This is a genomic window from Kitasatospora sp. NPDC028055, assembly GCF_040637885.1.
Taxonomy (GTDB): Bacteria; Actinomycetota; Actinomycetes; order Streptomycetales; family Streptomycetaceae; genus Kitasatospora.
Genome location: NZ_JBEZXE010000033.1, coordinates 1 through 101,816, shown reverse-complemented (window position 1 = coordinate 101,816; position 101,816 = coordinate 1). Strand labels below are relative to the sequence as shown.

Here is a 101,816-nt window from a genome sequence, read left to right as displayed (position 1 = left end):
ACGCGCTCCTCAAGGACCGCGATCCTGACCGAGCAGTCACGGCACCACGCCAACGAAGGCTGGTCAGAAGGCTGTTGGCCGGGTTCTGCGAGCTGTGCGGAGCGACCGAGAACATCGCGGTCCATCAGATCCGCAAGCTCGCCGACCTCGACCTCTTCGGACAGGAACAACCCAACTGGGCTGCCCTCATGGCCAAGAGGCGACAGAAGACTCTCATTGTCTGCCCAACCTGCCACGACGGCATCCACGTTGACTGCGAAAGCGCACCTCACGGAGATCACTGGAGAGCCCGTTGCGGTTAACGTCGCACGACGGGTTCGGGAGGAGGCCGCTGGGAAAAGGGCCAGCCCACGGGCTGGCACCTCGCCCGGCGGCCCACCTCACGCTGGACGGTGCCCAGTGACCCGCCACCCCATGCAGCCCACCGACCCCCGGATCCGGGCCTTCACCGAGGACCACATCCTCAGCCTCCTCGCCGAACTCCACGAGCGCGGCCGCCGGTTCGGCCTGATCTTCCCCTCGGCCGCCACCGACCGGACCCTCGACGGCCGCGTCCTGGTCTGCTTCAACACGGCCCCGGCGTCGACCCTCCTCAACATCCTCACGCTGCTCCTCGACGCCGACCGCGACCGCGAGCGCCCGTGCGATTCCTGATCGCCGTCGCCTTCGCGACGCTCCTCGCCCTCGCGATAGCCACGGTCGCCCTGGGCGTCGTCACCGCCCTCCGCGCGGCCCCGCCCGAGCCCGACGAGGACGCCTGAGCGCGAACAGCGGAAGAGGGCCGCCATCGCCCCCCGGCGATCACGACCCTCGTCTCCCGTGCTGTTCTGCCCGCCCCGCTCGGCCCTCCTCAGGCCTTCTTCTCGAATCCCGCCAGCACCTCGCGCGGGTCGAAGGTGACCCGGATCCGCGCGATCTTCCCGTCCTCCACGTGCATCCAGTTCGCCGTCGGCGCCGTCGGCGCGATGCTGGTGTTCAGTTCGAACCAGGTGATGACCTCGTCACCCTCCACCACCCGCACCTTCACGTCGATCTTCTCCAGCACCTGACCGAGCCCCCGCAGCCCGCCCAGCGCCTGGTCGATCCCGGCCGCCTTGCCGAGCGGTCCCACGAAGTCGACGTCCTCGGCCAGCAGGCCCCGGATGGTGTCGAAGTCGCCCGCCTCCCAGGCGGTGAAGTAGGTCTCGGCCAGCTCTCGCGCGTTCTTCGTCGTCGTCATGCCTCCATCCTTCCGCGATCTCTCCCATCCGTCCAACAGATAGAACCGATGCCAGCTATCATCCTCAGATATGGAGATGCACCAGCTGCGCTACTTCGCCGCCGTCGTCGACGAGGGCTCGTTCACGGCTGCCGCAGCCCGCCTGCACGTCAGCCAGTCCGGCGTGAGTACCCAAGTCGCCAAGCTGGAGAAGGAGTTGGGCCAGCAACTGCTGGACCGTGCCGGCCGCCGCATCCACCTCACCCCGGCCGGGGAGGCCATCCTCCCGCTCGCCAAGAACGCCCTGGCCACCCTCGACGCCATCCGGCACACCGCCGCCGAGTTCGCCGACGCCGTACGCGGCCGGGTCCGGCTCGGCATGATCATGGGCTGCTCGATCCCGCCCTTCCTGGACACCGTCGCCGACCTCGGCCGCACTCACCCCGGCATCGAACTCAGCCTCCACGAGGGCCACTCCGACCTGCTCCAGGCCCAGGTCCTGGCGGGCGCCCTCGACCTCGCCCTGATCGGTTACGCGGGCGAGGTGGCCGCCGGGCTGGAGGTCGGCGTGGTCGTGGACGACCCGATCGCCGCCGTCGTCCCCGTCGGCCACCGCCTCGACCGCCCCGGCCTGACCCTCGCCGACCTGCGCGGGGAGAAGATCCTCTGCCTCTCCCCGGGCACCGGTCTCCGCGCGGCCTACGACCGCTCCTGCGCCCAGCTCGGCTTCGATCCGCGCGTGGACATCGAGGCCAGCTCCCCGGCGGCCGTGCTCCGCCTGGCCGAGCGCGGCGCCGGGGTGGCCGTCCTCAGCGCCTCCGCCGTGGAGGGCCCCGGCCTGCGGGCCGTCCCGCTGACCGACGCCGGTACGAACGCCCGCCTCGGCCTGGTCGCCCGCCGCGACCAGCACTCCCCGGCCGTCCGCCTCCTCCACACCAAACTCACGACGGCGATGCGCACCGACTGAAGCCGCCCTCCCCGGCTCGTGACGACGAAGCCGTCTCCCCGGTCCAGATCTTCCGCATCCGGGACTACTTCGCCCCCGCCCTGATGAGCTGACCGGGCCGGTCAGGCCTTCCAGCGCGGGTCACGCCCCGAGGCCGCCAACGCGCGCTCCCACGCCGAGGCGTCCTCGGGCACCGCGACGGGCTCCGCGAACCCGCCGTACTGCCGGAACAGTTCGGCGTTCTCCGCGACGATCTCGCCCACCAGCAGCGCGAGTTCCTCGTCCACCTCGACCCGCTGCCCGACCGCCCGGGCCACGTCCCAGCCGTGCAGCAGCAGCTCCAGGACCAGCATCCGGGCGATCCCCACCGCCGGGAACGGCGACCCGCCGAGGTCGACGTCCCCCTCCCAGGCCGCCGGGTCGCCCCAGGCCGCCACGGCCCGCTCCAGCTGCGCCGCGTACTCGGCGCGCCAGTCCGGGTCCGCCGTGAAGTCCCGCTCGATCAGTGCCGTGGGCAGTTCGGTGCGCCGGGCCCGGTGCTCCAGGCCGTGCGAGGTGTACAGCACCCAGTGGTTGATCAGCGTCCGGGCGTCGAACGCCCCGCAGGGGGTCGGCGCGTCCAGGGCCACCCCGGCCGGGACGCCAGCGGCGACCTCGGAGGCGACGGCGGCGGCCCGGGCCAGGACGGGGTGCAGGGAGTGAGCGTTCATGTCCCGATCCTGCGCCGGGCCGCGCCGCCCGGTCTTGAAGAAACGCGACGACCTCGAAGAAGCGCGACGGTCCTGGAGAAACGCGACGACTAGCCTGGCCCCATGGCTGCCCCCGATGCCCCCGACCTCGGCCGCGGTGTGCTCCACCCGGCTCGGGCCGCCGAGCTGATCAGCGTGGAGCGGGTGGCGCCCGCGCCCGCCGTGGCGCGGTTCGTGGAGTTCTACTGGGTGGTCCGCTGGGACCTGGCCGGCCGGCCGCCGTACGAGCAGAAGGTGCTCGCCCACCCGAACGTCCACCTGGTCTTCGAGGCCCCGCGGGCCCGCGTCTACGGGGTGGACCGCTCGCTCTTCGTCCGCCGTCTCGAAGGCACCGGGCACGTGCTGGGCGTGAAGTTCCGCCCCGGCGCCTTCCGGCCCTTCGCGGGGCATGCGGTGAGCGCCCTGGCCGACCGGTCCGTCCCCGCCGCCGACTACTTCGGGCCCGGGGTGGACGAGGCCAACGCCCTGGTCCTGGAGGGCCCCAGCGCCGCGCGGGCCGACGCCTTCCTGCTGCCGCTCCTGCCCGCGCCCGACCCGGTCGCCGAGGAGGTCGCCGCGATGGTGGAGCGGATCACCGGCGCCCCGGACCTGCGCCGGGTGGACGACCTGGCCCGCGAGCTGGGCCTGACGGTCCGCCGCCTCCAGCGACTGTTCGCCGAGTACGTCGGCGCCTCCCCGAAGTGGGTGCTGCGCCGGGCCCGGCTCCACGAGGCCGCCGAACGTGCGGCGGCCGAGGGGAAGTTGGACCTGGCGGCGCTCGCCGTCGAACTCGGTTACGCCGACCAGGCCCATCTCACCCGGGACTTCACCGCAGCGGTCGGCATCTCGCCGTCCCGCTACGCGAATTCGGGCTGAACGCCGAGCGACTCAGGCCGCCGGCGCCGACGCTGCCGTCGCAGCAGCCGCGGCCGCCTCGGCGGCGGCCCGGCCACGGGCGCTGGCCCGCTTGGCGTAGGTGATGGTGAAGTAGATCAGCCCGCCGAGCACCGCGAACGGGAGGATGCTGTTGATGGTCACCACCGTGCCGTGCGAGAGCGTGTAGACGAACACGATCCGCAGCGCGGCCTCCAGGATGAACGCGATGCCCCAGACGATGGTCAGGTTGCGCTGCACCAGCCGGAAGCCCGGGTACTGCCACATCGAGTTCCACCAGGAGACCATCTCCGGGGTGCCGTCGGTGGCGAACTTGCGGCCGAAGTAGAACATGATCGGCTTGGGTGCGGCCAGCGAGGCGAGGTAGAGCACGCCGAGCAGGCCGGAGACGAAGGAGTCCTTGGCCAGCAGCATCTTCGGGTCGGTCGGGCCGACCAGCGAGACGACCAGCGTCAGCGCCACGAAGACCAGCGAGACGACGGCGAACTCGTCGATCCGGCGGTGCCAGGCGAGGTAGATCACCGTGTCGAGCACCGGGCCGAGGCCGGAGAGCAGGATGGCGGTGGACTCGCTGTAGCCGTGGTCGTGCAGCTGGTTGTAGATCATGATCGGCGCGACCACGTTGAAGGCGATGCTGATCAGCCAGCCGAGCGCGGCGGCCTTGCCCTTGCGGGCAGGAGCGGTCGGAGCTACCGCAGTTGACATGGTGGTGTCCCCCGGACGAAACGGTGTGAATGGGCGGCGCCATTGTGGCGGAAGTGCCGGTCGGCTGCACAACCCGGGGATGTCGACTAATCGTCAGTGGGCGGACCAGGCCCCGACTACGCCCCGAGGAAGCGCTGGAGCTCGTCCAGCATGAAGTTCGCCCCGGTGTACCCGATCCCCTGGAACCACAGCTGGTCGTCCACCGGGAACGCCCGGTGCGCCTTGACCGCCCCGAGGCCCTGCCAGCCCGGGCTCGCCAACGCCGCCTCCTCGCCCGCCCGCTCCGGATCGCCGTAGGTCGCGTACAGCAGCAGGTCGCCGTCCGCCTTGCCGATCTGGTCCAGCGGGATCTCGAAGTCGGACTGGTCGACGTTCTGTGCGTCCGGCCGCCCCACCTCGGCGTCGGCGAGCACCGACCCGGGGAAGCTCTGCCGCCCGAACAGCCGGATCCCGCCGCCCTCCGTGAACCGCACCAGGCTCACCTTGCGCCCCGACAGCTTCGCCGCCGCCAGCGCCCCCGCCACCTGCCCGGCGTGCTTCTGGTACGAGGCGGCGAAGGCCGCCCCGGCCGTCACCCGGCTCAACGCCTGGGCGTGCAGCTGGAAGTTCGCCTTCCAGGGCGCCCCGGTGGTCTGGGTGAGCACGGTCGGGGCGATCGTCCGCAGCTGCTCGTACCGGTCGCCGTCCCGGGTCTGGTTGGAGAGGATCAGGTCCGGCCGCAGCGCCCGGAGCGCGGCGAGGTCCGGCGCGCCGGCCGGGCCGACCAGCCGGACGCCCGCCGTGCGGGAGGCCGGCCAGTACGCGGGGAAGCCGGTGTCGGCGGCCGGGAGCGCGGCCCCGACCGGGGTGATGCCCAGGGTCAGTGCGGAGTCGAGTACGTCGGTGTCCAGCACGACCACCCGCACCGGCTCGCCCGGCACCTGCACCGGCCCGGTCGCGGCGTTCACCGTCACCGGCGGCAGCGGGGTGGGGGAGGGCGTGCCGCTCGCCTCGAAGTCCGCGGCGGGCGGCTGGGAGCCCCCGGAGCCGCTGCACGCCGCGAGCGCGGCGGCCCCGCCGAGTCCGCCGAGCCCGGCGAGGAACGTACGGCGGGAGATCCGGGGCATCGGCGGGTCCTCGGGCGGTGAGGCTGCGGTGGGCCTGTCGATTATGTCCGAAATGGTGGTTGAAAGGCCGTTAAGCGTCCACGGCCCCGGCGGTTTCGGCCGGTCCGCCGGTTTCGGCCGTTCCGGCGGTTCCGGCCGTCGCCGCCCACGGCGCCCCCGGCACGACCAGCGGAGTGCCCGTCACCGGATCCGGCACCACCACCGAGTCCAGCCCGAACACCTCGCGGACCAGCTCCGCCGTCACCACCTCGCCCGGCGGGCCCTCGGCGACCACCCGGCCGTCCCGCATCGCCACCAGGTGGTCCGCGTACCGGGCCGCCTGGTTGAGGTCGTGCAGCACGGCGACGACCGTCCGGCCGCGCTCGACGTTCAGCCGGCGGACCAGGTCCAGCACCTCCACCTGGTGCGCGATGTCCAGGTAGGTGGTCGGCTCGTCCAGCAGCAGGATGTCGGTGCCCTGGGCGAGCGCCATCGCGATCCAGGCCCGCTGGCGCTGCCCGCCCGACAGCTCGTCCACGCTGCGCTCGGCCAGCTCCGCCGTCGAGGTGCGCTCCAGCGCCTCGGCGACGGCCTCCTCGTCCTCCGCCGACCACTGCTGCCACCAGCTCTGGTGCGGCTGGCGGCCGCGCGAGACCAGGTCCGCCACCGAGATGCCCTCCGGCGCGGTCGGCGACTGCGGCAGCAGGCCGAGCCGCTGGGCGATCCGCCTGGTCGGGATCCGGGCCAGCTCCTCGCCGTCCAGCAGCACCGCGCCGCGCACCGGCTTCAACAGCCGGCCGAGCGCCCGCAGCAGCGTCGACTTGCCGCAGGCGTTCGGGCCGACGATCACCGTCACCCGCCCGTCCGGGATGCCGACGTCCAGGCCCTCGACGACCGTGCGCGCCTCGTAGGCCAGGGTGAGGCCCCGGGCCTCCAAGCGGGGAACGGACATCAGGAACCTCCACGGCGGGATCGGATCAACAGCCACATCAGGTACGGCGCGCCGACCATGCCGGTCACCACGCCCACCGGCAGCTCGGTCGGGGCGAGCAGCCGCCGGGCCACCAGGTCCGCCAGGACCACCACCAGCGCCCCGGTCAGCGCCGAGCACAGCAGCGGCACCTGCGCTGAGCGGGCCAGCCGCAGCGCGATCTGCGGGGCCATCAGCGCCACGAAGTCCACCGGCCCGGCGGCGCCCGCCGCGCAGGAGGCCAGCACGATGCCCAGCAGCGCCATGCCCAGCCGGATCCGGTCCAGCCGCAGTCCGAGGCCCACGGCCGTCGCGTCGTCGAAGGAGATCGACCGCTGCGCCCGCGCCGCCCACAGCGCCACCGGCAGGGCCGCCAGCAGCACCCAGGCGAGCCACCCGGCCTGGTCGAAGCCGGTGCCGTTCAAACTGCCGGTCATCCACACCTTCGCGGCCTGCGCCTGGAAGCCGTCGCCCTTGGTCAGGAAGACGGAGGTCAGCGAGGACAGCGCCACGCTGATCCCGATCCCGATCAGCACGAAGCGCTGGGCGTGCAGCCCCCGCCGCCAGGCCAGCGCGTACACCAGCAGCCCGGCCGCCAGTCCGCCGCCGACCGCCGCGTACGGCGCCTGCCCGGTGGAGCCGACCACGCCGTACGCCATCAGCCCGACCACGGTGACGGTCGCGCCCCAGGTCACGCCCACCACGTCCGGGCTGGCCAGCGGATTGCGGGCGACGGTCTGCACCAGCGCCCCGGCCAGCCCGAGCGCCGCCCCGACCAGCAGCCCCACCACCACGCGCGGCAGCCGGAACTCCCCGACCACCAGCTCGTCCGGACTCGGCTGCCCCAGCACCACCTTGACCACCTCGCCCGGCGAGACGGTCGACTCGCCCAGGCACAGCGAGGCCACCACCGTCGCCGCCAGCACGGCCAGCAGCCCGACGGCGGCCAGCGCCGAACGCCGGTGCAGCAGGAACGAGGCCCGTCCGGCCCGCACCACCGAGTAGCCCCGGAGCGAAACCGCGGTCATGCCGCCACCACCTTCCGCCGCCGCACCAGCGCCACCAGCACCGGCACCCCCACCAGCGCCGTCATCACGCCCGCCGGGACCTCCGAGGGCGGGAACAGCACCCGGCCGAGGGTGTCCGCGAGCAGCAGCAGGGCCGGGCCGAGGACGGCCGAGAAGGCGAGGATCCAGCGGTGGTCGGCGCCGGCCACCGCCCGGGCGGCGTGCGGCACGGCGAGACCGATGAAGGCGATCGGGCCGGCCGCCGCGACCGCCGAGCCGGTCAGCACGGTGGCGCCCAGCGCGCCGACCGCCCGGACGGCGCCGGTCCTGGCGCCCAGCCCCTTCGCGGTGTCCTCGCCGAGCGCCAGCGCGTCCAGCCCGCGCGCCACCGCCACCACCAGCAGGGTGCCGACGGCCAGGAACGGCAGCAGCTGCCAGGCCACGTCCGCCGTCCGGCCGGACAGCGAGCCGACGTGCCAGAACCGGAACTGGTCCATGGTGGCCGCGTCGGTGGTCAGCACCAGGGTGTTCAGCGAGGCGATGAACGCGGACATCGCCGAGCCGGCCAGCGCCAGCTTGATCGGCGTGGCCCCGCCCCGGCCGCGCCCCGCCAGGCCGTACACCAGCACGGTGGCGAGCACGGCGCCCGCGAAGCCGAACCAGACGTACCCGGTGAGGGTGGAGACCCCGAAGCCCGAGATGGCGACCACGACGCCCGCCGCCGCGCCCTGCGAGACCCCGAGGATGCCGGGGTCGGCGATCGGATTGCGGGTCAGGCCCTGCATCACCGCGCCGGCCAGCCCGAGCGCGGCGCCCACGGCCAGCCCGACCACCGTCCGGGGCACCCGCAGCTCGCGGATCACCACGGCGTCGGCGGAGCCGCCGCCGTGCAGCAGCGCGTCGACGGTCGCCGACAGCGGCACCGTCCGGCTGCCGACCGCCAGGCTCAGCAGCACCGCGCCGGCCAGCACGGCCAGGGCGGCGGCGAGCCACAGTATTCGGTGACGGGGTGTCCGCCGCTTGCCCGGTGGTGCGGTGGTGTCGGTCATGAGCCCTCTCCGCGGAAAACTCAGGTAAACCTAAGTTCCGCCTCGGAGGCGGGGCAAATCGCCTCGTCCCGGCCCGGGCCCGTTGGGTAGCCTGGCGGCATGCCCGCCACTGCGCCCGCCCCGCTCACCGTCGGCTTCGACCTCGACATGACGCTGCTGGACACCAGGCCCGGCATCCACGCCACCTACCGGGCGCTCTCCGCCGAGACCGGCGTCGCCGTCGACGCCGACCTGGTGGTCACCCGGCTCGGCCCGCCGCTGCTGGACGAGATCCGCAACTGGTTCCCGGCGCACGAGGCGGAGCGGGCCGCCGCCCGCTACCGCGAGCTGTACCGCGAGCACGCCTTCGCCCCGACCGTGCCGCTGCCCGGCGCCCACGCGGCCGTCGAGGCGGTCCGCGCCCACGGCGGCCGGGTCGCCGTGATCACCGGCAAGTACGAGCCGAACGCCCGCCTCCACCTGGAGCACGCCGGACTGGACGCGGACGTCCTGGTCGGCGACCTCTGGGCGGAGACCAAGGGCCAGGCGCTGCGCGCGCACGGCGCGAGCATCTACGTCGGCGACCACCTCGGCGACATCGTCGGCGCCCGGCACGCGGACGCCGTCGCAGTCGCCGTGGCCACCGGCCCGTACGGCGCGGACGAACTGCGCGAGGCCGGGGCGGACGTGGTGCTCACCGACCTCACCGGCTTCCCGGAGTGGCTCGACCGGCACCTCGGCCCGGATGCGTTCCGGGGCTCGGCTACCTCCTAGGACTGCCGGGCTCCGCGTACCTTCTAGGACTGCCGGGGCTCCGCGCGGTCGCGCTGGGCCCGGGCGTTCAGGAACAGCCCGGTCAGCGCGGACAGGAAGCCGGCCGGCATCAGCATGCTCAGCCAGTACATCGCCGTCGGCAGCGGCGTCAGGTGCAGGAACAGCGGGACGAAGGTGACCAGGGTGGCGAGCGCGCCGATGCCGAAGACCACCGTTCCGGCCTTGACGTACACGTCGCCGGGGTCGGCGCTCTGGCTGCTCACGTCCGCTCACTCCTCCGAGCCGCGCCGGGCCGCCCGTCCGGGGCCCGGTCCGCGCCCCAGTCTGGCAGAACCGCCCCCGCGGCGGCCCACCGGAGCGGCTCGGTCACGTTGCGCAGTTTCCCGGCAGCGATGCGTTTTGATCCCTGCTGAGCGAGGGTATGCAGGGGGTGCCGAGGGGCGCTACAGGTGCGTCCCGTGTCCTCAGACCCGGGGGTGTGAGCCGATGGACTGCGCAGAACCGCGCCCCGGCCGTGCCAGTACCGGGTCGTCCGTGGCCGCGAGATCCCCGCGCTCCCGTCGGCCCGTCCGGCCCTCGGAACGCGGCCCGATCGCGGACCGCTGATGAGGCAGTGACGGACCATTAGTCTGCTCCTGACAACGCGCCGGCCGTGAGCGCCCACGGGCGCCGAGCCGAGGTCGGCCGTCTTTCTCCCCACACCACCCAGTGATCCCCGGCCAGGGCCGGGATCCCTCACACCCATTCGAGGACTGTTCGAGATGCCCACCGGCCAGGTCAAGTGGTTCAACGAGACGAAGGGCTTCGGTTTCCTGTCGCGCGACGACGGTGACGACGTCTTCGTCCACACCAAGGCGCTGCCCGCCGGTGTCACCGTGCTCAAGCCGGGCCAACGGGTCGAGTTCGGCGTGGTCGCCGGACACCGCGGGGACCAGGCGATGGCCGTGCAGCTGCTGGACGCACTGCCGTCGGTGGCCGCCGCCCAGCGCCGCAGCGCCGACGACATGGCGCCGATCGTCCAGGACCTGATCACCACGCTGGACGCGGTGCTGCCCGGCCTCCAGCGCGGCCGCTACCCGGCCAAGCCGACCGGCCAGAAGCTGGCCGGCCTGCTGCGCGCGGTGGCCGACCAGTTCGACGTCTGACACCCGGGTCCTGGGACGTCTGACGCCCGGGCCCTAGGACGGGAACGCGAGCGCACCCGGGTCGAGCGGGGGCACCAGCCCCTCCGCGGCGGCCCGGGTGAGCAGCGCGCGGACGGCCTGGTAGCCCTCCTCGCCGAGGTCGGCGGTGAACTCGTTGACGTACAGCCCGATGTGCTGGTCGGCCACGCCCGGGTCCATCTCCTGGGCGTGCGCCAGCACGTACTCCCGGCTGGCGGCCGGATCGGCCCAGGCCTGCCGGACGGACTCGCGGATCGTCGCGGCGAGCTCGCGCAGCCGCTCGGCGCCCAGCGAGCGGCGGGCCACGATCGCCCCCAGCGGGATCGGCAGGCCGGTCTCCGCCTCCCAGGCCTCACCCATGTCGGCCAGGCTGTGCAGGCCGTACTGCTGGTACGTGAAGCGGGCCTCGTGGATCACCAGGCCGGCGTCCACCCGGCCGTCCCGGACGGCGGGCATGATCTCGTGGAACGGCAGGACGACGATCTCGCCGAAGCCGCCCGGCACCGCCCGCGCCGCCCAGAGCCGGAACAGCAGGTAGGCGGTGGAGCGCTCGGAGGGCACCGCGACGGTCCGGCCGGCCAGGTCCGCGGGCGAGGCCACGCCCGGCAGGGTGAGCACCAGCGGCCCGCAGCCGCGCCCCAGCGCGCCGCCGCAGGGCAGCAGGGCGTACTCCTCCAGGACCCAGGGCAGCGCGCCGTAGCTGATCTTCAACACGTCCAGCTCGCCGCGCTCGGCCAGGCCGTTGGTGATGTCGATGTCGGCGAAGGTCACCTCGGGGGCGTCCGCCCCGGGGACGGCCCCGTGCGCCCAGGCGTGGAACACGAAGGTGTCGTTCGGGCAGGGCGAGTACGCGATGCTGAGCCGTTCAGCCACGGCCGGCCTCCTCGATCAGTTCTGGGACGGGCAGCGCGGCGAAGGCCCGCTCCAGGGCGGCCAGCGCCTCGCCGATCCGCCAGGCGGCCCGGTCGCGCGGGCCCACCGGGTTGGACACGGTGCGCAGCTCGAAGGCCGGCACGCCGAACCGGGCGGCGGCCTCGGCCACACCGAAGCCCTCCATCGCCTCGGCCGCGGCCCCCGGGTGCCGGGCGGCCAGCGCGGCGGCCCGCTCGGCGCTGCCGGTCACCGTGGAGACGGTCAGCACCGGGCCGGTCACGGCCCGGACGTCCCGGTCCGCCAGGGCCCGTCCGGCCAGGGTGACGACGGCCGGGGGAGGGGTGTGCCGGGCGGTGCCGAAGCCCAGCTCGGTGACGTCGGCGAAGCCCTCGGGGGTCTCGGCGCCGAGGTCGGCGGCCACGACCGCCGACGCCAGCACGGTGGCGCCGACCGGCGCGTGCGGGGCGAAGCCGCCGGCGATCCCGGCCGAGGCGACCAGGCCGTACGGACGGGCCGCCAGCGCGACGCAGGCGCCCGCGGCGGCGGCCGCCGGGCCGACGCCCGCGGCCAGCACGTCCACCGGTGCGCCCGCGCAGCGGTGCAGGGTGCCGCCGGGCAGCGGCAGGTCGGCGGCACCGCCGGGCAGGCCGCGCAGCACCGCCTCGGCCTCGGCCGGCACCGCGACGACCACGAGCAGCCGGGCCCGTTCGGGGCCCGGCTGCCCGGGGTGCGCCTCGGAGACCTGTGCGGTCATCGCGGGGAGCGTCAGTCGTTCTTGGTGTTCAGCTGGAAGTACCAGACCGCGATCGGGCTCTCCGACTTCTTGTCGATCTCGACCACGGTGATCACGGTCTTGCCGCTGGAGTTCAGCACCTTGCCCGCGGTCTGGGAGCCGGAGAAGCTCGGGCCCTGGGCGTAGGAGAACAGGCTGGTCTGCCCGCCCTGGCTGCTGGCACCGCCGTTGGTGGAGGCCCACCAGCCGGTCTTGGCCACGTTCGGGCTGACGCCCACGCCGATCCGGTCGCTCGCCCGCACGTCGGACTGCGGCAGGCTGCCGTCGCCCAGGGCCTGCTTGGCCTTGGTCTGGCACTGGTCCTGCTGGTCGTCGCTCAGCGGGCTGCCGTCGTTCCAGCACAGCGGATCCGCGGCGATCGACGTGGTGCCGACCTGGAGGGTGGCCCGGTGGGAGCTGTGCTCGGTCTGCCCGGCGGCGATCGCGACGGAGGTGCCCACCGTGGCGGCGCCGACCACGACGACGGCGCCGAGGGCGGCGATGACACGGGTATTGAGGCTCATGCGAGAGAATCTACCGGGCCCGGGCGATCACGCGACGCGGGGGTCGGTCACCGCGTGTTGCTCCGTCACCGCCAACCGACCGGTTCAGGCCACCCTGGGGGCGGCCGGGTGGCGCCGCAGGCCCAGCCGCAGCAGCGAGCGGGCCGTCCACAGCAGCACCAGGCCGACCACCGAGGCGGCGATCGACAGGCCCAGCACCCCGTTCAGCGGCAGCACGATGCCGACCCCGCCGCCGACCACCCAGGACATCTGCATCAGGGTCTCCGAACGGGCGAACGCCGAGGTCCGCACCGCCTCCGGGACGTCCCGCTGGATCAGCGCGTCCAGCGCCAGCTTGCCCAGCGAGGCCGCCATCCCGGACACCGCGGCGACCAGAATCACCGTCACCACGCCGTACCAGAGCGCGGCCGCCGCCGTCACGCAGGTCGCCAGCAGCAGCATCGCGGTGACCGTCGCCTCCGGGCCCCGGGTGCGCAGCCAGGAGCCCAGCACCGAGCCCAGCGCGTTGCCCGTCCCGGCGGCCAGCGCCACCAGGCCCAGCGCCAGGGTCGGCCGCAGGCCGCCGATCGGGTCGGTGCGCAGCAGGAAGGCCAGGAAGAACACCAGGAAGCCGACCAGCCAGCGCATCCCCGCCATCGCCCGCAGCGCCAGCACCACCGAGGGGCCGACGGTGCGCAGCGAGGCCTTCACCTTCGGGGGCTTGTGGTGGATCAGGTGCGAGCCGCCGCCCGGCGCCTCGGCGGACACCTCGGCGTGCAGCACGGCCCGCTGCTCGCCCTTCGCCGAGTCCACCGTGTGCGGCAGGTGGAAGGCCATCAGGGTGCCGATCACGAACACCAGGAAGGCGCCGCGCAGCGGCCAGCCCGGCCCGATCAGGTGCAGCAGCCCGCCCACCGCGGCCGCCACCCCGGTGGCCAGCAGCCCGGCCAGGGTGACCCGGGAGTTCGCCTTCACCAGGGACAGCCGGCTCGGCAGCAGCCGGGGCACCACCACGCTGCGCACCACCCCGTACGCCTTGGACGCCACCAGCACGCCCAGCGCCTCCGGGTAGAGCGCGATGCCGCCGCCGGAGATGACCCCGGCCATCGTCCAGGCCAGCACGGCCCGGGCCAGCATCGACATCGCCATGGCGGCCCGACGGCCGTGCGGCAGCCGGTCCAGCAGCGGGCCGATCACCGGGGCGAGCAGGGCGAACGGGGCCATCGTGATCAGCAGGTAGAGCGCGACCCGGCCGCGGGCCTCGCCGGTGGGGACGGAGAAGAAGATGGTGGAGGCCAGCGCGATGGTGATCAGCATGTCGCCGAAGGAGTTCAGCGCGTGCAGCTCGATCAGCTTCGCCAGGCCGGACTCGCCCGCGCCCTCGGCCGAGGTGGCCCGGCGGATCCGGCGGCCGGTGCCGTGCACCAGCTTGCCGGTGCCCAGGCCGGCGGCGGAGGCGGTGCGGACCAGGAAGTGGCGGCGGGGCTCGGAGGCTTCCTCGGCGGCTTCCCCGTCGTGGTCCTCGTCGAGGTTCTCGTCGGGGGAGTCCGGGGAGTCCGGGCCGGTTTTCGTGGCGTCAGTGGCTGCTACGGAAGCGCGGGCCGGCTTCTCCAGACTGACCCGGGCGGCCGCGGACGGCCCGCCGCCCGCCACCGGCTGCGGTTCGCCCGCAGCGGGGACGGGAGACTGCTGTCGCGGCGCGACCTGCGCCTCGTCGGGGCTGCCGGCCTGCGAGGGGCGCAGTGCGTGCTGCGACGGGTTTTCGTCCGCCACAAGCCCATCCTGCCCCAGATTCGCCGGGGCGACGCGGGATTCGGCTCCGCTCGGCGCGGCCTTCGGAAGGCCCGGCTCCGCCCCGGACTGTGCCGGGGCGCCGACCGGCGGGTAGCCTGCCCCAAGGTCCGCCCGCGTGGGCGCCGGGGCGCCGGCAGGCCGGACGGGCGGCGCGGTCGGTACCCGTGGCGGCCCCAGGTCGCGCAGAATGGACGCGGGACTACCGAGCCGCGACGGAGAAGGCAACACGCCGTGGGCGACAGAAGAACTGGGAGAGAATCGACGCCGTGAGTGCTGCGATGCGAAGCCGTACCCCCGACCGGCTCTGTGCCGAGGCCGTCGAACTCGCCCGCCAGGCCGCCGAGGAGGCCGTCGGGCCCGAGGTCGTCGGCCCGCACCTCGGTGCGCAGGCGGAGGCCGACCGCGTCGTCACCCACAGCTTCGAGTGCCTGGACGCGGCCTACCGCGGCTGGCACTGGGCGGTCACCGTCGCCCGCGCCCCGCGCGCGAAGAACGTCACCCTGGACGAGGTCGTGCTGCTGCCCGGCCCCGACGCGGTGCTGGCGCCGGAGTGGGTGCCGTGGAGCGAGCGGCTGCGCCCGGGCGACATGGGCCCCGGCGACCTGCTGCCGACCGGCGCCGACGACGCCCGGCTGGAGCCCGGCTGGACCGGCGAGGACGAGCCCGCGCCGAACTCCGCGGTCGCCCTGGCCGCCGAGGAGGACGTGGTCGTCACCGACCCGCACGTCCAGCCCGCGCCGGCCCGCGCCCGGATCAACGCCGTCGCCGAGGAACTCGGCCTGGGCCGCAGCCGGGTGCTCTCCCGGCTCGGCCTGCACCTGGCCGCCGACCGCTGGGAGAAGGTCCACGGCCCGCACACCCCGATGGCGCAGGCAGCCCCGGCCGCGTGCAGCAGCTGCGGCTTCCTGATCCCGATCGGCGGCTCGCTCGGACAGGCCTTCGGCGTGTGCGGCAACGAGTTCGGTCCGGCCGACGGCCAGATCGTCTCCTTCGCGTACGGCTGCGGCGGGCACTCCGAGGCGGCCGTCATCCCGGCCCCGCCGGCGCCGTCCGAGCTGATCCTGGACGAGCTGGTGGTCGAGCCGCTGCAGCTCCACCCGGACCGGGCCTCCGGCTCGGTCGAGCCGGACGCCCCGGCCGAGGAGCTCGGCCACTCCTGACGTTCCCCGGCCGCGGCCCGTCCCACTGAACCGGTGGGGCGGGCCGCGACGTTCTTGCTGGTAGGGGCGCCCGCCGGTGGCGGGGCCCCGCCCGCCTGCCGTCCGTGGGGACTCCCCCCAGCCCACGGGCGGCAGCAGGGCGGGCCGTCGGACCCGGCAGTGGGGTGCCGGCCCGGCGGTTCCGCCCCCTCCGTCTCCCGCGGACCTCCCCGATCCGCCCCGCCCGCCTGCCCGTCGCCGCCGCTGGTGCCCCTGGTGCCCCTGGTGCCGCTGGTTCTTCCGGTTCTTCCGGGACGGGAGTGGCGGACCGTACGGCCGGGCGGGCCGCCGCCGACCGGGCCCCCGCCTGCGGATTCCCGCGCCCGGCCGGGCCCCGCGACGCCCTCCGGACCGGGCGGTGGTCGGGAGCAGTCAGTGGGGCAGGGAAGAATGCCCTACGACGTACAGGGCGGCGGAAGGTGGCAGGTCCCGTGGAACCTCGGATCATCGGCAGCGGCACGGACGAGCACCTCGCGGACCCGTTCGGGAGCACCGCGCTGCGCCGACGGGTGCTGGACGCCTGGGCCGCCTCCCCGGCCCGGTTCCGGGAGGACGCCAACGCCGAGGAGGAGCTGGCGCTCGGCGGCTACCGCGACCGCCTGGTGGTCGAGTTGGCGCAGAACGCGGCCGACGCCGCGGTCCGGGCCGGGCACGGCCCCGGGCGGCTGCGGCTGACCCTGGCCGACGGCGTGCTCGCCGCCGCCAACACCGGCGCCCCGCTGGACGCGGCGGCCGTCGAGTCGCTGTCCACCCTGCGTGCCTCCTCCAAGCGCGGGGAGGAGCCCGCCGTCGGCCGGTTCGGGGTCGGCTTCGCCGCCGTCCTCGCCGTCACCGACGAGCCCGCCGTGCTCGGCGCCGCCGGCGGGGTGCGCTGGTCGCTGGGCGAGGCCCGCTCGCTCGCCGAGGCGCAGCCCGCGCTGGCCGACGAGCTGCGCCGCCGGGACGGCCACGTGCCGCTGCTGCGGCTGCCGTTCGCCGCCGAGGGCCCGGCCCCGGACGGCTACGACACCGTGGTGGTGCTGCCGCTGCGCGACGCCGCCGCCGAGGACCTGACCCGGCGTCTGCTGGCCGCCGTCGACGACGCCCTGCTGCTCACCCTGCCCGGCCTGTCCGAGGTCGTGGTGGAGACCCCGGAGGGCACCCGGACGCTCACCCGCGACGCCGCCGAGCCCCGCCCGGACGGCGTCACCGAGGTCACCGTCACCGACGACGGGGGCGGCCGGCTGCGGCGCACGCTCTGGCAGACCGTCGGCGCCACCGGCCGGCTGGCCGCCGAACTGCTCGCCGACCGGCCCACCGAGGAGCGCGCCCGCCCGTACTGGACGGTGACCTGGGCCGTCCCGGTCGAGGAGGACGGCACCCCGCAGCGGCCCGCCATCGCGCCGGTGCTGCACGCGCCCACCCCCAGCGAGGAGCCGATCGGCCTGCCCGCGCTGCTGATCGCCTCCTACCCGCTGGACTCCACCCGCCGGCACATCGCCCCCGGCCCGCTCACCGACTTCCTCACCGAGCGCGCCGCCGACAGCTACACCGACCTGCTGCGCGCCCGCGGCGCCGACCTCGGCTCGCTCGGCCTCGTCCCCGGGCCGCTCGGGCAGGGCGCGCTGGACAACGCGCTGCGCGCGGCGGTGCTCTCCCGGCTGCCCGGCACGCCGTTCCTGCCGCACCCCGGCGGCGTCGAGGAGGGCACGCCCGCGCTGCGGCCGCGCGACGCCACGCTGCTGGAGGGCGCGGACGGCTCGGTGGTGGAGGCGCTCGCGCCGATCTTCCCCGGCCTGCTGCCGGCCGGACTGGAGCGCCGCACCGAGCTGCGGGTGCTGAACGTGCGCCGGGTGCCGCTGGCCGAGGTGGTCGACCAGCTCGGCGGCCTGGACCGCGACCCGGCCTGGTGGCGCAACCTGTACGCGGCGCTCGGCGCGGCCGACCCGGAGGCGCTCGGCGCGCTGCCCGTGCCGCTCGCCGACGGACGGACCGTCACCGGGCCCCGGCGGGTCCTGCTGCCCTCCGAGGACGCCGACTGGGCGGCCTTCCCCGGCTACCCCGAGTCGCTGGCCGGGGCGCTCGCCGCGCTCGACCTGCGGCTGGCCCACCCCGAGGCCGCCCACCCGCTGCTGGCCAAGCTGGGCGCCGGCACCGCCACCCCGGCCGGGGTGCTGGACACCCCCGAGGTGCGGGCCGCCGTCGCCCGCTCCTACGACCTGGCCGACGACGACCTGGACGCCGCGCTGGAACTGGCCGACGCCGTCCTGGCCCTGGTGAAGGCCGCCGCCCCGGCCGTCGGCGAGCACCCCTGGCTGGCCCGGCTGGCGCTGCTGGACGACGAGGGCGAGCCCGCCCGCGCGGGCGAACTGGTGCTGCCCGACAGCCCGTTCGCCGCCCTCGCCCGCGAGGAGGACGCCGGCTGGGTGGACGACGAGCTGCTGGAGCGCTGGGGCCCCGAGGTGCTGGCCGCCGTCGGCGTGCTGGCCGACTTCGTGCTGGTGCGCGCCGAGGACGTGGTGCTCGACCCGGACGATCTGGAGCGGCTCGACCCGACCGCGCCCGCCGACCGGGCGGCCGGCGGCCACCCCACCGGGCTGCTGGACGAGGCCCCCGACGGGTTCGCCGAGTGGGCCGAGGACGCCCTGGAGGCGCTGAACGCCGACGAGGTGCTCGGCGTCCCGCCGGTGGCCGCCGAACTGCTGGCCGTGCGCGACCTCGACCTGGTCGACGACGACGCCTGGCCCGAGGCGCTCGCCGCGCTCGCCCGCCCGCCGTACCGGGACGCCGTGGTCAACCCGGTGCGCACCCTGCTGCCCGACGGCAGCTACGCCGACCTCCCGCCGTACACCGCCTGGTGGCTGCGCGACCACCCGGTGCTGGGCGGTCGGGAGCCCGCCGGGCTGCGCGCCGCCGGGGCCGACCCGCTGCTGCGCGGCCTGTACGACGAGGCCCGCACCACCCTGGACGACCAGTTCCTGCACGCGCTCGGGGTGCGCACCACGCTGGCCGCGCTGCTCGCCGAGCCGCACGGCCCGGACGAGGTGCTGGACCGGCTCACCGACCCGGCCGCCGAGGTGGGCCACCGCCAACTGCACGGCATCCACAGCGCGTTGGCCCGGGTCGACCGGGACCGGATCGAACCGCTGGACGTGGTGCGGGCGTTGCCGCCGCTGGACCCGGCCACCGGCCGCCGCCCGGACCACACGGTGGTGGTGGACGCCACCGAGGCGGTCGTCGCCGACGCCCCCGACCTGGTCCAACTGCTGCACCCGTACCCGCTGCTGCCGGTCGCCCCGGCGCTCGCCGCGGACCTCGCCGAGCGGCTGCACGTGTCGCTGGCCAGCGAGGTGGCCGGCGGGCGGGTGCTCTCCGAGGGCGTGCTGCACCGGGTCCCCGCCGTGGTGCGGGAGCTGCTGCCGGGCTGCCCGGTCGCCTACGAGGAGCACGAGGAGCTGCTGGTGGTCGGCCCGGACGGCGGCGAGGCCGCCGTCGACTGGCGCTGGGACCACGCGGCGGACGCCCCGGAGCCGCCGTACGACCCGGAGCTGGCCGAGGCCGGCGACGAGGACGACGAGTTCGAGGTGCCGCCGGTGCCCGGGCTGCTGCACGCCGCCACCCCGGAGGGCCTGGCGGCGGGGCTCGCCTGGTCGGTCGGCCAGTGGCACCGGCGCTTCGAGGTGCTGGCCGCGCTGAGCGAGCCGGACCGGGCGTACGAGCTGTCCGCGGCCCGGGACTTCGAGGGCTGAGCTCGGTCGCCGCGCGGCCCGGGTTCAGCGGTCGCGCGGCCTGAGCCGCAGGTAGACGGTGGTGGTGACGGTCAGCCAGACCGCGCCGAGCGTCACCATCGCCGCCGCCTTCACCGCGGGGGTCGGCCTGACCGTCAGGCCGACGCCCGCCATCGCCAGCGCCGTCAGCCCGGCCGCCAGCAGCCCGCCCAGGAAGGCGATGAACGCCTCCAGATCCCCGCTCCTGCGTGCCATCGGGCACCCCCTCTCGGGGAAATGCTAGAGGCGCCGACCGGGCCGGCGCGGGCGTGCCACTCCGTGCCGCGGCGGGCGCGTCACTCCATGCTGCGTCACTCCATGCCGCGTCACTCCATGCCGCGTCACTCCATGCCGCGGCGCTTCATCCAGCCCCAGGCGAGCTCCAGGACGATGCCGCAGACCACGGCGATGGCGACGCCGATCCAGGGATCGCGGATGCCGACCAGGCGGAGCTGGAAGAAGTCGGACAGCGGGGGGACCAGCAGCACCAGCGCGAAGGCGAGGCCCATGGTCCCGATCAGCAGCAGGCGCCACCAGTTGTACGGGCGGGCGACGATGGCGAGCACCCAGATGGCGATCAGGAAGAGCGTCAGGGTGGCCACGCTGGTGTCGGCCTTGAGGTCGGTGGCGTGGTCGGCCCGGGCCAGCGCGTAGGCGACGAAGGTGCCGGTGCCGGCGATGGCGCCGCCCGGGACGGCCAGCCGCAGCACCCGCTTCACGAAGCCGGTGCGGGCCCGCTCGTTGTTGGGGGCGAGGGCGAGGAAGAAGGCCGGCACGCCGATGGTGAGGGTGGACAGCACGGTGGAGTGCCGGGGCAGGAACGGGTACGGCGAGTGGGTGAAGATCACCAGTAGCGCCAGCAGCACCGAGTAGACCGTCTTGACCAGGAACAGCCCGGCCACCCGCTCGATGTTGCCGATCACCCGGCGGCCCTCGGCGACCACCGAGGGCAGGGTCGCGAAGGAGTCGTTCAGCAGCACGATCTGGGCGACCGCCTTGGTGGCGTCCGAGCCGGTGCCCATCGCCACACCGATGTCGGCGTCCTTGAGCGCCAGCACGTCGTTGACGCCGTCGCCGGTCATCGCCACGGTGTGGCCGCGGGACTGCAGCGCCCCGACCAGCTCGCGCTTCTGCTGCGGGGTGACCCGGCCGAAGACGCTGGTGCGGTCGGCGGTCTCGGCGAGCTGCTCCGGGTCCTTCGGCAGGGTGCGGGCGTCCAGCGGGCGGTCCGCGCCGGGCAGTCCGAGGTGGCCGGCCACCGCGCCGACCGAGACCGCCGCGTCGCCGGAGATCACCTTCGCCCGGACGTTCTGGCCCTCGAAGTAGCGCAGGGTGTCGGCGGCGTCCGCGCGCAGCCGCTGCTGGAGCACCACCAGGGCCAGCGGGCTGAGCCCGGCGGCCGGGTCGGGGGAGTCCAGCGGGTCGGGCGTGCGGCCGAGCAGCAGCACCCGCAGGCCCTTGGCGCCCAGCTCGTCCACCTCGGCGAGCGCCGGGTGCCCGGCGGGCAGCAGCACGTCCGGGGCGCCGAGCAGCCAGCTGGCCTCGCCGCCCTGGGGCTCCAGCAGCTGCACGCCGCTCCACTTGCGGGCCGAGGAGAAGGGCATCGCCTCGATCACCCGCCAGCCGTGGCCGCCCGGGCCGGCGCCGTCGCCGCGCCCGTACGCGTCGATCACGGCCTGCATGGACGGGTTGGGGCGGGCGTCGGCGCCGGCCATCACGGCGAGCGCGTGCTGGACGGTGTCCCGGTCAGCCGGGGCGGAGCCGCCGTCGGCGATCAGCCGCAGGTCGACGACGTCCATGCCGCCCTCGGTGAGGGTGCCGGTCTTGTCCAGGCAGACGGTGTCCACCCGGGCCAGGCCCTCGATCGCCGGGAGCTCCTGGACCAGGCACTGCTTGCGGCCCAGCCGGATCACGCCGATCGCGAAGGCCACCGAGGTCAGCAGCACCAGGCCCTCGGGGACCATCGGGACGATGCCCGCCACCATCCGGCGCACCGCCTCGCGCCAGTCGCGGCCCTCCACGGCCAGCTGGCTGATGATCAGACCGATCGCGGTGGGGATCAGCAGGTAGGTGATGAACCGCAGGATGCTGTCGATGCCGCTGCGCAGCTCCGACTTCACCAGGGTGAACTTGCTCGCCTCCTCGGCCAGCTGGGCCGCGTACGCCTCCCGGCCGACCCTGGTGGCGGTGAACGCGCCCGCGCCGGCCACCACGAAGCTGCCGGACATCACCTGGTCGCCGGGCTGCTTGAGGACGGGGTCGGGCTCGCCGGTGAGCAGCGACTCGTCGATCTCCAGGCCGTCCGCCTCGGTGACCTCGCCGTCCACGATCACCTTGTCGCCGATGCCGAGCAGCACGGTGTCGTCGAGGACGATCCCGGAGACGGCGATCTGCTGGACGGCGCCGTCCCGGCGGACCTGCGGTCTGGCCTCGCCGATCAGGGCCAGGCTGTCCAGGGTCTTCTTGGCGCGCAGCTCCTGGATGATGCCGATCGCCGTGTTGGCGACGATGACCAGGCCGAACAGGCCGTCCTGGATCGGCCCGACGATCAGGATGATCCCGAACATGATGCCGATGATGGCGTTGAAGCGGGTGAAGACGTTGGCCCGGACGATCTCCCCGGTCGACCGGCTGGACCGTACCGGGACGTCGTTGACCTGCCCTTTCGCCACCCGCTCGGCCACCTCGGCGGCCGTCAGGCCGCCGCGCCGGCCGGGCAGCAGTCCGAGCGGGTGCGCTCCGTCGGGGCGGTCTCCGCCGGCCGGCTGCTGCTCTTCCGCGGGCTGGGCAGGCTGCGTCATGGCACCGACTCTACGGGCGCCTTATGTCCGATGCGTGCTACTAAAGGACTATTCAGTCCGACTGGGTGGCAGGGCCGGTGCCGTCCCCGGTGCCGCCCGTGCTGCCGTCCGTGGTGCCGTTCCTGCTGCCGTCCGCGACCTGCTCGGCGGTGGCCGCCTCGGCGGCGCGGCTGCGGGCGATCGCGTCCCGCCGGGCGCGGCAGTACCAGAGGCCGATCAGGCCGAGCAGGCCGCCGGAGAGGCAGATCCACGGCCAGGTGCCGTGGCCGTGGTCGGACAGGGTGCCCTGGAAGGGGAGCAGGGCGACGAAGGCGACGAACCACAGCACCGTGCCGGCGCCGACGATGGCGACGTCATTGGCCTCCAGCGGAGGGGGCGAGGGGTGCAGCGGCGTCTTGGGCATGGGGCCTAGCGTACGGTGCGCGGGGGCGTCGGGGGGTGCGGCGGGCGCCCGGTCGGTCAGGGGCGGGCTCTACGCGCGAAGATAGCGCGTGTGCGACCGGGAAACCATACTTGAAGGTCCACGCCCGGCCATCGTCGCCACGGGCGTTCTCCCCCTCCTCAGCTCCCCCACAGAGGACGCACGCATGCCTGTGGTCCAGCCGACCACCGAGTCGCCCGAACCCGCGGATTCCGCGCCCACGCCCCCCACCGGCGCCCTGGACCGCTACTTCAAGATCAGCGAGCGCGGCTCCAGCCTGCCGCGCGAGATCCGCGGCGGTGTCGCCACCTTCTTCACCATGGCGTACATCCTGGTGCTGAACCCGATCATCCTGGCCAGCGCCACGGACATGACCGGGGCCCACCTGGACAGCGCCCAGCTGGTCACCGCCACCGCCCTCACCGCCGGTCTCACCACCCTGCTGATGGGCGTGATCGGCAACGTGCCGATCGGCCTGGCCGCCGGACTCGGCGTCAACACCATCGTGGCGCTCCAGCTCGCGCCCAGGATGACCTGGCCGGACGCCATGGGCATGGTGGTGCTGGCCGGCTTCGCGATCATGCTGCTGGTCGCCACCGGCCTGCGCGAGCGGGTCATGAACGCCGTGCCGCTCGGCCTGCGCAAGGCCATCGCGATCGGCATCGGCCTGTTCATCAGCCTGGTCGGCCTGGTCGACTCCGGCTTCGTCAGCCGCATCCCGGACGCCGCCCACACCACCGTCCCGCTCCAGCTCGGCGGCAACGGCCACCTGCTCGGCTTCCCGGTGCTGGTCTTCGTGGTCGGCCTGCTGCTGACCCTGATCCTGGTCATCCGCAAGGTGCCCGGCGCCATCCTGATCAGCATCGCGGCCTCCACCGTGCTCGCCGTGGTGATCGACAAGGTCGCCGACGTCCCGGCGCTCAAGTGGGGCCTCACCGTCCCCACCTGGCCCGGCAACCCGGTGGCCGCCCCCGACTTCGGGCTGGTCGGCAAGGTCAGCCTGTTCGGCGGCTTCGAGAAGGTCGGCGTGCTCACCGGCGTGCTGTTCGTCTTCACCGTGCTGATGTCCTGCTTCTTCGACGCGATGGGCACCATCCTCGGCGTCGCCGACGAGGCCCACCTGCTGGACGAGAAGGGCGACCTGCCGGGCATCAACCGGATCCTGATGGTCGACGGCATCGCCACCGCGGCCGGCGGCGCAACCTCCGCCTCCGCCAACACCTGCTTCGTCGAGTCCACCGCGGGCGTCGGCGAGGGCGCCCGCACCGGCTTCGCCTCGATCGTCACCGGCCTGCTCTTCGTGGTGGCGCTGTTCCTCACCCCGCTCGCCACCATGGTCCCCGCCCAGGCCGCCACCCCGGCCCTGGTCACGGTCGGCTTCCTGATCCTGGCGGGCTCCGTCAAGGAGATCGACTGGGCCGACTTCACCATCGCGATCCCGGCCTTCCTGACCATCGTGATGATGCCGTTCACCTACTCCATCACCAACGGCATCGGCTTCGGCTTCATCGCCTTCTGCGTGCTGCGCCTGGCCGCCGGGCGCGGTCGCAGCGTGCCGGTGCCGCTCTACGCGGTGGCGGCGGTCTTCGCCTTCTACTACCTGATGCCGGCCTTCGGCCTGCTCTGACGGCTCGCTCGAACGGCCCCGCACCCGGTTGGGTGCGGGGCCGTCGGCGTTCTGGTCAGTGGACGCAGAACTCGTTGCCCTCCGGGTCCCCCATGACCGTCCAGGCGCCGCCGGGTTCGGCGACCTCGCGCAGGACGGTGGCGCCGAGGGCTTCGAGGCGGGCGACGGTGGCCGCGCGCTCGCCCGGGCCGGGGTGGACGTCGAGGTGGAGGCGGTTCTTGCCCTGCTTGGGCTCCGGGACGGCCTGGAAGAGGATCCGGCGGCCGAGGCCGGTGTCCGAGGCGGGGTCGTACGGGTCCTCCGGGTGGCGGACCGCGGCGAGGGTGCGCCAGGCGGGGCGGCCGTCGACCTCGGTGAGGGCGTCCGGGGTGATCGCGCCGGCGTCCAGCAGCCGGGCGATCAGGGCGGCGTGGTCCTCGACGGTGTAGTCGAGGGCGGCGCCCCAGAAGGCGGCCTGGCGGTGCGGGTCGGCGCAGTCGATGACGAGCTTCCAGTGCAGCGGCATGTAACCGGTTATATCGGTTACGAGCAGGTGGAGCAATCACCGACGGTCGGAAGGTGTCAAAAAGGCGACCGTGTAGGGCAGTTGGCGGCGGGCATACTGCCTGGACGGAGAAGGGGAGGGGACTCGACCGATGGTGCAACAGGATCCGCCCGGGGGCGTCGAGGGGCGACTGCTGCCGGAACTCTTCTGGCGGGCGGACAAGGCCTCGCTGGACGGACAGCGCGAGACGCTCCGCTGGCACCGCGGACTGATCGCCATGCTGGTGGTCGCCGCGCTGATCGGCTCGCTCCCGGGCCCGGACCACAAGGGCGACGGCGATATCAAGCCACTGTTCTCGGTGGCCGCCTTCCTGATCGCCGGCTACTTCTGGTCCCGGCTGCGCCGCAGCAACCCGCAGGGCCGGTGGTACGAGGCGCGGGCGGCGGCCGAGTCGGTCAAGACGCTCGCCTGGAAGTACAGCGTCCGGGCCCGGCCGTTCGGCGGCGAGGCCGACTCGCCGGACGCCGACCGCGGCTACCTGCTCCAGGTCGAGGACGTGCTGCGGGCCTTCGAGGACCCGGAGATCGTGCCGCCCGGCAGCGTCCCGGAGATCACCGAGGAGATGCGGCGCGCCCGGGCCGACAGCCTCGTCGCCCGGCGCACCCTCTACCTGCGCACCAGGGTCGAGAGCCAGCGCACCTGGTACCGCTCCCGGGCCGAGTCCTGCGAGTCCCAGGCGGTCTCCTGGGGGCTCGGCATCGCGACGCTGATCATCATCGGCGCGGCGGCGGCGATCGCCCAGGCCACCGGCGCCCTGGAGGTGCACATCTTTGGCGCCAGCTCGGCCGCGGCCGCCGCGATCATCGCCTGGACCCAGCTCAAGCAGCTGCGCCCGCTGGCCGCCGCCTACCAGCTGGCCGCGCGCGAGCTGGAGAACGTCGGCAACCAGCTCTCCGACCTCGACCTCAGGACGCCGGACGCCGAGGAGCGCTGGGCCCGGCTGGCCGCCGAGGCCGAGGACGCCGTCTCCCGCGAGCACACCACCTGGCGGGCCCGCCGGGCCTTCCCTCGGTAGCGCCTCTCGTCGGCGCGCCAGTCCAACTCCGGGGAGGGGGTGGGGAGATCCGGCGAAGCGGGGGCACGCCGAGGGCACAGGTGTGCGGGGTGCGTGAGAGTGGGGTGCCGAGGCACGGAACGTGACCATTACGTGTCCATGCCCTGGTTTCATCGCCTCCGCGCGACCCGCAGTCCCTGCCCGGAGGCCCCCTGTGCGCATTCTCCTGATCGCCACCGCGTTCAACAGCCTGACCCAGCGCGTCCACACCGAGCTGCGCGAGCGCGGCCACCAGGTCGCCGTCCAACTCGCCCTCGGCGACGAGCAGATGAGGGAGGCGGTGGCCCGGGTCGACCCGGAGCTGATCGTCTGCCCGATGCTCACCAGGGCCGTTCCGGAGGACATCTGGTCCACCCGGACGGTCCTGATCGTGCACCCGGGCCCGAAGGGCGACCGCGGCCCCTCCTCGCTCGACTGGGCGATCACCGAGTCCGCCCGGCGCTGGGGCGTCACCGTGCTGCAGGCCGTCGAGGAGATGGACGCCGGCGACATCTGGGCCTCCGTCGAGTTCGCCGTCCCCGAGTGCGGCAAGAGCGAGCTGTACCGGGGCGAGGTCGCGGACGCCGCCGCCGAGGCCGTCCTGCTGGCCGTCCAGCGGTACGAGGGCGGGCTGTTCACCCCCGAACCGCTGGACTACGCCCGCCCCGACGTACACGGCGAACTGCGGCCCTTCCTGCGCCAGGAGGCGCGCCGGATCGACTGGCAGCAGGACGACACCGCCACCGTGCTGCGCAAGCTGCGCGCCGCCGACTCCCAGCCCGGCGTGCTGGACGAGCTGTACGGGCGGGACTTCTTCCTGCACGGCGGCCACCCCGAGGACGAACTGCGCGGCCCCGAGCCCGGCGCCGTGCTCGCCACCCGGGACGGCGCGATCTGCCGGGCCACCGTGGACGGCGCGGTCTGGATCCCCCAGCTGCGCCCGCGCCGCACCCCGGGCGGGCCGGCCACCTTCAAGCTGCCGGCCGCCACGGTGCTCGCCGACGAGCTGCACCAGGTCCGCGAGGTGCCGGTGACCCCGGCGCAGGCCGCCCGCCGGGACACCTGGTCGGAGCTGCGCTACCACGAGGACGGCGAGGTCGGCTTCCTCGAATTCGCCTACGCCGGCGGGGCGATGAGCACCGAGCAGTGCCGCCGGCTGCTGGCCGCCTACCGCGCGGCCGCGGACCGGCCCACCTCGGTGCTGGTGCTGGGCGCGCCCCGGGACTTCTACTCCAACGGGATCCACCTCAACGTCATCGAGGGCTCGGCCTTCCCGGCGCTGGAGTCCTGGGAGAACATCAACGCGATGGACGACCTGGTCGAGGCGATCCTGACCACCGGCGACAAGCTGACCGTCGCCGCACTGGCCGGGAACGCGGCGGCCGGCGGACTGATGATGGCGCTCGCCGCCGACGAGGTGTGGTGCCGGGAGTCGGCGGTGCTCAACCCGCACTACCGGCTGATGGGCCTGTACGGCTCCGAGTACTGGACGTACACCCTGCCCGCCCGGGTCGGCGCCGAGCAGGCCGAGCGGCTCACCACCGAGGCGCTGCCGGTCGGGGCCGCGCACGCCCGCCGGATCGGCCTGGTGGACCGCACGGCCGGCGGGGACGCGGCGGAGTTCCGCCGCTGGACGGCGCGGGAGGCCGCCCGGCTGGCCGGCTCGCCGGAGCTCACCGGGCGGCTGGTGGACAAGAAGCGCCGCCGCGCCGAGGACGAGGAGGCCAAGCCGCTGGCCGCGTACCGGGCGGAGGAACTGCGCCGGATGCACGCCAACTTCTACCGGGCGGGCGAGCCGTACCACGCGCTGCGGCGGGACTTCGTGCGCAAGGCCTGCCCGGTGGCCACGCCGGAGCACCTGACCGGGCTGCTCGGCCGGCCCTGAACCCGGGCGGCGACGCCTGGCGGTACGGCAGTGCCGTCCGGCGGTACAGCAGTGACGTCCGGCGCTACGGCAGTGCCGTCCGGCGGTACAGACAGCAAAATGACGTCCGGCCGGGGTGGGGGACCCGGCCGGACGTCACTGGTGGGGGCGGCCGCGACCCGGCGCGGGCGTCCCCCCCGCACTCCCCGGGGCGGGGGGGGGGGGGCCCCGGCGCGCCCCCGTCGGGGGGGGCCGCCGCCCGGCCGGGGGGGGGGCGCCGGCCCGGCTCAGCGCCGGACGGTGGTCCGGCGCGACGGCTGCCGCTGCGGCGGGACGCGGGGCGTCCGCGGGGGCAGCGGGGCCGCCGGGCCGACGAGCAGCGGCTGGGTGCTGGGCTTGCTCGGGGAGACGGCGAAGGCCAGTGAGCCGAAGAACACGTAGCAGCCGAGCCCGACCCCGAGCGGGAAGATGAACTGCAGCGCCATCACCCCGCCCTGGGTCGACTGCGAGGCGTCGAGGCGGACCGAGAGCGCCGCCATGCCGGTGTAGTGCATCGCGCAGACCGCGACTCCCATCACCGGCGCCGCCGCCAGCACCGCGAGGGTGCCGCGGATGTTCAGCGCGGCCCAGAGCGCGGCCGTGGCGGCGAACACCGCGATGCCGATCGAGAGCCCGACCGTCACGTGGTCGTAGCCGAGCCGGCCGGGCAGCACCATCGCGGCCATGCCCAGGTAGTGCATCGCGGCGACCCCGAGTCCGGTGGTCAGCCCGCCGACCAGCAGGGACAGCACCGGGTGGCGCCGCCAGTACCCGACGGTGAACAGTCCGATGCCGACCACCGCGACGGCGACCAGCAGGCTGAGCACGGTGAGCCCCGGCTGGTAGGTGATCTCGGCGCCGGTGACGGAGAAGCCGAGCATCGCGATGAAGTGCATGGACCAGATGCCGGCGCCGAGCGAGGTCGAGGCGAAGAGCAGCCAGACGGCCCGGCTGCGGCCCGTGGAGACCAGTGCCCAGCGGGCGCTGCGCAGGGCGACGAAGGCACCGAGGCAGGCCACGAAGTACGAGACCGCCGGTGTCACCCAGCCGTGGTCGGCATGATGGATCTCACCCAATTGAGCTCCCTGGACGAGGGGTTGAGGGCGCCAGGGTTCGGGCGGAGGCGGTCGGCGGGGTACCGGGGAACGGGTGGGACGCGCGCGGACGGGCACGGAGGGGGCTCCGCCGAGGGGAGACCTGGCGTGGTGATGCCCCTGACAACCCCGGAGAGTAGCCACTGACCGGTGGTCGCACAAGGTTCGCGATTTTCGTGAAGTCCCAGGTCAGGAAGGGCCTTTACGCGGCCTGCAAGATCTCGGCACCAAGCCCTGACATCGCCTGCGCACGGTCTCCGGGCGCCTTGGGGCGCTTTGGTGCGTTACTCCAGCGGGGCCAGCCCGAACGGGTGCCCGGCTGGGTCGATCAGCACCTTGAGCGTGCGGCCGTGCTGGTAGCTCGGCTCGGTGGCGCCGAGCGCGAGGGCCTTCGCGGTGGACTCCTCCAGGTCGTCCACGTAGAAGTCCAGGTGGAAGTGCTTGCTGCCGTCCGGTTCGGTCCACGGCTCCGGCCGGTAGCCCGTCACCCGGCCGAAGCCCAGCGGGCTGCCGCCCTCCGGGTTGTCCAGGATCGCGAAGTGCTCGTCCACGTGACGGGTCTCCCAGCCGAGCAGCTCGCCGTAGAACGAGGCCAGCGCGACCGGGTCGGCGCAGTCGATGGTGACCATGGCGAGCCGGGCGAAGCCGGAGTCGTCCGGCACGGACTGTGCGGATTGCGCGGGTTGCTCGGAGGCGAGGTCGGACATGTCTGGTCGGCCCTTCCGGGAGGCGGGAACGATCACCCCTCACCAATATGGCACCCGGCCGATCCTCCGGCGCGGTGGGAACCCGTTTTTCCTTAGCGAGAGTAATGACGTAAGCTAAAGAGATGCCCGAGATGTCCGAGCAGGACCTCGCAGCGATCTCACAGCTGCGGTCGTCCACGATGCGCCTCTCCCGACGACTCAAACACCAACGGGTGGAGGAGTCGCTGAGTCCCACCGAGATGGGAGTGCTGGGCACCCTCGCCCGGTGCGGGAAGGCGACGCCGGGTGAGCTCGCCCGGAAGGAGCACGTGCAGCCTCCTTCGATGACCAGGATCGTCGCGATGCTGGAGGAGAAGGGGCTGGTGCGGCGCGAGCCGCACCCCGAGGACCGCCGCCAGGTGGTCGTCAGCAGCACCGAGCAGGCCGAGACGATCCTCGCGGAGAGTCGTCGGCGCCGAAACGTCTGGCTCGCCGAGCTCGCCCAGGGGCTCGACGACGAGGAATGGGCCGTCCTCAGGGAGGCCGCGCCCGTGCTCTACAAGCTCGCCCACCTGTAACTCGTACAGATCGAGGCACACCGACCCCGGCCGGCCGCCGGGAGGAGAAGGAGCCCGCATCACCGCAGGACCGACCATCATGACCAGGAGCGCGACGGCCCCCGCCAGGGCCGTCGCGCCGCGAGGGGAGACCACCGTGACACCGCCGGCCGCAGCCAGCGCCGCCGCCCGTACCGACGACCCGACCAACGACCCCGCCGCGGACCGCACCGCGGCCGCCGACGCCCAGGCCCCCGCCCCCAGCGGGCTGCCCGGCAGCGGCGACGACGACCCCGACGAACGCACCGCGGCGGACCCCGCCGCTCAGCGCCGGACCCACCCGGCCGCATCTCCCGCAGGAGCCCGCTTCACCAGGCCCGGGGGGATGTTCTCCTCCCTGCGCGTTCGCAACTACCGCTACTACTTCGCCGGCCAGGTGGTGTCCAACACCGGCACCTGGATGCAGCGGATCGCCCAGGACTGGCTGGTCCTGAGCCTCACCGGCAGCCCGCTCGCGGTCGGCATCACCACCGCCATGCAGTTCCTGCCGATGCTGCTGCTCGGCCTCTTCGGCGGCGTGCTCGCCGACCGGATGCCCAAGCGCCGGCTGCTGATCCACACCCAGGGCGCGATGGGCCTGCTCGCCGCCGGCCTGGCCGTACTGACCGTCGGCGGCGTGGTGACGCCGTACTACGTGTACGCGTTCGCCCTGCTGCTCGGCCTGGTCACCGTGGTCGACAACCCGACCCGGCAGGCCTTCGTGTCCGAGATGGTCGGCCCCAAGGACCTCGCCAACGCCGTCAGCCTGAACGCCGCCAACTTCCAGACCGCCCGGCTGGTCGGCCCCGCCGTCGCGGGCCTGCTGATCGCCGCGGTCGGCAGCGGCTGGGCGTTCGCCGTCAACGCGCTGTCCTTCGCCGCCGTGATCGGTGGACTGCTCGCGATGCGCGAGTCCGAACTGCGCCCCACCGAGCCGATCGCCCGCGAGAAGGGCCAGCTGCGCGAGGGCCTGCGCTACGTGAAGGAGCGGCCCGAGCTGCTCTGGCCGATGGTGCTGGCCGGCTTCATCGGCACCTTCGGCTTCAACTTCCCGACGCTGCTCTCCGGGTTCGCGTACGACACCTTCAAGGTCGGCGCCGGCCAGTACGGCCTGCTGAACACCGCGATGGCCGTCGGCTCGCTGGCCGGCGCGCTGCTCGCCGCCCGCCGGGGCGCGCCCCGGCTGCGCCGGCTGGTCGGCGCGGCACTGGCCTTCGGCACCCTGGAGGTGGTCGCGGCCTTCGCGCCCGACTACTGGACCTTCGCGCTGCTGCTGACGCTGATCGGGGTGTTCGGGCTGAGCTTCAACACCTCGGTCAACTCCATGCTGCAGCTGTCCACCGACCCCGAGATGCGCGGTCGGGTGATGGGCCTGCTGGTGCTGGTCTTCACCGGAGGCACGCCGATCGGCGCCCCGGTGGTCGGCTGGGTCACCGCCTCGTACGGGCCCCGGCTGGGCCTGCTGGCCTGCGGCGTGGTGTCCGCGCTGGCGGCCGGCGCGGTCGGCCTGGTGCTGGCCCGCAGCGCGGACCTGCGGGTGCGGTTCGACCTGCACCCCGGTCGCGGCGGGCGGGTGGTGGCCGTCGTGCCGCGGGCCGTCCCGGCGCGTACGTCGGAGCTGGCCGCGGCCTGCTGATGACGGGCTGATGGATTGGCCGATGGACCGTCAGGACGCCTCGGGGCTTGGCCTCGAAGCGTCCTGACGTTGCGTCAGAGTCGGATCTCCAGCAGCTGGCCGGGCCAGGTGCCGGTCGGCAGCTCGACCTCGAAGCCCGCGGTCTCGGTGAAGCCGAGCGCCCGGTACTGGCCGACCAGCTTGCGGTCGTCGCCCGCGTAGCAGTCCACCCGCAGCAGGTCGAGGCCGCGCCGACGGGTCTCCTCGACCGCGTCGGCGATCAGCGCCGCGCCGATGCCGGAGCCCTTGCGGCTGCGGTCGGTGACCAGCAGGCGGACGAACAGCTCGGGCTCCGCCGAGACCGGGACGAACTTCCCCCGCTGCTCGGCCAGCACGCAGCAGCCGATCGTCCGGCCCTCGTCGTCCACCGCGATGCGGACCAGGAACGGCTCCTCGGCGTACGAGGTGACCTGGTCGATCCGAGCCCGGTCGGTGCTGAACGGCCGGTCGCCCCACTGGCCGGTGCGCTTCCCGGCGGCCAGCCAGGAGACGGCGCCGTCGAGCAGGGACAGGATGTCGGGGACGTCCGAGGGACCCCCGTTGCGGATCTTCATGGACATCCGTTCTACCCGGAACGGCCGGGCGAGGGAAGCTTGGATCATGAGATTGTTCGTCGCTGTCCTGCCTCCCGTCGAGGCGCTCCAGGGGCTCTCCGACGCGGTCGCGCCGCTGCACGGGCTGCCCGGGGCGGACCGGCTGCGCTGGACCACCGTCGAGGGCTGGCACCTGACCCTGGCCTTCCTCGGCCAGGTGCCGGCCGAGCGGCTGCCGGAGCTGGAGGCCGCCCTGGCGGCCGTCGCCGAGGTGCACCCGGCCCACCCGCTGCGGATCGCCGGCGCCGGCCGGTTCGGCGACCGGGTGCTCTGGGCCGGGGTCGAGGGGCGGACCTGGGCGCTGCGCCGGCTCGCGGAGGCCGTGGCCGGGGCCACCGCGGAGTTCACCGGGGAGGCCGACGCCTTCGCCTTCCACCCGCACCTCACCCTGGCCCGGGCCGGCTCCTCGCGCGGACAGCGGCGGGCCGTGCAGCGGGTCGCGGCGGCCGAGCTGGAGGGGCTGGCGGCGGCGCTGGCGGACTACCGGGGGCCGGAGTGGGAGGCCGCCGAGCTGCACCTGATGAAGAGCGACCTGGCCGGGGGGTTCGCCCACTACGAGTCGCTGCGCTCCTGGGCGCTGGCCGACTGGGGCTGAGGGAGCCGACCGGGGCCGAGGGGGCCGACCGGGGCCGAGGGGTTCGGGGGTGGGGCCGAGGGGTTCGGGGTGGGCCAGGGTGAGGTGGGGGTGTGAGCCGCAGGTACGCTCGTTGACCGTGGATCCCAAGACTCGAATGCGCATCGTCTCCGGCACCCTGGTGCTGCTGCTGGTCGTCGTACTGATCAGCTCGCTGGTCGGCAAGTAGCCCGGGCGGCCCCAGAGCGGCTCGGGTGGCCCCGGAACGGCGAGAGGGCCACCGCCCGCAGGCGGTGGCCCTCAGCCGTGTCCTCGGAGGTCTCAGCCGGCCAGCTGCTCGACCACGTGGTCGATGCAGTGGGTGAGCGCCTCGACGTCCGCCGGGTCGATCGCCGGGAACATCGCGATGCGCAGCTGGTTGCGGCCCAGCTTGCGGTACGGCTCGGTGTCCACGATGCCGTTGGCACGCAGTGCCTTCGCGACCGCGGCGGCGTCCACCGACTCGTCGAAGTCGATGGTGCCGACCACCTGGGAGCGCTCGGCCGGGTTCGCCACGAACGGGTTCGCGTAGGAGGACTTCTCGGCCCAGGCGTACAGCCGGGACGAGGAATCGGCCGTACGGGCGACGGCCCAGTCCAGCCCGCCGTTGCCGTTGATCCACTCCAGCTGGTCGGCCAGCAGGAACAGGGTGGCGAGCGACGGGGTGTTGTACGTCTGGTCCTTCGACGAGTTGTCGATGGCCGTCGGCAGCGAGAAGAACGGCGGGACGTAACGGCCGGAGCCGGCGATCTCGGCGGCGCGCTCCAGGGCGGCCGGGGAGAAGGTGGCCAGCCACAGGCCGCCCTCGGAGGCGAAGGACTTCTGCGGGGCGAAGTAGTAGACGTCGGTCTCGGTGATGTCCACCGGCAGGCCGCCGGCGCCCGAGGTGGCGTCCACCAGCACCAGCGAGCCCTCGTCCGCGCCCACCGGACGCCTGATCGGCATCGCGACGCCGGTCGAGGTCTCGTTGTGGGTGAGGCCGTAGACGTCCACGCCGGCCTCGGCGACCGGCAGCGGGTGGGTGCCCGGGGCGGTCTTGATCACCGTCGGCTCGGCCAGCCACGGGGCGGCCTTGACCGAGGAGGCGAACTTCGAGGAGAACTCGCCGAAGTCCAGGTGCTGGGACTTCTCCCGCACCAGGCCGAAGGCGGCGATGTCCCAGAAGGCGGTGGAGCCGCCGTTGCCGAGGACGACTTCGTAGCCCTCCGGCAGCGAGAACAGGCTGCTCACGCCCTCGCGCACGCGCTTGACCAGGTTCTTCACCGGGGCCTGGCGGTGCGAGGTGCCGAGCAGGGAGGTCTGGGTGGCGGCGAGGGCACTCAGGGCCTCGGGGCGCACCTTGGACGGTCCGCAGCCGAAACGGCCGTCTGCGGGCTTGATGTCAGCGGGGATCTGGATCTGAGCCACGCGCGCAGCCTACCGGCGCGGGACTCGCCCGGGATACGGTCGTCCGCCCGCTGAGACTGTGATCTTCGCTGCCCGGGGACGCCGACAGCGGGCCCGGCCGGAGCCGGACCCGCTGGTCAGAGGCGTTCGAGCGGCCGCTCGGGCGCGGGGTCAGTGCGCGATGGCGTCCCAGCCCTCGATCTCCTCGGGGCGGCGCGGGCCGGGGCCGATGTAGCGCGCGGAGGGGCGCACGAGGCGACCGGTGCGCTTCTGCTCCAGGATGTGCGCCGACCAGCCGGCGGTGCGCGCACAGGTGAACATCGAGGTGAACATGTGCGCGGGGACCTCGGCGAAGTCCAGCATGATCGCGGCCCAGAACTCGACGTTGGTGGCCAGCACGCGGTCCGGACGGCGGTTGTGCAGCTCCTCCAGCGCGGCCTTCTCCAGCGCCTCGGCGACCTCGAAGCGCGGCGCGCCGAGCTCCTTGGCGGTGCGGCGCAGCACGCGGGCGCGCGGGTCCTCGGCGCGGTAGACGCGGTGGCCGAAGCCCATCAGGCGCTCGCCCTTGTCCAGTGCGTTCTTGACCCAGGTGGTCGCGTCACCGGTGCGCTCGATCTCCTCGATCATGCCGAGCACGCGGGACGGGGCCCCGCCGTGCAGCGGGCCGGACATCGCGCCGACCGCGCCGGAGAGCGCGGCCGCGACGTCGGCGCCGGTGGAGGCGATGACCCGGGCGGTGAAGGTGGAGGCGTTCATGCCGTGCTCGGCGGCCGAGGTCCAGTAGGCGTCGACGGCCTTGACGTGCTTCGGGTCCGGCTCGCCCCGCCAGCGGATCATGAAGCGCTCGACGACCGTCTCGGCCTTGTCGATCTCGCTCTGCGGGACCATCGGCAGGCCCTGGCCGCGGGCGGACTGGGCGACGTAGGACAGCGCCATCACGGCGGCCCGGGCGAGGTCGTCGCGGGCCTGCTCGGCGGAGATGTCCAGCAGCGGCTTGAGGCCCCAGACCGGGGCGAGCATGGCGAGCGCGGACTGGACGTCGACCCGGATGTCACCGGAGTGCACGGGGATCGGGAAGGGCTCGGCGGCCGGCAGGCCGGGGTTGAACTTGCCGTCCACCAGCAGGCCCCAGACGTGGCCGAAGGAGACGTGGCCGACCAGGTCGTCGATGTCGACACCGCGGTACCGCAGGGCGCCGCCCTCGCGGTCGGGTTCGGCGATCTCGCTCTCGAACGCGACGACTCCCTCAAGCCCGGGTACGAAATCGGACATGCGACGGCTCCTTCAGTTCTGCGATCGGTGCCCCGCCGTGGTGGGGCGGCGCTCCAGTGACCGAATCGTGGTTGGCACTCGGTGCCAGAGTGACAGGCACGGGGTGCATTGCGCCATACACCACCGCGGTGATGTTTCCCGTGGGACCACTTGACTTTCCCGTCGGGGGTCGGTCGTGCCCGGGGGACTCCCGGAACCAAACACCAGGTTCCGGACAATTCCCCGTACGGCGGGCAGTCCAGCGGTGGCGAGTCACCATATCTCCGACCGGGGTTCGTCGGAGGTAGCGGTGCCGGTTGCTTGTCGTACGGGATGATGTTGGCGTGCAGACCCCGGAACGCGCCCAGTCGACGCCCCTGAGCCCCGCCACCCGGACCCCGGCCGACGAGCCCCGCCGCGGTCCGGACCCCACCGTGATGCGCAAGCACTACGTCCACGAGGGCCTGGCCGAGGAGCAGCTCGCGCCCGAGCCGATCGGGCAGTTCGCCCGCTGGTTCCACGAGGCGGACGAGGCCGGGGTGGTGGAACCCAACGCCATGGTGCTCTCCACCGCCGACGAGCGGGGCCGCCCCAGCTCGCGCACCGTCCTGCTCAAGGGCTTCGACGCCCGCGGCTTCGTGTTCTTCACCAACTACGGCTCCCGCAAGGGCTCCGAGCTCGCCGCGAACCCGTACGCCGCACTGCTGTTCCCGTGGATCGCGCTGGGCCGCCAGGTGATCGTCCAGGGCCCGGTGGAGAAGGTCGGCCGGGACGAGACCGCCGCCTACTTCCGCACCCGGCCGCACGGTTCCCAACTCGGCGCCTGGGCCAGCGAACAGTCCAGCCCGGTCGAGAGCCGCGCCGTCCTCGAACAGCGCTACGCCGACCTGGAGCGGCGCTACCCCGAGGGCGAGGGCGTCCCCGTCCCGCCGTTCTGGGGCGGCTACCGGGTCGTCCCGGAGGCGGTCGAGTTCTGGCAGGGGCGCGAGAACCGGCTGCACGACCGCCTCCGCTACCTCGCCGACCCGGCCGGCCCCGGCGGCTGGCGGGTGGAGCGCCTCTGCCCGTGACGGCGGGGGGCCGGGCGGTCACGGCGGCGCCGTGCGTCCGGGTGGCGGGCCCGGGCGTGGCGGGCGGCCGGATCTGATGAACCGTCACCGTTTTGTGTAGAATGTGCGCGTCGTGGACCGGGGTCGAGGATTCCTCGGCCGCGGGCCCGCTCGTGCCTGTGTGATCGGGTCGTGCCTGCGTGCATCCTAGTGAGGGACTAAGGGACTGATGGGCGTCACCGGTGCGGAAACCGTCGCGGGCCTCGACTCCGACCTGGTCGACGTCGCCGCCCTGCCGCTCGACGAGCTCGACGCCCTGCCCGACACCGTCCTCGGCGACCTGCTGCGCAGGGTCGTGGCGGACGCCCTGACCCCCGGGGCCGAACCGCTCGCCGCGTTCCAGTCGGCGCTCGAACTCCGCTGACCCCGCCGCTGACCGCCGGTTAAACCCCCCGAGGCGGGCGAATTCACCAACTGGCCCACCCGCTGGTGCGGTTGACGACATGCTGGGTAAGAAACCAGCGCCGTCACAGCACCGTCAGGGTCGGGGGGAACAGGTGAGTGAACGGGAGCAGCAGCAGCGCCCGTACTTCTTCTTCAGCTACGCGCGTCGGGACTTCGAGGCGGGGGACGCCTTCGTCGACCAGTTCTTCAACGACCTGAGGGACGAACTCGGGCGCATCCTCGGACCGGCCGTCCAGGCCGACGAACTCGCCTTCCGGGACACCGAACGGCTCCGGCTGGGCGACGAATGGGCCGAGAAGCTCGCGCTGATGCTCGGCCGCAGCCGGACCATGGTCGCGCTCTACTCCCCGGCCTACTTCGCCAGCCTCTACTGCGGCAAGGAGTGGACGGCCTTCCGCGGCAGGGTCCGGCGCCACCACGAGGAGACCGCGGAACTGGTCTCGGCGCTGATCCCGGTGCTCTGGGAGCCGGTCGCGCCCGGGGACCTCGTCACCGAGGTCACCAGGATCCAGTGGGCCCAGCCGGACATGGGCGAGGCCTACGCCCGGCACGGCCTGCGCGCCCTGCTGCGCACCGCCCAGCAGGACGCCTACCGGCAGGTCGTCCGGGTCGTCGCCGGACGGGTCCGGGACGCCGCCGTCCGGCGGCTCGCCGAACTGCCCGAGTTCGACCTGGAGGCCGTCCGCGGCTACTTCCCCGGGCCGGCCGCGCCGCCGCCCGCCGCCGAACCCGGCATGGTCCGGCTGTTCATCGCGGCCGGCCGGGCCTCGGAGGCCGCCGCCGAGGGCGGCTCCCGCCCGGGCGGCTGGTACGGGGCCAGGCCGTGGAACTGGACGCCGTTCTACCCGCCCGCCCAGCCCTCGCTGGCCTCCCGCGCCCAGCAGGTGATCACCAACGCCGGGCACATCACCACGCTGGAGGAGGTCGGCGCCGGGCTCGGCGAGAAGCTCGACCAGGCCCGGGAGGACAGCCAGGTCAGCGTCCTGCTGGTGGACCCGTGGGCGGCCGAGAACGAGCGCTACCGGACCGCCCTGCGCGAGTACGACGACCAGAACCACCCGGTCACCGGCGTGGTCGTGCCGATCGGCGGCAGCGACCCGGACGGGGAGCGCGAACCGCCGTGGACCGGCGTGCGCGCCGTCTTCCGCCGCAACTGGTTGCGCCGGCGCGACCCGGAGCACTTGTTCCGGGTCAAAGTGAGCCGGGAGAGCTTCGACAGCGACCTCGCCATCATGGTGACGGTTGCCCAGAACAAGCTCATGGACGACAACTTGGATTGGGGGGACGATGGCGGCGACGCCTTCGGCTTCGGCCCGGGCGGCGGCCCGGACATGCCGGGCCTCGCCATTCCGGCCGGTCCGCCCGGCCCCTCCGGTCCGCCGCGGAGCCCGTCCGCGCGCCGGGAACCCGAACCGCCACCGAAGGACCTGCCCGGCCAGCGCCCGGGCAGCCACGACGGCTCAGTCCCGCTGAGGGGAGACGGACGATGAGCATCGAGCCCGGCACGGAGCCCGGACGCGGCGGACCGGGATCGGTCGTCACGTTCTACTCCTTCAAGGGCGGCACCGGCCGGACCATGGCGCTCGCCAACGTCGGCTGGATCCTCGCCAGCCGGGGCCTGCGCGTCCTGGTGGTCGACTGGGATTTGGAGGCGCCCGGCCTCCACCGCTACTACCACCCGCTGCTGGTCGACCCCGAACTCCACTCCACCGACGGCCTGATCGACCTGTTGCGCGGATACGTCAGGCAGGCGCTGCCCTCCGCCGCCGGCCCCACCGGCCAGTCCCCGGCCGCCTGGCTGGACGAACCCGGGCGGCTGGACGGCTACATCTGCGGCCTCGCCCTCGACCTGCCGGCCGGCGGGCGGCTCGACTTCCTCCCGGCCGGCCGCCAGAACGCCGCCTACGCGGCCGCCGTCACCAGCTTCAACTGGCGCAGCTTCTACCACGGCCGGGACATCCGCGGCGGCGAGTTCCTGCGCGAACTGCGCGAACGCTGGGCCCGCAACTACGACTACGTGCTCATCGACAGCCGCACCGGGGTCAGCGACACCTCCGGCATCTGCACCGTCCTGATGCCCGACACCGTGGTCGACTGCTTCACGTTCAGCGCCCAGAACATCCGCGGCGGCGTCGACGCGGCCAAGGCCATCGCCGAGGCCGAGGAACGGGCCATCCGGGTCCTGCCGGTGCCGATGCGGGTCGAGGACGCCGAACAGGAACGCCTCGAAGCCGGCCGGGACTTCGCCCGCGAGGCCTTCGCCCCCTACCTCGGCCGCTGGCTGCCCGGCGACCGCCGGGCCGCCTACTGGGCCGACGTCGAGGTGCCGTACAAGCCCTTCTACGCCTACGAGGAGGTGCCCGCCACCGTCGCCGACCGGCCGCAGGAGGCGCGCAGCCTGCTCAACGCCTTCGAGCGGCTGGCCGAGTGGATCACCGACGGGCGGGTCCGCTCGCTGCGCCCGCTCGGCTCCGAGGCGCGCCGCCGACTGTACGGCGCCTACCTGCGCTCCGCCCGGGCGGTGCCCCGCCAGGTCTACGTCAGCTACGCGCCCGAGGACCGGATGTGGGCCGAATGGGCGGCCGGCACCCTCACCCGCTTCGGCTACCAGACCTCCCTGCACAACGCCGCCGAACCGTACACCGGCCAGCGGCCGCCGGAGGTCGCCGGACCGCTCGACGGCCAGGGCCGGCTGCTCGCGCTGCTCTCGCCCGAGTACACCGCGCTGCCCCGGGCCGGTGAGGTCTGGCAGCTCCTCCAAGGGCGTGAACTGCCCTCCGGCACCTCGGCGTTGGTCGCCCTGCGGCTGCAGGACTCGGACGAGCCGGTGCCCCGGCCGTTCATCGGCCAGGCGGTGCCCGACCTGGTCCGCTCCTCGGCGACCGGCGCCGAGGCCCAGCTGTACGGAGAACTCGGCCCGCCGCCCGGCAGCAACCGCCAGTTCGACTCCGACAGCGGCGAGTTCCTCGCCCCCGCCCGCTTCCCCGGCACCGCCCCGCAGGTCCAGGACGCGCCCTCGCGCAACGCCGCCTTCATCGGCCGCGGCAAGCTGCTCGAACTGCTCCGCAACCGCTTCACCGGCGGCCCCGCCGCCGTCCTCAGCCAGGTGCTCTACGGCTTCGGCGGCGCCGGAAAGTCCCAGATCGCGGCCGAGTACGCGCACCGCTTCAAGTCCGCCTACGACGTCATCTGGTGGGTGCCCGCCGAGGAGCCCGCCAACATCCCGCAGAAGCTCGCCGAACTCGCCCCCCGGCTCGGCGTGCCCACCAGCGACGACGTCGCCCACACCGCCGCCGCCGTCCTGGACGCGCTGCGCCGCGGCCACCCGTACCGCCGCTGGCTGCTGGTCTTCGACAACGCCGGCACCCCCGAGGAACTGGCCCCCTGGCAGCCCGGCGGCTCCTCCGGCGGGCACGTGCTGATCACCTCGCGCAACCAGGGCTGGGCCCGGCACGCCGGCCTGGTCGAGGTCGACGTCTTCCTGCGCGAGGAGAGCATCCGGCTGCTGCGCCGCTTCAACGGCGGCCTCTCCCCGGAGGACGCCGACCAGGTCGCGCACCGCCTCGGCGACCTCCCGCTCGCCGTCGGCCAGGCCGCCGTCTGGCTCCAGGAGACGTCGATGCCGATCGCCACCTACCTCGAACTGCTCGACGACGAGCTCACCGAGATGCTCGAACGCACCCGGCTGCGCCCCGCCGAGTACCCCCACTCCGCCGCCGCGACCTGGCGCATCTCGGTCGAGGAACTGCGCCGGATGAACGCCCCGGCCGCCCAGATACTGGAGCTCTGCGCCTTCTTCGGGCCCGACGCCATCCCGATGCGGCTGCTCTACAGCCGGGCCGTCACCCGCGCCCTGCGGCTGTCCCCGCGCGCGCCGCGGGACAAGCTCGCCATCGGCGAGTTCCTGCGCGCCATCAACCGGTTCGGGCTGGCCCGCACCGACCAGGGCAGCGAGACCATCACCGTCCACCGGCTGGTCCAGGCCGTGCTCCGGGACCAGGTCGAGGAGGAGCGGCAGGCCGAACTGCGCGGCGTCGTGCACGCGGCCCTGGCCACCGCCAACCCCGGCGACCCGGACATCCCCGCCAACTGGGCCGAGTACGCCGAACTCCTGCCCCACCTCTGGCCGTCCGGCGCCGTCGACAGCGGCGACGAGGACGTCCGGCAGTGGATCATCGACTCGGTCCGCTACCAGTGGAAGCGCAGCCTGCACGAGTCCGGCCGGGAACTCGCCGAACGGGCCCTGGAGCACTGGCGCGCGGACGGCTACGGCGGCGCCGGCTTCGACATCGACAACGACGCCCAGACGCTCATGCTGCGCACCCAGCTGAGCAACATCCGCCGCTCCCAGGGAGCCCTCCAGGAGGCCTACGAGATGGACCGGGACATCCTGGAGCGGTTCACCGCGACCCTGGGCCCGGAGCACTCCCACACCCTCGCCGTCGCCAGCAGCCTCGGCGCCGACCTGCGCTTCCTCGGCCGCTACGACGAGGCCAGGGCGCTCGACCGCAGGACCCTGGACGCGGCCCGGCGCACCCTCGGTCCGGACCACCCGCGTACCCTGATGATCACCAACAACCTGGCCGTCTCCGACTACCTGGCCGGGGACCGCTACGCCGCCCTGGAGCGGCACCGCAGCAACTACCTCCAGCAGCGCGACGCCCTCGGCGCGCACAGCCTCTACGCCCTCTCCTCCGCCTCCAACTACGCCCGCGACCTGCGCGAGACCGGGCGGCTGCGGGAAGCGCTGGACCTGCTGGAGGAGACCGTGCGGATCTACCAGCAGACCATCGGCGACAGCCACACCGACACCCTGCGGGCCCGCAAGAACCTCGCCGTCGCGCTGCGCCGGGCCGGGCGCTACCACGAGGCGCTGGAGATCGACGAGGACATCTACCAGCGCTACCTGGACATCAACGGCCCCGAACACCCGGACACCCTGGCGGCCGCCACCAACCTGGCCAGCGACCTCAACGCGCTCGGCGACACCGAGCGGGCGATCCCGCTGGCCGAACGGGCCCTCGCGCGGTACCGCGACTACCTGGGCGAGAATCACCCGGTCACGCTGGCCGGCGCCAACAACCTCTCGGTCTACCTGCGGCTGGCCGGCCGGGCCGCGGAGGCCCGGGAGCTGTCCGGGCGCACGCTGGCGCAGTTCCGGACCGTCCTCGGCCCGGACCACCTGTACATCCCGATCGCGATGATGAACCACGCGAACGACCTGGCGCTGGCCGGCGAGATCCGGGCCGCGCTCGCCCTGGAACAGGAGGCGGAGCCGCTGATGACCAGGGCGCTCGGTCCGGACCACTACGACTCGATCGGCATCAACTCCAACCTCTCGCTGTCCCTGGCGGCGGTCGGGGAGAGCGAGCGGGCCGCCGAACTGCGGGCCGACTGCATCCGGCGGGCCCGGATCACGCTGGGGGAGGAGCACCCGACCACCGTCGCCGTGAAGGCCGGCACCAGGCTCGACTCGGACGTGGAGCCCCCGCACGTGTGACGGGCGATCAGGAGATGCCGCCGGGCGGTGCTAGGTTCACGCGCATGGTGCCGTTCCGGCAGTTCCTGCTGAAGATCCACAGCCGCTGCAACCTCGCCTGCGACTACTGCTACGTGTACGAGGGCGCCGACCAGAGCTGGCGCGACCGGCCGCGGCGGATGGAGCTCGCCACCGTCCGCCGCACCGCCCGGAGGATCGCCGAGCACGCGGCCGAACAGGGGCTCGACGAGGTCTCCGTGGTGCTGCACGGCGGCGAGCCGCTGCTCGTCGGCGCGGCTCACCTGGACGCCCTGCTCGCCGAGTTGACCCGGATCGCCGAGGCCGGGCCGCGCGTGCGGTTCAGCCTGCAGACCAACGGGCTGCGGCTGCTGGACGAGCCCGCGCTGCTCGACGTGCTGCACCGCCACCGGGTCGGCGTGGCCGTCTCGCTGGACGGCACCCGGGCCGACCACGACCGGCACCGCCGGCTGCCCTCCGGCGCCGGCAGCTGGGAACGGACCGCGGCCGCGGTCCGGCTGCTCGGCTCCGGGCCGCACCGGGAGCTGTTCGCCGGCTTGCTGTGCGTCGTCGACCTGGCCGCCGACCCGGTCGCCACCTACGAGGCGCTGCTGGAGTTCGCCCCGCCCAGGCTCGACCTGCTGCTGCCGCACGCCACCTGGCAGAGCGGGCCGCCGGGCGTCCACCGCGGCCTCCCGACCGGGCCGCCCGGCCCCACCGACCCGGCGCCGTACGGGGAATGGCTGATCGCCGCCTTCGACCGCTGGTACGACGCGCCGCACCGGGAGACCGGAGTACGGCTGTTCGAGGAGCTGTCCGTCCTGCTGCTCGGCGGGCGGGCCGCCAGCGAGGCGGTCGGGCTGGCACCCGTCGACCTGGTGGTGGTCGAGGCGGACGGCACCGTCGAGCAGGCCGACAGCCTCAAGGCGGCCTACGACGGAGCCGCCGGGACGGGCCTGGACGTGTGGCGGCACGGCTTCGCCCGGGCGGCCGCCCACCCGGCCTTCCGGGCCCGTCAGCGGGGCCTCGCCGGGCTCGGGCCGGAGTGCGCGGCCTGCCCGCTGGTGCGGGTCTGCGGCGGAGGGCTCTACGCCCACCGCTACGCCGGGGACGGGTTCGCGCACCCCTCGGTGTACTGCGCCGACCTGGACCGGCTGATCCGGCACATCGCGGGGCGGCTGCGGGCCGGGGTGGCGGAGCTGGCCGGGGCCGGACAGCGGCGGTAGCGGGGCGGTCGGCGAGGGGCGTGCTCACCCGTCCGGGTCATGCACGGGCCCGGACCGGCTGAGTCGGCGTCGCGCGGGGAAACTGCGGGCGGACCGGGCGGCGCGCCCGGCGATCCAGGAGACCTCACGAGAGGACGGACCGGTGACGGGTACGGGCGAGGCGGTGGCGGCCGGGGTGCCGGGCGCACGCGCGAAGCAGGGGAGCGGCGCGGCCGGAAGCGGTGCGGCCGGGCTGCCGCGGCACGGCCTGGACCGGGCGACCTTCCGGGCGATCGCGGCCGCCCGGGGCGGGCCGGAGGCCGTCCGGCTGCTGCGCGCCGGCCAGTTGAGCAAGCGGGCGCTGCTGCTGCTGGCACTGCGCCGGACGGCGCCGCAGGACGAGGGCTACCGGGAGGCCTACCGCGCGGTGTGCGAACTCCAGCGGGCCGACCGGGCGCGCTGGGAAGAGGTGCTGCTGCGACCGGAGTTGGACGCCTGGGCGGCGGACTGCCTGCGTGCTCTCTCGCTGGACCAGGCGGCGCCGCTGGACGGGCTGGGCGAGTTCCTGCGGGCCGGGGCCGGGCCGGCGCTCGACCTGGAGTGCGAGGGGCTGCGCTGGGCGCCGGTGATCGACCACCTCGGGCCGCGCCGGGTGGACTACGGACGCCCTTCCACCGGTCCGCTGTCGGCAGCCGAACTGAGCCGGTGGGAGGAGCAGTTGGCGACGGCCTGGGAGATCCTGGTGCGCCGGCACCGCCGGCACGCGGAGGCCGTGGCGGCCTGCGTCGCCGTGGTGGTGCCGTTGCGGCCGGCCCCCGGCGGGGAGGCGTTCAGTGCCGCGGCCCGACGGGCGTACGGGGCGGTGGCGGCCTCGCGGCCGGCCGAGCCGGTCCTGCTCGCGCTGGCCCTGGTGCACGAGTTCCTGCACGTCCAACTCGGCGCCCTGCTGGACCTCGTACCGCTCCACCTGCCCAATGGCCCGGCGGTCTACCACGCCCCCTGGCGGCCCGATCGGCGCCCAGCCGGCGCGCTGCTCCAGGGGACGTACGCGCACCTGGGGGTGGCCTCGTTCTGGGCGGCCGAGGCCGCCGCCGGGGTGAGTGAACCGGTCCGCGCGGAACGGGAGTTCACCTGCTGGCGGACGCACACCCTGACGGCGGCCCGGACCCTGCTGGAGTGCGGCGAACTCACCCCGAGCGGAAGGGAGTTCACCGAGGAGCTGGCGCGTTCCGTCCGTGAGCTGGGGCTCTGAGGCGCGGTACTCGGGACGGGTTCGGCCGGCCGGGCGACGGTGCGGCGGCGCCCGGGAACGCCGGCGGGGGCGCCGCCCGTACCCCCGGCGCGCATCCGTACGGAGGCGGGCCGGGAGGCTCGAACGCCTGCTCCGGTCAACGCGCTTCGGCGCGCGCGATGGCGAATCGCGCGACCGCTGAACGGGTGAATTCTCGGGCTTCCGCGCGCCGTGGTACGGCGTCGGCTGGTTGGGCAGACCAACTTGGGGAGGCAAGGTGCCGCGCGGAGACCGCGCGGGCACTACATTGGTCGCAACCGGGTGACCTACCCGGACTCGGCAGGTCCTAACCGCGCCTAAGGAAACGAATATGACTCCGGTAACCAGCACCAGGCCGGCCCGTAACCTCACTGACTCTCAGGAGGCGCCGGAACGCCCGTCCCTCGCCGAGCTCGCCGCCCTGGGTGCGGAGGAACTCGCCGCCCGGCTGCAGCGCGCCCTCCCCGGCGCGGAATCCGGCCTCGTGCCGGTCGCGGCCTTCAACTCCTCGATCTGACCCGCGCCGGAACCCCGAAACGGACCCCAGGCCGAGCTGAACCCGCCACACCCATGACGACGCGAATTCCGGTGCCACTGACGCAATTCGTGGTCAAGATGCACAGCCGGTGCGATCTCGCCTGCGACCACTGCTACGTCTACGAGCACGCGGACAGCAGCTGGCGCTCCCGCCCCAAGGTGATCGGGGAGGGGATCCTGGCCAAGGCCGCCGAGCGGATCGGTGAGCACGCGGTCGCCCACCGGTTGTCCGCCGTCCGGGTCGTCCTGCACGGGGGAGAACCCCTGCTCGCCGGCCCGGACCGGTTGCGCCGCGCGGCCGAAGCGCTCCGGGCGGCGCTCCCGCCCGGCTGTGCCCTCGACCTGCGCATCCACACCAACGGTGTGCTGCTCAGCCGCGCGTTCTGCGAGCTGTTCGCGGAGCTGGACCTCAGGGTCGGCATCTCGCTGGACGGCGACAGGGCCGCCAACGACCGGCACCGGCGCTTCGCCGACGGGCGGAGCAGTCATCCACAGGTGCTGCGGGCGGTCGGGCTGCTGAACGAGCCCGAGTTCCGGCACCTGTTCGCCGGGCTGCTGTGCACCATCGACATCGAGAACGACCCGGTGGCCGTGTACCGGGCGCTGGTCGAACTGCGCCCCCCCGCCGTGGACTTCCTGCTTCCGCACGCGACCTGGGAGGACCCGCCGAAGCGGCTCCCGGGCGGCCCGGAGGACCCGTACGCGGACTGGCTGCTGGTCGTCCACAGGCTGTGGGAAACGGACGCGCGGCCGTTCGCCGTGCGCACCTTCGAATCCGTGCACCGGACGGTGCGCGGGCTGTCCAGCCTCACCGAGTCGCTCGGGCTGGAGCCCTCGGACCTCGCCGTGCTGGAGACGGACGGGACCTTCGAGCAGGCGGACAGCCTCAAGACCGCGTACGACGGGGCGCCCGTCACCGGCATGAACGTTTTCGCGCACAGCCTCGACGACCTCGCCCGCCACCCCGGCATCGCCGCCCGCCAGTCCGGCCTGGCCGGACTGAGCGCGACCTGCCGGGCCTGCCCGGTGGTCCGCGCCTGCGGCGGCGGACTGTACGCCCACCGCTACCGGGCCGACAATGGCTTCGACAACCCCTCCGTCTACTGCGGTGACCTCATGACGCTCATCAACGGCATTGCGGGCAGCGGAGGTTCGGCCTCCGCCCCGGCCCCCGTGCCCGCCCAGGCCGCCCGCCCGCTGCTGCCGACCGCGCTCACCCCGGCCCAACTCGACGAGTTGTCACGGGGATACGGCGGCGCCGACACCGTCGCCGCCCTCGGCGCCGCCCAACTCTCCCTCACCCGGGCGATGCTGGCCGCCGCCTGGGACGCCTCCGGGCAGGGCCGGGCGGCCGCCTGGGAGCTGCTGTCGGAGCTCGACGGGGCGGCGCCGGAGGCCGTGGACGCGGTGCTGACCCACCCGTACGCCCGGGCCTGGGCCGCGCGGCGGCTCGCCGGGGACCTCACGGTCGGCCTCGGCCCGATGGCGGCCCTGGCCGCCGCGGCCGCGGTGCGGGCCGGGCGCGGGGACGCCGTCACGGTGCCCGCCCGGGGCGGCCGGCTGTACCTGCCGACGCTGGGGCGGATCGCGCTGCCGGACGGCGAGGCGGTGGTCACCGGGCACGCCGACGGCTTCGAGGTGCGGGCCGCCGACGGGACGGTGTTCAGGGAACTGGACGACCCGCTGCGACGGGTCCGGCTGGCCGGCGGCTGGACGGTCGCCCTGGAGGACCTCGACCCGCTGCGCGACAGCCACGACCACCCGGTGGCCGACCGGCTGCCCGAGGCCGAACTGCTCGGCTGGACGGGCGCGTTGCGCGAGTGCTGGGAGCTGCTCGGGCGCGACCTGCCCGACTACGCGGAGGGCATCCGGGCCGGGCTGACGACGATCACCCCGCTGCGGCCCGGCCCGGCCGGACGCGACGTCAGCTCGGCGGCGCGCCAGGCGTACGGCGCGGTCGGCATCGCCCGGCCCGCGACCGCGCCCACGCTGGCGCTGCTGCTCGCCCACGAGTTCCAGCACGTGAAGCTCGGCGCGGTGCTGGACCTGTACGACCTGTACGACCGGGCCGACGACCGGCTGTACTTCGCCCCCTGGCGGCCCGACCCGCGCCCACTGGAGGGCCTGCTCCAGGGCACCTACGCCCACCTCGCGGTCACCGAGTACTGGGGCACCCGGACCGCCGCGTACGACGGCTTGGCCGGGGAGGCCGCCGACCGGGCGCGGGCACAGTTCGCGCTCTGGCGGCGGTACACCGCCGAGGCCGTCGAGCGGCTGGCCGGATCCGGGGCGCTGACCGGGCTGGGGGCCCGGTTCGCGGCCGGGATGGGGGAGAGCGTCGCGCCGTGGCTCGCCGTACCGCTGCCCGCGGCGGCGGAACGGGACGCGGAGCGGGCGCGGGAGGAGCGGAGTCGGCTCCGTTTCGTCGAGGCCTGAAACGAAGGGGTGTCGGATGATCACCACCGTTGAGCTGGCCGAGCGCTTCGCCCGGCTGGGGGTGCGGCCGGGCACGGTGCTGCACGTCCAGGCGTCGCTGCGGACCCTCGGGCCGGTCCAGGGCGGGGCGGCCGGGGTGGTTGACGCCCTGCTCGAAGTCCTGGGCGCGGAAGGGACGTTGGTGGCCTTCACCAGCACCCCCGAGAACTCCTCGACCTCACGGATCCACCAGGCCGCGATCGCCGGGCTGACCCCGGCCGAGATCGCGGAGCACCGGGCCCGGATGCCGCGCTTCGACCCGGCCACCACCCCGGCCTCCCCGACCCTGGGCGCGCTCTCCGAAGCCGTCCGCACCCGGCCCGGCGCCCTGCGCAGCAGCCACCCGCAGACCTCCTGGGCGGCCCTGGGCCCCCGGGCGGAGGAGATCACCTCCCGGCACCCGCTCACCTCCCACCTCGGCCCCGACTCCCCGCTCGGCCGGCTGTACGAGCTGGACGCCCGGGTGCTGATGCTCGGCGTCGACATGGCCCGGTTCACCGCCTTCCACCTCGCCGACCTGCGCCAGCCCGACGTACGGATCCGCGAGTACGGCTGCGTCACGGCGGACGGCTGGACCAGCTTCCGGGCCCCCGACCTGGACGACCTGCACTTCGCCGACCTCGGCGCGGAGGTGCTCGCCGCGGCCGAGGGCGTCACCACCGGCCGGATCGGCGACGCGGACTGCCGGCTCGTCCCGGTCCGGGAGGCGGTCGACCTGGCCGACGGGCTGCTTCGGGCCCGGGCCGAGGGCTGAGCCCGCTGGGGTTGAGCCCTCCGGGGTTGAGCCCCTTCGCAACAGCCACGGATAGCGTTCACCCTCAGTCCATTGCAATGGATGGGCTGAGGGTCGTTGCATTCCCGGCAGAATCGTTGCAATGATTTATGGCCGTTGAGCTGCATTGATTGGCCTGCTGCGCGGTTTGGTTGTTGCCGGAGCCAAGAACGCAACGTAGCGTTTCCTTCATCAGAAAGCGGCGGGCCACCGGGCTCGCACCGCGGAGAAGAAGGAGAGCACGATGCAGAAGTTCGCCACCCCCACCCCGGTCTCGGCCGTCCTGGACATCCCCGCCGGCCGCATCCGGCTCATCGCCGCCGACCGGGCCGACACCGTGGTCGAGGTCCGGCCCGCCGACGCCGGCAAGAGCCGCGACGTGAAGGCCGCCGAGCGGGTCGAGGTCGGCTACGCCGACGGCGTGCTGCGGGTCGAGACCCCGGAGGCCGAGAACCGCCTCCTCGGCAACTCCGGCTCGGTCGAGGTCACCGTCCAACTGCCCGCCGGCTCCCGGGTCGACGCGACGGCCGCGCTGGCCGAGTTCCGGGGTGTCGGCCGCCTCGGCGACGTCGCCATCGAGGCCGCGCAGGGCACCGTCAAGCTCGACGAGACCGCCGGCGCCCGCCTCGACCTCCAGGCCGGGGACATCGCCGTCGGCCGGCTCGGCGGCCCCGCCGAGATCCGCACCCGGAAGGGCGACCTGCGGATCACCGAGGCCGTGCAGGGTGCCGTCACCCTGCGGACCGAGTACGGGCAGATCGAGGTCGGCGCCGCCCGCGGGGTCTCCGCCGCCCTCGACGCGGGCACCGCCCACGGCCGGATCCACAACGCGCTGCGGAACGCCGGCACTCCCGGCCTCACCATCCACGCCACCACCGCCTACGGCGACATCACCGCCCGCAGTCTCTGATCCGCCGATCCGCACTCCTACCGGAAGCAGGAACCACCATGAGCAGCACCATCGAGCAGGACCGCCCCGAACTCCAGAAGGCCGCCCAGGACTTCGTCGACGTCGGCTTCGCGGGCGTCCAGCTGCGGGTCCGCGACGAACGCGGCGAGTGGACCGGCAGCGCCGGGGTGCACGAACTCGGCGGGAGCGCGAAGCCCGCCACGGACGGGCAGTTCTGGATCGGCAGCACCACCAAGACCTTCGTCGCCGCCCTGGTGCTGCACCTGGTCGCCGACGGCCTGATCGAACTGGACGCCCCCGTCGCCGAGCACCTGCCCCGCTTCGGCGGCCTCGACGGGCGGATCACCGTACGGATGCTGCTCCAGCACACCAGCGGCGTCCACAACTGCACCGGCGAGCTGGACGAGAAGGGGGAGTTCGTGCCCGGGCTGCCGTCCATCGGCAAGGCGTGGGTCGACAACCGCTTCCACGACTACCGGCCCGACGAGCTGGTCGAGTTCGCGCTGACGAAGCCGGCCCGCTTCGAACCGGGCGCGGACCAGAGCTACTCCAACACCAACTACACGCTGGCCGTCCTGCTGGTCGAGGCGCTCACCGGGCACTCGTATGCCGAGGAGATGCAGCGGCGGATCCTGCGGCCGCTCGGCCTGGGCGACACCCTGGTGCCGGGCAGCCTCTCCGAGCTCCCCGGCCCGCACGCCCACGGCTACTACCGCTACCAGGACGGCGAGGAGTGGAAGGTGGTCGACGTCTCCCGGCAGAACCTCTCGCTGCTGTGCGGCTCCGGGGACATGATCTCCACCACCCGCGACCTCCAGGTGTTCTTCGCCGCCCTGCTCGGCGGTCGGCTCCTGCCGGGCGAACTGCTGGAGCAGATGCGGACCCCGCACGGGATGCTCGGTTACGGACTCGGCCTGTTCGTCCAGGAGTTGGGCCCGGAGAACGGCGACATCACCATCGTCCACCACAACGGCGGCGCCCCCGGCGGCTACGGCGCCCTGATGATCGCCACCCCGGACGGCGCCAGGGTCCTCACCGCGGGCCTCACCACCGGCGACTCGGATGCCGACCCGGCCCAGACCTTCCCGCCCGCGCTGGACCGGCTGATCAAGGCGGTCTTCTGCTGACCCGGCCGCGGTCGCCCGTCCAGGTTTGCTACCAGCGGGTAGGTGCGATCGGGAGGCTTGACCTCAAGCCGACTTCACCTCCTAGCGTCGGTCCTGCCGAAGTGACCGACAGCAAGGGGAGGGGCCCGGCCGTGGAGTACTCGCACAGCGACGCCGAATTGATCAAGCAGCCCATCGGCTACTGGAGTTGGGCCGCGTACAAGGCCGTGGTCAGCCGCACCCGCGGCGCTCTGGCCGAGCTCGGCACCACCCAGCCGCAGTGGTGGGTGCTCGCCCAGCTAGCCCGGGCCGAGGGGCCGAGGACCCGCGAGGACGTCTCCGCCGTGCTGCGTGACTACCTCGACACCGGGCGGGACGCTCTCGACGCCGAGATCGATGCGACGGTCGAGCGCGGCTGGGTCGCCGAGTCGGCCGGAGGCCCGCTCGTACTGACCTCCGAAGGCCGGGAGTTCTTCGACCGGGCGGCCGCCCTCCAGGGCGAGCTGTGGGCCGAGCGCCATGCGGGCATCTCCGACGAGGAGTACCTGACCACGCTGAAAGTCCTGCAGCGGTTCGTCCACAACACCGGCGGGCAGGCCTGGCACCACTGAGCACCCGGAGCCCGGCTGTCCGACCCCGTTCCTAGGATCGGCGCCATGCCCGATGCCTTCACCGTCCTGTGGACCCACGACACCTGCCGTTCCCTCCGTAGGGAGGGCCGAGTGGGTGAACGGCCGCCCGTCGCCTACAGCGGGGTGCACCAGTCGCTGCCCGCCTGGTCGACGGCCAAGGCCGGCGACGAGGTGTACGCGCTGCACGTCAGCCGGTGCGAGGTGTTCGTGGTGAGCCGGATGCGGATCGTGGACCGGGAGCGCGGCGAGTGCTGCGGCACTGCCCCAGCGACCTGGCAGGACCCGGCTTTCCCGGGGCACGATGCCTGGTGGATGCTCGGCGCGGGCGGCTGCGGTGCGGAGGCCGTCCACGTGGACGGGACGCCCGTGCGCTTCGACCAGCGGATACCGGGCGAGCTGCTGGGACAACTCACCTGGCGCAACCAGCGGGGAAAGGTGCGGGGGTTGAAGTACCTGGTGGACGGCCGCCTCGAACGCTCCGTCAGCCTCCAGGGCTTTTACCGACTGACCCCCGAGTCGGCCGACGAGCTCGCGCAGCTCGTCGGCCCGTGACCCGGCCCGTGACTCGGCCCGTGACTCGGCCCGTGACCCGTTCGGGGTGCGGCCAGGGTGCGGTCAGTGGCGCTGCTGCCACTGGGCGCGGGTGAGCTCGTACTCGACCTCGCCGTGTTCGGAGCCGGGGATCGCGTCGGGCCAGTCGGCGGTGAAGTTCCGCAGGAACGTCAGGCCGGACTTCTCCATCACGCGCCGGGAGCGGGAGTTGACGGCCATGGTGTTCGCGGTGACGCGCTCCACCCCGAGCTCCGCGAAGCCCTTGTCGATCAGCGCCCGCGAGCCCTCAGTGGCGTAACCCTTGCCCCAGGAGGCCTGGTTGAGCCGGTAGCCGAGCTCGACGACGGCGGGGTCGTGGTCGTCGAGGGGGCGGAACTCGAACCAGCCGAGGAAGGTCCCGGTGGCCTTCTCCTCGGCGGCCCAGAAGCCGCGGGTGCCGGTGCACGGGTGGTCGTGGAGGAGGCGGGGGAGGACCTTCGCCTCGACCGTCTGCCGGCTGGTCGGCGCACCGCCGTTGATGAAGCGCATGACCTCGGGGTCGTTGTCCAGCGCGAGGAGCTGGTCGGCGTCGGCTTCGGTGAACGGACGCAGGACGAGCCGCTCGGTCTCAAGGAAGACATGCATGGCGTGATCCTGTCTGCGCACGAACGGGTGTGCCACCGGATATCCGGCGGTACATCCGGCGGCACATCCGGCAGTACACCCGGCGGCGCAGGAAGTCGGACGGGCCGACTTCCTGCGCGGATTCGGAGCCTGGCGTCTGGAGCCTGGCGCGAGGAGCACGTCGGTCCGCTGGGCGAGCGCCGTCAACCGGTGACCGGTTCCAGGCGGAGGCGTTGGTGGGGCCAGGGCGGCGCCTGCTCCGCCCGGCCGAACCAGACCCGGACGTCCTCGCCGGTGCGGACGGGGAGGGCGGGGAAGTCGTTCTCGGCGTGCTCGGTGCGGTGGTGGCAGACGGTGGCGAGCACCTCGCGGGCGCCCGGCGGCTCGGCGTGCCGCCGGGGGAGGGCGGCTGGACGCGGGCCCGGGTGCCGATCGAGTCGGTGGACCACGCCCACGGGGAGTTCCTGCGGCTGGGCGCCGAGATCGAGGTGCTGGAACCGGCCGAACTCCGCGAGCGGATCGCGGCGACGGCACGGGCGCTGGCCGCCCGCTACGGGAGCGCGGCGGAGGAGGGGTGAGGGCTCAGAGGCCGACGAAGTGGTCGAACTCGCCGTCCTTGGCGCCCAGGATCCAGGCGTTGAGCTTGACCCGGGTGGTGGTGACGACCAGGTCGGGGTGGTCGGACTCGCGGATGTAGACGAGGTCCCCGGCGGAGGCGATCTCCAGGTAGTTGGCCTCACCGACGCTGAAGCTCGACCGCTGCCAGTTGAGCTGGTCCATGAGTGCTCCTCCTGATCGTTCACAACAGCCGCAACGAGGGTACTGCTCCACGCAAGAGGGCAGCGACATCGTTTCGGTCATGTCAATTCGTACGGGTCGCTGTGCTATTCCATTGGGGTGTCAGTCGTTCCTACACTGAGACCCCGCCGCACGGGGGCTGCGGGAGCCAGGTTGCCGACGGGCCCGGGGGAGGCACGTGTGACTGACCGGGGCTGGGACGAGGACGAGACCCGGCCGTACTTCTTCCTCTCCTACGCGCACACGCCGAAGTCCGGCGCGCGGGGCGCCGGCGACCCGAACCACTGGGTGCGCCAGCTGTACCGGGACCTCTGCGAGGCGGTGCTCCAGCTCACCACCGTCCCGGCCGGGGTGCCGGTCGGCTTCATGGACGAGTCCATGCACCAGGGCGAGTTGTGGGCCGAACGGCTGTCCGAGGAACTGGCGACCTGCCGGGTGTTCGTACCGCTGTACTCCCCCCGTTACTTCAACAGCGTGCCGTGCGGCCAGGAGTGGCACGCCTTCACCCGCCGACCGGTCTACCCGGCGACCATGGACGTGGAGCGCACCAGCGGCATCGTCCCGGTGCTCTGGGCGCCGATGAGCCGTTACCGGCTGCCCAAGGTGGCCAGCGAACTCCAGTTCAACCACGCGGGGTTCGGGCCCGACTACGCCACCGAGGGCCTGTACGCGCTGATGAAGCTCAGCTACTTCCGGGCCGCCTACGAACTGGCCGTGCACCGGCTGGCGGCGCGGATCGTGCAGGTGGCGGAGGAGACGGTGATCCCGGTCGGGCGGCGGCTGGAGTTCAACGGGCTGCCCAGCGCCTTCAACGTGTCCGCCCCGACCAAGCAGCTGCGGATCTCCGTACTCACCTACCACCAGGGCGAGTTGCCGCAGGACCGCAACCCCGACTTCTACGGTGCCCGGCGCACCGACTGGCACCCGTACCGGCCGGCCGGCTCCCCCATCGCCCAGCACGCCGTACGGCTGGCGCGGCAGTTGGGCTTCCAGCCGACCGTGCACGAGTTCGACGACGAGGTGGAGTCCATCATCGAGGGCAACGCCGAGGCCCCCGGACTGCTGCTGCTGGACCGGTGGGCACTGCGCGACCCGCGCCGCCGGGAGCTGGTCCGCCGCTTCGACCGCTCCGACGCCACCTGGGTCAGCGTCCTCGAACCGTGGAACACCGAGGACCGGGAGTGCCTCGAACGGGACGGCGAGTTCAGCGGACTGAGCGACCAGACGCTGCGCAAGACCCGGCGGGCCGGGCGCCCGAGCTTCCTCGGCGTGACCGGCCCGACCGGGCTGAACAGCCTGGAGGACTTCGACGACGCGCTGCCGCGCGCCGCGATGAAGGCCAAGTACGCCTTCGAGAGCCGGACCAGGGCCGAACCGGAGGAGCCCCCGGCACCCCGGCCGAGCCTGCGCGAGGCCTTCCGCCGCGGCCCCGGGGCGTACGGGCCGGACGGCTTCGGCGGGCACCGCACCGAACCCTTCGGGCCGGACCCCTTCGACCGCGACCACGACCCCGACCGGGAGGACCGGGAGGACGGGGACGCCCGGGACGAGCGCGATCACCGTGCCGCCCCCGAGGAGCGCACCGTCCGGCTCTCCCGTGCGGACTACGCCGCCCCCGAGGAACGCACCGTCCGCCTCTCCCGCGAGGACTACGGCGCCCCCGACGACCGTACCGACCGCACCATCCGCACCGCCCGTGACGACCGCACCGCCCGTGACAACGATCGCCCCTACCGCAACGACCGTGACGACGGCGATGACCCCGATGCTGGGATGGCGCCCTTGGGAGGACCGCACCGATGAGCGACAACACCACCAGGAACCTGCGCCTCGGCGCCGCCGAACTGGCCGCCGCCCGCGAGGCCGCCCGGCAGGCCGCCGAACAGGACCGCCAGGGCCGGATCATCACCTTCTACTCGTACAAGGGCGGCACCGGCCGCACCATGGCCCTCGCCAACACCGCCTGGATCCTGGCCGCCAACGGTTTCCGGGTGCTCACCGTCGACTGGGACCTGGAGGCGCCCGGCCTCGCCAAGTTCTTCCACCCGTTCCTGGACCCGGCCTCGCTGGCCGGCACCACCGGGATGATGGACCTGATCGCCGAGTACCGCGAGGAGGCGCTGCGCCCGGTCGAGCACGCCGAGGGCTGGCACCTGGACTTCGCCCGGGTGCACCCGCACGCCCTCTCGCTCTCCTGGCCGCACTTCCCGGCCGGCGGCAGCCTGGACTTCCTCTCCGCGGGCCAGTTCAACCGGGACTACTCCGAGGCCGTCACCCACCTCGACTGGGACATCTTCTACGACCGCTTCGACGGCGGGCAGTTCTTCGACGCGCTCAAGGCCGACATGGCCAAGCGCTACGACTACGTGCTGATCGACTCCCGCACCGGCCTGTCCGACATCGCCGAGATCTGCACCGTGCAGATGCCCGACGACCTGGTGGTCTGCTTCACCCTCAGCGACCAGTCCATCGACGGCGCCTCCCGGATCGCCCAGCACATCCACGACCGCTACCGCGACCGCGGCATCCGCATCCTGCCCGTCCCGATGCGCATCGACGAGGGCGAGAAGGAGAAGGCCGACGCCGGCCGCGCCCTGGCCCGGGTGCGCTTCGACGGCCTGCCCGCCGGCTTCGGCGGCGAGGAACTCGCCGGCTACTGGGGCTCGGTGGAGATCCCGTACCGGCCGTTCTACGCCTACGAGGAGATCCTCGCTACCTTCGGCGACCAGACCGGCACCCCCACCTCGATGCTGGCCGCCTGCGAGCGCCTCACCTCGATGATCACCGAGGGCCGGGTCACCGGGCTGCCGCCGATGGACGAGGAGGTGCGGCTGCGCTACGTGGACGCCTTCACCCGCCGCCGCCCGTCCGTGCCCGCCGACCTCTACCTGTCCTACGTGCCCGAGGACCGGATGTGGGCGGACTGGATCGAGTCCGTGCTGACCAGGGCCGGCTTCCGGGTGCTGCCGCGCGACCTCAGCGCCGGCACCGACCCGCGCGAGGAGACCGAGCGCGGCATCGACTCCGCCTACCGCACGGTCGCCGTCCTCTCGCCCGCCTACCAGCGCTCCCCGCAGGCCCGGGCGCTGTGGGAGTCGGTGGTCAACTCCGACCCCTCCGGCACCCGGCGCCAGCTGCTGCCGGTGCGCGTCGGCGACGTCCGGCTCACCGCGCCGTTCAGCAACCGCAACCCGGTCGACCTGGTCGGCCGCGACGAGAACCAGTCCATCCAGAGCCTGCTGCGCGCCCTCGGCCGCGGCGACGCCGTGCTCGGCGACGCCCCCGCCGGCGGCCCGCGCTTCCCCGGCAGCAAGCCCTCGGTGTGGGACGTCCCGCCGCGCAACCCCTCCTTCACCGGCCGCGCCGCCGTCCTGGAGCAGCTGCGCAACCAGCTGCGCGGCGGTATGGCGGCCGTGCTGCCCACCCCGCAGACCCTGTACGGGCTCGGCGGCGTCGGCAAGACCCAGGTCGCGCTGGAGTACGCCCACCGGTTCATGTCCGACTACGACCTGGTCTGGTGGATCGACGCCGAGCAGACCGAACTGGTCGCCCCGGCCCTCGCCGAACTCGCCCGCCGCCTCGGCCTGCGGGTCGGCGACTCGGTCACCGAGGCCGCCGAGGCCGCCCGGGAGGCGCTGCGCCGCGGCGTGCCCACCTCCCGCTGGCTGCTGATCTTCGACAACGCCGACGAGCCCTCCGAGATCCGCCGGTTCTTCCCCGGCGGCTCCGGCCACATCCTGGTCACCTCCCGCAACCAGGCCTGGACCGGCCACGCCGAGGCGCTGGAGGTCGACGTCTTCACCCGCGGCGAGAGCGTCGAGCACCTGTGCCGGCGCGCCCGCAGCCTCTCCCGCGCGGACGCCGACCGGGTCGCCGAGGCCGTCGGCGACCTGCCGCTGGCCGTCGAGGTGGCCGCCGCCTGGCTGGACACCACCGGCACCCCGGTGGAGACCTACGTCGCCCAGCTGCACGCCGAGGCCGCCCGCGCCCTCGCCGTCGACCACCCCACCGACTACCCCACCCCGGTCGCCGCGACCTGGAACGTCTCGATCGGCCGGCTGCGCCAGCAGTCCCCGGCGGCCGTCCGGCTGCTCCAGCTGTGCGCCTTCTTCGCACCCGAGCCGATCTCGATGAACCTCTTCTACAGCGACCAGATGATCCGGGCGCTGGTGAAGTACGACGCCGACCTCAGCGACAAGTTCATGCTCGGCAAGGTCATCCAGGCGATCGGCCGGTACGCGCTGGCCAAGGTCGACGCCGGCAGCAACAGCTTCCAGGTGCACCGGCTCGTCCAGGCAGTGATCCGGGCCGGGATGACCGACGACGAGCAGGAGATCGCCGTCCACGAGGTGCACCGCATCCTCACCGGCGCCCGGCCCGTCCTCGGCGACACCGACGACCCGGCCAACTGGCCCGCCTTCGACGAGATCTGGCCGCACCTGTCGCCCTCCAAGGCGCACAACTGCGACGAGGCCGACACCCGCCAGCTGCTCATCGACCGGGTCCGCTACCTGTGGAAGCGCGGCGAACTCGACCGCGCCCGTGACCTCGGCCACGCCCTCGACGCCGAGTGGACCAGCAAGCTCGGCGAGGACGACCGGCAGACCCTGCTGCTGCGCTTCCAGCTCGCCAACGTGCTGCGCTCCCAGGGCAACTACGCCGAGGCACTGGCCCTGGACGAGGCCACCCTGGAGCGCCAGCGGGTGCTGCTCGGCGAACACCACCCGTACACCCTGATGACGGCCGGCTCGCTCGGCGCCGACCGGCGGGCGCTCGGCCGCTTCCAGGCCGCGCTCGACCTCGACCAGGAGATCCTGGAGCAGTTCCGCGAACTGTTCGGCGACGACAACCCGCGCACCCTGTCGATGGCCAACAACCTGGCCATCGACTACCGGCTGGTCGGCAACAGCGAGGCCGCCCGCGAACTCGACCAGGAGACCCTCGACCGGCGCACCGCCGTCCTCGGCCCCAAGCACCCCTACACCCTCTCCACCAAGTCCAACCTGGCCCGCGACCTGCGCGAACTCGGCGACTACCGCGGTTCGGTGGACCTCCTCCAGGAGGTCACCGCCGACCTCGGCGACGTCCTCGACCCGGACCTCCCGGAGAACCTGCGCAACGCCAAGTCGCTGGCCGTCTCGCTGCGCCGGATCGGCCAGCTCGCCGAGGCCCGCCGGATCACCAAGGAGACCTACGAGCGCTACCTGGAGCGCTACGGCGCCGACGCCCCCGACGCGCTCGCCTGCGCGCTCAACCTGGCCGCCGACCACAGCGCCTCCGGCGACAAGGAGGCCGCCCGCGACCTCTGCGCCACCGTCTTCGAGGGCCACCGGCGGCTGTTCGGCGACGAGCACCCGTTCACCCTGGCCTGCGCCAACAACCTGGGCATCTACCTGCGCGGCAGCGGCGACGTCCAGGGCGCCATCGAGCGCGGCCGGCTCACCGTCGACGGGCTGACCCGCTCGGTCGGGGCGGAGCACCCGTACACCCTCAACGCGGTGATCAACCTGGCCAACGCCTACGGCGACGACGGGCAGACCGACCTCGCCGAACAGCTCGGCCGGGCCGCCTACGCGGGACTGTGCGCGCGCTACACGCCGCAGCACCCGGACGCGGTCGCCTGCGAGGCCAACCTGGCGATCACCCTGCGCTCGGCCGGCCGGCACACCCAGGCCGCCGAACTGCGCGCCCGGGCGATCTCCGAGCTGATCCGGCAGTTCGGCGAGGAGCACCCCAACACCGTCTCCGCGCGCGGCTGGAAGCGGATCAACCGCGACCTGGAGCCGCAGCCGGTGTGACCGGGGGAGGGGCGGGGTACGCTGCCGAGCCATGAGTACCCTGCCCCCCGTCCTGGTCACCCGGCACCCCGCGCCCGGCGTCTTGGAACGGCTCACCGACCGGTACGCCGTCACCGTGCGCGAGACCGACGAGGAGCTGGACCGGGCCGAACTGCTCGCCGCCGTCCGCGGGCGCCGGGCCGTGCTCACCACCCTCAACAACCGGGTGGACGCCGAGTTCCTGGACGCCGCCGGCCCCCAGCTGGAGATCGTCGCCAACCACGCGGTCGGCTACCACAACATCGACCTGGCGGCCTGCGCCGAACGCGGCGTCATCGTCACCAACACCCCCGGCGTGCTCACCAACGCCACCGCCGAGACCGCCTGGGCGCTGCTGCTGGCCGCCGTCCGCCGGCTCGGCGAGGGCGAGCGGCTGCTGCGTTCCGGCACGCCCTGGACCTGGAGCCCGAACTTCCTGCTCGGCCTGGAACTGGCCGGTACCCCGCTCGGCGTGCTCGGGATGGGCCGGATCGGGCAGTCGGTGGCCCGCCGGGCCGCCGCCTTCGACATGCCGGTCAGCTACCACAACCGCCGCGCCCTGCCGCCCGAGCAGGCCCACGGCGCCGAGTGGAAGCCGCTGGAGGAACTGCTCGCCACCTCCACCGTGCTGGTCGTCACCTGCCCCTGCACCGAGGAGACCCGGCACCTGCTGGACGCCCGCCGGCTGGCCCTGCTGCCGCCCGGGGCGGTGGTGGTCAGCATGACCGCCGGCGTGGTGGACGAGGAGGCGCTGGCCGCCGCCCTGGAGTCCGGCGCGCTGTTCGCCGCCGCCGTGGACAACTTCGAGCACGAGCCGGAGGTCCCGTCCGCGCTGCTCGCCCAGGAGCGCGCGGTGCTGGTCCCGCACCTGGGCAGCGCCACCGTGCGGACCCGGCAGGCGATGGGCGGCCTGGCGGTGGACAACATCCTTGCGGTGCTGGGCGGTTCCGAGCCGCTGACCCCGGTCAAGGCCTGACCGGCCGGGCGTCCGGAGCCGCTACCCGGTTCGTTCGGCGACGCTACCGGTTCGTTCGGAGCCGCTACCGGCTTGTTCGGAGCCGCTACCCGGCCGCCCAGGCCAGCGCCGTGGTCATCACCCGGAACGCCCCGAAGTGCGCCGCGCCGGGCTCCAGGAAGAGCTCGGCGCCCGGGATGTGGTCGGCCAGCCAGCGCGAGTGGTCCACCGGCGAGAACTGGTCGTCCGCGCCGTGCCACAGCCAGGTCGGCACCCCGATCGACCCGACGTCGAAGCCCCAGTCGGCGGTGAAGGCCAGCACGTCGTCGATCCAGCCGTCCGCGCCGTGCCGGAACGCCTCCCGGTAGTTGCTCTGCAGCATCCGCCGCAGCCCGCTGTCCGCCACCACCTCCCGGTCGGCGGGGGAGAGTTCGGTGCGCAGCCCGTTCAGCAGCCGGACCGGGTCGTCCTTGATCTGCCGGGAGCGGAACTCCATCGCGTCGGCGATCCGGCTGTGCCCGCGTTCCGCCTCCCGGTAGGCCCGGACGTTGGACGGGGTCATCCCCGCGTACCAGTCCAGGCCGGTCGCGTTCCGCGGCGCCAGCCCCACCAGCACCGCCACCCGGCTGACCCGCCCCGGCAGCATCGCCGCGCAGGCCAGCGCGTGCGGGCCGCCGCCGGAGCGGCCCAGCACCGCGAAGTCGCCCAGCCCCAACTCGTCGGCGATGGTGCGCACGTCGGCCGCCGCGTGCGACACCCGGCGGCCGAACAGCCGGGTCGAGTCGCCGTAGCCCGGCCGGTCGTAGGAGATCAGCCGCACCCCCAGCCGGTACAGCACGGTGCTGCGCGGATGCGGTCCGACCCGACTGCCCGGCATGCCGTGCAGCAGGAACACCGGACGGCCGCGCGGGTCGCCGAGGGACTCCACGGCGAGGGCGCGACCGTCCGCCGCTTTGACCATCCGTAACGCCACGCGTTCCTCCTCAGTGCTCCCGGTCGGTGGTGGTGCGCACCTCCCGGCGGGCCTGCCAGGTGGTGTGCTCGCGGGACACCGCGTCCTCGGCGTCCCGGGCCAGCCGGGCCCAGATCTCCTCGGCGTCCATCGACTCCAGGTCCAGCCGGGCGAGTTGCAGGCGGATCAGCTCCAGCTCCTCGGCGGCCAGCCCGTACGCGGCGGCCAGCGGGCGGTACTGGCGCAGCTGCGCCCAGGCGGTGACCGAGGCGGCCACCGCCGACACCGTGCCCAGCGCGTCGTAGGTGAAGGCGCCGAGCGCCCGCAGCACCGCCAGCGCCAGGCCCAGCGCCGGCAGCAGCACCCCCAGCACGCCGGTCCAGTAGCCGGCGCGGGCGCAGTAGCGGGCCTTCTCGCGGTACCAGTCGTGCTGCACCCGGATCCGCTCGTTCAGGTACACCTCGCGGCGCACCGCCAGCGGCTGCCCGCGCAGGTCGCGCATGGCCGGGGTGATGTCCACCCCGGTCGCCGGCACCGCCACCGGGCCGTCCCGGAACGCGGCCAGCACCCGGGCGAGTTGGAAGCGGTACAGGCCCTCGGCGTCCGGCAGGCTGTGCGGCGGCGGCTGGTAGGCGTCCGCCCGGACGGCGAACTTCCAGGCCAGCGTCTTCACCGACTCGGCGGCCGCCCGGCCCTCGTACCAGAGGCCCTGCGGGTTCTGCCGGCCGATCACCACGGCCAGTGCCATCGCGCCCAGGTAGGCCGCGGCGGCCGGCCAGGCCCAGGGCTCGCCGTCGGCCGAGCCGGTCGCGGCCGCGACCAGCAGCAGGAGCAGCTCCCAGGCGCAGAGCAGCACCGAACGGCGCTGGCCGCGCAGCGAGGCCGCGTCGGCGGCCCAGAAGAACTCGGGCAGCAGCTCCCGCTCGCGCACCCACCCGGTCCGTCCCGCACCAGACGCCATGCTCGGCCCCCACCCGTCGCTCCGGTCCCTCCGCTCTCCTGCCCCGGGCGGGTCGCCGGTACGCCTGGCCGTGGCCGGGGCGCCGCGCAATGGCCGGGAAGGCCCGGTGGATTGTCCGGTACGCCCCGTGGTCGGACGGTCGCGGGCCGTCAGCAAGGAGTCGCCGGCAGGTGTGATCGGCAGTAGCTGTGGCCGCCGGTGGCTGTGGTCGTCGGTGGGTGCGGTCGTCGGTGGGTGCGGTCGTCAGTAGGTGTAGAGGATGCGCTCGGCGTTGTCGGCCATCTGCTTGGCGTTCCACTCGGTGCCCCCCGGGACGTTGCCGGAGCGGAACAGCGGCGGCGCGGCGGCGTCCCCGGCGGCCGCCCGGTCGGCCAGCCGGCCGACCGCGGAGGCCACCACGGCCTGCATCAGCGCGCTGGTGACGATGGTGGAGACCGGGCCGAAGGAGGTCTCGGCGCCCGGGTGGGTCAGCTCGCCGTCGCCCACCGCGACCTTGCTGTCCAGCACCACGTCGCAGTGGTCCTTGAGGTACGTGCCGGAGGGGTGCGCCGAGGGCACCTCGTCGGGGTAGGCCAGCGAAGTCACCCCGATCACCTTGAGGCCGCGGTCCCGGGCGTACCGGGCCAGCTCGACCGGCATCACCTGGCGGCCGGAGAGCGAGATCAGGAACAGCAGGTCCCCGCTGGTCGCCGGAGTCAGGTCCAGGGTCGAGGTGGCCAGCCCGGACACCCGCTCCAGCGCGCTGGCCAGCGGTGCGGGCATCATCGTCACCCCGGCCATCCCGGGCACGTTCAGCAGGTTCATCGGGACCAGCCCGCCGGCCCGGTAGACGACGTCCTGGGCCGGCAGCGAGGAGTGCCCGGCGCCGAAGGTGAACACCCGGCGGCCCTCGGTGATCGCCTCGGCCAGCAGGGCGGCCGCCGCCTCGATGGTGTCGGACTCCTCCGCGCGGACCCGGTTCAGGTGGGCGATCGCGGCGTCGAAGTACCGGCCGACCAGGTCGTTCATCGGTTGCCTTCGCTCTCTGCCGGTGGGGGCGCCGGCCGGGTGGGGCGGCCTGGATGGCCCGGACCGCCAGTGGAGAAAGCTACGGCGAGCACGGTCGCGCCCCGGCGGCACCGCTGTCAACAGGAACGAAAAGCGGTCCCGGAAACCCCGGGGCGGGCCCGGTTGTCGGTGCGGTACGTCAGAATTGGCGGTGAGGACACCGAAGAACGGAGCCAGCGGCGATGTCTGGGCTGATCGACACCACTGAGATGTACCTTCGCACCATCCTGGAACTGGAGGAAGAGGGCATCGTCCCGATGCGGGCCCGGATCGCGGAGCGCCTGGAGCAGAGCGGCCCCACGGTCAGCCAGACGGTCGGCCGGATGGAGCGCGACGGGCTGCTCCAGGTCGCCGGGGACCGCCACCTCGAACTGACCGAGGAGGGCCGCCGGCTCGCGGTGCGGGTGATGCGCAAGCACCGCATCGCCGAGTGCCTGCTCGTCGACGTGATCGGCCTGGAGTGGGAGCAGGTGCACGAGGAGGCCTGCCGCTGGGAGCACGTGATGAGCGAGACGGTCGAGCGCAAGGTGCTCGCCATGCTCGGCCACCCGACCCAGTCCCCGTACGGCAACCCGATCCCGGGGCTGGACGAGCTGGGCGACACCAAGGCCGAGGGCGAGGGCTTCGACGCCGCGCTCGTCCCGCTGGACGCCGTCAAGCCGGGCGAGGCCGGGGCGGACGTGGTGGTCCGCCGGATCGGCGAGCCGATCCAGACCGACAGCGAGCTGATGAGCACCCTGCGCCGGGCCGGCGTCCGGCCGGGCTCCACGATCAAGGTGACCGTCGGCACCGGCGCCGGCGGCGTGCTGGTCGGCACCGGGGACAACGCGGCGGAGCTGGGCAAGGACATCGCCCAGCACGTCTTCGTCGCCCAGGCCTGACCTCGCGCCCGACCGGGCCCGGTCACCTCGCTCCGTACGGCGGTCCGGAGGCTCCGCGTGACGGCCTGGGAGCTCCGGTGACGGTCGGGGCCCGCTGCTCCCCGTGCAGCGGGCCCTTCCCGTCCCTCCCCGGCTCCCTCCCTGTCCCCTCCGGCCCCTCCCGTTCCCTCCCGCCCCTCCACCGCCTCGCCCGGCTTCCCCGTCCGAGCGACCCTTCCGGCGACCCCACACACCGCAATTCCTCCCCTCGGCCGATCATGGCAATCCTTGAGCGCTGTCACTCGTACGAGGGGCTTTCCCGGTTGACCAGCGGGTAGACCGAGGCCTTATCCGCACATGCGTGTGACGGGCCCCGCCTCCGGTGGGAGACAAGGCCCGTCACTCGCGCGCGTTGTGTCGCGCGGTGCACGCCCTCACCCGATCGGCGCAGGGCGGCAGGCTTTCGGCCGTTCAGACGCCGGCCGGCTGGGCGGCCTGGAGTGGCTGGGCGGGCGCCTCGCGGCCGCAGGCGTAGGCGAGCGGGCTGATCAGCTCGGCGGCGTCCGGCAGCCAGCGGTTGGACTCGGAGGGGGAGCGCGCCCACTGGGCGTAGCCGGTGGAGCCGATCCGCGAGGGCGGGGCGACCGTCCAGTCCCCCTCGCCGCGGGCGACCAGGTCCAGCCGCCCGGGCGGCCAGCCGAGCTTGCGGAGCATCTCCGGCAGCTTGGCCGCGACCCCGGGCAGCACCAGGAAGTGCAGCCGCCGCCCGAGCCGGCCGGGCGAGCTGGGCAGCACCACGACCGGGCCGAGCTGGAGGCCCATCCGCTCCATCCGGGCCAGCGCCAGGCACCCGGCGGTCTCCGGCACGTCCAGGACGTCGAAGGACCGGCCGGTGGGCAGCAGGATCGAGGCCTTGGGCCGTTCGGTCCACCAGCGCCGCACCGCACCCGGCCCGGCGCTCGCCTTGCGGGCCCAGTCCGCGTCCAGCGGGTGGGCGCCCGGCTGGGGGCAGCGCTGGTCGCCGCAGGAGCAGTGGGAGGGTCCGTCGCCGTCGATCAGCCAGGCGCCCGGGGCCACCTCCCAGTGGCGGTTCTCGGCGTAGTTGACGGCTTCGATCAGCAGCGGGGGCAGGCCGGCGTTCTTGTCCTGGCCGGGGGCGTCGGGGATGTCTTCCACGGGCTGCTCAACTACCGTGCGTGAGGCTGGTTACGGCCCGAGGGGCCCCGGTCGGCCGCATCCCGGCAATGTCACCCGAACCGGTGACTCAAGCGAGTTGGGGCGGGCGGAGGCAGGCGCAGCGGGGGCGCACGGAAGCATTCCCCAGGGCGCGTGGGGGGTGCGGTTCGTCACCGTGGGTATCCCGCTGGCGTTGCTGATCGCTAACCTGGTGTCAGATTCCTTGGACGGTCGGACAGTCGGCAACAGATCAGCACATCGTCGCCCGCCGGCCGGGACCGGAGGGTGTGGGGAGGCGAAGCCCAATGGCCGCGAGACCACTCGTCGCACGACAGCCCAACGAGCGCCTGCAGCAACTGATCCAGGAGGCCAGTTGCTCCAACGCCGGCCTGGCCCGCAGGGTCAACCTGTGCGGCGCGGAGCACGGACTGGACCTGCGCTACGACAAGACCTCCGTCGCCCGCTGGCTGCGCGGGCAGCAGCCGCGCGGTCAGGCGCCGGCCGTGATCGCCGAGGCGCTCGGGCGCAAGCTCGGCCGCAGCGTGTCGGTCGAGGAGATCGGCATGGCCGACGGCAAGAACCTCAGCTCCGGCATCGGGCTGCAGTTCGCGCCGACCCTGAACGCGGCCCTGGAGCAGGTGTGCGAGCTGTGGCGCAGTGACGTCGGCCGGCGGGACTTCCTCACCGGGGCGACGGTCGCCGCCTCCGCGCTGGTGGAGCCCAGCCGGGACTGGCTGATCACCCCGCCCGACCCGGTGGTGGCCCGCACCGGCGGCCCCCGGGTCGGCCCCACGGACGTGGCCGCGATCAAGGCGACCACCGCGATGCTGGTCGACCTGGACCACCGCTTCGGCAGCGGCCATGTGCGCCCGGTGGTCGTGCACTACCTCAACTCGGTGGTCTCCGGCCTGCTCGGCGGCGCCTACCGGGAGGAGACCGGCCGCCAACTCTTCGCCGCGGTGGCCCGGTTGACCGAACTGGCCGGCTACATGGCGGTGGACACCGGGCAGCCCGGACTCGCCCAGCGCTACTACATCCAGGCCCTGCGGCTCGCCCAGGCCGCCGACGACCGCGGCTACGGCGGCTACGTGCTGGCCGCCTCGATGAGCCACCTGGCGGCGACCCTCGGCAACCCGCGGGAGATCGCCCAGCTCGCCCGCGCCGCCCAGGAGGGCGCCCGTACGGTGGCCACCCCGACGGCGATGGCGATGTTCTACGCCGCCGAGGCCCGCGGCCACGCCCTGCTCGGCGACGCCCGCTCCTGCGAGGCGGTGTCGGCCAAGGCGCTGGAGATGATGGAGAAGCGCCGCCCCGAGGACGACCCGGACTGGATCGCCCACTTCGACGACGCCTACCTCGCCGACGAACTCGCCCACTGCCACCGGGACCTCGAACAGGCCGGGCCGGCCGAGCACTACGCCCGCCGGGCGCTCGACCTGCACCCGCCGACCCGGGTCCGCCGCCGCGCGGTGGACCTCGTGCTGCTCGCCACCGCCCAGCTCCAGCAGCGCGACCTGGAACGCGCCTGCGAGACGGGCACCCAGGCGGTGCGGCTGCTCAGCGGGCTGCGCTCCAACCGGGGTGTGGAGTACCTGGACGAGTTCCGGCGCCGGCTGGAGCCCTACCGGGAGCAGCGGGTGGTGCGCGAGTTCCACGCCAGGGCGGACGCGGAGGCGGCCTGACCGTCGTCCGTGCAGGGAGCGTGTGGGAATGTCCCGCCCGCGTGGTCACCCGATGGGGCGAACCGGTAGCGTGGGCGCGACGTCCAAGGAACTGTGATGCTCCCAAGAACCGACGAGATGTGGTCCGCCGCCAGTGCGCGGTCCTGCACAGGTGAGGAATCGCGTTGAGTCAGCGCCGCTCGTACAACTCGGGTGACTTCAACCTGGACGACCTGTTCCGCCCCGAGCCCGGCCAGCCCCAGGGCCAGCCGGGCCAGCAGCAGGGCCCCACGGCCGTGCCGCCGGTGGGCCGGCCGTCCGGGCAGCCCGAGTACCTGGGCGAGGGCGCGCAGGCGCCGCCCACCCAGGCGATGCCCCCCCAGCAGCCCGCCTGGGGCGCACCGCCGCAGGCCGGTTACGGCGCCCCGCCGCAGGCCCAGCCGGCCCCCGAGACCCAGCACCTGCCGCCGTACCCGGCCGGCGACCCGCAGGGCGGCTACCCGGCGCCGCAGCCCGGCTACGGCGTCGCGCCGCAGGCCGCGCCCGGCTACCAGGGCTACCCGCAGGCCGCGCAGCAGCAACCGCAGCAGCACCAGCAGCAGCAGTCGCACCAGCCGGGCTACCCGGCGCAGGGCTACGCCCAGGACGGGTACGGGCCGGACGGCTATGGGTCCGACGGCTACGGGCCGGACGGCTACCGGCCGGACCAGGACGCCACCCAGGCGGGGCGCGGCGGCCGCGGCGGCCGGTCCTCCAACAAGCTGGTCATCGGCGGCGTGGTCGCGGGCTTCGCGGCGGCCGGTGTGCTGGTCGCCGTGCTGATGAGCGGTGGCGACGACACCACCAAGGGCGGCCAGAAGACCGCCCCGGTCGCGGCCACCGGCGGCACCGCCACCGGCGCGGCGAGCGCGAGCGGCTCCGGCGCCGCCGTCGACCCGGAGGTCAAGGCGCAGGCCCAGCCGCTGTCCGACCTGCTGGGCACCGCGAGCGACAGCCGCAGCGCGGTGGTCTCGGCGGTCGCCTCGGTGCAGAAGTGCGACAAGCTCCCCGACTCACAGCAGGCGCTGGCCGCCGCGGCCGGCAAGCGGCGCGAGCTGCAGACCAAGCTCGGCCAGTTGAAGACCGACAAGCTGCCCGGCGGCCAGCAGCTGGTCGAGCAGCTCAACGCCGCCTGGACGGCCTCCGCCCAGGCCGACGACGAGTACGCGGCCTGGGCGGGCGACGCCCAGTCCTCCTGCGACCCGAAGAAGCCGGACACCGGCAACCAGCACTACAAGAACGCCGTGCAGGCCAGCGGCACGGCGACCACCGCGAAGAAGCAGGCCTCGACCCTGTGGAACACGATCGCCACCCAGGCCGGCCTGCCCAGCCGCGGCGACGGCGACCTGTAGCGGACCCCGGAACGCCGGAGGGCGGGCCCGCGCAGGGCCCGCCCGTCCGTGTGCGGTGCGGGAGCAGGGTGGATCAGGACGGGGAGCGGGCCCCGGTGAGGACCCAGCGGACATCCACGAAGCCCGGCTGCTGCAAGGTCATTCGACCGTTCCTGACCACCTGGTAGGTGACCCAGGTGTTGACCAGCCGGGGCGACTCGGTGCTGGGCAGCATGTTGGTGGTGCCCCAGTTCAGCGGCGGGGTGAGGCCGACGTCGATGCCCTCGCCGCTGTCCAGCAGGGCGTCGACGGACTTCGCCTCGACCGGCTTACCGGCCGCGGTGAGCTTCTCCACCACCACCCGGAACACCTCGTAGGCGACCCAGGTGGTCTGCACGCCCGGGTCGGAGACGTCGACGGAGTGCCCGTCGGTGGCCTGGGAGCGGACCACCGCGCGCAGCCCGTCCCAGGTCTTGGCCGACTCCGGCGGGTACCAGCTGGTGACGAACGCGCCGGCCAGCGGGCCGGAGTCGCCGCCGGTGGAGTCGACCACCGACTGCTGGACGCTGCCGATCACCGAGGCGATCCGGGTGTTCCGCACGTTCTGCCGCCGGTAGGCGTCCAGCAGGTTGCCCGTCGGCTCGGAGGTCAGGGCGCTGGTGACGCAGTTGCCCGGGTCGTCCCTGCCGATCGCCTTGCGGACCACCTGGCTGTAGTCGGAGGACTGCTCGGGCGCCTTGACGTCCAGCAACTTGATGCCGGCCGGCTTGAGCGCGTTGCCCAGGTAGCCGAGCAGGTTGTCACCGGCCGGGGTGTCCGGGCGGATCAGCGAGACGGCCTTGCAGCCGGCGTCGACCAACTGGCGGCCGCTGCCCGCGATCAGCGCGGGCATGCCGCCGTCCACCGGGTAGGACAGCGGGCTGGAGAACTCCGGCTGGGAGAGGCCGTAGCCGCCGATCAGCGGGATGCCGGCCCGCTCCAGCACCGGCATGAAGGCGTCGCCCCACTGGCTGTAGGAGCCGAGCACGGCCACCGCCTTGGCGTCCACCGCCTGCTGGGCGCAGGACTTGGCGCCGTCGGCGGTGTTGTGCTCGTTGCAGGTGATCACGTGCAGCCGGTGACCGCTCAGACCGCCCTTGACGTTGACGTCCCGGCCGATCGACTCGGCGAGCGCGGTCATGCCGGGACGGTCCGCGGAGCCGGTGCCGGACGGGGCCCAGGTCATCACGGTCAGCTCGTCGGCGGCGGTGGAGGCCCCGGCCGGTCCGCCGCACGCGGAGGCCGAGAAGAGGGTGGGGAACAGCACCGCGGCGGTCACCGCGGCGGCGATCGGACGGCGCGGGCGGCGTCCGCTGATCGTGGGACGGGCCCGGGACGAGTCCCTTCGGCTGGTCATCGGTCTTCCCTCTCTGGGGCGCCATCCGGCGCACCGGGGGACAGCCAAGCCCCGGAGCCGCAAGCCGAGAGGGACGAAATGTGAACGCCCGGCCAACGGACACCGAAATCCGGGTCGGTACGCGTGTAGATCGCGAGTGGAGCACGAACAGACGGGGAACGTACGATCGTTCACCATGTCCGCCAGCACAGATTCTTCGCACCGGTCCGCCCGAAACCCTTCTCGTCCGGGCCACCGCTCCAGCACGATGGGCGGCATGCCGCTCAACGACCTGCCCTGGTGGCGCTGGCGAGCCCGACTCCGCTCGGCGCTGCACATGCTGTCCGACCCCGGTTTCCAGCACGAGGCCTGGCTCACCGGCCGGGAGGGCTACGGGGACGTGACCGACGCCGTCTACCGGCTGGTCGAGGACACCTGGCTGGACCGCTGGTCCGCCGAGAAGTACGTGGGCACCATCTTCCGCGACTCCGCCGAGGCCGCGCTGGTCGACGTCGCGGTGCTGCGCGCGGTCCAGATGCTGCACGAGGTCGGCGCCGACGCCCCGGCCTCCGCCTACCTCGGCCACCCCGGCTGGCCGGAGACCGTCCGGGCCGCCCGCGAGGCGCACGTCGCCCTCGCCGCCGGGGACGGGGACGACCCGGACGCGGCGCCCAAGTCCCTCGACGTGCTGCGGATCCTGACCCAGGTCTGACCCAGGTCCGACCCAGGTCCGAGGCGGGGCCCGAGCCGTGGTCCGAGCCGGGGCCCGAGGCGTACCGCCGGTCGGCGCCGTCCCGCAGTACGGGCAGCGGGGCGGCGACTGTCCAGGATGTGACACGCTGGACCATTCACGCACGCGCGTCACGCATTCGTACGACCTCAGAACGGGATACCCGCAGTGGAACAGCAGCCGGCCAGCGCCCAGTACGTCCTCACGCTGTCCTGCCCCGACAAGCAGGGCATCGTCCACGCTGTCTCCAGCTACCTCTTCATGACCGGCTGCAACATCATCGACAGCCAGCAGTTCGGGGACGGGGACACCGGACTGTTCTTCATGCGGGTGCACTTCTCCGCCCCCGAGCCGGTCACCGCCGACAAGCTGCGGGCCAGCTTCGCCGCGATCGGCGCCTCCTTCGGGATGGACTGGCAGATCCACCCGACCGAGCAGCGGATGCGGATCGTCCTCATGGTCAGCAAGTTCGGGCACTGCCTGAACGACCTGCTCTACCGCACCCGGATCGGCGCCCTGCCGGTGGAGATCGCCGCGGTGGTCTCCAACCACACCGACCTCCAGGACCTCACCGAGAGCTACGGCATCCCCTTCCACCACATCCCGGTCACCCGGGACACCAAGGCCGAGGCGGAGCGGCAGCTGCTCGACCTGGTCGAGAAGGAGAACGTCGAACTGGTCGTGCTGGCCCGCTACATGCAGGTGCTCTCCGACCAGCTGTGCACCGAGCTGTCCGGCCGTGTGATCAACATCCACCACTCCTTCCTGCCGAGCTTCAAGGGCGCCAAGCCGTACCACCAGGCGCACGCCCGCGGCGTGAAGCTGATCGGCGCGACCGCGCACTACGTCACCGCCGACCTCGACGAGGGCCCGATCATCGAGCAGGAGGTGGCCCGGGTCACCCACGACGTCAGCCCGGACCAGCTGGTCGCGCTCGGCCGGGACGTCGAGTGCCAGGCGCTGGCCCGCGCGGTCAAGTGGCACAGCGAGCACCGGGTGCTGCTGGACGGGACCAGGACGGTCGTCTTCGCGTAGGCGACGGTCGTCCGCGCGCGAGCAACTGTGGTCCGCGCGCAGGCGCTGCAGGAGCGTTACGGCCGCGCCAGCAGCGGCAGCGCGTGCAGCACCTGGCGCACCGCGGCCCGGTCGCCGTGCTCGCCCACCGGCAGCCGGTCCGGGTCCCGGTGCGCGGCCGCCAACTGGCACAGCTCCAGGCCGTCCAGCACCATCGAGGCCACCGGCTCCCCGGCGGCGGGCCCGCTCGGCCAGGCCTGGCCGGCCGGTCCGCTCGGCCTGCTCGGTCCGCCGTCCAGCGGCACCAGCCACTCGCCGGCCGCCGGACCGTCCACCACCAGCCGCACCCGCCGAACGGTCCGACCGTCCCCGGACGGCGCCCCGGCGGACGCGGGCTGCGCCGCGCGCAGCCCCGCCAGCGCCCGCGGCAGCAGCCGGACCACCAGCTCCACCATCTGCCGCAGGTGCTGCGGCGCCGGCGGAGCGTACGGGTACGCCACCGCGCGGGCCACGTCCTCGCCGTGCACGAAGCACTCCAGGGCGCGCTCCACGAAGGCGTCGCGCAGCGGCAGCACCGCGAAACCGAGGTCGACCGGGGTGCTGCCCTGCGGGGCCAGCGCGGCGCTGCGCACCAGGTCGTGGGTCTGCTGCCGCCACCGGGCGCGTACCGACCGGGGCGGCAGACCGGCCTGGTCGGCGAGCAGCCGGGCGGTCCGCGCCGCGTCCGCCGCGTACCGGCCGCCCTGCGGGGGCACCCGCGGTACCGGGACGGCCGCCTCCTGCGGCGGTACCCGCCGCTCCGCGGCCGGTACCGGCCCGGGCCCGGCGGCGGCCGGCACCGGGTCGGGCAGGCCGAGGGCGAGCGCCAGGAAGCCGTCCGCCGCGGTCAGCCGGCCCAGCACCTCGGCCGGGCGCAGCAGTTCGGTGCCGCCGTGCCACGGCAGTTCGGCCACCTCCTGCCACTCCTCCGGGCCGAGGTCGCGCAGCAGGGCGTCCAGCTTGGCGGTCTCCGCGGTGTACGGCATCCCCCAGGCGGGGACGGGCAGTTCGGCCGGGCGGCGGGCCAGGCACCAGTCCAGCACCTGCTGGCGCAGCGAACCGGGCTGGTCCAGCGGCTCGTCCAGGGACAGCCAGCCGGCCGCCTCGCGCAGTCGGTCCGCCTCGTCGGCGCACTCCGGGCAGGCCGGCAGGTGCTGCTCCAACTCGGCGGCCTCGCGCGGCGGGCAGGCGCCCAGGGACCAGGCGCCGAGCAGCGAGCGCAGGGCGTCGTGCCGCTCCTCGCTCATCCGCCCGCGCACCTCTCGACGGTTCGCACGCTCACCTTCACCTGCCCTCGTTCCCGTTCCCGTCCGCGTTTTCCTGGCGGGCGCGTTCGTCGGCCAGTTCGGTGGCCAGCAGCTCCAGCCCGAGCCGCATCCGCTGCTTGGCGGCCTGCTCGCTGATGCCGAGCAGTCGGGCCGTCTCCTGGTAGGTGCGGCCGTCGTAGTACGTCACCGCGATGGTCTCACGCAGGGGTTGGGGCAGGGAGTCGACCACGTACTGCATGCGCGCGGCGGTGGCGACGGCCCGGATCTCCTGCTCGGCCGCCCCGCCGTGCTCCGGCGCCAGTTCGGAGCCGCGCCGCGCCCGCAGCCGTTCGACCGCGCGGCGGTGGGTGAGCGCGCCCAGCCAGGAGCGCAGCGAGCCCCGGTCGGGGTCGAAGTCCTCGGGGTGCTCCCAGACGTGGGCGAAGACCTCCCTGGTGAGCTGGGCGGCGGCCGCCTGGTCGGCGAGTATCCGGCCGGCCAGGCCGTGCACCATCGGGGCGAGCCGGTCGTACAGTTCGCCGAGCGCGGTCTCCTCGCCGCGGGCGAGGCGTCGCTGCAACTGCTCGTCCCAGCGCGGGATCCGGTCCGGGGCGGCCATCGAGAACCACCCTCCTGCCCGGTTCGCTGGCGTTACCCAACGGTATCCCCTGGCCGGTCCGCGGCGGGAGGGATTCGGGCAAGAACGGAACCCGCCCTCGTGGTTCGCCGCCGCTGCCGCTGTTCGAGAACCGCTGGACATATGTCGCACGGGTGGTTCGCGAGTGGCGGGCGGGGCGGCGGGAGTGTCCGGCGGTAGGTTCCCGCCCAGGGCGGGTCCGAACAGGCCCCGCGGGACCGGCGTCGGCCCGGGCCGGACGAGTGCCGGTGCGAGGCTCGCGAGAGTGAACGGGACAGTATGCACTGCCCTGTCCCCCGATCGCCGGAATATGCCCGAAGCGCTTGCTGCGGTCCGTCCGCCCACCCATCCTGAGGCGTATTCGTGTCGCGGCCGTTGTGCGACTGACGAGTTGACGCGGGCGAGTGGCGCGGGCGGGCGGACGGGTCGGCGAGCGCCCGGGTGGGCCCCGGGTGGCACCGGGCGAAGTGCGAGGGCCCCGCCGGCCGGCTGATCCGGCCCGATCGGGACGTTGGCCGAACTGCGAGTGCAGGTGGTGGAGCGGTGCAGGTTCTTCAGGTACAGCTTGCGGTGCAGGCGGACCCCGCCGAGGTCGGCCGGGCCCGGCGCTGGGTGCGCTCGCGGCTGCTGAACCACGGGGTGGACCCGGACGCGCCGATGTCCGAGACGGTGGTGCTGGTGGTCTCGGAACTGGTGACCAACGCCGTGGTGCACACCGGCTGTCCGGCCGTGCTGAGACTCTGTCTGCCGGTGGCCGAGGGCCCGGCGCAGGACGCTCCGCCCGGCCCGCTGCGGGTGGAGGTGGCCGACGCGAGCCAGGCCGCCCCGGCCCCCCGGCACGCCGGGGCGGACGAGGACGCCACCAACGGCCGCGGACTGGAACTGGTCGAGCTGCTCTGCGACCGCTGGGGCTGGTACCCGGACGGTTCGGGCAAGCGGGTCTGGTGCGAGATCGGCGCCGGGGCGCGGCCGGTCGATCCGATGGCGGGCGTGGACTGGGCGGCGCTGGCGCAGTAGCGGCCTCCGGCGACGATCACCGGCCGAAAGCTGACGCAACCATTCCGAATTTCCGACTACCCATTGACGTGACGTATCCGACTGATCACGCTTGGGTGCGGCTCCCGTTGCGAGGGGACGCCGAGGGAACGTCCGTCCGCCGTCACGGTGCTGCTGTCCAGGGGGATCGCGTCAGCAGGGGGGATCGTGGACTGCCGGTCGCGGACGGATCCTCGGCGAGTGCGGAGGGCCCGGCGCGGGTTCAGGGCCCGCGTGCCGTGATCGGACGGCGGCCCGGCACGCTGCGCTCGGTGCGCAGGCGGCCGGCCGTCGTCCGTGGTGCCGCTCCGGACGATCGAATTCCGGCCACGCGTCCGGCTCCTGCCGGGCGTCGGTCGCCCTGGATCGCTCCCGGTCCCGGCGCCAGTCGCCCGCGGTGGCGCTGCCGTTGGTGCCGTTGGTGCCGTTGCTGCCGTTGCTGCCGTTGCTCAGAGCGGGGCGGTCCGGAAGGTGCGCCGGTAGGCGCTCGGGGCCACGTCCAGCCGGCCGCGCAGCTGCAACCGCAGTGAGGCGGCGGTGCCGAAGCCGGACTCCCGGGCGACCTGGTCGATCGACAGGTCGGTGCGTTCCAGCAACTGCCGTGCCCGCTCGGTGCGCTGGGTGGTGATCCACTGGCCGGGGCTGGCGCCGGTCTCCTCGCGGAAGCGCCGGGTGAAGGTCCGTACGCTCATGCCCGCCCGCTCGGCGAGCCGGTTCAACGGCAGCGGCCCGTCCAGGTGTTCCAGCGCCCAGGCGCGCACGGCGGCGGTGCCGGCGCCCCCGGTCTCCACCGGGCTCGGGGCCTCGACGTACTGCTTCTGGCCGCCGTCGCGCCAGGGCGGCACCAGGCAGTTGCGGGCCACCGCGTTGGCCACCGCGCTGCCGTGGTCGCGGCGCACCACGTGCAGGCAGAGGTCCACCCCGGCGGCCACCCCGCCGGAGGTGAGGACGTCGCCGTCGTCGGTGTAGAGCACGTCGGGGTCGAGCAGCACCCGGGGGAACTGCCGGGCGAAGCGCTCGGTGTAGCGCCAGTGGGTGGTGGCCGGGCGGCCGTCCAGCAGGCCGGCAGCGGCCAGGATGAAGGAGCCGGTGCAGATCGACACCAGCCGGGTGCCGGGCCGGATCCGGGCCAGCGCGGCGGCCAGCTCCGGGGTGAAGCAGGCGTCGGCGACGGCCGGGGCGGAGTCGGCGGAGGCCGGGATCACCACCGTGTCGGCCCGCGCCAGCAGTTCGGGCCCGTGGTCGACCATGACCCTGAAGTCGGCGCTGGTGGCGACCGGTCGGCCGTCCAGGGTGCAGGTGGCCACCTCGTAGAGGGGTTGCCCGGCCGGGCCCTTGGCGCTGCCGAAGATGCGGGCGGGGATGCCGAGTTCGAAGGCGATCACGCCGTCCAGGGCGAGTACCGCGACCAGGTGTGCCATGGGCTCCCCTCGGGTGTCGGTGGGTCCGGGCCAGCGTACGCCCGGTCGTGGCCCGAATCTTGCGAAAGCTGTCATTCAGGCCACTCGTCGGGGCCCCGGCCGCCCGGAACACTCGTTCGCGTGACCGAACGCAGCGCCCTCACCCCCACACCCGTCCCCGATCCCACCGCCTCCGCTCCGATCGCCTCCGATCAGATCGCCTCCGATCAGATCGCCTCCGAGCGGCCCGCCCCCGCCAGGCGTGCCCGGGTGCACTACGCCTGGGTGGTGGCCGGGGTCGCCCTGCTGGTCCTGCTCGGCTCGGCCGGGTTCCGCTCCACGCCGAGCCTGATGATGGACGCCCTGCACAACGAGTTCGGCTGGTCGCTCGGGACGATCGCCAGTGCCACCTCCGTCAACCTCACCCTCTACGGCCTCACCGCCCCCTTCGCCGCCGCCCTGATGGACCGTTTCGGCGTGCGCCTGGTGGTGGTGTGCGCGCTGCTCACCATCTCGGTCGGCGCCGGCCTCACCATGCTGATGCGCCAGCCCTGGCAGCTGATCCTCTGCTGGGGCGTGCTGGTCGGCCTCGGCAGCGGCTCGATGGCCGGCGCCTTCGCCACCACCATCACCGGCCGCTGGTTCCAGGCCCGCCAGGGCCTGGTCACCGGGGTGCTCACCGCCGCCGGGGCAGCTGGGAACCTCGTCTTCCTGCCGGTCGGCGCCTGGCTGGTCGAGCAGCACGGCTGGCGCTCGGCCGTGGTCGTGGTCTCGCTCGCCGCCAGCGCCGTCGCCGTGCCCGTCCTGCTGCTGATGCGCGAGCGCCCCGCCGACCTCGGCCTGCTCCCGTACGGCGCCACCGAGGCCCCGCCCGAGCCGGCCCGGGACGGCCGCGCCCTGGCCCGCACGCTGCGGGTGCTGCGCGACGCCGCCCGCACCCGGCCGTTCTGGCTGCTGGCCGGCTCCTTCGCGATCTGCGGCGCCACCACCGCCGGCCTGGTCGGCACCCACTTCATCCCGGCCGCGCACGACCACGGCATGCCCGTCACCACCGCCGCGAGCCTGCTCGCCCTGATCGGCGTGTTCGACGTGGTCGGCACCGTGTTCAGCGGCTGGCTCACCGACCGGGTCGACTCCCGTCTGCTGCTCACCGTCTACTACGGGCTGCGCGGCGTCTCCCTGCTCCTGCTGCCGCAGCTGCTGGCCGGCTCGCTGCACCCGCCGATCCTCGCCTTCGTCGTCTTCTACGGCCTGGACTGGGTGGCCACCGTGCCGCCGACCGTCGCGCTCTGCCGCCGGCAGTTCGGCGACGACGCCCCGATCGTCTTCGGCTGGGTGCTCGCCGCCCACCAGATCGGCGCGGCCGTCGTCGCCGGGCTGGCCGGGCTGGCCCGCGACGCGCTCGGGAACTACGACCTCACCTGGTACGGCGCCGGCGCGCTGTGCGCGGTCGCGGTCGGCCTCTGCCTGGCACTGCGCACCGGGCGGCGGGGCGACCGGGCGGTGCCCGCCCTGTCCTGAGCCGGGCGGGTCGGGGCGGCCGGCTGGGACGGACGTACGTCTGGCACCTCCGGTACATCCGGTATCGCTGGTACGGCCGTCCAGGCCGTCGGAACGGAGGACTAGGCTCCGCATCCATGGCGCTCACCTTCACCCTCGACCCGAAGCCCGACCCCGACCTGCGCACCGCCGTGGTCCGGCTGTGGACGGACGTGACCAACGCCGGCGGCGCGGTCGGCTTCGTGGCCCCGGTCACCGAGGACGAGGTCTGGGACACCGCCGACCGTCAGTTCGCCGGGCTCGCCCCGGACGGCCCCGACCGCCTCCTGGTCGCGCACGAGAGCGCGACCGGCCGACTGGTCGGGGTGCTGTTCTTCGCCTCGATGCGCTTCGAACCGATGGAGCACTGGCGGATGCTCAAGCGGGTCATGGTGCACCCCGACTTCCAGGGCCTCGGCCACGGCGCCGCGCTGCTCGCCGAGGCCGAGCGGGTGGCCCGCGCCTGGGGCCTGGAGTCGCTGCGGCTCACCGCGCGCGGCGGCCTGGGGCTGGAGCGCTTCTACGCCCGCTGCGGCTACCGGGAGGTGGGCCGGGTGCCGGCCGCGATCCGGGTCGCCCCCGGGGACGACCGCGACGACATCACCATGTGGCTGGACCTGCGCCGACCGGCCGCCGAGGAGGGACGTCGGCCCCCTGGCCCGCGCCCGGTGTCAGGCATGCTTGACTGGGAGACCCGCCCCGGCTCGAACCAGAAGGATGTGTCCCAGTGAGCAGCAACGGCCCGCAGAAGTCGCACGCCACGCTCCGCTACACCTCCATGCGAGCCAGCATCTTCCTCGGCTGCCTGCTGGTGGCCCTGCTGCTCGGGCACTTCCAGGTCATCCCGGTGAGCGGCGAGGCCGGGATGGTCTTCCTGTTCCTGCTGGCCGCGATCGCCTCCGCGCCGCTCAGCTACGTGCTGCTGAGCAAGCAGCGCGACGAGATGTCCTCCCAGATCACCACCAAGGTCGCCGGGATGCGCAGCCGCACCGCCGACCGGATCGCCGCGCAGAACGCCGAGGAGGACGCCGTGGACGACGCCGTCCGCGCGGCGGCCTCCCGGCAGAGCTGACCCGGGGCGCAGCCCGCCGTGCCGAACGTGCCCGCGGTACCCGCCGACCCGCACCCGAGCGCCGAGACCGGCGCTGAAACCGGCACCGGCACCGACACCGGGCGGGCCGCCGGGACGTGGCCGGCCCCGGTGCGCAGGCCCACCGGGCGGGACGTGGCCAGGCTGGCCGGGGTCTCCCAGGCCACCGTGTCGCTGGTCTTCTCCGGTGCCGAGGCCGGGCGCCGGGTCTCCGAGGCGACCCGGGCACGGGTCCGCGAGGCCGCCCGCAGCCTCGGCTACCGCCCGCAGGCCGCCGGCCGGCAGCTGCGGCTGGGCCGCAGCGGGATGATCATGCTGGCCGTGCCCAACCTCCAGGGCCCGTTCTTCGGCCGGGTGCTGGAGGGCGTCCACCACGAGGCCGGCCGGCACGGTCTGGCCGTCGTGGTCAGCTCCGGCTGGGGCAGCGCGACCCTGGCCGAGGCCGCCACCGCGGGCCGCTTCGACGGCCTGCTGATCTGCTCCCCGGACGACAGCCAGCTCGGCGAGCTGCCGCCGGACACCCCAGCGGTCTTCCTGGACGCCGACCCCGGCACCGACCGGGCGCGCCCGACCGTCGAGCTGGACGTGGCCGGCGGGATGCGGGCGGCCGTCGAGCACCTGGCCGCCCTGGGGCACCGCCGGATCGGGCACCTGCGGTCCACCCATGCCGCGTACACCTTCCGGGTCCGGCAGGCCGCCTTCGAGCAGGCGGTCCGCGAACTCGGCCTGGACGTGGTGGAGTTGGGCGTGAGCCTGAACGACGGCCACGCGGCCGCGCGGAGCGTGGCGGGGGAGCTGCTGGAGCGGGCGGACCGTCCGCGCGCGGTGATCTGCGACGACGACGTGGTCGCCTCCGGGGTCTACCAGGCCGCCGCCGAGCGGGGGCTGCGGGTGCCGGACGACCTGTCGGTGGTCGGCATGGACAACGTCGCCGTCTCCGGGCTGCTCGCCCCGCCGCTGACCACCGTGGACCTGCCCGGCGAGGAGCTGGGCCGGGCGGGGGCGGCCGCGCTCGCCGGACTGCTGGCCGGCGAGCGGGTGGAACCGGTCGCGCCGCTGGCCACCTCGCTGGTGCTGCGCTCCTCGACGGCCCCGGCCCCGGCCCCGGCCCGGGGCTGACGGACGTTTCGACGACGGCCCGCGCCGCCGCCCGTCCCGCCGCTGCGCCGCCGCCGATGCCCGGCACCGGCGGCAACGCGCTGCTCCCGGTGCTGCTCGCGACCGGTGCGCTCAGCAGCGGTGCGCTCGGCAGCGGGGTGCTGTTCCCGGTGACCGCCTGGGGCCGTCGGGGCCGCCACAGCTGATCGCCGTAGGTGAACGGAGGACATGACTGCGCCCGCCGGCCAGACCCCGGCGGGCGCAGTCGTCTGTGGGGGGCGGGGGTCAGCCCACCGGGACGGGCTCGGCGAGCGGCGCGAGCGGCGCGCCACGGAACCAGCGCCGGGCGCCGAACAGCACCAGGCCGCCCAGGGCGATCCCGCCGGCCGCGCACACCGCGACCGGGCGCAGCGATCCCTCGGCGAGGTGGCCGGAGACCGCGTAGCCGAGCGAGTTGCCGGTGGCGAACAGGGTCACCAGCCAGGCGAAGGCCTCGGTGACCGTCCCAGCCGGGGCCAGTTCGGCGACCAGGACGAAGGCGGCCGCCAGCAGCGGGGCCAGCATGACGCCGGAGAGGAAGGCCAGCGCGGCCATCGGGTACGGGCCGGGCAGGGTGACCAGCGGCAGGTAGGAGGCGGCCATGGCGAGGGCCATCAGCCAGGTGCGGGTCGCGGTGCTCTGCCGCCAGCTGACCATGCCGTAGGCGAGCGCGCCGAGCAGGCCGCCGAGCGCGGCCAGTGCCAGCAGGGTGCCCCCGCCGCCGGGCAGGCCGCCGGCGTGCTGCTCGGCGTAGGCGATGAACAGCACGTTCTGCGCGCCGACCGCCCAGCCGGCCCCGGCGAGTCCGACCAACAGCAGCACCAGGCCGGGGGAGCGCAGCGGGCCGAGCAGTCCGGCGGAGTGCGCGCGGGCGGGGGCGCGCCAGGCCCGCGCGGGTGCGGCGGTGGCGACCACCAGTGCGCCGGCCAGTCCGAGTCCGGCGGCCACCCAGAGCGCGGCGACCGGGCTGAACAGGCCGGCGATCCCGGCCACGGCCAGCGGCCCGGCCACGTAGAGGATCTGCTGGGAGGCGGAGTCGAAGGCGTACGCGGTGTCGAGCTGCTCCTCCTCGACCACGTCCGGCCAGAGCGAGCGCAGGCAGGGCTCCAGCGGCGGCATCGCCAGGCCGGCGACGGCGGCGCCGAGCGGCGCGGCGAGCGGGGAGCCGGGGGCGAGGGCGAGCAGCGCGTACCCGCCGCCGGCCACCACGGCGGAGGCGAGCAGGACGCGCGGCTGGCCGGTGCGGTCGACGATCCGGCCGAGCACCGGCCCGCCGACGGCGGCGGCGAGCGCGTACACGGAGGTGGCCAGTCCGATCCGGCCGTACGGGACGCCGGCCTCGCGCAGGGCGAGGGCGATCACCAGGGCGGTCATACCGGCGGGCAGGCGGCCGAGCAGGGTGCCGAGCAGGAGTCGGGAGACGTGCGGGGCGCGGAGCAGGGCGAGGTAGCCCATCGGTGGTCTTCTCCGGTCAGGGCAGGGGAGGGCGGGGACGCCGTCAAAGTTATACGTATAACTGCCGTTCGGTCAATCCGGCCGGAGGGTGGGGCTGATGGTGCGTCAGCTTCGTTCGTGTCCGGATCTCACTGCTGAGTGAAGGGTGACTGTGGCTCGATCTCAAACAAGTACTTTGAACATCTCAAACCTTTGCTGCTAACGTATCGGCCGTGACCACCTCAGACGCACTGCGGATGCACGGCCCGGGCCCGCTGCCCGGCGCCGCCCGCCCGGGTGCGCTGAACGGTGCTGTGGACAGCCCGCGCCGTTGTCGCGCCATGAGCTGCGCAGCCATGAGCTGTATCGCGGCGGCACGCCCCTGACCGGGGTTCGTGACCTCTCTCCGTCCGGCCCCGAGCCGTGCCGCCTCCTCCGCCCCGCACCCCACCGCCAGCAACGCCCTCCCCCGGAGTCGCACCCCCATGTCCACAGCGCCCGAGGCGACCTCGTCGCCGTCCCTGCTCACCCGCATCCGCAAGACACCGTTCTGGGTGCAGATCGTCGCCGGCCTCGTGCTCGGCGTCGGCCTCGGCTACCTGGCCCGCGCCGCCGACATCTCCTGGCTGGCCACCACGCTGGAGACGATCGGCAAGATCTTCGTCCAGCTGCTCAAGCTGGCCGTGCCGCCGCTGGTCTTCACCGCGATCGTGGTGAGCGTCGCCAACCTGCGCAACGTCACCAACGCGGCCCGCCTGGCCACCCGCACGCTGCTCTGGTTCATGATCACCTCGCTGATCGCGGTCGGCATCGGCCTCGGCCTGGGCCTGCTGACCAACCCCGGCCAGGGCACCAACCTCAAGACCGACGGCCTCAAGGCGCTCGACTCCAAGGGCACCTGGATCGACTTCCTGACCGGGATCTTCCCGACCAACATCGTCGACGCCTTCGTCAAGGTGAACGTGCTGCAGATCGTCTTCATGGCGGTCGTGGTCGGCGCCGCGATCATCAAGCTCGGCACCAAGGCCGAGCCGGTCCTCAAGCTCAGCGAGACCGTGCTGGAGCTGACCCAGACCGCGCTGTGGTGGGTCATCCGGCTCTCCCCGCTCGGCACCCTCGGCCTGATCGGCAAGTCCGTCGCCAAGTACGGCTGGGACCTGCTCAAGCCCTTCGCCACGCTGACCCTCGACATCTACGTCGGCTGCGCCCTGGTGCTGTTCGTCGTCTACTCGCTGGTGCTGCGCTTCGCCGCGGGCCTCAACCCGCTGCACTTCTTCAAGGGCGCCTGGCCCGCCATCCAGCTGGCCTTCGTCTCGCGCTCCTCGGTCGGCACCCTGCCGGTCACCCGCCGCGTCACCGAGCGCCTCGGCGTCCCGAGCGAGTACGCCTCGTTCTCCGTGCCGTTCGGCGCCACCACCAAGATGGACGGCTGCGCCTCGATCTACCCGGCCGTCGCCGCGATCTTCGTCGCCCAGGTCTACAACATCGATCTGGGCATCAGGGACTACCTCCTGATCGCCTTCGTCTCGGTCGTCGGCTCGGCCGCCACCGCGGGCCTCACCGGTGCGATCGTCATGCTGACGCTGACCCTGTCCACGCTGGGCCTGCCGCTGGAGGGCGTCGGCCTGCTGCTGGCCATCGACCCGATCCTGGACATGATGCGGACCGCCACCAACGTGGCCGGCCAGGTGGTCGTGCCGGTCGTGGTCGCGGCGCGGGAGCGGATCCTGGACGTGGCCGCGTACAACAACCCCTCCGGGGACCTGTACGAGGAGGACGCACCGAAGGTCGCGGTTCCGGTCGCCGCCTGACGGTTCGGTACGCCGCCTGACGGCTTGGCGCGCTGCCTGACGGTCGGCACGCCGCCTGATGGTCGGTACGCCGGTTGACGGTCGGCACGCTGCCCGATCGCTTGCGCGATGCGAAGGGCCCTCTCCCGGTTCACGGGGCGAGGGTCCTTCGGCTTTCCCCTCCTTCCCCGGCTCACCGGGACTGCCGGGAAAAGGCAGGGGGCCCGCCGCGATGGGCAGGCCCCCTTGGGTGCTGCTCTTGTGCTCATGGTGACGGCTGTCGGGAGCCGTCGACGGACCCGAAGGGTCCCGAGCGATCAGAACATCAGAGGATGGTCAGACGACGGCGGTGACGTTCTCCGCCTGCGGGCCCTTCGGACCCTGGGTGACGTCGAAGGTGACCGCCTGGTTCTCCTCCAGCGAACGGAAGCCGTTCGCGTTGATGGCGGAGTAGTGGACGAAGACGTCGGGGCCGCCGCCCTCCTGGGCGATGAAGCCGAAGCCCTTCTCAGCGTTGAACCACTTGACGGTTCCCTGAGCCATGCCGTTCTCCTTGCGATGCGTGTCGGGGGCCACACCGTGTGGTCCCCGGTCCGCTGCGCTGATCGCCCTGCCTCCGGACGAGTCCGAAGTTTTTCGATATTGCTGAAAAACTACAAAAAGCCCGCGGTTACATGCTCCGCAGGCTTCAAGTACTGCAAGGGGAATCAAACTGCAACTGAGGGCAACGCTAGCATGCGGCCGCTGTGACGACCAGGGGTCACTTGCCCTTCGGACGGCGCGTGTCGTAGGCCCCCGGAGCGGCCTGGTTACGGGCGCGGGCAGGCGTGTTGGGGGCGCGCACGAGTCTGCGGACAGGCGCCCGCGCCGCCTGTCCGGCAGCACCCGCGCGCGTGTCGGGTGGCCGGTGCGAGCCGTCGCGAACAGCAGGCATACGCTGCGGTGAAACGCACGAACAGCGCCGTGGGGAAGCGCACGAACAGCAAGGGAGCGCCGCAGTGGCAGTGCCGGACGGACAAACGCGGGAGCCCGAGCACCAGGAGAACACCCCGGTCAGGCCCAGGGTCGGCCACATTCAGTTCCTGAACTGCGTCCCCCTCTACTGGGGCCTCGCCAGGACCGGCAACCTGCTCGACCTCGACCTCACCAAGGACACCCCGGAGAAGCTGAGCGACCGACTCGTCGGCGGCTCCCTCGACATCGGCCCGATCACCTGCGTGGAGTACCTGCGCAACGCCGAGGACCTGCTGGTCCTGCCCGACATCGCGGTCGGCAGCGACGGCCCGGTGATGTCCTGCCTGATCGTGAGCAAGGTGCCGCTCGCCGACCTCGACGGCCGCCGGGTCGCCCTCGGCTCCACCAGCCGCACGTCCGTCCGGCTCGCCCGGCTGCTCCTGGAGGAGCGGGAGGGCGTGCGCCCGGACTACTTCACCTGCCCCCCGGACCTCAGTGCGATGCTCGCCGAGGCCGACGCCGCCGTCCTGATCGGCGACCCGGCCCTGCGCGCCTACCTCGGCCAGGCCGCCGACCTCGGGCTGACCGTCCACGACCTCGGCGAGATGTGGAAGGAGTGGACCGGACTGCCGTTCGTCTTCGCGGTCTGGGCCGTGCGCCGCGAGTTCGCCGAACGCTGCCCCGAGCTCACCGCGGCCGTCCACCGGGCCTTCCTGGAGTCGCGGGACCTCTCGCTGGTCGAGGCCGCCAAGGTGGCCGAGCAGGCCGCCCGTTGGGAGACCTTCGGGGCGGACGTGCTGGAGCGGTACTTCAGCGAGGCGCTCGACTTCTCGCTCGGCGCGCGGCAGCTCGCCGGGGTCGCCGAGTTCGCCCGGCGGGTCGCCCACGACAGCGGCTTCGCGCCGGACGTGACGGTGCGGCTGCTGGAGCCGGCGGCGCTGCCGGTCGGGCCGTAGGGGCGCCGCCTTCGCCAGGCCGTCCGCGGGCGGGTCGGGCGGTGGGTCGGGCGGTGGGTCGGTCCGGCCCGGTACGGTCTGCTCCCGAGGTGCGTCCGGCGGGGTCCCGCGCGGGTGCGGGGCGGGCGAGGGGAGCGTGCGGGACATGCGGGCACTGGGGTCGGACGATCCGCGCCAGGTGGGCGCCTACCGGCTGTTGCGGCGGCTCGGCTCGGGCGGGATGGGCCGGGTCTACCTCGGTCGGACGGCCGGCGGGCGCACCGTCGCCGTCAAGGTGGTCCGGGCCGAACTCGCGGACGACGCCGAGTTCCGCGCCCGGTTCCGGCAGGAGGTGGCCGCCGCCCGACGGGTCGGCGGCGCCTGGACCGCCCCCGTCCTGGACGCCGACACCGAGGGCGAGCAGCCCTGGGTCGCCACCGGCTACGTCGCGGGCCCCGCACTCGCCGCCGCTGTCCGGGCGCACGGCCCGCTGCCGGAGGCCGCCGTCCGCGCCCTCGGCGTCGGGCTCGCCGGGGCGCTCGCCCATGTGCACGGGCTCGGCCTGGTGCACCGCGACGTCAAGCCCTCCAACGTGCTGCTCACCCTGGACGGCCCGCGGCTGATCGACTTCGGGATCGCCCGGGCCCTGGACGCGACCAGTGGTTTCACTCGTTCGGGTTATGTGGTGGGCTCACCCGGCTTCATGTCGCCCGAACAGGCGAACGGGCAGCCGTCCGGGCCGGCCGGGGACGTCTTCTCGCTCGGCGCCGTCCTGGCCTTCGCCGCCACCGGGGTCCACCCCTTCGGCGAGGACGTCAGCGCGGCCGTCCTGCTCTACCGGGTGCTGCACGAGGAACCGGACGTCAGCGGAGTGCCCGAGGCGCTGCGGACGGTCGTCCTCGACTGCCTCGCCAAGGACCCGGCCGCCCGGCCCACCCCGCGGCAACTGGCGGCCCGCCTCGACCCGGACGGCGCGGCCGCCGCCCTGCTCGGGCGGGGCGACTGGCTGCCGCCGGCGCTGGCGGCGGGGGTGGGGCGCAGTGCGGTGGAGCTGCTGGACCTGGAGGGGGCGCAAGGGGAGGCGCTGCCGTACGCGCCGACGCAGGCGTCGGGGCCGGGCGGGGCGGCTGCGCCCGGGGCGGGGTCGGGGGCTGTGTCCGGGGTTCCGTCCGGAGCGGGGGCGGCCTCGGGGTCAGGAGAAGGGGAGGGGGACGGGCCGCTGCCGCTGTGCAGTTACCCGGCTGGGACGGGGGAGGAGCAGGGGCTCGCCCGTCAGCGTCGTCAGCGGCGTCGGTGGGTCGGGGCCGCGCTGGCGGTGGTGCTGGCGGTCGCGGCGCTCGGGGGTGCCGGGTACGCCTGGTACGCGATGACCGGGCCGGCCGGGCCGGCGGTGTCGGGGCCGTCCGTGGGGCCGCTGCCCCTGCCGTCCGTGGACCCGGACCAGGCCGTCGCGTCGCCGGGGGCCTTCGTGCCGGGTGGGACGGCGGGGGCGTCGCCCTCCGCGCCGGTGTCTCCGTCCACGGCGGCGTCCGCGTCCACGGCCGGGTCGGCCCCGTCGACCGGGACGGGCGGGCCGGGGGTGGTGCCCGCGGCGTTCCTGGGCACCTGGAGCGGCGACATGGTCACCGACAAGGGGCTGCCCGGCGGCACCACCACGCTCACCGTCCGCCAGGCGGCGATCGGCCAGGAGGCCACCACCAGCCACAACGGCGTCTCCGGGCTGATCTCGATCAGCTGCGAGGGCGCCTGGACGCTCAAGTCGGCCTCCGACACCGAGCTGGTGTTCCGGTCCCGGCTGGTGCGCTCCTCCATCCCCGGTGCCTGCACCGGCGGTTCCAACACGGAGACCCTCAGCCTGCGGTCCGACGGGACGATCCGCTTCACCTCCGCCGACCCGGCCGCCGGGAACCCGGCCGGCACGCTGCGCCGGACGGGCGGCTGAGGCGGGTCGGTGAGGCGTGCGGGTGAGGCGGGTTGTGAGGCAGGGTGGGTCGGTGAGGCGGCCCGGTGAGACGGGTCGAGGCGCAGTTCAGCGGGCTGACGCGGGCGCCCGTAAGGCCTGGCGTAGGCTGGTTCGGCCGTACCCGAGTTGCACTTGAGAGAGAGAAGGCCGCCAGGTGACCGAGCTCGCAGCGACCACCCTCGATGCGTCCAGCACCGACCTGCAGGCCGTGCTCGACCGGGCCGCCGCAGGCGGCCGGATCACCCCGGAGGAGGCGCTGGAGCTCTACCGCTCGGCGCCGCTGCACGCGCTCGGCTCCGCCGCCGACGCGGTGCGCCGCCGCCGCTACGCGGGTACCGAGCACATCGCGACGTACATCATCGAGCGCAACATCAACTACACCAACGTCTGCGTGACGGCGTGCAAGTTCTGCGCGTTCTACGTGCCGCCGAAGAGCGACAAGGGGTGGTCCCGCGAGCTCGACGAGATCCTGCGCCGCTGCGCCGAGACGGTCGAGCTGGGCGGCACCCAGATCATGTTCCAGGGCGGCCACCACCCGGACTACGGCGTCGAGTACTACGAGCGCGCCTTCTCGGCGATCAAGGCCGACTTCCCCCAGCTGGTGATCCACTCGCTGGGCGCCTCCGAGGTCGAGCACATGTCCCGGATCTCGGGGGTCTCCATCGAGGAGGCCATCACCCGGATCCACAAGGCGGGCCTGGACTCCTTCGCCGGCGCCGGCGCCGAGCTGCTCCCGGAGCGGCCGCGCAAGGCGATCGCCCCGCTCAAGGAGTCCGGCGAGCGCTGGCTGGAGATCATGGAGGCCGCGCACGGCCTCGGCGTGGAGTCCACCTCCACCATGCTGATGGGCACCGGCGAGACCAACGCCGAGCGGATCGAGCACCTGCGGATGATCCGCGAGGTGCAGGACCGCACCGGCGGCTTCCGCGCCTTCATCCCCTACACCTACCAGCCGCAGAACAACCACCTCAAGGGCTCGACCCAGGCCACCGTCTTCGAGTACCTGCGGATGATCGCGATCGCCCGCCTGTTCCTCGACAACGTCGCCCACATCCAGGGCTCCTGGCTCACCACCGGCAAGGAGGCGGGACAGCTGTCGCTGCACTACGGCGCCGACGACCTGGGCTCCGTGATGCTGGAGGAGAACGTCGTCTCGGCGGCCGGTGCCAAGCACCGCTCCAACCTCACCGAGCTGATCCACCTCATCCGCGCCGCCGACCGCGTCCCGGCGCAGCGCTCCACCACCTACGAGCACCTGCGGGTGCTGGACGACCCGGCCAACGACCCGGTCGACCCCCGGGTCGCCTCGCACATCGCCTCCACGGCGATTGAGGGCGGCACGGCCCACCCCGAGCTCAAGATCCTGGACAACGACTGAGGCCCCGGACGACCGAGGACCACGGACACCCGAGACCGCTCCGGTCGACGCCGTGCTGACTCTGCACCGGGCCGAGTTCCTGCTGCCCGACCCCGCCGAACCCACCGCCCCGTCCTTCGCCGACGGGGCGGTGGTGGTGCGCGGTGAACTGGTCGAGGCCGTCGGCCCGTACGCGGAGCTGGCGGCGGCCCACCCGTCGGCCCGGGTCCGGGACTGGGGCCGGGCCCTGCTCGCGCCCGGCCTGCGCAACCCCTGCGGGCAGCGGTTGCTGGAGCGGGACTACCACCCGGACCCGCGTGAGGAGATCGGCGTCGAGCCGGTCGTGGACGGGCTGGTCGGCTGCACCGACGAGGCCCGGTACGGGGCCAGCGCGCGGCGCGGTCTGCAGCGGATGCTCGGTTTCGGCGTGACGGCGGTGGCCGGGCCGTTCGCGCGGGCGGCGGTGCGGACGGCGGTGGCGCGGTCGGGGCTGGTGGCGCTGCCGGGGGCTGCGGGGGCTGCCGGGCTGTCTGGGGCTGCCGGGCTGTCTGGGGCTGCCGGGCTGTCTGGGGCTGCTGGACTGTCCGGGGCTGTGGGGGCTGCTGAGCTGTCGGGGGCGGGGGGGCCGGGCGAAGGGGCGGGCTTGCTGGACCCCTTGGCGGTGCTGCCGCTCGCCCGGGCCGTGCACGGGCGGGTCGCGGCCGGTGGGCGGGCGGACTTCGCGGTGTTCCCGGTGGTGGCGGAGGAGGGCGAGGTCCGGCCGGCGGCCGGCGGGTGCCTGGCGACCGTGCTGGCCGGGCGGTTGGTGTACCGGCGGAGGTGACCGTCCGCGGGCGGAGGCGGGCGTGAGCTCGCCGGTGTGACGTACTCGTCAGTAGGCGGATTGCCTTGCGGTGCACGGGACTTCCTTCGTGTGCACTCGAACTGCCGTGCCCTCCCAGGGGGGTGATTGTCCCTTCACCGTGACCTGAGGGCCCGCCAGCGGATACGATCCCGGACAGCTCACTCCGTACCCTCACCACACCACCACCCGTACCCGCGGGCGGCGGGGCCGTGCCCAGGCCCCGGAGGCAAGCCAGGACAGGAACCATGCGAACCGCGACCGTCCCCCCGCCGCGAACCCCGCGGATGGGCCGTGGTTGGTACCTCGCCGCCGTGCTCAGCGCCGTGCTGGCCGTCGGGATGTGCCTGCTCGGTTGGCGCCAGGCCGACCAGGCCGACCGGATCGCGGCCCACCCGGTGAGAGTCGAGGGCGTCGTCACCCAGCTGCCGACCGGCGGCGGCACCTACAGCGCCGTCAGCTACAAGGTCAGCGGCCAGCCGCACACCGCCGCCGCGCTGCCGCTCGCCGACGGCATCAAGCTCGGCGACGCCGTCTGCCTCGAACACGCCGCCGACGACCCGGGCGCGGTCCGGATCTGCGGCGACACCTACCCGCAGCCCGTCGGCGTCGGCCTGGCCCGGTTCAGCGTGCCCGTCGCCGTCGTGCTGTTCGTGATCTGCATGCTGCGCATCCGGCGCCACCGGCGGGCCGTCGCCGTCCGCAGCGGCCAGGGCCGGATCGCCGCCAACCTGGCCATGGCGACCGGGGCCCTGGCCGAGGGGATGCCGGCGATAACCCAGGGCAAGCGCTCGCGCCGCCGCCGTCGCGCGGGCGGGCGGCGCGGATCGCACTGAGGCCCCGTTGGTCGGTGCGGCCGTCGCAGGGTGAACAATGGGGGGCGTGACCCGAGCCTCCCTGGACAAGCAGCCGCACGAAGTCGCCGCCATGTTCGACGACGTCGCGGCCAAGTACGACCTCACCAACGACGTGCTCTCCCTCGGCCAGGCCCGCGCCTGGCGCCGGGCGGTGGCCGAGGCGGTGGCCGCCGGACCGGGGGACCTCGTGCTCGACCTCGGAGCCGGCACCGGCACCTCCTCGCTGCCCTTCGCCGAGGCCGGGGCCGACGTCGTCCCGTGCGACTTCTCGGTCGGCATGCTCACCGAGGGCAAGCGCCGCCACCCCGAGCTGCCGCTCACCGCCGGCGACGCCACCCGGCTGCCCTTCGCGGACGACACCTTCGACTCGGTGACGATCTCCTTCGCGCTGCGCAACGTCCAGGAGACCGACGCGGCGCTGCGCGAGATGCACCGGGTCACCAAGCCCGGCGGCAAGCTGGTGATCTGCGAGTTCTCCACGCCGACCTGGACGCCGTTCCGGACCGTCTACACCGAGTACCTGATGCGCGCGCTGCCGCCCGTGGCCACCGCCGTCAGCAGCAACCCGGACGCGTACGTGTACCTCGCCGAGTCCATCCGCGTCTGGCCGGACCAGCCCGCGCTGGCCGCCCGGATGCAGGAGAGCGGCTGGTCGAAGGTCGCCTGGCGGAACCTGACCGGCGGGATCGTCGCGCTGCACCGCGGGTACAAGCAGGCGTAGCCGGAGGGGGCGTCTCCGGCAGCGTCAGCGGAACTAGACTGCCGGAGACAAAAGCCGCCATCCCCCGCCGCAGCTCCAGGAGTGTGTCCACGTGTCCGAGACCGCAGCCGATCTGACGAAGCCGGACAGCACGGTCGAGAGCACCGCCGACGTCATCGTGGTCGGCGCGGGCCCGGCCGGCGCCACCACCGCGTACTACCTCGCCCAGGCCGGGCTGGACGTGCTGCTGCTGGAGAAGACCGCCTTCCCGCGCGAGAAGGTCTGCGGCGACGGCCTCACCCCGCGTGCCACCAAGCAGCTGGTGGACATGGGCATCGACGTCTCCACCGAGAACGGCTGGCTGCACAACAAGGGCCTGCGCATCATCGGCGGCGGCGTCCGGCTGGAGCTGGACTGGCCCGAGCTGGCCTCCTTCCCCGACTACGGCCTGGTCCGCAAGCGCGCCGACTTCGACGAACTGCTCGCCCGCCAGGCCGAGAAGGCCGGCGCCCGGCTCTACGAGCGCTGCAACGTCAGCGGCCCGGTCCTGGACGAGCGCACCGGCCGGATCGTCGGCGTCACCGCCAAGCTCGGCGAGGAGAAGCGACCGGTCACCTTCCGCGCCCCGCTGGTCGTCGCCGCCGACGGCAACTCCACCCGGCTCTCCCTCGCCATGGGCCTGCACCGCCGCGAGGACCGCCCGATGGGCGTCGCCTACCGCACCTACTTCAACTCGCCGCGCCACGACGACGACTACCTGGAGTCCTGGCTGGAGCTGTGGGACACCCGCGGCGGCCAGCGCAAGCTGCTGCCCGGCTACGGCTGGGTCTTCGGCATGGGCGACGGCACCTCCAACGTCGGCCTCGGCATCCTCAACTCCTCGCCCGCTTTCGGCGAACTCGACTGGCGCGAGGTGCTCAAGGCCTGGTGCGCGAGCATGCCGGCCGAGTGGGGTTACACCCCCGAGAACATGACCGAGCCGATCCGCGGCGCCGCCCTGCCGATGGCCTTCAACCGGCAGCCGCACTACACCCGCGGCCTGCTGCTGGTCGGCGACGCGGGCGGCATGGTCAACCCGTTCAACGGCGAGGGCATCGCCTACGCGATGGAATCCGGCCAGATCGCCGCCGGGGTCATCGTGCAGGCCCACGCCCGCGTCACCGAGGGCGGCCGCGAGCGCGCCCTGCAGGCCTACCCGCGCATCCTCAAGGACGTGTACGGCGGCTACTACACGCTCGGCCGCGCCTTCGTGAAGCTCATCGGCAACCCCAAGGTGATGCAGCTCGCCGCCCAGCACGGCCTGCCGCGCCCGCTGCTGATGCGCTTCACCCTCAAGCTGCTCGCCAACCTCACCGACCCGCAGGGCGGCGACGCGATGGACCGCGTGATCAACGGGCTGGCGAGGGTCGCGCCGAACGCCTGAGGCGGCGGGGCGCCTGGGTGCTTGGGGCACCCGGGGGTGCTCGGGGCGACCGGGGTGCCGGGGTATTGGGGCGACCGGGGTGCCTGGGCCGTCTGGGGCGTTGGCGCGCCTGGCGTGGCGGCGCGCCTGGGGTGCGGGTGCGCGGCCCGGTTCAGGGCGACTTCGGTGCCGTCTCCTGCTCCGCCGTGTCGCGGGAGGCGGCGGAGCGCTGTTCGACGTAGGCGAGGCGCTCGTCGAACACCCGGGCCGCGTCGGGGGTGAGCGTCCGCAGGGCGACCAGGGCGCTGAACACGACGTCGCAGAGCTCGTGCTGGACGTCCTCCCAGGTGTGGGTGACGCCCTTGCGCGGGTTCTGACCGGTCGCGCCGATCACCGCGGCGCCGACCTCGCCGATCTCCTCGGAGAGCTTGAGCAGCCGCAGCAGGCGCTCCTCCTGCGGCGATTGGGTGCTCTGTTCGTCCAGCCGCGCGACCAGCTGGTCGACGCTCTCCCAGATCCGGCTGTCCATGCGGTGCTGCTCCCCTGCGGTGTCGTTGTTGCTGCCACCGTACGGGAGTGGCCAGGGGGGCGGGCCGGACCGCTGCCGTCCGGACCGCTGCCGCTCGGAGCGCTTGCGTCCGGCCCGCTGTCACCCGGACCGCTGCCGTCCGGCCCACCCCAGGTGTTCGCCCTGCCCGGCCGGTGGATCAGCGCTTGCTGATGTTCACGTGGCGGATGTTCACGGGGACGTTCGGGAATCCGTCGCCCGGGCCGTTCTGGTCGTCCTCGCCGGCGGCGGCGATCTTCTGCAGGACGTCCAGACCGGCCGTCACGCGGCCGAACGGGGTGTAGGCGGGGGAGAGCTTGGTGTCCTTCCAGACGATGAAGAACTGGCTTCCGTTGGTGTTCGGTCCGGCGTTGGCCATGGCCACGGTGCCGGCCGGATAGGTGGCTCCGGTCAGGTTCTCGTCCGGGAAGGAGTAGCCCGGACCGCCGCTGCCCGTCCCGGTCGGGTCTCCGCACTGCAACACGTAGATCCGCTGGGTGGTGAGTCGGTGGCAGTGGCTGCGGTCGAAGTAGTTGTGCTCGGCGAGGAAGCGGAACGAGAAGGTGGTACAGGGCGCCTTGTCGGTCAGTGCCTCGAAGGTGATCGGGCCCTGGTTGGTGCGCAGGGTCGCTTGGTAGGGGCGGGCCGCCTTCGCGGCGTCGAAGACCGGGATGCCCTTGAAGTTGTCGGCCGGGACGGCGGGTGTGTAGGTGCAGGCCGCGCTCGGGGCCGGGGTGGCGCCGGAGGGGGCCGCGACGGCCGTGCCGGTGCTCGCCGCGAGTGGGAGGACGGTGGCGGCGGCGACCAGCGCCCAGTGCGTGGGCTTCACGTGACGGGCCTTCCGGGGGGTGGTGGACGGCGTACTTGTCATGGAGGAATCATCCACGGCCGGGTGGGTCTTCGGTAGGGGGTGGGGTGGCTGGGGCTCCTTCGGCCGTCGGTGATGACGTGGTGTCAGTTCTCCTTCGGGGTGGGCGTGAACAGTCCGGCTCGGGCGGCGAGGGCGGCGGCGTCGGCGGCCCGCTCGGCGGTGCCGGCATCCAGCGGTTCGCCGGTGACGAACAGTCGGTAGTAGAGCGGGGCGGTGGCCGCCCTGATCACCTCGGCGCCGTCCGTCCCGGCCGGCAGGTCGCCGCGGGCCACGGCCCGTTCGGCGACCTCGGCGGCCTGGCGGTGGCGGGCCGCGAAGAACCCGCGCAGGGCGGCCGCGCCGGCGTCGGAGCGTTGGGCGGCGGAGATCAGCGCGGTGGGCGTGGGACCCAGCTCCGGGTCGGTGAAGACGTGGAAGACCTCCTGGGTGATTCGGCGGAGGTCCTCCTGGAGGTCTCCGGTGTCGGGCAGCGGCCAGGGTTGGTCGGCGGAGGCGGTCAGGGCGTCGGCGATCAGGCCGTCCACTCCGCCCCACCGCCGGTAGAGAGTCGCCTTGTGGACGCCGGACCGCGCCGCGACCGCCTCGGCGGTGAGTCCGTCGTACCCCTTCTCGGTGACCTCGGCGAGCGTGGCGGCGACCACGTCCGCGCGGACCCGGGCGCTGCGCCCGCCCGGGCGCGGGGTGGGCGTGCGGGGTGGCTGCTGGTCGGGGGTGGCGGCCTTGCTCAAAGTCGACTCCTGTCGCATTAAGGCTTGCTGCGGGGTGGCGGTTGTGCCATGCTCATCGTAATGCGACGCGCGTCGCATTACGAGAGGAGCCTGTGTGACCACCCGCGCCGTCCCCGACCCGACCGCCCTCCACCCGCTCGCCGGCCACGACCGAGTGGTCCTGCTGCGCCCGCTCGTCACCGACCCGAGGATCGAGGTCGGCGAGTACACGTACTTCGACGACCCCGACGGAGCCACCCGCTTCGAGGAACGCAACGTCCTCTACGCCTACGGCCCCGAACGACTGGTGATCGGCAAGTACTGCGCGATCGCCACCGGCACTCGCTTCCTGATGGCCGGGGCCGCCCACCCGGCCATCGGCGTCTCCACCTTTCCCTTCACGATGTTCGGCGGCAGCTGGACCGAGCAGACCCTCGACATCGTCACGGGCCTGCCCAGCCGTGGCGACACCGTGGTCGGCAACGACGTCTGGTTCGGCTTCGGCGCCACCGTCCTGCCGGGCGTCCGGATCGGCGACGGAGCGATCATCGCGGCCGGTGCGGTGGTCACCGCCGACGTCGAGCCCTACACGATCGTCGGCGGCAACCCCGCCCGCCCGATCCGACGCCGCTTCGACGACGCCGACATCGAACGCCTCCTCCGGGCCGCCTGGTGGGACTGGCCGGCCGAGCTCGTCACCGAGCACGTCCGCGCCATCATGTCCGGTACTCCAGCCGACATCGAGGACATCGCCGAGACGAACGGCCTGCTCGCCTCCTGACCCGCCGGCGCCCGGCAGGGGCATTGATCATCGGCAGCCCGGTGCGCGAAGATGGCGCCCCCGTGCTCCACCCCTCGCCCCGTCCCCCGCTGAGCCACACGCCCAGCTCCCGGGTCCGTCCGACGCCGTACGGTCCTCGCACCCGCCGGTTCCGTTCGTACGGAGGGATCCTCCTCATGCGTGCCTCCCTGTCCTCGTTCTCGTCCTCATCGGTCCTTCGCGATCTGCCGGTCCTGCTCGTGGCAGTGGTGTGGGGGTCGAGCTTCCTCGCCGTCCAGCGGGTGGCCGACCCGGAGACGGTCGTGGCGATGCTCGTCCTGCGCTTCGGGCTGGTGCTACCGCTGCTCGGGGCGGTCGCCTGGCGGGCCCTGCGGAAGCTGAGCCGCGCCGAATGGCTCGGCGGCGCCGCGCTCGGCCTGGTCCTCAGCGGGATCTTCCTGCTGGAGACCTACGGTGCCGTGCACACCTCCGCGACCAACGCCGGGCTGATCATCAGCCTCGCGATGGTGCTCACCCCGCTCGGCGAGAGCGCCCTCGGCCGGACCGCACCGCCGCGGGCCTTCCTCGCGGCCGCCGGGCTGGCCGTGCTCGGCGTAGCCCTGCTCACCGGCGACGGCGGGCTGCGCCCTCCGACCCTCGGTGACCTGCTGGTACTGGGCGCCGCCCTCGTCCGATCGGCGTACGTCCTGGCGATGGCCCGCACCCGAGCCGTCCGCGACACCGACATGCTCGCCGTCACCTGGGTCCAACTCGCCTCGGCCACCGGAGTGTTCGCCGTGGTCGCGCTGTCCGTCGGGCCGGCGCCCTGGACGGTCGCACGCTCGTACGGGGCCGGCCAGTGGGCCTGGCTGCTGCATCTGTCCCTGTTCTGCACCCTGTTCGCCTTCTTCGTCCAGATGTGGGCCGTCCGGGCCACCTCGCCGTCCCGGGTGAGCCTGCTGCTCGGCACCGAACCGCTGTGGGCCGCCGTCTTCGGCCTCACCGTGGCCGGGAACCGGATGGGCCCGCTCGCCCTGCTCGGCGGAGCCCTGGTGCTGATCGCGACCGAGTGGGGGCGGCGGACCGCCCCTGTGCCGCGCCCGGCCGCGAACGCGGGAGAGAGCGCATCCGAGGCGGAGGAGCCGAGCCCGGAGCCGGCCTCGGTCTGACCGGCAGCCCTCGTCACCGGCGCCGCCACAGAGTCCGGCGGGCGTAGTCGATGGTGACCGCGCCCAGCAGCGGGCCCCAGGCGACCAGGGGCAGGTAGGCGAGAGTCATCACCAGGGCACCGAGGCCGTGCGGCGAGTCCGCCTCGGCCAGGTTCCCGGCCCAGCCGCCGAACAGGGCGAACAGCCCCAGCCAGGTCAGGACGAGCGCGCCCAACAGGGCCGGAACGACGGCGAACAGCGGGCGCACCCGTCGGCCGCCTATCAGCGGGATCCAGCGCGGAACCACGTGCCCCCAGGGCCGGACCAGGCCCAGGGTCAGGAACGCCAGCCCCTCCGCCAACGCACTCAGCGCCACGCAGTAGACCGTGCCCCAGCCAGGCTGGTGTTCCGCGTACGCCGCGGCCGTCGCCCCGCTGAAACCGAGCGGGACGCCGAAGCCGAAGACGATCCGCCACAGCCCCGAGGGAACCGTGCTGAGCGCGGCGGCCGTGGCGGCGATCCGGGCCCAACGCGGGGCGGGCGGGACGTCCGGGGCGACCGCGTCGACCGCCCCGACCCGGTGGTCGGATACGCGGGCGTTGATCACGAGCTTCGACATGGTGGTGCACTCCCTTCGGCTCCGGCCCCGTGGCCGGTGCGATGACTCAAGACTGGCGGCCGGGAAGGGCCGGCGGCAGATGCCGATCGGGCTGTTCCTCCTGCTCAACTGCCCTTTGAAATGTGCCGATCGGCACAGGTGTGCCATCCCTCCCGCGCCGTAATGTGACGGCAGTCGATGAGTCGAGGAGAGGTGATGGCGATGACTCAGATCCTGTCCGGGGTCGTCCTGGTCCTGGCACTGCCGGCTTGGTCGGCGCGGGGCCGCCGTGGGGCGGCAGCCGTGACCTTGGCGCTCGGGGTGTCCTCGGCGGTGGTCACGGCCGCCGTCTGGATCCTCGGCCGCTGGGCGGAGGGCGACCGCTGGGCCGGACTGCTCGGCCTGGTCGAACTGGCCGTCCTGCTGCTGTCGGTGGTCATCACCCTGCGCACCGAGGACGGCCCGCGGTGCGCGCTGGCGGCCTGGACGGCATGCGGAGCGGTCGCCCTCTGGCTGACCAGGTTCGCGTTCGTCGAGGGGCCCGGGGACGTCCTCACGATCTTCGGCTTCGGCTCGGCGCTCTCCCTGCCGGCCGTTCTGATCGGGCTCTACCTGAGGGGCCTGGACGAGGGGCGCACCAAGGCGGTGGTCGAGGCCAAGCGGGCCCAGCGGCTCGAACTGGCCCACGACCTGCACGACTTCGTGGCGCACGACGTCAGCGGCATGGTGGCCCAGGCCCAGGCCGGCGCCTACCTGGCCTCGGTCGACCCGGCCCGAGCGGTCGCCATGTTCGAACGGATAGAGCAGGCCGGGCAGCGGGCCCTGGCATCACTGGATCGGACGGTCCAGCTGCTGCGCACGGAGGAGGGGACCGGGCGCGGTCCACAGCCGGGGCTTTCGGAACTCGCGGAGGTGGCTGAGCGGTTCACCGCCGCGGGCGGCGCGGAGGTCCGGCTGGAACTGCCGGAGCAGCCGGTTCCGAGGGAACTGGGTGGGACGGTCCACCGGATCGTGGTCGAGGCGCTGACCAACGTCCGACGGCACGCCCAGGGCGCCGCACGGGTCGACGTCCGGGCGCGCCGCGTCGGTGAGTGGCTGGAGCTGACCGTGACGAACGACGGTCGGCCGGCGGGGGCGGCCAGTCGGCCCAGGCGGGGCGGCGGCAGCGGACTGCCTGGTCTGGCCGCGCGGGTGGAGGCACTCGGCGGCACCTTCGAGGCGGGAGCGCATGAGCGGGAGGCCTGGCGGGTGACGGCGAGGCTGCCGTTGGCAGGTCGGGAGGAGCCGGAGCGGCCGGAGACCCCGATGAGGACGAGTGCGGGTGCAGGGGAGATGAGCGGATGAGCAGCAGTGCAAAGCCGATCCGGATCCTGGTCGCCGATGACCAGGCGGACATCCGCAGTGCATTCAGGATGATCCTGGACGTACAGCCGGACATGACGGTGGTGGCCGAGGCCTCGGACGGTGCGGCGGCGGTACAGGAGGCGAAGAGACTGCGGCCGGACGTGGTGCTCGCGGACATCCGGATGCCGAAGCTCGACGGCCTGGAGGTCACGCGGCAACTCGCCGGCCAGTGCAAGGTGATCGTGGTGACCACCTTCGACCTGGACGAGTACGTGCACACGGCCTTGCGGCACGGTGCGGCGGGCTTCCTGCTCAAGCGCTCGGGGCCGGTCCTGCTGATCGAGGCGGTCAGGGCGGCGATGGCCGGGGACGCGTTGATCAGTCCGCAGGTCACTGTGCGGTTGTTGCAGCACATGGCGCTGCCGGGGGCGGCCCCTGTGCCGGGGTCCGCGGGCGGAGCAGGCGTGCCGGGCCCGTTGATAGCCGGCCCGGTGGAAGAACTGACCGAGAGGGAAAAGGAGATCGCTGAGCTGGTGGCCGATGGAGCGACCAACGCCGAGATCGGCGCCGGGCTCTTCATCTCACCGGGAACGGTGAAGAACCACCTCGCCAACATCCAGCGCAAGCTCGGTGCCCGTAACCGGGTGGGCATCGCGGCCTGGGTGTGGGAACAGGCAGTCGGCAACCGGTAGCCGGCCCCTGGCCCGAAGGGCGAGAGCGGAACGACGGAGGCGGCCTGCGCCAGGGCGCGGCCCAAGAGCGAGAGGGAGGCAGGGCAGAGGAGGAGGCGGGCCGAGGGATTCGAGGGCCGCAGCGGGAAGTTGGGCCTGCCCTACACGGGAGGCGGAGCCGCGAGGGCGGCGGGTGGAGCGGAGGCGGAGGAGGAGGGCAGGCCCCCAGGGGCCCACAGGCTGCCAGGGCTGCGAGCGCGCAGCAGCCCCGCGCGGGGACCGGCCGGCCCAGCGCAGGTGACACCGGCAGCAGGTGGGCAAACCTGGCGCGGGCGGCGGGCGGCGGGCGGCGGGCGGCGGGCGGCGGGCGGCGGGCGGCGGGCGGGTGGGGGGAGGGGGGAGGGGGAGGGGAGACCCCCACGACAACATCGCGCGCTTGTGAACAAAGGGTCAAGCAAGCGTTCCTCCCCCCACCACCCCTCCGAGTGAGCCGCTATAACACGTCAACATGACTCCCCGAAATTTGCTATCCCCGGAGCATAGTTGATATAGGAATGCGCCCCTGACCAGCCGCTTCCAAGATAAATGCGACTACTTGTGACCATTTGACTCCTTTGCGTTGACAACTCTGGGCATGTTCACATTCGCCACCATTCACATGGTGTCGTAGATCACAAAGATGACGTTGAACTGCGTGTCGCAGATCACAAGCCACCGGGCATAGGATGCGCTCGTTCCAGGCTTTGTGAACTGCCTCACATGAGGTGGATCTCGGGAACTGGAACGCGGGTTCACCTCAGTGTGACCCGCCGGTTCCGATCTGCAGTCAAGGACGACTGGACGGAGGGAGCGGGGGCTATGAATGCCTACGCGCCGATCCTCGTACTCGGTGCCATCGCGGCGGCGTTCGCGGTCGGTTCCGTCGTGATGGCCTCACTCACCGGCCCCAAGCGCTACAACCGGGCCAAGTTGGAGGCGTACGAGTGCGGCATCGAGCCGACCCCGCAGCCCGTGGGCGGCGGTCGGTTCCCGATCAAGTACTACCTGACGGCGATGCTCTTCATCGTCTTCGACATCGAGATCGTCTTCCTCTACCCCTGGGCGGTGACCTTCGACTCCCTGGGGCTCTTCGGGCTGGTCGAGATGCTCCTGTTCATCGCCACCGTCTTCGTCGCGTACGCCTACGTCTGGCGCCGCGGCGGCCTGGAGTGGGACTGAGGCAGGGGTGGCGCCGCCGCCCTTGTGAACGAGCGGACAAGCTCGGACGGGCCGGACGTTCCCCCGGACGCTCCGCGGGCGCATCGCCGGACGTACCAGAGGACTTGAGGGCATTGAGAGGGATCTGATGGGAATCGAGGAGAAGCTGCCGAGCGGCTTTCTGCTCACGACCGTGGAGACGGCCGCCGGCTGGGTGCGCAAGGCGTCACTCTTCCCGGCCACCTTCGGTCTGGCCTGCTGCGCGATCGAGATGATGACCACCGGTGCCGGCCGCTACGACCTGGCCCGGTTCGGGATGGAGGTCTTCCGGGGCTCCCCCCGGCAGGCCGATCTGATGATCGTGGCGGGCCGGGTGAGTCAGAAGATGGCCCCGGTGCTGCGCCAGGTGTACGACCAGATGCCCAATCCGAAGTGGGTCATCTCGATGGGCGTCTGCGCCTCCTCCGGCGGGATGTTCAACAACTACGCGATCGTGCAGGGCGTCGACCACATCGTCCCGGTGGACATCTACCTGCCCGGTTGCCCGCCCCGCCCGGAGATGCTGATGGACGCCATCCTGAAGCTGCACGACAAGATCCAGCACGAGCCGCTGGGCGTGAACCGGCGCCGCGCCGAGGAGTTGGGCGAGGCCCTGGCCCTCAAGGCGGCCCCGATCAGCGAGATGCGGGGGCAGCTGCGATGAGCGAACAGGTACCCGAGACCCGCCGCGAGCAGCCGCCCCGGGAGATCCCGGTCGAGGTGGTCGGCCGCCGGCAGGGCATGTTCGGTGCCGAGGGCACCGGCGACACCTCCGGCTTCGGCGGCCTGGCCGCCCCGATCGTGCTGCCCGGCCCGAGCGAACGCCCGTACGGCGGCTGGTTCGACGAGGTCGCCGACGAGTTCGAGGGCGCGCTGGAGGAGCAGGGCCTGGACCCGGCCGAGGTGGTCGAGAAGACCGTGGTCGACCGCGGCGAACTCACCTTCCACCTCGACCGCACCCACCTGTTGAAGGCGGTGCGCATCCTGCGCGACGACCCGGCGCTGCGCTTCGAGCTGTGCCTGGGCGTGAGCGGGGTGCACTACCCGGGCGACCGGGGCCGCGAGCTGCACGCGGTCTACCACCTGCGCTCGATCACCCACGGCCGACTGATCAGGGTGGAGGTCACCGCGCCGGACGCCGACCCGCGGATCCCCTCCGTGGTGAGCGTCTACCCGACCAACGACTGGCACGAGCGCGAGGCCTACGACTTCTTCGGCCTGGTCTTCGACGGCCACCCGGCGCTCACCCGGATCATGATGCCGGACGACTGGCTGGGCCACCCGCAGCGCAAGGACTACCCGCTCGGCGGCATCCCCGTCGAGTACAAGGGCGCCCAGATCCCGGCTCCCGACCAGCGGAGGTCGTACAGCTGATGAGTACTCAGCACTACGAGGAAGCAGACGCCCGCGAGACCACCGAGGGCCGGGTCTTCACCGTCACCGGCGGCGACTGGGGCGAGGTGGTCGAGGCGGTCGGCCGGGCCGACGACGAACGCATCATCGTCAACATGGGCCCCCAGCACCCGTCCACCCACGGCGTGCTGCGGCTGATCCTGGAGATCGACGGCGAGACGGTGAAGGAGGCCCGCTGCGGCATCGGCTACCTCCACACCGGCATCGAGAAGAACATGGAGTTCCGCAGCTGGGTCCAGGGCACCACCTTCGTGACCCGGATGGACTACCTGACCCCGCTGTTCAACGAGACCGCCTACTGCCTGGCGGTCGAGAAGCTGCTCGGCATCACCGACGACGTCCCGGACCGGGCCAGCGTCATCCGGGTGATGATGATGGAGCTCAACCGGATCGCCTCGCACCTGGTCTGCCTGGCCACCGGCGGCATGGAGATCGGCTCCACCACCCTGATGATCTACGGCTTCCGGGACCGCGAGCTGATCCTGGACGTCTTCGAGCTGGTCACCGGCCTGCGCATGAACCACGCGTACGTCCGCCCCGGCGGCCTGGCCCAGGACCTGCCGCCCGGCGCCGTCGACCAGATCCGCGAGGCGGTCCGCACCTTCCGCTCCCGGATGCACGAGTACGACAAACTCGCCACCGGCAACCCGGTGTTCAAGGCCCGGCTGGTCGACGTCGGCTTCCTGGACCTGGCCGGCTGCCTGGCCCTGGGCGCCACCGGCCCGATCCTGCGCGCCACCGGCCTGCCGCACGACCTGCGCAAGACCG

95 protein-coding genes and 2 pseudogenes are annotated in these 101,816 nt (G+C 73.6%); 59 read left to right on the top strand and 38 right to left on the bottom strand.

Features of this window, described 5'->3' with window-relative positions:
• Window positions 1-74: 74 nt before the first annotated feature.
• Together AB0F71_RS27705 and AB0F71_RS27700 are read left to right on the top strand one after the other, a co-directional pair.
• Window positions 75-302 carry a hypothetical protein gene (locus tag AB0F71_RS27705; protein ID WP_360239404.1) on the top strand — a complete coding sequence of 76 codons (228 nt, stop codon included), beginning with the start codon at window positions 75-77 and terminating at the stop codon, window positions 300-302.
• A 112-nt stretch (window positions 303-414) separates the two neighbouring features.
• Entirely contained in the window at window positions 415-654 is a 240-nt protein-coding gene (locus tag AB0F71_RS27700; protein WP_360239374.1) for a hypothetical protein, read from the top strand.
• A 196-nt stretch (window positions 655-850) separates the two neighbouring features.
• Here the strand turns inward: AB0F71_RS27700 and AB0F71_RS27695 are convergent, their stop codons facing one another.
• On the bottom strand, window positions 851-1,219 hold the full coding sequence (locus AB0F71_RS27695; RefSeq protein ID WP_360239371.1) for a nuclear transport factor 2 family protein: 369 nt from the start codon (window positions 1,217-1,219) through the stop codon (window positions 851-853).
• A 70-nt stretch (window positions 1,220-1,289) separates the two neighbouring features.
• Between AB0F71_RS27695 and AB0F71_RS27690 the strand changes: the two genes are divergently transcribed.
• Complete coding sequence (locus AB0F71_RS27690; protein ID WP_360239368.1) at window positions 1,290-2,165, top strand: LysR substrate-binding domain-containing protein; 876 nt, start codon at window positions 1,290-1,292, stop codon at window positions 2,163-2,165.
• Window positions 2,166-2,266: 101 nt separating this feature from the next.
• Here the strand turns inward: AB0F71_RS27690 and AB0F71_RS27685 are convergent, their stop codons facing one another.
• Window positions 2,267-2,854 (bottom strand): TIGR03086 family metal-binding protein, encoded by a 588-nt coding sequence (locus AB0F71_RS27685; protein ID WP_360239365.1) that lies wholly within the window; start codon window positions 2,852-2,854, stop codon window positions 2,267-2,269.
• Between the two features lie 102 nt (window positions 2,855-2,956).
• Between AB0F71_RS27685 and AB0F71_RS27680 the strand changes: the two genes are divergently transcribed.
• On the top strand, window positions 2,957-3,748 hold the full coding sequence (locus AB0F71_RS27680; protein ID WP_360239362.1) for a helix-turn-helix domain-containing protein: 792 nt from the start codon (window positions 2,957-2,959) through the stop codon (window positions 3,746-3,748).
• Between the two features lie 12 nt (window positions 3,749-3,760).
• On the opposite strand, the gene AB0F71_RS27675 is transcribed toward AB0F71_RS27680, so the two are convergent.
• The 5 genes from AB0F71_RS27675 to AB0F71_RS27655 all read right to left on the bottom strand — a co-directional run bounded on the left by AB0F71_RS27675 (window position 3,761) and on the right by AB0F71_RS27655 (window position 8,582).
• On the bottom strand, window positions 3,761-4,471 hold the full coding sequence (locus tag AB0F71_RS27675; protein ID WP_360239359.1) for a VC0807 family protein: 711 nt from the start codon (window positions 4,469-4,471) through the stop codon (window positions 3,761-3,763).
• Between the two features lie 116 nt (window positions 4,472-4,587).
• Complete coding sequence (locus AB0F71_RS27670) at window positions 4,588-5,577, bottom strand: iron-siderophore ABC transporter substrate-binding protein (protein WP_360239356.1); 990 nt, start codon at window positions 5,575-5,577, stop codon at window positions 4,588-4,590.
• Window positions 5,578-5,647: 70 nt separating this feature from the next.
• Complete coding sequence (locus AB0F71_RS27665) at window positions 5,648-6,508, bottom strand: ABC transporter ATP-binding protein (protein WP_360239353.1); 861 nt, start codon at window positions 6,506-6,508, stop codon at window positions 5,648-5,650.
• Complete coding sequence (locus AB0F71_RS27660) at window positions 6,508-7,554, bottom strand: iron chelate uptake ABC transporter family permease subunit (RefSeq protein ID WP_360239350.1); 1,047 nt, start codon at window positions 7,552-7,554, stop codon at window positions 6,508-6,510. The genes AB0F71_RS27665 and AB0F71_RS27660 overlap by 1 nt, the downstream gene beginning before the upstream one ends.
• Window positions 7,551-8,582: an iron ABC transporter permease gene (locus AB0F71_RS27655; RefSeq protein ID WP_360239347.1), complete on the bottom strand. Its 1,032-nt coding sequence runs from the start codon at window positions 8,580-8,582 to the stop codon at window positions 7,551-7,553. The genes AB0F71_RS27660 and AB0F71_RS27655 overlap by 4 nt, the downstream gene beginning before the upstream one ends.
• Before the next feature lie 99 nt (window positions 8,583-8,681).
• Here AB0F71_RS27655 and AB0F71_RS27650 point away from each other — a divergent pair, with 99 nt between their 5' ends.
• Window positions 8,682-9,335: an HAD hydrolase-like protein gene (locus tag AB0F71_RS27650; protein WP_360239344.1), complete on the top strand. Its 654-nt coding sequence runs from the start codon at window positions 8,682-8,684 to the stop codon at window positions 9,333-9,335.
• Window positions 9,336-9,358: 23 nt separating this feature from the next.
• Here the strand turns inward: AB0F71_RS27650 and AB0F71_RS27645 are convergent, their stop codons facing one another.
• On the bottom strand, window positions 9,359-9,598 hold the full coding sequence (locus tag AB0F71_RS27645) for a hypothetical protein (protein ID WP_360239341.1): 240 nt from the start codon (window positions 9,596-9,598) through the stop codon (window positions 9,359-9,361).
• Window positions 9,599-10,096: 498 nt separating this feature from the next.
• On the opposite strand from AB0F71_RS27645, the gene AB0F71_RS27640 reads away from it, so the two are divergent.
• Entirely contained in the window at window positions 10,097-10,480 is a 384-nt protein-coding gene (locus AB0F71_RS27640) for a cold-shock protein (RefSeq protein ID WP_350504961.1), read from the top strand.
• A 33-nt stretch (window positions 10,481-10,513) separates the two neighbouring features.
• Here AB0F71_RS27640 and AB0F71_RS27635 read toward each other — a convergent pair whose 3' ends face one another.
• From AB0F71_RS27635 to AB0F71_RS27620, 4 genes are all read right to left on the bottom strand, one after another.
• Entirely contained in the window at window positions 10,514-11,371 is an 858-nt protein-coding gene (locus AB0F71_RS27635) for a 1,4-dihydroxy-6-naphthoate synthase (protein ID WP_360239338.1), read from the bottom strand.
• The gene (locus AB0F71_RS27630) at window positions 11,364-12,125 is read right to left on the bottom strand and encodes a futalosine hydrolase (RefSeq protein WP_360239335.1); all 762 of its coding nucleotides are present in this window, start codon (window positions 12,123-12,125) and stop codon (window positions 11,364-11,366) included. The genes AB0F71_RS27635 and AB0F71_RS27630 overlap by 8 nt, the downstream gene beginning before the upstream one ends.
• An 11-nt stretch (window positions 12,126-12,136) precedes the next feature.
• Complete coding sequence (locus AB0F71_RS27625; RefSeq protein WP_360239332.1) at window positions 12,137-12,667, bottom strand: hypothetical protein; 531 nt, start codon at window positions 12,665-12,667, stop codon at window positions 12,137-12,139.
• A gap of 84 nt (window positions 12,668-12,751) precedes the next feature.
• Complete coding sequence (locus AB0F71_RS27620) at window positions 12,752-14,071, bottom strand: MFS transporter (protein ID WP_360239401.1); 1,320 nt, start codon at window positions 14,069-14,071, stop codon at window positions 12,752-12,754.
• Window positions 14,072-14,718: 647 nt separating this feature from the next.
• Here AB0F71_RS27620 and AB0F71_RS27615 point away from each other — a divergent pair.
• Both AB0F71_RS27615 and AB0F71_RS27610 read left to right on the top strand, forming a co-directional pair.
• Entirely contained in the window at window positions 14,719-15,600 is an 882-nt protein-coding gene (locus tag AB0F71_RS27615) for a DUF3027 domain-containing protein (RefSeq protein ID WP_360239398.1), read from the top strand.
• Between the two features lie 470 nt (window positions 15,601-16,070).
• Window positions 16,071-19,367 (top strand): molecular chaperone Hsp90, encoded by a 3,297-nt coding sequence (locus AB0F71_RS27610; RefSeq protein ID WP_360239329.1) that lies wholly within the window; start codon window positions 16,071-16,073, stop codon window positions 19,365-19,367.
• Window positions 19,368-19,391: 24 nt separating this feature from the next.
• On the opposite strand, the gene AB0F71_RS27605 is transcribed toward AB0F71_RS27610, so the two are convergent.
• The 3 genes from AB0F71_RS27605 to AB0F71_RS27595 form a co-directional block, all read right to left on the bottom strand.
• Entirely contained in the window at window positions 19,392-19,601 is a 210-nt protein-coding gene (locus AB0F71_RS27605) for a hypothetical protein (protein WP_360239326.1), read from the bottom strand.
• A 125-nt stretch (window positions 19,602-19,726) separates the two neighbouring features.
• Entirely contained in the window at window positions 19,727-22,186 is a 2,460-nt protein-coding gene (locus tag AB0F71_RS27600; RefSeq protein WP_360239323.1) for an HAD-IC family P-type ATPase, read from the bottom strand.
• 52 nt (window positions 22,187-22,238) lie between these two features.
• A complete protein-coding gene (locus AB0F71_RS27595) occupies window positions 22,239-22,589 on the bottom strand; it encodes a DUF2530 domain-containing protein (protein ID WP_360239320.1) in 351 nt (116 codons plus the stop codon).
• Window positions 22,590-22,773: 184 nt separating this feature from the next.
• On the opposite strand from AB0F71_RS27595, the gene AB0F71_RS27590 reads away from it, so the two are divergent.
• Entirely contained in the window at window positions 22,774-24,234 is a 1,461-nt protein-coding gene (locus AB0F71_RS27590) for an NCS2 family permease (RefSeq protein ID WP_360239318.1), read from the top strand.
• A gap of 55 nt (window positions 24,235-24,289) precedes the next feature.
• Here the strand turns inward: AB0F71_RS27590 and AB0F71_RS27585 are convergent, their stop codons facing one another.
• A complete protein-coding gene (locus AB0F71_RS27585; RefSeq protein WP_360239315.1) occupies window positions 24,290-24,739 on the bottom strand; it encodes a VOC family protein in 450 nt (149 codons plus the stop codon).
• A 130-nt stretch (window positions 24,740-24,869) separates the two neighbouring features.
• On the opposite strand from AB0F71_RS27585, the gene AB0F71_RS27580 reads away from it, so the two are divergent.
• Window positions 24,870-25,793: a DUF4231 domain-containing protein gene (locus AB0F71_RS27580; protein ID WP_360239312.1), complete on the top strand. Its 924-nt coding sequence runs from the start codon at window positions 24,870-24,872 to the stop codon at window positions 25,791-25,793.
• 193 nt (window positions 25,794-25,986) lie between these two features.
• Window positions 25,987-27,696, top strand: coding sequence for a hydrogenase maturation protein (locus AB0F71_RS27575; protein WP_360239309.1), 1,710 nt, complete (start codon window positions 25,987-25,989; stop codon window positions 27,694-27,696).
• A gap of 266 nt (window positions 27,697-27,962) precedes the next feature.
• Here AB0F71_RS27575 and AB0F71_RS27570 read toward each other — a convergent pair whose 3' ends face one another.
• Window positions 27,963-28,790 (bottom strand): MHYT domain-containing protein, encoded by an 828-nt coding sequence (locus AB0F71_RS27570; RefSeq protein WP_360239306.1) that lies wholly within the window; start codon window positions 28,788-28,790, stop codon window positions 27,963-27,965.
• Between the two features lie 302 nt (window positions 28,791-29,092).
• Entirely contained in the window at window positions 29,093-29,515 is a 423-nt protein-coding gene (locus AB0F71_RS27565) for a VOC family protein (RefSeq protein WP_360239303.1), read from the bottom strand.
• Between the two features lie 122 nt (window positions 29,516-29,637).
• Between AB0F71_RS27565 and AB0F71_RS27560 the strand changes: the two genes are divergently transcribed.
• Window positions 29,638-30,072: a MarR family transcriptional regulator gene (locus AB0F71_RS27560; RefSeq protein WP_360239300.1), complete on the top strand. Its 435-nt coding sequence runs from the start codon at window positions 29,638-29,640 to the stop codon at window positions 30,070-30,072.
• 364 nt (window positions 30,073-30,436) lie between these two features.
• A complete protein-coding gene (locus tag AB0F71_RS27555) occupies window positions 30,437-31,726 on the top strand; it encodes an MFS transporter (RefSeq protein ID WP_360239395.1) in 1,290 nt (429 codons plus the stop codon).
• Window positions 31,727-31,800: 74 nt separating this feature from the next.
• Here the strand turns inward: AB0F71_RS27555 and AB0F71_RS27550 are convergent, their stop codons facing one another.
• Window positions 31,801-32,319 carry a GNAT family N-acetyltransferase gene (locus AB0F71_RS27550; RefSeq protein ID WP_360239297.1) on the bottom strand — a complete coding sequence of 173 codons (519 nt, stop codon included), beginning with the start codon at window positions 32,317-32,319 and terminating at the stop codon, window positions 31,801-31,803.
• Between the two features lie 46 nt (window positions 32,320-32,365).
• Here AB0F71_RS27550 and thpR point away from each other — a divergent pair, with 46 nt between their 5' ends.
• The gene (gene thpR / locus AB0F71_RS27545; RefSeq protein WP_360239294.1) at window positions 32,366-32,953 is read left to right on the top strand and encodes an RNA 2',3'-cyclic phosphodiesterase; all 588 of its coding nucleotides are present in this window, start codon (window positions 32,366-32,368) and stop codon (window positions 32,951-32,953) included.
• A 300-nt stretch (window positions 32,954-33,253) separates the two neighbouring features.
• On the opposite strand, the gene serC is transcribed toward thpR, so the two are convergent.
• Together serC and AB0F71_RS27535 are read right to left on the bottom strand one after the other, a co-directional pair.
• Window positions 33,254-34,378: a phosphoserine transaminase gene (gene serC / locus AB0F71_RS27540; RefSeq protein ID WP_360239291.1), complete on the bottom strand. Its 1,125-nt coding sequence runs from the start codon at window positions 34,376-34,378 to the stop codon at window positions 33,254-33,256.
• Between the two features lie 150 nt (window positions 34,379-34,528).
• Window positions 34,529-35,629, bottom strand: a complete 1,101-nt coding sequence (locus tag AB0F71_RS27535; protein WP_360239288.1) for a citrate synthase 2 — start codon at window positions 35,627-35,629, stop codon at window positions 34,529-34,531.
• Window positions 35,630-36,045: 416 nt separating this feature from the next.
• On the opposite strand from AB0F71_RS27535, the gene pdxH reads away from it, so the two are divergent.
• The 13 genes from pdxH (at window position 36,046) to AB0F71_RS27470 (ending at window position 52,078) form a co-directional block, all read left to right on the top strand.
• A complete protein-coding gene (pdxH, locus tag AB0F71_RS27530) occupies window positions 36,046-36,678 on the top strand; it encodes a pyridoxamine 5'-phosphate oxidase (RefSeq protein WP_360239392.1) in 633 nt (210 codons plus the stop codon).
• Between the two features lie 208 nt (window positions 36,679-36,886).
• Window positions 36,887-37,081, top strand: a complete 195-nt coding sequence (gene fxsA / locus AB0F71_RS27525; RefSeq protein ID WP_350504982.1) for an FxSxx-COOH cyclophane-containing RiPP peptide — start codon at window positions 36,887-36,889, stop codon at window positions 37,079-37,081.
• Between the two features lie 133 nt (window positions 37,082-37,214).
• Complete coding sequence (locus AB0F71_RS27520; protein WP_360239285.1) at window positions 37,215-38,612, top strand: TIR-like protein FxsC; 1,398 nt, start codon at window positions 37,215-37,217, stop codon at window positions 38,610-38,612.
• Window positions 38,609-42,622, top strand: coding sequence for an FxSxx-COOH system tetratricopeptide repeat protein (gene fxsT, locus AB0F71_RS27515; protein ID WP_360239282.1), 4,014 nt, complete (start codon window positions 38,609-38,611; stop codon window positions 42,620-42,622). The genes AB0F71_RS27520 and fxsT (AB0F71_RS27515) overlap by 4 nt, the downstream gene beginning before the upstream one ends.
• Before the next feature lie 44 nt (window positions 42,623-42,666).
• Complete coding sequence (locus AB0F71_RS27510) at window positions 42,667-43,845, top strand: FxsB family cyclophane-forming radical SAM/SPASM peptide maturase (RefSeq protein ID WP_360239279.1); 1,179 nt, start codon at window positions 42,667-42,669, stop codon at window positions 43,843-43,845.
• Window positions 43,846-43,987: 142 nt separating this feature from the next.
• On the top strand, window positions 43,988-45,076 hold the full coding sequence (locus AB0F71_RS27505; RefSeq protein ID WP_360239276.1) for an HEXXH motif-containing putative peptide modification protein: 1,089 nt from the start codon (window positions 43,988-43,990) through the stop codon (window positions 45,074-45,076).
• 349 nt (window positions 45,077-45,425) lie between these two features.
• A complete protein-coding gene (locus tag AB0F71_RS27500) occupies window positions 45,426-45,611 on the top strand; it encodes a hypothetical protein (protein ID WP_360239273.1) in 186 nt (61 codons plus the stop codon).
• Between the two features lie 53 nt (window positions 45,612-45,664).
• Entirely contained in the window at window positions 45,665-48,067 is a 2,403-nt protein-coding gene (locus AB0F71_RS27495) for an FxsB family cyclophane-forming radical SAM/SPASM peptide maturase (RefSeq protein ID WP_360239270.1), read from the top strand.
• Between the two features lie 16 nt (window positions 48,068-48,083).
• Entirely contained in the window at window positions 48,084-48,860 is a 777-nt protein-coding gene (locus AB0F71_RS27490; RefSeq protein WP_360239267.1) for an AAC(3) family N-acetyltransferase, read from the top strand.
• Window positions 48,861-49,122: 262 nt separating this feature from the next.
• Window positions 49,123-49,788 (top strand): DUF4097 family beta strand repeat-containing protein, encoded by a 666-nt coding sequence (locus AB0F71_RS27485; protein ID WP_360239264.1) that lies wholly within the window; start codon window positions 49,123-49,125, stop codon window positions 49,786-49,788.
• Between the two features lie 38 nt (window positions 49,789-49,826).
• A complete protein-coding gene (locus AB0F71_RS27480) occupies window positions 49,827-50,915 on the top strand; it encodes a serine hydrolase domain-containing protein (protein WP_360239261.1) in 1,089 nt (362 codons plus the stop codon).
• 131 nt (window positions 50,916-51,046) lie between these two features.
• Window positions 51,047-51,505: a MarR family winged helix-turn-helix transcriptional regulator gene (locus AB0F71_RS27475; protein WP_360239389.1), complete on the top strand. Its 459-nt coding sequence runs from the start codon at window positions 51,047-51,049 to the stop codon at window positions 51,503-51,505.
• 45 nt (window positions 51,506-51,550) lie between these two features.
• Window positions 51,551-52,078: a hypothetical protein gene (locus AB0F71_RS27470; RefSeq protein ID WP_360239258.1), complete on the top strand. Its 528-nt coding sequence runs from the start codon at window positions 51,551-51,553 to the stop codon at window positions 52,076-52,078.
• Window positions 52,079-52,141: 63 nt separating this feature from the next.
• On the opposite strand, the gene AB0F71_RS27465 is transcribed toward AB0F71_RS27470, so the two are convergent.
• Complete coding sequence (locus AB0F71_RS27465; protein WP_360239255.1) at window positions 52,142-52,702, bottom strand: GNAT family N-acetyltransferase; 561 nt, start codon at window positions 52,700-52,702, stop codon at window positions 52,142-52,144.
• A gap of 182 nt (window positions 52,703-52,884) precedes the next feature.
• Window positions 52,885-53,046 carry a hypothetical protein gene (locus tag AB0F71_RS27460; RefSeq protein WP_360239252.1) on the bottom strand — a complete coding sequence of 54 codons (162 nt, stop codon included), beginning with the start codon at window positions 53,044-53,046 and terminating at the stop codon, window positions 52,885-52,887.
• Between the two features lie 42 nt (window positions 53,047-53,088).
• Here AB0F71_RS27460 and AB0F71_RS27455 point away from each other — a divergent pair.
• Window positions 53,089-53,259 (top strand): annotated as a pseudogene (locus AB0F71_RS27455) (WYL domain-containing protein); the annotation flags it as partial.
• Between the two features lie 4 nt (window positions 53,260-53,263).
• On the opposite strand, the gene AB0F71_RS27450 reads toward AB0F71_RS27455, so the two are convergent.
• Window positions 53,264-53,461 carry a DUF397 domain-containing protein gene (locus AB0F71_RS27450; protein ID WP_360239249.1) on the bottom strand — a complete coding sequence of 66 codons (198 nt, stop codon included), beginning with the start codon at window positions 53,459-53,461 and terminating at the stop codon, window positions 53,264-53,266.
• Window positions 53,462-53,659: 198 nt separating this feature from the next.
• Here AB0F71_RS27450 and AB0F71_RS27445 point away from each other — a divergent pair, with 198 nt between their 5' ends.
• From AB0F71_RS27445 to AB0F71_RS27435, 3 genes are all read left to right on the top strand, one after another.
• Complete coding sequence (locus AB0F71_RS27445) at window positions 53,660-55,282, top strand: TIR-like protein FxsC (RefSeq protein ID WP_360239246.1); 1,623 nt, start codon at window positions 53,660-53,662, stop codon at window positions 55,280-55,282.
• A gap of 140 nt (window positions 55,283-55,422) precedes the next feature.
• On the top strand, window positions 55,423-59,277 hold the full coding sequence (fxsT, locus tag AB0F71_RS27440) for an FxSxx-COOH system tetratricopeptide repeat protein (RefSeq protein ID WP_360239386.1): 3,855 nt from the start codon (window positions 55,423-55,425) through the stop codon (window positions 59,275-59,277).
• A 31-nt stretch (window positions 59,278-59,308) separates the two neighbouring features.
• Complete coding sequence (locus AB0F71_RS27435) at window positions 59,309-60,271, top strand: D-glycerate dehydrogenase (protein ID WP_360239243.1); 963 nt, start codon at window positions 59,309-59,311, stop codon at window positions 60,269-60,271.
• 85 nt (window positions 60,272-60,356) lie between these two features.
• Here the strand turns inward: AB0F71_RS27435 and AB0F71_RS27430 are convergent, their stop codons facing one another.
• From AB0F71_RS27430 to AB0F71_RS27420, 3 genes are all read right to left on the bottom strand, one after another.
• Window positions 60,357-61,211, bottom strand: a complete 855-nt coding sequence (locus AB0F71_RS27430; protein ID WP_360239383.1) for an alpha/beta hydrolase — start codon at window positions 61,209-61,211, stop codon at window positions 60,357-60,359.
• Between the two features lie 22 nt (window positions 61,212-61,233).
• Window positions 61,234-62,133, bottom strand: a complete 900-nt coding sequence (locus AB0F71_RS27425; protein WP_360239240.1) for a DUF4231 domain-containing protein — start codon at window positions 62,131-62,133, stop codon at window positions 61,234-61,236.
• A gap of 273 nt (window positions 62,134-62,406) precedes the next feature.
• Complete coding sequence (locus tag AB0F71_RS27420; RefSeq protein WP_360239237.1) at window positions 62,407-63,171, bottom strand: SIS domain-containing protein; 765 nt, start codon at window positions 63,169-63,171, stop codon at window positions 62,407-62,409.
• A gap of 221 nt (window positions 63,172-63,392) precedes the next feature.
• Between AB0F71_RS27420 and AB0F71_RS27415 the strand changes: the two genes are divergently transcribed.
• On the top strand, window positions 63,393-64,091 hold the full coding sequence (locus tag AB0F71_RS27415; protein ID WP_360239234.1) for a metal-dependent transcriptional regulator: 699 nt from the start codon (window positions 63,393-63,395) through the stop codon (window positions 64,089-64,091).
• A gap of 450 nt (window positions 64,092-64,541) precedes the next feature.
• On the opposite strand, the gene AB0F71_RS27410 is transcribed toward AB0F71_RS27415, so the two are convergent.
• Window positions 64,542-65,246 (bottom strand): bifunctional DNA primase/polymerase, encoded by a 705-nt coding sequence (locus AB0F71_RS27410; RefSeq protein ID WP_360239231.1) that lies wholly within the window; start codon window positions 65,244-65,246, stop codon window positions 64,542-64,544.
• A 305-nt stretch (window positions 65,247-65,551) separates the two neighbouring features.
• Here AB0F71_RS27410 and AB0F71_RS27405 point away from each other — a divergent pair, with 305 nt between their 5' ends.
• Window positions 65,552-66,928, top strand: coding sequence for a transcriptional regulator (locus AB0F71_RS27405; protein WP_360239228.1), 1,377 nt, complete (start codon window positions 65,552-65,554; stop codon window positions 66,926-66,928).
• Window positions 66,929-67,092: 164 nt separating this feature from the next.
• On the top strand, window positions 67,093-68,298 hold the full coding sequence (locus tag AB0F71_RS27400) for a hypothetical protein (protein ID WP_360239225.1): 1,206 nt from the start codon (window positions 67,093-67,095) through the stop codon (window positions 68,296-68,298).
• 73 nt (window positions 68,299-68,371) lie between these two features.
• Here the strand turns inward: AB0F71_RS27400 and AB0F71_RS27395 are convergent, their stop codons facing one another.
• Window positions 68,372-69,673 (bottom strand): ABC transporter substrate-binding protein, encoded by a 1,302-nt coding sequence (locus tag AB0F71_RS27395; RefSeq protein WP_360239222.1) that lies wholly within the window; start codon window positions 69,671-69,673, stop codon window positions 68,372-68,374.
• A 256-nt stretch (window positions 69,674-69,929) separates the two neighbouring features.
• Between AB0F71_RS27395 and AB0F71_RS27390 the strand changes: the two genes are divergently transcribed.
• Together AB0F71_RS27390 and purU are read left to right on the top strand one after the other, a co-directional pair.
• Window positions 69,930-70,364, top strand: a complete 435-nt coding sequence (locus AB0F71_RS27390) for a hypothetical protein (RefSeq protein ID WP_360239219.1) — start codon at window positions 69,930-69,932, stop codon at window positions 70,362-70,364.
• 186 nt (window positions 70,365-70,550) lie between these two features.
• Window positions 70,551-71,417 (top strand): formyltetrahydrofolate deformylase, encoded by an 867-nt coding sequence (purU, locus tag AB0F71_RS27385; protein ID WP_360239216.1) that lies wholly within the window; start codon window positions 70,551-70,553, stop codon window positions 71,415-71,417.
• Window positions 71,418-71,473: 56 nt separating this feature from the next.
• Here the strand turns inward: purU and AB0F71_RS27380 are convergent, their stop codons facing one another.
• Window positions 71,474-72,682 carry a zf-HC2 domain-containing protein gene (locus tag AB0F71_RS27380; protein WP_360239213.1) on the bottom strand — a complete coding sequence of 403 codons (1,209 nt, stop codon included), beginning with the start codon at window positions 72,680-72,682 and terminating at the stop codon, window positions 71,474-71,476.
• Window positions 72,683-72,719: 37 nt separating this feature from the next.
• The gene (locus AB0F71_RS27375) at window positions 72,720-73,301 is read right to left on the bottom strand and encodes a sigma-70 family RNA polymerase sigma factor (protein WP_360239210.1); all 582 of its coding nucleotides are present in this window, start codon (window positions 73,299-73,301) and stop codon (window positions 72,720-72,722) included.
• A gap of 561 nt (window positions 73,302-73,862) precedes the next feature.
• Between AB0F71_RS27375 and AB0F71_RS27370 the strand changes: the two genes are divergently transcribed.
• Window positions 73,863-74,336, top strand: coding sequence for an ATP-binding protein (locus AB0F71_RS27370; RefSeq protein ID WP_360239207.1), 474 nt, complete (start codon window positions 73,863-73,865; stop codon window positions 74,334-74,336).
• A gap of 467 nt (window positions 74,337-74,803) precedes the next feature.
• Here AB0F71_RS27370 and AB0F71_RS27365 read toward each other — a convergent pair whose 3' ends face one another.
• A complete protein-coding gene (locus tag AB0F71_RS27365) occupies window positions 74,804-75,775 on the bottom strand; it encodes a helix-turn-helix domain-containing protein (protein WP_360239204.1) in 972 nt (323 codons plus the stop codon).
• A 195-nt stretch (window positions 75,776-75,970) separates the two neighbouring features.
• Here AB0F71_RS27365 and AB0F71_RS27360 point away from each other — a divergent pair, with 195 nt between their 5' ends.
• The 5 genes from AB0F71_RS27360 to AB0F71_RS27340 all read left to right on the top strand — a co-directional run bounded on the left by AB0F71_RS27360 (window position 75,971) and on the right by AB0F71_RS27340 (window position 79,687).
• Window positions 75,971-77,275, top strand: coding sequence for an MFS transporter (locus AB0F71_RS27360; RefSeq protein WP_360239380.1), 1,305 nt, complete (start codon window positions 75,971-75,973; stop codon window positions 77,273-77,275).
• 116 nt (window positions 77,276-77,391) lie between these two features.
• Window positions 77,392-78,024, top strand: coding sequence for a GNAT family N-acetyltransferase (locus tag AB0F71_RS27355; protein ID WP_360239201.1), 633 nt, complete (start codon window positions 77,392-77,394; stop codon window positions 78,022-78,024).
• The gene (locus tag AB0F71_RS27350) at window positions 78,021-78,365 is read left to right on the top strand and encodes a DUF4229 domain-containing protein (RefSeq protein WP_360239198.1); all 345 of its coding nucleotides are present in this window, start codon (window positions 78,021-78,023) and stop codon (window positions 78,363-78,365) included. The genes AB0F71_RS27355 and AB0F71_RS27350 overlap by 4 nt, the downstream gene beginning before the upstream one ends.
• Window positions 78,366-78,392: 27 nt before the next feature.
• Window positions 78,393-79,502, top strand: coding sequence for a LacI family DNA-binding transcriptional regulator (locus AB0F71_RS27345; RefSeq protein WP_360239195.1), 1,110 nt, complete (start codon window positions 78,393-78,395; stop codon window positions 79,500-79,502).
• Window positions 79,503-79,558: 56 nt separating this feature from the next.
• Window positions 79,559-79,687: a hypothetical protein gene (locus tag AB0F71_RS27340; RefSeq protein ID WP_360239192.1), complete on the top strand. Its 129-nt coding sequence runs from the start codon at window positions 79,559-79,561 to the stop codon at window positions 79,685-79,687.
• A gap of 79 nt (window positions 79,688-79,766) precedes the next feature.
• Here AB0F71_RS27340 and AB0F71_RS27335 read toward each other — a convergent pair whose 3' ends face one another.
• Window positions 79,767-80,975, bottom strand: coding sequence for an MFS transporter (locus tag AB0F71_RS27335; RefSeq protein WP_360239189.1), 1,209 nt, complete (start codon window positions 80,973-80,975; stop codon window positions 79,767-79,769).
• A 212-nt stretch (window positions 80,976-81,187) separates the two neighbouring features.
• Between AB0F71_RS27335 and AB0F71_RS27330 the strand changes: the two genes are divergently transcribed.
• Both AB0F71_RS27330 and AB0F71_RS27325 read left to right on the top strand, forming a co-directional pair.
• On the top strand, window positions 81,188-81,340 hold the full coding sequence (locus AB0F71_RS27330; RefSeq protein ID WP_360239186.1) for a hypothetical protein: 153 nt from the start codon (window positions 81,188-81,190) through the stop codon (window positions 81,338-81,340).
• Window positions 81,341-81,439: 99 nt separating this feature from the next.
• On the top strand, window positions 81,440-82,765 hold the full coding sequence (locus tag AB0F71_RS27325) for a dicarboxylate/amino acid:cation symporter (RefSeq protein ID WP_360239183.1): 1,326 nt from the start codon (window positions 81,440-81,442) through the stop codon (window positions 82,763-82,765).
• Window positions 82,766-83,080: 315 nt separating this feature from the next.
• On the opposite strand, the gene AB0F71_RS27320 is transcribed toward AB0F71_RS27325, so the two are convergent.
• The gene (locus AB0F71_RS27320; RefSeq protein ID WP_360239181.1) at window positions 83,081-83,287 is read right to left on the bottom strand and encodes a cold-shock protein; all 207 of its coding nucleotides are present in this window, start codon (window positions 83,285-83,287) and stop codon (window positions 83,081-83,083) included.
• Window positions 83,288-83,742: 455 nt separating this feature from the next.
• Between AB0F71_RS27320 and AB0F71_RS27315 the strand changes: the two genes are divergently transcribed.
• The 7 genes from AB0F71_RS27315 (at window position 83,743) to AB0F71_RS27285 (ending at window position 91,774) form a co-directional block, all read left to right on the top strand.
• Window positions 83,743-84,654 carry a menaquinone biosynthesis protein gene (locus tag AB0F71_RS27315; protein WP_360239178.1) on the top strand — a complete coding sequence of 304 codons (912 nt, stop codon included), beginning with the start codon at window positions 83,743-83,745 and terminating at the stop codon, window positions 84,652-84,654.
• Window positions 84,655-84,799: 145 nt separating this feature from the next.
• Entirely contained in the window at window positions 84,800-86,575 is a 1,776-nt protein-coding gene (locus AB0F71_RS27310) for a serine/threonine-protein kinase (protein ID WP_360239175.1), read from the top strand.
• Window positions 86,576-86,750: 175 nt separating this feature from the next.
• Complete coding sequence (gene mqnC, locus AB0F71_RS27305) at window positions 86,751-87,974, top strand: cyclic dehypoxanthinyl futalosine synthase (RefSeq protein WP_360239172.1); 1,224 nt, start codon at window positions 86,751-86,753, stop codon at window positions 87,972-87,974.
• A gap of 52 nt (window positions 87,975-88,026) precedes the next feature.
• On the top strand, window positions 88,027-88,776 hold the full coding sequence (locus AB0F71_RS27300; protein ID WP_360239169.1) for a hypothetical protein: 750 nt from the start codon (window positions 88,027-88,029) through the stop codon (window positions 88,774-88,776).
• 266 nt (window positions 88,777-89,042) lie between these two features.
• A complete protein-coding gene (locus tag AB0F71_RS27295) occupies window positions 89,043-89,630 on the top strand; it encodes a hypothetical protein (RefSeq protein ID WP_360239166.1) in 588 nt (195 codons plus the stop codon).
• A 46-nt stretch (window positions 89,631-89,676) separates the two neighbouring features.
• Window positions 89,677-90,372, top strand: a complete 696-nt coding sequence (locus AB0F71_RS27290; RefSeq protein WP_360239163.1) for a demethylmenaquinone methyltransferase — start codon at window positions 89,677-89,679, stop codon at window positions 90,370-90,372.
• A gap of 112 nt (window positions 90,373-90,484) precedes the next feature.
• Window positions 90,485-91,774: a geranylgeranyl reductase family protein gene (locus AB0F71_RS27285; RefSeq protein ID WP_360239377.1), complete on the top strand. Its 1,290-nt coding sequence runs from the start codon at window positions 90,485-90,487 to the stop codon at window positions 91,772-91,774.
• A 151-nt stretch (window positions 91,775-91,925) separates the two neighbouring features.
• Here AB0F71_RS27285 and AB0F71_RS27280 read toward each other — a convergent pair whose 3' ends face one another.
• The 3 genes from AB0F71_RS27280 to AB0F71_RS27270 form a co-directional block, all read right to left on the bottom strand.
• On the bottom strand, window positions 91,926-92,282 hold the full coding sequence (locus tag AB0F71_RS27280) for a MazG-like family protein (protein WP_360239160.1): 357 nt from the start codon (window positions 92,280-92,282) through the stop codon (window positions 91,926-91,928).
• Between the two features lie 178 nt (window positions 92,283-92,460).
• A complete protein-coding gene (locus tag AB0F71_RS27275; protein ID WP_360239157.1) occupies window positions 92,461-93,171 on the bottom strand; it encodes a peptidylprolyl isomerase in 711 nt (236 codons plus the stop codon).
• Between the two features lie 83 nt (window positions 93,172-93,254).
• The gene (locus AB0F71_RS27270; protein WP_360239154.1) at window positions 93,255-93,899 is read right to left on the bottom strand and encodes a TetR/AcrR family transcriptional regulator; all 645 of its coding nucleotides are present in this window, start codon (window positions 93,897-93,899) and stop codon (window positions 93,255-93,257) included.
• Window positions 93,900-93,993: 94 nt separating this feature from the next.
• On the opposite strand from AB0F71_RS27270, the gene AB0F71_RS27265 reads away from it, so the two are divergent.
• Window positions 93,994-94,659 carry a CatB-related O-acetyltransferase gene (locus tag AB0F71_RS27265; RefSeq protein ID WP_360239151.1) on the top strand — a complete coding sequence of 222 codons (666 nt, stop codon included), beginning with the start codon at window positions 93,994-93,996 and terminating at the stop codon, window positions 94,657-94,659.
• Window positions 94,660-94,835: 176 nt separating this feature from the next.
• Entirely contained in the window at window positions 94,836-95,807 is a 972-nt protein-coding gene (locus tag AB0F71_RS27260) for a DMT family transporter (RefSeq protein WP_360239147.1), read from the top strand.
• A gap of 13 nt (window positions 95,808-95,820) precedes the next feature.
• Here the strand turns inward: AB0F71_RS27260 and AB0F71_RS27255 are convergent, their stop codons facing one another.
• Window positions 95,821-96,405: a hypothetical protein gene (locus AB0F71_RS27255; protein WP_360239144.1), complete on the bottom strand. Its 585-nt coding sequence runs from the start codon at window positions 96,403-96,405 to the stop codon at window positions 95,821-95,823.
• Between the two features lie 195 nt (window positions 96,406-96,600).
• Between AB0F71_RS27255 and AB0F71_RS27250 the strand changes: the two genes are divergently transcribed.
• The 6 genes and pseudogenes from AB0F71_RS27250 to AB0F71_RS27225 all read left to right on the top strand — a co-directional run.
• Window positions 96,601-97,728, top strand: coding sequence for a histidine kinase (locus AB0F71_RS27250; protein ID WP_360239141.1), 1,128 nt, complete (start codon window positions 96,601-96,603; stop codon window positions 97,726-97,728).
• Window positions 97,725-98,420: a response regulator transcription factor gene (locus AB0F71_RS27245; RefSeq protein ID WP_360239138.1), complete on the top strand. Its 696-nt coding sequence runs from the start codon at window positions 97,725-97,727 to the stop codon at window positions 98,418-98,420. Before AB0F71_RS27250 ends, AB0F71_RS27245 begins: the two co-directional genes overlap by 4 nt.
• 837 nt (window positions 98,421-99,257) lie before the next feature.
• Complete coding sequence (locus AB0F71_RS27240; protein WP_360239135.1) at window positions 99,258-99,617, top strand: NADH-quinone oxidoreductase subunit A; 360 nt, start codon at window positions 99,258-99,260, stop codon at window positions 99,615-99,617.
• 127 nt (window positions 99,618-99,744) lie between these two features.
• The gene (locus tag AB0F71_RS27235; protein WP_360239132.1) at window positions 99,745-100,299 is read left to right on the top strand and encodes an NADH-quinone oxidoreductase subunit B family protein; all 555 of its coding nucleotides are present in this window, start codon (window positions 99,745-99,747) and stop codon (window positions 100,297-100,299) included.
• Window positions 100,296-101,009: an NADH-quinone oxidoreductase subunit C gene (locus AB0F71_RS27230; protein ID WP_360239129.1), complete on the top strand. Its 714-nt coding sequence runs from the start codon at window positions 100,296-100,298 to the stop codon at window positions 101,007-101,009. The genes AB0F71_RS27235 and AB0F71_RS27230 overlap by 4 nt, the downstream gene beginning before the upstream one ends.
• Window positions 101,009-101,816: pseudogene (locus AB0F71_RS27225) on the top strand (NADH dehydrogenase subunit D); the annotation flags it as partial. The gene AB0F71_RS27230 and the pseudogene AB0F71_RS27225, both read left to right, overlap by 1 nt.

Coding starts and splice junctions, on each gene's coding strand:
- AB0F71_RS27355 (WP_360239201.1), top strand. CDS start 77,392: ATGGCGCTCACCTTCACCCTCGACCCGAAGCCCGACCCCGACCTGCGC.
- AB0F71_RS27565 (WP_360239303.1), bottom strand. CDS start 29,515: ATGTCCGACCTCGCCTCCGAGCAACCCGCGCAATCCGCACAGTCCGTG.
- AB0F71_RS27600 (WP_360239323.1), bottom strand. CDS start 22,186: ATGACGCAGCCTGCCCAGCCCGCGGAAGAGCAGCAGCCGGCCGGCGGA.
- AB0F71_RS27595 (WP_360239320.1), bottom strand. CDS start 22,589: ATGCCCAAGACGCCGCTGCACCCCTCGCCCCCTCCGCTGGAGGCCAAT.
- AB0F71_RS27555 (WP_360239395.1), top strand. CDS start 30,437: ATGTTCTCCTCCCTGCGCGTTCGCAACTACCGCTACTACTTCGCCGGC.
- AB0F71_RS27625 (WP_360239332.1), bottom strand. CDS start 12,667: ATGAGCCTCAATACCCGTGTCATCGCCGCCCTCGGCGCCGTCGTCGTG.
- AB0F71_RS27430 (WP_360239383.1), bottom strand. CDS start 61,211: ATGGTCAAAGCGGCGGACGGTCGCGCCCTCGCCGTGGAGTCCCTCGGC.
- AB0F71_RS27260 (WP_360239147.1), top strand. CDS start 94,836: ATGCGTGCCTCCCTGTCCTCGTTCTCGTCCTCATCGGTCCTTCGCGAT.
- AB0F71_RS27235 (WP_360239132.1), top strand. CDS start 99,745: ATGGGAATCGAGGAGAAGCTGCCGAGCGGCTTTCTGCTCACGACCGTG.
- AB0F71_RS27250 (WP_360239141.1), top strand. CDS start 96,601: ATGGCGATGACTCAGATCCTGTCCGGGGTCGTCCTGGTCCTGGCACTG.
- AB0F71_RS27395 (WP_360239222.1), bottom strand. CDS start 69,673: ATGACCAGCCGAAGGGACTCGTCCCGGGCCCGTCCCACGATCAGCGGA.
- AB0F71_RS27650 (WP_360239344.1), top strand. CDS start 8,682: ATGCCCGCCACTGCGCCCGCCCCGCTCACCGTCGGCTTCGACCTCGAC.
- AB0F71_RS27510 (WP_360239279.1), top strand. CDS start 42,667: ATGGTGCCGTTCCGGCAGTTCCTGCTGAAGATCCACAGCCGCTGCAAC.
- AB0F71_RS27590 (WP_360239318.1), top strand. CDS start 22,774: ATGCCTGTGGTCCAGCCGACCACCGAGTCGCCCGAACCCGCGGATTCC.
- AB0F71_RS27380 (WP_360239213.1), bottom strand. CDS start 72,682: ATGAGCGAGGAGCGGCACGACGCCCTGCGCTCGCTGCTCGGCGCCTGG.
- pdxH (WP_360239392.1), top strand. CDS start 36,046: ATGCGCAAGCACTACGTCCACGAGGGCCTGGCCGAGGAGCAGCTCGCG.
- AB0F71_RS27690 (WP_360239368.1), top strand. CDS start 1,290: ATGGAGATGCACCAGCTGCGCTACTTCGCCGCCGTCGTCGACGAGGGC.
- fxsT (WP_360239282.1), top strand. CDS start 38,609: ATGAGCATCGAGCCCGGCACGGAGCCCGGACGCGGCGGACCGGGATCG.
- AB0F71_RS27310 (WP_360239175.1), top strand. CDS start 84,800: ATGCGGGCACTGGGGTCGGACGATCCGCGCCAGGTGGGCGCCTACCGG.
- AB0F71_RS27500 (WP_360239273.1), top strand. CDS start 45,426: ATGACTCCGGTAACCAGCACCAGGCCGGCCCGTAACCTCACTGACTCT.
- AB0F71_RS27340 (WP_360239192.1), top strand. CDS start 79,559: ATGCCCGGCACCGGCGGCAACGCGCTGCTCCCGGTGCTGCTCGCGACC.
- AB0F71_RS27695 (WP_360239371.1), bottom strand. CDS start 1,219: ATGACGACGACGAAGAACGCGCGAGAGCTGGCCGAGACCTACTTCACC.
- AB0F71_RS27275 (WP_360239157.1), bottom strand. CDS start 93,171: ATGACAAGTACGCCGTCCACCACCCCCCGGAAGGCCCGTCACGTGAAG.
- AB0F71_RS27535 (WP_360239288.1), bottom strand. CDS start 35,629: ATGTCCGATTTCGTACCCGGGCTTGAGGGAGTCGTCGCGTTCGAGAGC.
- AB0F71_RS27605 (WP_360239326.1), bottom strand. CDS start 19,601: ATGGCACGCAGGAGCGGGGATCTGGAGGCGTTCATCGCCTTCCTGGGC.
- AB0F71_RS27700 (WP_360239374.1), top strand. CDS start 415: ATGCAGCCCACCGACCCCCGGATCCGGGCCTTCACCGAGGACCACATC.
- AB0F71_RS27325 (WP_360239183.1), top strand. CDS start 81,440: ATGTCCACAGCGCCCGAGGCGACCTCGTCGCCGTCCCTGCTCACCCGC.
- AB0F71_RS27365 (WP_360239204.1), bottom strand. CDS start 75,775: ATGGCACACCTGGTCGCGGTACTCGCCCTGGACGGCGTGATCGCCTTC.
- AB0F71_RS27670 (WP_360239356.1), bottom strand. CDS start 5,577: ATGCCCCGGATCTCCCGCCGTACGTTCCTCGCCGGGCTCGGCGGACTC.
- AB0F71_RS27685 (WP_360239365.1), bottom strand. CDS start 2,854: ATGAACGCTCACTCCCTGCACCCCGTCCTGGCCCGGGCCGCCGCCGTC.
- fxsA (WP_350504982.1), top strand. CDS start 36,887: ATGGGCGTCACCGGTGCGGAAACCGTCGCGGGCCTCGACTCCGACCTG.
- AB0F71_RS27655 (WP_360239347.1), bottom strand. CDS start 8,582: ATGACCGACACCACCGCACCACCGGGCAAGCGGCGGACACCCCGTCAC.
- AB0F71_RS27390 (WP_360239219.1), top strand. CDS start 69,930: ATGCCGCTCAACGACCTGCCCTGGTGGCGCTGGCGAGCCCGACTCCGC.
- AB0F71_RS27560 (WP_360239300.1), top strand. CDS start 29,638: ATGCCCGAGATGTCCGAGCAGGACCTCGCAGCGATCTCACAGCTGCGG.
- AB0F71_RS27320 (WP_360239181.1), bottom strand. CDS start 83,287: ATGGCTCAGGGAACCGTCAAGTGGTTCAACGCTGAGAAGGGCTTCGGC.
- AB0F71_RS27245 (WP_360239138.1), top strand. CDS start 97,725: ATGAGCAGCAGTGCAAAGCCGATCCGGATCCTGGTCGCCGATGACCAG.
- AB0F71_RS27280 (WP_360239160.1), bottom strand. CDS start 92,282: ATGGACAGCCGGATCTGGGAGAGCGTCGACCAGCTGGTCGCGCGGCTG.
- AB0F71_RS27255 (WP_360239144.1), bottom strand. CDS start 96,405: ATGTCGAAGCTCGTGATCAACGCCCGCGTATCCGACCACCGGGTCGGG.
- AB0F71_RS27680 (WP_360239362.1), top strand. CDS start 2,957: ATGGCTGCCCCCGATGCCCCCGACCTCGGCCGCGGTGTGCTCCACCCG.
- AB0F71_RS27660 (WP_360239350.1), bottom strand. CDS start 7,554: ATGACCGCGGTTTCGCTCCGGGGCTACTCGGTGGTGCGGGCCGGACGG.
- AB0F71_RS27230 (WP_360239129.1), top strand. CDS start 100,296: ATGAGCGAACAGGTACCCGAGACCCGCCGCGAGCAGCCGCCCCGGGAG.
- AB0F71_RS27450 (WP_360239249.1), bottom strand. CDS start 53,461: ATGGACCAGCTCAACTGGCAGCGGTCGAGCTTCAGCGTCGGTGAGGCC.
- AB0F71_RS27615 (WP_360239398.1), top strand. CDS start 14,719: ATGCGAAGCCGTACCCCCGACCGGCTCTGTGCCGAGGCCGTCGAACTC.
- AB0F71_RS27405 (WP_360239228.1), top strand. CDS start 65,552: ATGGCCGCGAGACCACTCGTCGCACGACAGCCCAACGAGCGCCTGCAG.
- thpR (WP_360239294.1), top strand. CDS start 32,366: ATGAGATTGTTCGTCGCTGTCCTGCCTCCCGTCGAGGCGCTCCAGGGG.
- AB0F71_RS27550 (WP_360239297.1), bottom strand. CDS start 32,319: ATGAAGATCCGCAACGGGGGTCCCTCGGACGTCCCCGACATCCTGTCC.
- AB0F71_RS27585 (WP_360239315.1), bottom strand. CDS start 24,739: ATGCCGCTGCACTGGAAGCTCGTCATCGACTGCGCCGACCCGCACCGC.
- AB0F71_RS27415 (WP_360239234.1), top strand. CDS start 63,393: ATGTCTGGGCTGATCGACACCACTGAGATGTACCTTCGCACCATCCTG.
- AB0F71_RS27665 (WP_360239353.1), bottom strand. CDS start 6,508: ATGTCCGTTCCCCGCTTGGAGGCCCGGGGCCTCACCCTGGCCTACGAG.
- AB0F71_RS27375 (WP_360239210.1), bottom strand. CDS start 73,301: ATGGCCGCCCCGGACCGGATCCCGCGCTGGGACGAGCAGTTGCAGCGA.
- AB0F71_RS27470 (WP_360239258.1), top strand. CDS start 51,551: ATGCCCGATGCCTTCACCGTCCTGTGGACCCACGACACCTGCCGTTCC.
- AB0F71_RS27485 (WP_360239264.1), top strand. CDS start 49,123: ATGCAGAAGTTCGCCACCCCCACCCCGGTCTCGGCCGTCCTGGACATC.
- AB0F71_RS27640 (WP_350504961.1), top strand. CDS start 10,097: ATGCCCACCGGCCAGGTCAAGTGGTTCAACGAGACGAAGGGCTTCGGT.
- AB0F71_RS27295 (WP_360239166.1), top strand. CDS start 89,043: ATGCGAACCGCGACCGTCCCCCCGCCGCGAACCCCGCGGATGGGCCGT.
- AB0F71_RS27480 (WP_360239261.1), top strand. CDS start 49,827: ATGAGCAGCACCATCGAGCAGGACCGCCCCGAACTCCAGAAGGCCGCC.
- AB0F71_RS27675 (WP_360239359.1), bottom strand. CDS start 4,471: ATGTCAACTGCGGTAGCTCCGACCGCTCCTGCCCGCAAGGGCAAGGCC.
- AB0F71_RS27435 (WP_360239243.1), top strand. CDS start 59,309: ATGAGTACCCTGCCCCCCGTCCTGGTCACCCGGCACCCCGCGCCCGGC.
- AB0F71_RS27420 (WP_360239237.1), bottom strand. CDS start 63,171: ATGAACGACCTGGTCGGCCGGTACTTCGACGCCGCGATCGCCCACCTG.
- AB0F71_RS27580 (WP_360239312.1), top strand. CDS start 24,870: ATGGTGCAACAGGATCCGCCCGGGGGCGTCGAGGGGCGACTGCTGCCG.
- AB0F71_RS27465 (WP_360239255.1), bottom strand. CDS start 52,702: ATGCATGTCTTCCTTGAGACCGAGCGGCTCGTCCTGCGTCCGTTCACC.
- AB0F71_RS27335 (WP_360239189.1), bottom strand. CDS start 80,975: ATGGGCTACCTCGCCCTGCTCCGCGCCCCGCACGTCTCCCGACTCCTG.
- AB0F71_RS27240 (WP_360239135.1), top strand. CDS start 99,258: ATGAATGCCTACGCGCCGATCCTCGTACTCGGTGCCATCGCGGCGGCG.
- AB0F71_RS27495 (WP_360239270.1), top strand. CDS start 45,665: ATGACGACGCGAATTCCGGTGCCACTGACGCAATTCGTGGTCAAGATG.
- AB0F71_RS27630 (WP_360239335.1), bottom strand. CDS start 12,125: ATGACCGCACAGGTCTCCGAGGCGCACCCCGGGCAGCCGGGCCCCGAA.
- fxsT (WP_360239386.1), top strand. CDS start 55,423: ATGGCCCTCGCCAACACCGCCTGGATCCTGGCCGCCAACGGTTTCCGG.
- AB0F71_RS27490 (WP_360239267.1), top strand. CDS start 48,084: ATGATCACCACCGTTGAGCTGGCCGAGCGCTTCGCCCGGCTGGGGGTG.